The following is a 98,036-nucleotide window of genomic DNA, read 5'->3' as shown; positions in this document are numbered from 1 at the left end:
CCCCTCCCTTGCAGGGAGGGGAGCCAGAGGGGTTGCACCGGGCCCTGCCACCCGCCACATCCCCCGGATGATCGAGGCTCCCACTGGCATCGCGCTCGCGGTCGAGCCGCTGGTTACGCGCGTCCTTGCACCCAACCCGTCGCCCTTCACCTATACCGGCACGCAGACCTATCTCATCGGCACCGCCGAGCTCGCGGTGATCGATCCCGGCCCCGACGATCCCGCACACCTCGCCGCACTCGAAGCAGCGATCGCCGGGCGTCCGGTCACTGCGATCCTGTGCACCCATACGCACCGCGACCACAGCCCGGCCGCGGCGCCGCTCAAGGCCGTGACCGGCGCGCCGATCATCGGCTGCGCACCGCTCACGCTCGAAGACGCGGGGCCGCGCGCCGACGCCGCCTTCGATACGGCTTATGCTCCCGACCGCGTCCTTCCCGATGGCGAGCGCGTCACCGGCCCAGACTGGACGCTGGTCGCGGTCGCCACCCCCGGCCACACGTCGAACCATCTCGCCTTCGCGCTGCCCGAGGCCGGCGCCTTGTTCACCGGCGACCATGTCATGGGTTGGTCGACCACCGTCGTCGCGCCGCCCGACGGGGACATGGCGGCGTACATGGCCAGCCTCGACAAGCTCATGGCCCGCGACGACCGCATCTATTATCCCGCGCATGGCGATCCGATCGAGAAGCCGCAGCGCTTCGTCCGCGGGCTGATGGGGCACCGCAAGCAGCGCGAGGGCCAAATCCTGCGGCTGTTGCGAGAGGATATCGGCGACATCCCCGAGATGGTGTCGCGCATGTATGTCGGGCTCGATCCGCGGCTGACGGGCGCCGCCGGCCGCTCGGTACTCGCGCATTTGCTCGACTTGCGCGCGCGCGGTCTCGTCCAGGGTGAGGGCGAAGCGTGGAAGCTCGCGGCATGAGGCAATGGGGCCTGCTCCGCTTCGCCACGCTGCTGCTCGCGCTCGTCCTCGCGATCGGCGCGGGTTTCTGGTTCCTCGGAAACACGGTGAAGAGCGAGTTCCGCGGTCCTGATCCGGTCACCGTCGCGCAAGCGAGCCTCCAGGGCCTGCGCGAGCAGAACCGGCTGTCGACCTTCGCCGCGCGCTATGTCGCGGTGGTCACCTCGCGCCAGAGCCGGCTCGGCATGACCGCCGAGAAGACGCTGATCATGCCCGGCATGGTCCGCTACGAAGTCGATCTCGCCAAGCTCCAGCAGAAGAGCCTCGCCTGGGATGCGGCGAACAAGCGGCTGACCATCCTGCTGCCGCCGCTCGAAGTGGTCGGCCCCGATGTCGATCTCGACGGCATCCGTGAGTTCAACCAGGGCGGGCTGCTGATGCGCTTCACCGATGTCGAGAAGCAGCTCGACGCCGCGAATCGCAAGGCCGGCCAGCAGGAGCTGATCCGTCAGGCCCGCGCGCCGATGCCGGTCAAGCTCGCCAAGGACGCGACGCGCCGCGCGATCGAGCGCAGCTTCGCGATGCCGCTCAAGGCCGCCGGGCTCGATGCCAAGGTCGCGGTGTTCTTCCCCGACGAGCGGCCGAGCGAGGATTGGGACCGCTCGCGCAGCCCCGAGGATGTGCTGGCCAACCGCTACTGACGGTCACCCTCACCCTCCGGCGCTTCGCGCCTCCAGCATCTGGTGAACATCGCCCCGCGATGTTCAGATCATGCCGGGGGCATGATCGACCAGATGCTCTCTCCCGATGGGAGAGGGAGGGGGCCCGCTCGCGAAGCGAGTGGGAAGGGCGAGGGCGACGTATCGGCCACCACACGCAATCTATCCTTGATCCCCTCGTCGCGCAGGGCCATCTGCGCCGCATGGACGCACGAAACGGAATGGGCGCGAGCCTGACGGGCCTCGACCTTCGCGCCGAGATCGATCGGCTGCGCAAGGAGCGCAACGCGGTCATCCTCGCGCATTATTACCAGAAGCCCGAATTGCAGGACATCGCCGACTTCGTCGGCGACAGCCTCGATCTGTCGCGCAAGGCGGCCGAGACCGACGCCGACGTCATCGCATTCTGCGGCGTGCGCTTCATGGCCGAGACCGCCAAGATCCTGTCGCCCGACAAGATCGTCGTGCTCCCCGACATGAACGCGGGGTGCAGCCTCGAGGACAGCTGCCCGCCCGAGCAGTTCGCCGCCTTCCGCGCGCAGCATCCCGACCATATCGCGCTGACCTACATCAACTGCTCGGTCGAAGTGAAAGCGCTGAGCGACATCATCGTCACCAGCTCAAGCGCCGAGAAGATCCTCAGCCAGATCCCGGCGGAGCAGAAGATCATCTTCGGCCCCGATCGCAATCTCGGCGGCTATCTCACGCGCACGCTCGGCCGCGAGATGCTGCTGTGGCCGGGCGTGTGCATCGTCCACGAGGCGTTCAGCGAGACCGAGCTGCTCAAGCTCGAGGCGCAATATCCCGGCGCGCCGATCGCCGCGCATCCCGAATGCCCGCCGCACATCCTCGACCATGCCGATTATGTCGGCTCGACCCGCGGCATCCTCGATTTCGCCAAGAGCTTCCCCGGCGACACGCTGATCGTCGCCACTGAGCCGCACATCATCCACCAGATGGAAAAGGCGCTGCCCGAGAAGAATTTCATCGGTGCCCCCGGCGCGGACGGCAACTGCAATTGCAACATCTGCCCGTACATGGCGCTCAACAACATGGAGAAGCTCTACCTCGCGCTGCGCGACCTCGAGCCGCGGATCGAGATCGAGGAAGGCATGCGGCTGAAGGCGAAGCAGAGCCTCGACCGGATGCTCGAGATGGCGAGCGCGAGCGTCGGACAGGGCGATCTCGGCCCGGTGCCTGCGGTCGGCGGCGATCCCAAGAAGGGCGACTGAACCCCCGATCCGTCATCCCGGCCCAAGGCCGGGGTGACGAACGAATGACGTAGCCGCTTAGACCGTCACCATGTCGTAGACGATCACCTTCGCCCAGAGATGGCCGTACTTCGCGATGAAGGCCTGGTGCACGGGATGGTCCTGATAGGTCTTCTGGTCGGCGACATTGTCGAACACCAGCATCTCGGAGACGTGGAAGCTCCCATCGACCACGTCGCGCGCCTCGGTCGAGGCGGGCACCCCGACCTCGATGCTACGCACGACATCGACCTTGCCGAGCCCGCGCACCCCGGCGATCAGCGCGTCGCGATCGGCCGTCGAGCTGGGGTTCTTGAGCCAGAAGAAGACGTGGTGGACGATCTTGCCCGGCGTCGCCGCCGCGGCCGGACCTGCCGTCACCGCGGCTGCGCCCAGTGCGACACCCTTGACCAAATCCCTGCGATTGACCGGCATTCCGTCATCCCACCTTCCCACAGGCCGCCTTGGGCGAGCCGGCGCATACTGTTTCCGGAAGGCTGTTCGCGGTCAAGGCGGCGATAGTCGTAGGTCTGAACCACGCGCGCCAGCCACAGCTCTCCTCGAACCGTTTTAGGCGAGGCGGTGACCATTCGCGACCAAATGCAACAACTTAACACAGGTAAGGGAACTCCATCCTGTTTTGGCTGATTGCATTGTATCGTTGGCCGATAACCTGCGGACGCTGACGACTGAGAGACAATGCGTCGCGCTCCCGTCCCGATTTTCAACGGAGAGTGCCCATGTCCTCGTCCCTGCTGGCTCCGATGTTACGCAAGCTCGAAACCCGCCAGGCCTTCGATGAGGAAGATCGCGCCGCGGTGCTGGCGCTGCCCCATGTCCGGCGGACCGTCGAGCGCGGCATCCATTTCGTGCGCGAAGGCGAGAGGGTAGAGCGTTGCTGTCTGCTGCTCTCCGGCTTCGCCTTTCGCCAGAAAGTCACTTCGCGCGGCACGCGGCAGATCGTCAGTCTGAACATTCCGGGCGATTTCATAGACCTGCAGGGCGCGCTGCTCGACATCGCCGATCACAATGCCGAGGCGCTGACCCGGTGCGAGCTGGCGACCATCGCCCGCGCCGACATCCGGGCGCTGATCCGCGCACGCCCCTCCGTCGCGCTGGCGCTGTGGACCGAGACGCTGATCGATGCGTCGCTCGCCCGCGAGTGGGTCGTCAATGTCGGTCGCCGCGACGCGATGTCGCGGATCGCGCATCTGCTGTGCGAGCTGGCGCGACGCCTTCAACTCGCAGGGCTCGCGGAAGCGGATCAGTTCGAGATGCCGATGAACCAGGAGCAATTGGCCGACGCCGCCGGCCTCACCTCGGTGCACGTCAATCGCACGCTGCGCGATCTCGATCGCACGGGGCTGATCGTGCGCTCCCATCGGCGCATCCAGGTCAAGGATTGGAACGGCCTGCGTGAACTCGCCGATTTCAACGAGACCTATCTGCACCTGGGTCAGGCCAGCGGCGCGGGCGAGCGCGAGTGTCCGTCGGCAAAGCCTGAGCGCTTCTTTGGAAAGCCTCTCCGCGCGGCTCTGGGCTAAGCCGGCTTCGGCGGCGCGCAAATAGCGCCCGCCTCCTCCGCACCGAACAGGGGCAGCGCGGCTTTCTCGCTGGCCTCCGCCTCGAAGTTCGAAACTGTCACGCCCACCAGCCGGATCCCCTTGTCGGCCGGCAATACCAATCCGATCAGCTCGCGGCTCGCGCTTCGCAACGCTGCCTGCGAACGTACCACGCCGGCGAAGCTCTTGCTGCGCGTGATCAGCTTGAAGTCGGCATATTTGACCTTCACCGTCACCGTGCGTCCGAACGCTTGCGCCTTGGCGCACCAGTCCCAGACCTCGTCGGCCATGCGCAGCACGCCCGCCTCGATCTCAGCGGGTTCGGTCAGGTCGCGGTCGAAAGTGGTCTCCGAGCCCGACGACTTGCGCTCGCGCGACGGGTTTACCGGGCGATCGTCCTGACCGCGCGCGATCGCATGATACCATTCGGCCGAACTGCCGAAATGCGCGCGCAGGAAGTCGAGCGGCTTGTCACGCAAGTCCGCGCCGGTCTCGATGCCGAGGCGCTTCATCTTGGTCGCAGTCACCGGTCCGACGCCGTGGAAGCGCGCTACCGGCAGCGTCTCGACCCAGGCCGGGCCCATTTCGGGCGTGACCGCGAACTGGCCGTTGGGCTTGCGCTGGTCCGAGGCGAGCTTGGCGAGAAACTTGTTGTACGAAATGCCCGCCGAGGCAGTGAGCCCGGTTTCCTCGAGGATGCGCGCGCGGATCGCCTTGGCGGTGTTCCACGCCGTGTCGATGCCCTGGCGGTTGGCAGTGACGTCGAGATAGGCCTCGTCGAGCGACAGCGGCTGGATCAACTCGGTATAATCGGCGAAGATCGCGTGAATCTGCTTCGACACCGATTTGTACACGTCGAAGCGCGGCTTGACGAAGACGAGCTCGGGGCAGCGGCGCAGCGCGGTCACCGAGGGCAGCGCCGAGCGTACGCCGAATTTGCGCGCCTCGTAGCTTGCCGCCGCCACCACCCCGCGCGCCGCGGCATAGCCCACCGCCACCGGCTGGCCGCGCAGCTCGGGCGCGTCGCGCTGCTCAACCGACGCATAGAAGGCGTCCATGTCGATATGGATGATTTTCCGCACGGCGCTGGTCACGGCATCGGTCTAGCGCCGAACGAACAAGAGGGGAACGATTTTGGTTGATCAGCAACCTCAAGCCGTTCGTGCTGACCTTGTCGAAGGACTGTTCTTCTTCCCGAAATGTGCAAGAAGTACGGCCCTTCGACAAGCTCAGGGCGAACGGGAGGGAAGGGTGGTGGTAGGAACCGCGTGATTTCGCGCGGAGGCCGCGATACAGCCCCTTCCATGCCCTTCACCCTCGACCATTTCGACCTCCATGCCTTTGTCGCCGCCACGCTCGCCGAGGATCTCGGCGATGCCGGCGACATCACCTCCGCCGCGGTCATCCCCGAGGATGCGATCTTCGAAGGCGTGATGGACAGCCGCGACGCGATCACCGTCGCCGGGCTGCCGATCGCGGAGGCGTTCTTCCGCGCGCTCGATCCCGAAGTTACGATCGAGCGGCTGGTCGAGGACGGCGATACCGTGCCCGCCGACACCGACCTGCTTCGCCTGCGTGGCAAGGCTAGGGCGATGCTCACTGCCGAGCGTTCGGCGCTCAATACCGTCCAGCACCTCTCGGGCATCGCGACGCTGACCCGGTCCTATGTCGATGCGATCGCCGGCACCGGCGCGACGCTGCTCGACACCCGCAAGACCATTCCCGGGCTGCGGGTACTCGAGAAATATGCCACGCGGATGGGCGGCGCGCAGAACCACCGCATGGGGCTGTGGGACGCTGCGATGATCAAGGACAATCATGTCGGCGTCGCCGGGTCGATCGGCGAGGCGGTGCGCCGTGCCGTCGCCGCGGGGATCGAGCGGGTGATCGTCGAGGTCGACCGGATCGACCAGATTGAACCCGCGCTGGACGCGGGCGCGACGCACCTGCTGCTCGACAATATGGCGCCGGCGACGCTGCGTGAAGCGGTCGCCTTGGTCGCGGGACGCGTGCCGACCGAGGCCTCGGGCGGGGTCCGGCTCGATACGGTCGCCGCGATCGCCGCGAGCGGGGTCAGCTATGTCAGCGTCGGACGGCTCACCCAGTCGGCGCCCGCCGCCGATATCGGCCTCGATTTCGTGAGCGTCTAATTCCCCTCCCGCTTGCGGGAGGGGTTAGGGGAGGGGATGACGTGGCGGCGTGGATACCGTCCATCGCTCCATCCCGATCAGTCCCTCCCCCGACCCCTCCCGCAAGCGGAAGGGGTGCGCGCAGGGACAGCTTTTCGCTTCAGCAACTCACGGCTGGTCGATCGTCACGCTCGCCGGATAATGTTTGTCGAGGTGCTTGCGGATGATCTTGAGGTTGCGCGAGTTCGAGCGGAAGAACAGGTCCGGGATCGCGCCGACCCAGGGGATCATCCCCAGCGCCCAGTCGAACCCGACATTGCCCGCCATCCGCGCGACCTGCATCTTCGACATGCCGAGGTTGCGCGCTTCCCATGCCATATAGGCGCCCATCGCCGCGGCGACGGTGGTGCCGATGCCGGGAACGAGATCGAGCACGACGTCGAGCCCGACCGGGAATTTTGTGCCGGGGATCGTGAAGCTGCGCTCGAGCAGATGCTCCATCGCCTCGATCCGGCGCCGGATATGCGCGGGATCCTTGCTCAGCGGCAGGTCCTTCGCCGCGGCGCTCCATCCCGTTGCCATGCGTTCCGGCCGTGCCACCTGCTTATTCCTTCTCGTTTCGCAGGTGATTCAACGGATGCCAGCCGCGCGCGTTCCGCTGCCACGCCCCGAGCCGCAGTGCGACCAGCGACCAGCGCAAAGGCTGTGCGAGCGGGATCCACGCGGCGTCGGCGGTCAGCGCCGCGTCGGCTTCTGCGATGCGCTGGGCGCGCGCCGCCAGATCAGGTGCTTCGCGCCCCGCCGCGATCAGCGCTTTCGCCTCGTCCGAGCAGGTAAGGCAGGCAGTCTGTACGAACCAACGGCCACTGTCATAGGGCGCAAGCGTGTCGATCAGCCGCAGGTCGGCGGGGTCGGCCGCGCCGACGCGCAGCGGCGTGACCCCGATCCGTAGCAACGTCTCGGCAAGGTGCGCCCATATCAAAGTCGCGCCCGGGCCGGCGGGGAGGGCGATGCGCAGCGTCAGCGGCTCGGGATGCGCACGCCGCCACGCTGCCACGCGCTCGCGTGCCGCCTGCCGGCGTGCATCGGGCGCGAGCGACGCCCATTCGGGCCGCGTCGGTGGGGCGGCCGAATCGAGCTGTCCGGGAAGCAGCGTCTCGAGCGGAGCCCAATCGGGCCGCACCGCCTGGGTCAGCGCGGCACGATCGATCGCCATCGCGATCGCGGCGCGGTTCGTCGGCTCGGCGAGGAAGCCGTCGCGGTCGGCCACCGCGAGCCCGAACAGCCCGAGCGGCTGCTCGACATGGACATTGGCGGGGGCAAGCGCCGCCTGTACCGCGATGGGCCAGTCGACGAAGCTGCCGCCGAGGACCAGGTCGGAATCGCGCGCCTGGAACCGCGCGAGCGCGAGCGCGGCGCGTTCGGCGAGCAGGTGCACGGTCTCCTCGGGCGCCGGCGCGGCCTTTTCGGCGGGGCTGCCCGGATCGGGCACCGGCCGCAGCAGCACGCCCCGGCCCATCGGCCGCGGACGGAACGGGCCGCTGCCGTCGAGGCTGGTGGTGCGGAACACCGCGAGTTCGGGCTGCGCGAACAGCTTGAGCAGATCGGGGCGCGGGCGCTTGAGGCGGACCTCGATCACTGTCGGGGTCATCTCGACGATCTCGTCGATCACGGCGAGGAAAGGCGCGAGCGCGTTGCGGCTGTCGGGCGCTGCCGCGCGGCGCAGCACGCGGACGACCTGCGCGGCGCTGACCGGTGCGCCGTCGGGCCAATAGGCTTCGCGCAGGCGGAAGATGTAGCTGCGGCCGTCGTCGATGACGATCCAGCGCTCGGCCAGCGCCGGCTCGATCTGGCCGTTGGCGTCGAACCGCACGAGCCCCTGCGCGGTCGCCCCCATCAACACGCGCTCGGCTGGGTCCAGCGGCGCGGCGCTGGGGTCGGCGGCCTTGGCCTCGCCGCCGATGACGCTGACCACCACCGGCGCGTCGTCCTTGCGCTGGCCGTTGCTGCAGCCGCCCGCCGCCAGCGCGAGGCCGAGCAAGACGAGGAACAAGGATCGCGGCATCGGGGCCTTCGCTGGTGGAGACGTCGCGGGTGTATGATCCGCGCGGCGCGCTGCCAACCCCCGCTGGCGGGTACGGCCGTACGGAACCTGCAAGCACCCGAGGGGTTCTAGCGCCGGGTAACTACTGGAGCAGTATGATGGCGCGTATTCTCGGAAAGGCCGCTGCGGCGGTGGCCGCACTCTCGCTGGCGGCGACGCCGGCAATCGCCGCGCAGGGCTCGGCGTCGAAGCTGTCGCTTCGCGCGTCGACCGCAAGTGACAAGGAATCGGATCTCGCCGGTGCGCCGATCATCGCGATCCTGGGCGTGGCGGCGATCGTTGCCGGCGGCGTGATCATCGCGACCGACGACGACGATCCCGACAGCAACTAAGTTCTGGTGCGGACGGCGGGACTCGAACCCGCACGCCCCGAGGGGCAGAAGATTTTAAGTCTCCGGCGTCTACCGGTTCCGCCACGTCCGCACGAGGCACCCTGAAACGCGAAGAGGCCGGAACCGTCAAGCGGTTCCGGCCTCTTCTGCATGTGGAATATAGGCGTCGCTCAGACGTTGAGGCGAACGCGCATTTCCTTGCCGGGCTTGAAATAGGGGACGCGCTTGGGCGCGACGTCGACGGTTTCGCCGGTACGCGGGTTGCGGCCGGTGCGGCCGTCGCGGGCGCGGGTGGAGAAGGCGCCGAAGCCGCGCAGCTCGACGCGGCCGTCCTCGGTCAGCCGGCTGACGATGTCATCGAAGAAGACCGAGACGATCTTCTCGACTTCGCGGGCCGACAGGCCTGGATTGTCGTCCACCAGCATTTGAACGAGTTCCGAACGGATCATCCGCACCCTCCCTTGGCACACGCGGACCGCGGTGCGTCCGACGCGGCAAAAATCCCCGACGCGGGGACTCTCTAGCGCCGAATCCCAACTTGCATCAACCCGAAGATTAACAGTTTACGGGATTTATTTGAGGCAGCGGAGGGGGAAGCAGCGCAGCCGCTTCCCCCGAACCATGTCAGTTCTTCTCGTTGCGGGCCTTGAGTGCCTCGCCGAGAATGTCGCCCAGCGACGCGCCCGAATCGGACGAGCCGTACTGCTGAACGGCCTGCTTCTCTTCGGCGATCTGCATCGCCTTGACCGAGAAGGTCGGCTTCTTCGAACGATCGAAGCCGGTGACCATCGCGTCGAACTTCTGGCCAACCTGGAAACGCTCCGGACGCTGCTCGTCGCGGTCGCGGCCGAGATCGGTGCGCTTGATGAAGCCGGTCGCACCATCCTCGCCGACCTGGACTTCGAGGCCCGCATCGCGGACTTCGAGAACAGTGACGGTGACGGTCTGGTTCTTGTTGAGCTTGTCGCCCGCGCCGGCCGCAATCGCCGCCGACGGACCGCCGCGCTCGAGTTGCTTCATGCCGAGGCTGATGCGCTCCTTGTCGGGCTCGATCGCGAGCACGATCGCCTTAACGGTCTCGCCCTTGCGGTGCAGGTTGAGCGCGTCCTCGCCCGAGATGCCCCAGGCGATATCCGACATGTGAACCATGCCGTCGACGTCGTTGTCGAGGCCGATGAACAGGCCGAATTCGGTGGCGTTCTTGACTTCGCCTTCGACTTCGGTGCCGACCGGATGGGCAGCCGCGAAGGCCTCCCACGGGTTCGAGATCGCCTGCTTGAGGCCCAGCGAGATGCGGCGCTTCTCGGCGTCGACCTCGAGGACGACCACGTCGACTTCCTGCGAAGTCGAGACGATCTTGCCCGGATGGACGTTCTTCTTGGTCCAGCTCATCTCCGAGACGTGGACGAGGCCCTCGATGCCGGCCTCGAGCTCGACGAACGCACCGTATTCGGTGATGTTGGTCACGCGGCCGGTGAGCTTCGCGCCGACCGGATACTTGGCGGCGGCGCCATCCCACGGATCGCTCTCGAGCTGCTTCATGCCGAGGCTGATGCGCTGGGTGTCGCGGTTGATGCGGATGATCTGCACCTTCACCGTGTCACCGATGTTGAGCACTTCGCTCGGATGGTTGACGCGCTTGTAGCTGAGGTCGGTGACGTGGAGCAGGCCGTCGATGCCGCCGAGATCCACGAACGCACCGTAATCGGTGATGTTCTTGACGACGCCGTCGATCACCTGGCCCTCGGCCAGCGACTGGATCAGCCCCGAGCGCTGCTCGGCGCGGGTTTCCTCGAGCACGGCGCGACGCGACACGACGATGTTGCCGCGCTTGCGGTCCATCTTCAGGATCTGGAAGGGCTGGGGGATGTCCATCAGCGGGGTGACGTCGCGCACGGGGCGGATGTCCACCTGCGAGCCGGGGAGGAAGGCCACCGCGCCCGAAAGGTCGACAGTGAAGCCGCCCTTGACGCGGCCGAAGATGACGCCCTCGACGCGTGCGGTCTTGGCGAATTCGGTCTCGAGATTGTCCCAGGCGGCTTCGCGGCGGGCGCGGTCGCGGCTGAGCATCGCTTCGCCGTTGGCGTTCTCGACGCGGTCGACATAGACCTGGACTTCATCGCCGACCTTCAGGTCCGCCTTCTGGCCCGGCGCGGCGAATTCGCGCAGCGGCACGCGGCCTTCGGACTTCAGGCCGACGTCGATGACGGCGAGGTCGTTCTCGATACCGGTGACGGTGCCGATGACGACGCGGCCTTCAAAGCTTTCTGCGCCGCCGAGAGTCTGTTCGAGGAGTGCCGCGAAATCGTCGCGGCTCGGATTTGCCGTAGTGGCCATAGAGGATCGTTTCCTGGTTACGTTTTTCCGGCCGGCCGGTTGTATCCGGCGGTCTTGAAAGGCCGAAATTACCGCGGCGGCCGAATGCCGGTCGCGGCATCCTGCAAACGAAAACCAGCGGAGGCACTAGACGCGGTTGAAGGCGAAAAGGGCGCGGCAGAATCGATTCGCCGCGCCAACCCTCCGCGAGCTCAGCTCGCAGGACGCGCGGCCCATAGCCGAACCGGGGGCGACTGGCAAGGTGAGGGTGGGCGAACCTGAACCCTCCCTGCAAGGGAGGGAGCCTTACGTGGGCTTGCCGCGCTCCTCGACGATCGCGATCGCGCGCTGGATCGCGGCATCGATCGACAGGAAGCTGGTGTCGAGCAGCTCGGCATCCTCGGCTTGGCGCAGCGGCGCCTCCGCGCGCTGCGAATCGCGTTCGTCGCGCGCGCGGATGTCGGCGAGCACCCTGTCCAGGCTGGTATGGGCGTCGTGCTTGCGCAGCTCGAGGAGCCGCCGCTGGGCGCGGATCGTCGGGGTCGCCTTGACGAACAGTTTCACGTCGGCGTCGGGGGCGATCACGGTGCCGATGTCGCGACCGTCGAGCACCGCGCCGCCCGGCTGGCGCGCGAAGTCGCGCTGACGCCGCAGCAGCGCCGCGCGGACCGGCGGGTGCGCCGAGACCACCGACGCGGCCTTGCCGACCTCGTCGGTGCGCAGCCATGGGTCGTCGAGCAGGCTGTCGGCGAAGCCGCAGGCGGCGAGCGCATCGGCTTTCCTCGCCGGGTCGAGGCCCTCGCGCAGCACCGCCGCGGCGACGGCGCGATAAAGCAGGCCGGTATCGAGATGCGGCAGGCCGTAATGGCGTGCGAGTGCGCGGGCGATGGTGCCCTTGCCCGATGCGGCGGGTCCGTCGACGGCGATGATCATGCCGGCCGAACTCGCCGCGGCGGCGGCCGGCGTCAAGGTCTGTCCGGCAAAATCAATGGTCGTGGCGCGCGAGCCAGCTGCGCAGCAGCGCGATATAGGCGTCGGGCTGGTCGACGGTGATGACGTGCGCCGATCCGGCGATTTCGCGGAAGCTGGCCCCCGGCACGCGGCGCGCGAAGCCGCGGACGGTCTGCGGCCGCGCCTCGTCATATTCGCCGCAGACGAACAGGGTGCGCGGACCGTCGAGCCGGGCGAGCAGCGGCTCGCCGTCATAGCCGCGCAGCGTGCCGGTCGAGACGAACTCGGTCTTGCCCCACATCGCCTCGTACAGCGTACCGCCGGCCGCTGCCGGCTGGCGCGCGCGATAGGCCGCGAGTTCGGCCGGCGGACTGCCGCGGTGGAGATGCGCGGCGTAGAAGGCGTCGGTGGCCGCATCGCATTGCGCGGCCGCCGGCGGGGCGGCACCCTCGCAGATGTCGAGCGTCGCGCGCCACTGGCCGGGCATGGCACGGCGCAGCCGATTGGCGTCGGCGAGCCAGCGCCGCGTCGAGACCAGAGGCGATTGGAGGATCAGGCTTGCCGTCCCCGGCCGCCGCCGCGCGCCATATTCGAGCGCGATCGTCCCGCCCCAGCTGCCGCCGCCGACATGCCAGCGCGGCACGTCGAGCGCCTTTTGGATCGCATCGAGCTCGTCGACGAAGCGGCCGACCCGCCAATTGGCGGGGTCGAGCGGGGAGTCCGAGCGGCCGCTGTCGAGCTGGTCATAGAGGATCACCGCGCGCTGGTCGGCCAATGCGGTCAGCGGTAGCAGCCCGGCATGTCCGCTGCCCGGCCCCCCATGCGCATAGACCAAAGGCGGGCGCGGTCCGCGCAGATCGCCATTGACCCGGACATAGATGCGCCCGCCTTCGACCGGCACCATCAGTTCGCGATCGGGCGCGAAGCGGATCTCGGCGGCGCGGGCGAACGCCGGGACCGCCAGCGCGCTTGCGGCGAGCCCGCGGAGCAGCGCGCGGCGGCCGAGCATCATTGCTCGGACAGCGAATCGAGCGTGGCGAAGAAGTCCGGGTAGCTCGTCGCGACCGGGCTCGCATCATCGATCGTTACCGGCGCGGCGGAGACTAGCCCGGCGACGGTCATGCTCATCGCGATGCGGTGGTCGAGCTTCGATTCGATTCTGGCGCCGCCCGGCAGCGGCGCGCCGCCCGAGCCCTGGATCGCCAACCCGTCCTCATATTCCTCGGTGACGACGCCGCAGGCTTCGAGCGCCGCACGCATTGTCGCGATCCGGTCCGATTCCTTGACACGCAGCTCGTGTGCGCCGCGCGCGACGGTGCGCCCCTCGGCGAGCGCCGCCGCGACGAACAGGATCGGATATTCGTCGATCATGCTCGGCGCGAGTTCGGCCGGCACTTCGATCGCCTTGAGCGGGGCGTGGCGGACGATCAGGTCGGCGACCGGCTCGCCGCCGACGATTCGCGGCTGTGCCTCGACAATGTCCGCGCCCATCATGCGGAGCGCCGTGATCAGCCCGGTGCGGGTGGGGTTCATGCAGACATTGGCGATCACCACTTCGGAGCCTGGAACGATCGACGCCGCGACCATCCAGAAGCCTGCCGACGAAGGATCCCCGGGCACGGCGATATGCTGCGGCTTGAGCTCGGCTTCGCCGGTGATCGAGATCAGCTTGCCCTCAGGCGTCTCCTCGACGACCAGCTCAGCGCCGAATCCGCGCAGCATCCGCTCGCTATGATCGCGGGTCGGTACCGGCTCGATCACGCGGGTGATGCCCGGCGTATTGAGCCCCGCGAGCAGGATCGCCGACTTCACCTGTGCCGAGGCGACCGGCAACGTGTATTCGATCGGCACCGCCGGGTTCATACCGCGGACCATCAGCGGCAGCCGGCCACCGGGCGACGCAGTGATCTCTGCGCCCATCTTCGACAGCGGCTCGATCACGCGGCCCATCGGCCGGCCCGACAGCGACGCGTCGCCGGTGAAGGTCGCGGTAATGCCGTGGCTGGCGACCAGCCCCATCAGCAGCCGGGTCGAGGTGCCCGAATTGCCCATGTCGAGCGCGCCCTGCGGCTGGAGCAGCCCGCCGACGCCGACGCCGTGGACGCGCCAGACACCGTCGTCGCCGCGCTCGACCTGGGCGCCCATTGCCCGCATTGCCGCGGCGGTGGCGAGCACGTCCTCGCCCTCGAGCAAGCCCTCAATCCGGCTTTCGCCCACCGCGAGCGCCGAGAACATCAATGATCGATGGCTGATCGATTTGTCGCCGGGAACGGTGACGGTACCGCGCAGCGGACCGCGCGCAGAGACAGTGAGGGGGCGAGGCTGAAGATGCGACATCGCGCGCGGCTTTGACAGTCGCCTTGCGTCATGGCAAGGCGCGCCCCACTTTCCGGGATCACTCCCGAAATCCAAGATATTTTGAAAGGCAAGAGGCAACACATGGTGAAGCCGGAATGGGGCACCAAGCGCGCGTGCCCGAAGTGCGGGACGCGCTTCTACGATCTGACCAAGGACGAGCCGGTTACCTGCATCGCCTGCGCCTATGCGTGGGAGCCGGAGCCGATTCTCAAGTCGAAGCAGCCGCTGCCCTTCGAGGCGGTCAAGGCCAATGCCGCCAAGCCCGAGACGGCCGATTCCGACCTGGGTGACGAAGATCTGGACATCGCCGAGGACGAAGAGCCCTCGCCCGACGACGATGTCGATCTGGGTGGTGACGACGATCTCGGCGTCGAGACCGGCGGCGACGAGGACGAGCAGTAAGAAAATCGGTGGGGCAGGGGCGCGACATGAAAAAGCGTCCTTGCCAAACCCGCGGAGCCCTTCTAATGGGCCCGTCTTCCCGGGGTTTGGGGCCGTAGCTCAGCTGGGAGAGCGTCGCAATGGCATTGCGAAGGTCAGGGGTTCGATCCCCCTCGGCTCCACCATTCCCCCCACGCTGACGCCGCACGACGGCGTAGCGACCCGCCATCGGCATCTTTCCGCCTCGCCGCGCTTGAGGCGGGTATCCACAGGCATCGTCGATGAATCCAGCGAACCTCTATGCCCGCCTCATCCAGTGGATCGGCGACGGCACCGGCGCGCCGGATACCGTGCTCCATATCCATGCCGGCATGGCGGTGCTGCTGACGGTGCGCGTGCTCACCGGGCGGTCGCTGGCGACGCCGTGGCCGCTGCTGGCGGTCTATCTCGCCGAGTTCGCCAACGAGGTCATGGATTATTTCGCGCATGGCCGGGTGATGCCCGACACGCTGAGCGATGTGCTCAACACGGTGTTCTGGCCGACGATCTTGTTCATTGGCCTTCGCATACGGCGCGCACGCGCGCTCGAGCAGCAAGGCAACTGAGGATCTGCGCCGCCGGGTAGGTGCCGTGCGCCCAGACGCACGGCACCTCATGGCTCAGGCCGGCTTGCCGCGGCCGCGTGCCGCAGGTGTTGCCGGAGCGGTCTGCGAGCGTGCTGCGCGCCCCTTGGCGCCGAGGCCGATCTTCTTCGCCATGGCGCGGCGCTGTTCCGAATAGCTTTCCGCTACCATCGGATAATCGGGCTTCAGATTGTAGCGCTGGCGATATTCCTCGGGCGTCAGGCCGTGCGTCGAGAGATGGCGGCGCAGCGTGCGATACGGCTTGCCGTCGATCATCGAAAGGATGTGATCCTTCGAAGCGAGCGACTTGCGGGCCGATACTGCTGGCGAGAATTCCTGCGCAGGGCCTGCTTCTTCGCCATCGCTGGGTGCTGCGCCGCCGGCAAGTTCAGTTACGGTGGCATGCATCGTCCGCAAGAAGGACGGAACATCCTCTGCCGAGACCCGATTGTTCTGGTTTCCCAGCCACGCAATCGTCAGCTCGGTGGCTAGCTCGACTGCGTTGAGGCTGTTTTCGTCCGACATGGCGACTCCTTATCGTTGTTCGTGCGGCACGTTCACCTGTGCCGGCAGACAAGCATAAAGAAAGATGCGGCGCTGTCGACCACATGTATTGGCTTTTTTGCGTTTTATGTCGCGACTGTTCTTCGAGCGTGTGTTTTATGAGGCGGAACATTTGATGCGAAATGGCACGCATTGCTCGCGCGTTGAGCTGCCCTCGCGATTTCGCATGAATACAATTGTTTAGAGCGTGCATCTGCATTCCTGGCGCGTACCGATGCCCAGGCAGGGATGCGCCCAATGCCTGCCAGCGGTTAATGCTATTGCGATTGACTCGCAAAATGCGTGCTTTTATGGCGCCACGCAACCATTCCGGTTCAAAAAGGGAATCCAATGAAGCTGGCCCGGCGCCACCTCCTGCTGGCGAGCAGTTTGCTGGCGAGCGTTCCCACGCATGCCTTTGCCGCCTCAGATCCCGACCCCGCGGGCGCTGTAGACGTGCAAGAGCAGGCACGGGGCGAGATCGTGGTCACCGGGACGATCGAGCAGCAATCGCACTCGGCGACCGGCCTCGCGCTGACCCCTAAGGAAACGCCGCAGTCGGTGACGATCATCGATCGCCAGCGGATTGCGGATTTCGCGCTGACCAACGTCAACGACCTGCTCGACCAGACCGTCGGGATCAATGTCGAGCGTGTCGAGACCGACCGTACCTATTTCAATTCGCGCGGGTTCGACGTGTCGAACTTCCAGGTCGACGGGATCGGCATGCCGCTGTTTTGGGGCATCCAGTTCGGCGAGCTCGACACCGTATTATTCGACCGGGTCGAGACGGTGCGCGGCGCCAATGCCATCATGACCGGGATCGGCAATCCTTCCGCGACGATCAACTATGTCCGCAAACGCCCGACCGACAGCCTCCAGGCCAATGCCACGGTGCAGGGCGGATCGTGGAGCCAGTGGCGCGGCGAGGCCGACGTCTCGGTCCCGCTCGGCGACGCCGTCGCGGCGCGGCTGGTCTATGCGCATTCGGAGCGCGGTTCGTATCTCGACTACAACCACGTCAATCGCGACGTGTTCGGCGGGATCCTGAGCTGGAAGGTCACGCCGCAGCTGACCCTCACCGCCGGCTATTCGCAGCAGGACAATCGCGCCGACGGGGTGATGTGGGGGGCGCTGCCGCTCACCTATAGCGACGGTACGCGGATCGATTTTCCGGTCTCGGCGTCGACTTCAGCCGACTGGACCTATTGGAACGTCAACGACCAGAGCGCCTTTGCCGAAGCGAATTACGCCTTTGCCGGCGGCTGGTCGATCAAGGGCATCTTCACCTACAAGCGCTTCAAGGAGAATGCGAAGCTGCTCTATGCGTTCGGCTATCCCGACAAGACCACCGGGCTCGGCGTCGAGGGATCTTCGGGCATCTATCCGTCGACCTATGACCAATATCTCGGCGACTTCTACGCCTCGGGCCCGGTCAAGCTGTTCGGCCGCGAGCACAGCCTGGCGTTCGGCGTGTCGACCGGGCGCTCGGACGGGCTCGAATATGAGGACTTTTCGTCCGACGCGATCGTCTATCCGCCGGTCGGCGACTGGGACAAGGGCCTGATCCCGGAGCCGGCCTACGGCAACGAATATCTCGCCGCCGACTATACCGACCGACTCACGCGCGTGTACGGCGCTGCGCACCTCAACTTCGCCGACAATCTCAAGGGCGTGGTCGGCGCCAGCGCGATGTGGATCAAGTCGACCGGGCAATCCTATGGCACCGATCAGTCGCGCAAGAACAGCAAGGTCAGTCCCTATGTCGGGCTCTTGTTCGAGCTGACCAAGAACGTCACGCTCTATGCGAGCTATACCGACATCTTCAATCCGCAGGTCGAGACCGATTTCGACAATCGCAAGCTCGATCCCGCGCAGGGCAGCAGCCTCGAAGGCGGCATCAAGAGCGAGTGGTTCGGCGGCAGGCTCTACGCCACCGCCTCGCTGTTCCGCGCCAAGCAGAAGGGGCTCGCCTTCGCGGCGGGCACCTTCGGCGACCCCGACGGCCCATGCCCCGACGGCCCGCTCGGCGACACTTGCTATACCGGCGTCGACGCCACCTCCAAGGGCTTCGAGCTCGAACTCGCCGGCAAGATCACCGACACTTGGTCGCTGAGCGGCGGCTATACCGGGCTCGAGATCGAGGACGAGGTCGGCGCCCGCACGCGAACCTGGATCCCGCGGCGGACGCTCAAGCTCGCAAGCACCTATAGCGTGCCCGAGGCCAAAGACCTCAAGCTCGGCGCGCAGCTGCGCTGGCAGAGCGCGATCAGCTATGTCGATACCGGCGTGCAGGATGTCGGCGGCAACCCTGTCGTGCTGCGCCAGGGCAGCTATGCTATTGTCGATCTGATGGTCGGAATACGATTGCTCGACCGCGTTCGCGCGACGGTCAATGTGCGCAACGTCGCCAACGAGAAGTATCTGGCCAGCCTGATGTGGGGCCAGGCCTATTACGCCGCGCCGCGCAGCGCGCTCGTCTCGCTCAGCTTCGCTTACTGAGCATGGCCGGAGCACAAACCCTGCGCCGCGACTGGCGCTATCGCGGCAATGTCGCGATCCGCGCGGTGACCGCCATCCTTGGCACCTATCTGATCGCGGCTCTGCTCGCCGCAGCATTTGCGCGGACGCTGCCGATGGCGCGAGTCGAGGCCGTGACATTGGGGACCTTGCTGGCCTTGCTCGTCGCGCCGGCAGTTCCGGTCTGGGCGTTTCTGGCGCGCGGTCCGTGGCGGGCGCTTGCAGGCGTGGTGGCGGTGTGCCTGCTGCTCGCGGGTATCGCCTGGCTCGCGGGGCAGCCGGCTTGAGCACGATCCGCGACGGCGCGCGCCAGGCGATGGCGTGGCTGCACGGCTGGACGGGCCTGCTGCTCGGCTGGGTCTTGTTCGTGATGTGCCTGGCGGGCACGCTCAGCGTGTTCAAGCCCGAGATTGGCCGCTGGATGCGCCCCGAAGCGAGCGCCACCGCCGACCCCGCCGAAGCGATCGCCGCCGCCACGCGTTGGCTCAGCCAGAACACCAAGGACCCGACCGGCTGGTACCTCGCCGCGCCCGACGCGCGGATGAACACCGTCGAGGCAGCCTATAGCGATGGCGGCACCTTCCTGTACCGCGCGCTCGATCCCGTGACAGGAGCGCCCGTCGCGCGCGAGACGTTCGGCGGCGAATTCTTCTACCGGCTCCATTTCGAGCTCGAACTGCCCTTTCCCTGGGGCCGGCTGCTCGCCTCGCTCGCCGCGGCGGTAATGCTCATCGCGCTGGTCACCGGGGTCATCGCGCACCGCCGCATCTTCAAGGACTTCTTCACCTTTCGCATTGGCAAGGGCCAGCGCTCGTGGCTCGACGGGCACAATGCGCTCGGCGTGCTGGCGATGCCCTTTCACCTGATGATCACTTTTACCGGACTGGTCACTTTGGCATCGCTGAGCATGCCCTGGGGAATCGCCGCGGCCTATGGCAGCGACCTGGAGACGCTCTACCACGAGATGGTGCCCGGCATCGCCGCGCGCGCCGCGACGGGGACGAAGGTTCCGCTGGCACCGGTCGCGCCGATGCTGCGCGAGGCGAAGCGCCGCTTCGGCGGTGCACCGATCGGCCGCGTCTACGTGATCAATCCGGGCGATGCAGCCGCGGTGGTGACGGTGTTCCGCGCCGATGCCGGACAGATCGGCTTCACCTCGGGCGAGATCAGTTTCGACGGCACCACCGGCAAGCCGCTCGCCGGCTGGACCGAGAGCCGGCCGGTAATCCAGACCTATAATGTCGTCTACGGCCTTCATATGGGCCGCTTCGCGCCATCGCTGACGCGCTGGCTCTATTTCCTCGGCGGCGCGATGCTCACCCTGGCGATCGCCACCGGACTAGTGCTGTGGGTGGTCAAGCGCCGCGAGCGCGCGCCGCTGTCGCTCGGCAATCGCGTGCTCGAGCGCGTCAATGTCGGGGTGCTGGCGGGCGTGCCGCTCGGCTGCGTCGCCTTCCTGCTCGCCAATCGCCTGCTGCCGCTCGATACGCTCGATCGGTCGGGGACCGAAGTGTCGGCGGCATTATGGACCGCAGCGGCGGCGCTGGCCGTCGGCGCGGCGCTGCCCCCTAAGCGCGCCTGGCCGCTGCTGCTCGGGCTGGTCGCCGCGGGCTGCGCCGTCGCGCCCTTCTTCGCCTCATGGGGGCAGGGCGACCAGGTTATCGTGATCGGCAACCTGATGCTGCTCGCCATCGCCGCCGCGCTCGCCGCTTTGGTCTGGCGCCAAACGCATCCCAAGGCCGCGCCGGTGCGCCGGCGTGCCGCGAGGGCAGCGGCATGATCGCCGCGGCTCTACTCTATCTCGGCATGTTCGCGCTGGCGTCGGGCATGTCGCGGCATGCGCCGGCGCTGCTGGGGCAATGGTATTCTCCTGACCGGGTCGCGCTTCTGCCGCGCATCGGCTGGGTGCTGGTCGCGCTGTCGCTCGCCGCCGCCTTGCTGAGCCCGGACTGGCCTCGGGCGTTGGTCGCGTGGTTCGGGCTCGCGCCGCTCGCCGCGGGGGTCGTGCTGCTGAGCCTGACCTTCGCCGCGCGGGTGGCGCGCGGCGGCGTGGCCGTGGCTGCGGTGCTTGGTGTCCTCGGCCTCGGCCTGGCGCTGGCGGGCATCACCGCCTGACGCGGCGCCTGACTGCGCAGGTGCAGCATATATCTTGGCTTGCGCATTGCCAGCGCTGTCAAATATGCCGGGCAAGGGGCCCGTTGCATCAGACGCAATCGGCCGGGGGTTTCTGCGATGTCCAGCCGTCCGACGATCAAGGAAGTCTCAAAGATCGCAGGCGTGTCGTTCAAGACCGTCAGCCGCGTGCTCAACAACGAAAAGCATGTCAGCGAGGAGACGCGGCGCCGCGTCGAGGAAGTTGTCGCGCGGCTGAATTTCCGCCCGAGCCACGCGGCGCGCACGTTGGCTGGGCGGCGCTCATTCCAGGTCGCGTTGCTCTACGACAATCCCAGCCCCTATTACGTCTATCACGTCCAGATCGGCGCGCAGCAGCGCTGCAGCGAGCTCGGCTATCGGTTGCTGCTCCAGCCGGTCGATAGCCAATCGCCTGAGCTGGTCTCGAACGTCATGGCGCTGATCGATGAGGCGCATCTCGACGGGGTGATCCTGTCGCCGCCGGTGACCGAGATGCCCGCCTTGCTCGACGAGCTCGATCGCCGCGGCCTGCCTTATGTCCGCATTGCCCCAGGCGCGCGCAAGGAAGCCGGGATGGCCGCGACGATTGACGACATCGCCGCCGCGCGCGAAGTCACCGAGCATCTGATTTCGCTCGGCCATCGCGAGATCGGCTTCATCCGCGGACTCGAGAGCCACGTCTCCACCTGGGAGCGTTTACAGGGCTATCGCGAGGCGCTCGAGGCGCATGGCATTGCCTTTGACGAGGACTTGGTCGCGGCGGGCGAGAACAGCTTCGCCTCGGGCGGCGAGGCGGCGCGCAAGCTGCTCGAGCGCGACCCGCGGCCGACCGCGATCTTCGCCGGCAATGACGACATGGCCGCGGGCGTGCTCGCGGTGGCGCACGAGAACGATGTCGACGTGCCCGGCGCGCTGTCGATCGCCGGGTTCGACGATTCGGACCTTGCTCGCGCGGTGTGGCCGCCGCTGACTACGATGCGCCAGCCGGTGCGCGAACTGGCCTATGCCGCGGCGAATTCGCTGCTCGCGCCCGACGCCGAGCCGCGGGTCATGTTGGAGCACCAGCTGATGGTACGCTCGACCACTGGGCCGGCCCCGCGTTAACCACCGGATGCGCGAAGGTTCCGCACCAAATCTGTCCCGCGGAAAGACGTGCGTTAACCGTATTCGGCGCTGGCAATAAAAGTAAACAAGTCGTTAACTCGTGCGATGCAGACTCACCTCGTCGCCCAGGGCCATGCTCGCCGCCATCCGTTCCGCGTCCAGATGCGCCGCGTCGTGGCGATCGAGCGCAAGCTCAGCGACGACAGCGACTGGAAGCTCTTCGCGCTGAGCTTCGCGGCGTTCTTCGTTTGCTTCTCGACGTTCATTATCTGAGACTTAGCCCTCTCCCGCTTTCGCGGGAGAGGGTTGGGTGAGGGTCTTCTTCTTCCGACTTGAGTTGCGACGAAAGAAGAAGGCCCTCACCGCTGCGACTAGGCAGCAAGCTGCCGAGTTTCGCTGCCTCTCCCTCGAAAGCGGGAGAGGGTAAAGTCTCACGGAATCGGATCGAGCCCGTGGGGCAGGTCCTCGGCCTTGTAGAGCCGCCAGGCGCAATAGGCCGAGGCGAGGCACAGCAGGAACACCACCCAGACTGCATGGACCACGTCGACGCCGGGGACGTGCGTCAGACCGAGCACGCCGACCGACCCGATCACCATAGCGCCCGAATTGACGATGTTGTTCGCCGCGACGGTGCGCGAGGTCTGCGACTTGTCGACTGTGGTGGTGAGAAAGGCATAGAGCGGCACCACGAACATGCCGCCGGTGATCGCGATCATCGCCAGGTCGGCCAGCACGCGCCACGCTTGCGGCAGCGCAAGGAAGTTCGCGGTCTTGAGCAGCGGTCCGTCGCTCACCGGGAAGAAGGCTGCGGCGAAGTAGAAATCGACGACGAATACCGCCATCGCCAACACAGAGGCGGGCGCGTATTTCGCCGAGACATGCCCCTTGAGCATGCGGTTGATGATCACCGATCCGATCGCGATGCCGACTGAGAAGATCGCGAGGAACACGCTCGCTACGTCCTTCTGCGCGTGGAACACATTCTTGACGAGCGGTGGGAATAACACCCCGAGCACCGCCGCGATCGTCCAGAATACGCTGATGGAGACGATCGCGAGGTAGAGCCGCGGGATGTGCATCGTCGCGCCGATCAGGCGGGCGGAGGCACGGAAGATGTTGAAGTCGATCTTGAGCTTGGTCATCGGCGGCGCCGGCGGAATTTGCAACGAGGCCAGCCAGCCGGTCATCGCGACGCCGATCACTGCGAAAGCGGCGACGGTCGGGCTGATCAGGCCGCCCGCGATTGTCCCGCACAGCACGGCGATATAGGTGCCCGCCTCGACCAGCCCGGTGCCGCCTAGGACTTCGTCTTCGTTCAGGTGCTGGGGCAGCACCGCATATTTGATCGGCCCGAAAAAGGTCGAGTGGACGCCCATGCCGACGAGTGCGACGAGCATCAGCGGCAGGCTCTTGATGAAGATGCCGAGCGAGCCGACCAGCATGATCAGCACTTCCGCGGCCTTGATGATCCGCATGATCTTCGCCTTGTCGTAACTGTCGGCGAGCTGGCCGGCGAGCGCGGAGAACAGGAAGAAGGGCAGGATGAAGATGCCGGTGGCGATCGCGCTGAACCTTGTCTCCTCCTCGACCGAGTTGAAGATCTGGTAGGTCGCGAAGAAGATCATCGCGTTCTTGAAGAGGTTGTCGTTGAAGGCGCCGAGGAACTGCGTGACGAACAGCGGCAGGAAGCGGCGCTCCTTGATCAACCCGAGCGCACCGATCATACGAACCCATGTCCTTGAAGCGCGGGGAGAGAACCCCGCCAAATGACGGGCCCGCATAGCCGAGGGGCAAGGAACGTATCAACCGCCATATGCGTCCCACCTCGATGACGAAGATGGTTTCGGCAGCCGCACGACCAATGCTAGGACAAGGCCGATGCTGACCCTGCCCAACATCCTGACCTTGTCGCGGATCGTCACTGTGCCGCTGCTCGCGGCGTTCCTGTGGTGGCCCGAATGGCGGACGGGCTATGCGGTCGCCTTCGCGATCTACTGCCTGATGGGCATCACCGATTATTTCGACGGCTATCTCGCCCGCGCGCAGGGAACGGTCTCCAAGCTCGGCGTGTTCCTGGATCCGATCGCCGACAAGATCATGGTCGCCGCGGTGCTGCTGGTCCTTGCCGGGCGCGGCGTGTTGGTCGAGCTCAACCTCATCCCGGCGCTGGTGATTCTCGCGCGCGAGATCGCCGTGTCGGGCTTGCGCGAATTCCTCGGCGGCATCCGAGTGTCGCTGCCGGTATCGCAGCTCGCCAAATGGAAGACGACGCTCCAGCTCGTCGCGATCGGCGGGCTGATCCTCGCCGGTGCGTTACCCGAAATCTTGTGGCTCGGGCGGATAGCGATCCTCGGTCTGTGGGGTGCGGCGGCACTGACCCTGATCACCGGCTGGGACTATCTTCGTGTTGGCCTAAAGCACATGGATACGTGATGGATTTGCTCTATTTCGCCTGGGTGCGCGAGCGCATCGGGACGGGAGCGGAGCAGCGCGATCCCCCGGAAGCGGTGCGAAGTGTCGCCGATCTGATTGCCTGGCTGGCAACATTGAGCCCGGGCCATGCCGAGGCGATGCGCGAACCCGAGCGACTGCGCGCGGCGATCGACCAGAAGTTCGTGCCGCTCGATGCTATGCTTGGCGATGCCCGCGAGGTTGCCCTCTTTCCGCCGGTGACCGGCGGATGATCCGCGTCTCGGTCGATCCCGCGCCGATCGAGCTTGCCGTCGAAGTCGCCGCACTCGAGGAACGCGGGGCGGGGGGCGTCGCGACCTTCACCGGCATCGTACGCGGCGACGATGGCGTCACTGCGCTCGAACTCGAACATTATCCCGGAATGACCGAACAGGCGCTGATCGCGCTGGCCGAAGCCGCGACCGAGCGCTGGTCGCTGCTCGGCGTAACGATGGTCCATCGCGTCGGCGTGATGGTCCCCGGCGACCGCATCGTCTTCGTCGGCACCGCCGCGCACCACCGCCGCGAGGCGCTCGACGCCTGCGCCTATCTGATCGACCGGCTCAAGACCAACGCGCCTTTCTGGAAGCGCGAGCAGCGCGGCGACGACGCCCGCTGGGTCGAAGCGCGCCACAGCGATGCGGACGCTGCCGCGCGCTGGGAAGGCTGACAATCCCCGAAGGGGTGCAGTATCAACCCCAGTGCTTCTGCGAAAGCAGTCCGGAGCCACGGGCCACTTCCTTTGCAACCCCAGGCTCCTGCTTTCGCAGGAGCACACTCCCTAACGACGGTATAACCCTACGCGGTCTCCGCCAGCACCTGTGCCAGCAGCCGAAAGTCGCGTTCGCGCGGGCTCGCCTTGCGCCACACCAGCGCGATATGCCGCGACGCATTCTCCGCTTCGAGCGGCCGCGCGGTAACCTGGGTATGCGCGAGGATGCCGGCGTCGACCGCCATTTGCGGCAGCATCGTCACGCCGAGCCCGTTGTCGACCATCTGGACCATCGTGTGAAGCGAAGTGCCGAGCATCGTCGCTTCGGCGCGCAGCTCGGGACGGTTGCAGGCGGCCAGCGCATGGTCCTTGAGGCAATGCCCGTCCTCGAGCATCAGCAGCCGATTGGCGTCGATATCGGCAGGGCGGATCGTCGGGGTCGGGTCCATCTCGCCTTCGGGGAACGCCACGAACAGTCGGTCGTCGAACAAGGGCGCCGCCTCGACTTCGCCGCAGCTGAACGGGAGGGCGAGCAGCACGCAATCGGTGCGCCCGTGGTGGAGCTGCTCGCAAGCCTGGCCGCTGGTCTCTTCGCGCAAGAACAGCTTGAGGTCGGGATATTCGCGCCGCAGCCGCGGCAGGATCCGCGGCAAAAGGAACGGCGCAATCGTCGGAATCACGCTCATCCGCATCTCGCCCGAGAGCGGCCGCCCGGCGACGCGGGCGAGGTCGCCGAGTTCGTCAGCCTCGCGCAGCACGCGGCGCGCCTTTTCGACGATCCGCTCGCCGAGCGGCGTGAAACGCACGACGCGGCGGGTGCGCTCGACCAGCACGACGCCGATCAGGGTCTCCAGCTCGCGAACCCCCGCGGACAGCGTCGATTGGGTGACGAAGCACGCCTCCGCCGCGCGCCCGAAATGCCCGGCATCGTGCAGCGCGACGAGATACTGGAGCTGCTTGAGCGTGGGGAGGTAGGTGGCGGCCACTGATCGTCCCTGTCGATTGTGTCGGCGATATAGAGTGGCGGGGGCGATAACTCAATTCCTCCCCGAGCTTGCTCGGGGAGGGGGACCGCGCCCGCAGGGCGTGGTGGAGGGGGCGCGCCGCAGGCGCGGGCGCCGGGTGCCGATTGCGACACCGCCGTCTTCGCGGCGGCCCCTCCACCATGCTGCGCATAGTCCCCCTCCGCGAGACGAGCTCGGGGAGGAGTTGGACGCTACGCCGCTGCCTCGACCAGCACGTCCTCGGGCAGCCGGATCAGATAGTCGAACGCCGACAGCGCCGCGGTCGAGCCTGCGCCCATCGCGATGACGATCTGCTTGTACGGCACCGTCGTCGCGTCGCCCGCGGCAAAGATGCCGCGTTGCGAGGTCTCGCCGCGCGCGTCGATCTCGATCTCGCCGCGCGGGCTGAGCGCCACCGCATCCTTGAGCCATTCGGTGTTCGGCACCAGCCCGATCTGGACGAAGATGCCCTCGAGCGCGACTTCGTGCGAGCTGCCATGGTTGCGGTCCTTGTAGACCAGCCCGGTCACCTTCTCGCCGTCGCCCTGGACCTCGGTGGTCAGCGCCGACGTGATTACCTGGACGTTGGGCAGGGTCGCCAGCTTGCGCTGGAGCACCGCGTCGGCGCGCAGGTCGCTGTCATATTCGATCAGGGTGACGTGCGCGACGATCCCGGCCAGGTCGATCGCGGCTTCCACACCGGAGTTGCCGCCGCCGATCACCGCGACGCGCTTGCCCTTGAACAGCGGCCCGTCGCAATGCGGGCAATAGGCGACGCCCTTGTTGCGATATTCGTCCTCCCCGGGCACCCCCATCTGCCGCCAGCGCGCGCCGGTCGACAGGATCACAGTCCGCGCCTTTAGGCTCGCGCCGTTCGCCAGCCGCACTTCGTGCAGCCCGCCCTCGGTCGGCGCCGGGATCAATTTCTCGGCGCGCTGCAGGTTCATCACGTCGACGTCATAGTCCTTGACGTGCTGCTCGAGATGGGCGGCGAGCTTCGGCCCCTCGGTGTGCGGCACCGAGATGAAATTCTCGATCGCCATCGTGTCGAGCACCTGTCCGCCGAAACGCTCGGCCGCGACGCCGGTGCGGATGCCCTTGCGCGCCGCGTAGATCGCCGCCGCCGCGCCGGCGGGGCCGCCGCCGACGACGAGCACATCGAACGCGTCCTTGGTCTTGATCCGCTCGGCGGCGCGCGCCTCGGTCCCGGTGTCGAGCTTGGCGACGATCTGCTCGAGCTCCATCCGGCCCTGGCCGAACGGCTCGCCGTTGAGGAACACCGTCGGCACCGCCATCACCTTCCGGGAGTCGACCTCATCCTTGAACAAGGCGCCATCGATCGCGACGTGCTTGATGCGCGGATTGAGCACCGCCATCAGGTTGAGCGCCTGCACCACGTCGGGGCAGTTCTGGCACGACAGCGAGAAATAGGTCTCGAATTCGAAATCGCCGTCGAGATTCTTGACCTGCTCGATCAGTTCCTGCGCCGCGCGCGACGGATGTCCGCCGACCTGCAGCAGCGCCAGTACGAGGCTGGTGAATTCATGCCCCATCGGCAGACCCGCGAAGCGCACGCCGATATCGGTACCGGCGCGGCGGATCATGAAGCTGGGCTTGCGGCTGTCGTCCTTGCGAACGACCGAGATCATGTCGGACAGCGCCGCGATGTCGTTCAGCAGCCGCTCGAGCTCGCCCGACTTGGCATCGTCGCCCAGGCTGGCGACCAGCTCGATCGGCTGCTTGATGTTGACCAGATAGGTCTTGAGCTGTTGCGTCAGATTGGCGTCGAGCATGAGGTACTCCAAGAACGATAAGTCACCGTTCGCCCTGAGCCTGTCGAAGGGCGGCCCACCACAGGCGCGTCGCTTGAGGCTTGGTGCCCTTCGACAAGCTCAGGGCGAACGGTGATGAGAAGAAAACGGCCCGGGATGGTAGTCCACCCCGGGCCGAATCGGCGCCTCCCACAGGGGGAGGGGAGGAGGCGCCTTGGGGTTAGATCTTGCCGACGAGGTCGAGCGACGGGGCCAGGGTCTCTTCGCCCTCTTCCCACTTGGCCGGGCAGACTTCGCCCGGATGCGCGGCGATATACTGCGCGGCCTTGATCTTGCGGAGCAGCTCGGCGGCGTTGCGGCCGACGCCTTCGCTGGTGATCTCGACCAGCTGGATCACGCCTTCCGGATCGACGACGAAGGTGCCGCGGTCGGCGAGACCCTGGCCCTCGCGCAGCACGTCGAAATTGGTGCTGAGCACGTGGTTCTGGTCGCCGAGCATGTAATAGTTGATCTTGCCGATCGCCGGCGAGGTGTCGTGCCAGGCCTTGTGGCTGAAGTGCGTGTCGGTCGACACCGAATACACCTCGACGCCCATCTTCTGCAGCTGCGGATAGATGTCGGCGAGGTCTTCGAGCTCGGTCGGGCAGACGAAGGTGAAGTCGGCCGGATAGAAGAAGAACACCGCCCACTTGCCGCGCGTGTCGGCGTCGGTCACCTCGACGAACTTGCCTTCCTTATAGGCCTGCGCGGTGAAAGGCTTGATCGTGCTTCCGATGAGCGCCATGCGAATTTTCCTCCAAAGGCGTTGTGTTGCGATGCGGGATATAGGTGTGCTGCACTGCAATGCTAATGGGAAGGTTCACTCGCTATAATCGAGTGTGGCGATCAGTGGCGGAAAACTGATCGAAACGACCGCAGGCCTAAGCGGTCCAGCTCCCCTGCTAACGCAAGTGGCCATGTCCGGATCGTAACCGCTGGACCCTGCGTTCGCAGGGACGCGGGTGTCCGACTTTGCGAAGCTCTACCGCAGCGCGAGGTACAGGTTGTAAACGCTGGTCAGCGTCAGCACGATGCCTACCATCAGCATCAGCCGCTTGGGCTCGATGCGCTTGGCGAGCATCGCGCCGAGCGGTGCGGCGATCACCCCGCCGATCAGCAGCCCGACCGTGGCGAGGGTGAACGCCGCCCAGCCGAGCTGAGTGATGAAGGTCGCCGAGATCGTCGCCGTCACGAAGAATTCGGCGGTGTTCACCGTGCCGATCGTCGTGCGCGGGCTAGACCCTTGGACTAGCAGGTTGCTGGTCACCACCGGACCCCAGCCGCCGCCGCCTGCCGCATCGAGAAAGCCGCCGGCGAGCCCGAGCGGCTCGACGATCTTGGGGCTGCGCTCGTGCGGTGGGTAATGCTGCGCGCGCCACAGCAGATAGAGGCCAATCGCGGTGAGATAGGCGAGAATGAAGGGCTTGGCGGTCGCTGCATGGATGTTGGACAGCACATAGGCGCCAAGCGCGCCGCCGATCACGCCGGGAATCGCGATCCGCAGGAACAGCTTCCAATTGACGTTCTTGTGGAGCGCGTGGCTGATCCCCGAGACCGCCGTGGTGAAGGTCTCGACGGTATGGACGCCTGCCGAAGCCGCCGCCGGGGGCACGCCGAGGCTTAGCAGCAAAGTGTTCGAAATGACGCCGAACGCCATTCCCAGCGCGCCGTCGACCATCTGCGCGGCAAAGCCCACGGCGATGAACGGAAGCAGCGCCGTGAGGTCAATTCCGAAGATCATCCGCGCCCCTTGCCAAGCTGTTCGACCGGCAGGAATGCCGTGCCCACCGAATTCCCACAAGATACATCGTGTTTAGACGCGACAAGCCGCGCGCGGGGCGATTCTGGAAATCGGGCGCGTCCTGCACTAAATGGACGCGACAAAGGGGAACCCGGCCATGTTCCGTCGTCTGAAGGCCTATCTCGATTCGATCCGCGCGCGCGATCCCGCGCCGCGCAGCCGTGCCGAAATCCTGCTTTATCCGGGCGTGTGGGCGGTCTTCTATCACCGCATCGCGCATCGGCTGTTCCGCGGGCGCTGGTTCTTTCTCGCGCGTGCAGTCAATCACTGGTCACGCTGGATGACCGCGATCGACATCCATCCGGGCGCGACGATTGGCCGCAACTTCTTCATCGACCATGGCTTCGTGGTGATCGGCGAGACCGCCGAAATCGGCGACAATGTCACGATCTATCAATGCGTCACCCTGGGCGGCACCAGCCCCGACAACGGCGTCGTCGGGAAGCGTCACCCGACGATCCTCGACGGCGTAATCATCGGCTCGGGCGCGCAGGTGCTCGGCCCGATCACGCTGGGCGAGCGCGCGCGGATCGGCGCCAATGCCGTGGTGACCAAGGACGTGCCCGAAGGCGCGGTGATGGTTGGCATCCCGGCCAAGCCTACCCTGGTCGAGGCGGCGACCTGGCAGAAGGACTTCGTGCCCTATGGCACGCCCTGCAGCGACGTCTTCGATCCATCGACCCAGAAGCTCGAACTGATGCGCTGTGAGCTTGACACGCTGCGCAAGCGTCTCGACGCGATGATCGAAGCCGGCGACCCGGCCGGCAAGCGGGGACGCCGCGACCGCGCCTGATGGGAACCGTCACGCCACTCCCGATCGGCCGTCCGACCCAGGTGCCCTTCGAGCGCCTCGAGTTGACGCGCATCCTCGATCTCTACGGCCGGATGGTCGCCGCGGGGCATTGGAAGGATTATGCGATCCAGTTCGACAACGAGGCTGCGGTGTTCGCCGCGTTCCGTCGCGCCGCAGAGCGTCCCGAATACCGCATCGAGAAGCGACCCGCGCTGCGCAACCGCCAGGGCATGTGGGCGCTGGTCAACGAGAGCGGCATGATCCTCAAGCGCGGCCACGAACTCGGCCCGGTGCTCGCGCCGGTCGAGCGCCGGCTGATGAAGCTGGTCGGAGAATAACGCCCGCCGGTCTGCCTGTCCGGAGTTGCGTTTTTCCGCGTGATTGCGTTGCCGCTGTCCGCGTGAGAAGCATGCTGGTCGGAATGGACGGGGGGACTTCGGCATGGGCGTGACTCTTCTTCGCGGTGCTGCCCTGCTGGCCTGCTTTGCCCCCTTGGCGGCTCGGGCGGAGACCCCTGCCGGGGTGGAGCAAACCTGCAAGGTTATCGAGGCCGCCTACACCGCGGCGAGCGAAAGCAAGGTTCCCGCCTATCCGGTCGACATCGACCCGTCTTTCCACATGCTCGATCTTGCGCGGATCGTCCCGGACTACAGGGCGGCCATGCCGCTCACTGCCGGGGAGTTCGAAGGGCTCAAGGCCAGGGCGAGCCTATACGAAGTCGCGAAATTCCGTCCGCTCTGCTTGCCGGCCTCACAGCCGTCCACCGCGCGCGACCCGGAGGGGCACCCGATGCGCGTGTCCTTCTCGAGTCCCGTCTTCTCGGCCGATGGCCAACTGGCGATTATCGAGGTCTCGTTTCAGAAGGCCGGCTTCGGCTATGGGCTGCTATGTGTTGCGCGTCGGAAGGCAGATCGCTGGTCGGCCAAGTGTCGGAATAGCTGGATCACCTGAGCGCACTTGGCATGAATAGGGCCGGGGAGATCCCGGCCCTTCACTTCGGCGATAACTGGCCTCAGGCGATCGCGATCTGCTGCGTCGGCGGCAGGCGGCCCTCCAGCCCGCTGCCGAGCAGCCCGACGACATGCCGCCGCATCGGCTGCCAGAAAGCGGAGAGGGAGAGCAGCGCCGATCCGATCACCAACGCGGTCAGCGCAGCGGCAAGCTCGACCGCGCCGCTCTGCTCGAACAAGGCGTACATCGCCCACAACACGTAGACGAGGCTCGAGACGAGCAGCGCACGGCGGTCGACCGCCAGCGCCACTGCCGCGAAGATGATATACAGCGCGATCACCACCCCTGCCATCGGTGCGCCGATGGCCCCGTCGAACACGCCGAGCATGTGGAAGATCGGGTGCGCGATCAGCGGCGCGGCGGCGAGATGGAGCCAGAAGGCGACGTCCGAGCGGCGGGTGCGGCGCTCGCGGTCCGACATGTCCCAGCGCATCGCGAAGACGAAGACCAACACGCCCGCGATCAGCAGCATCAGGTTGAGCGAACCCTGCGAGGCGGGGACGAACGCCGTGATCGCGCCGACCGCGACCGCGACGAGCGCGAGCGCGCCTACTGCGACGGTAATCGGCACCATGAAGCGCCGCCAGTGCAGCCAGGTCGCGCTGGCGGTGACGATTCCGGTGATGATCCCGACCGCGCCGGCGAGCTGGCGCTGCTGGAGGTCGGTGGTCAGGCCAAATTGCTCAGAGAGCCAGGGTGCATTGGCGCCCCAGATCGCGCCGAACCCGACGAAGATCCCGCCGGCAAAGCCCAGCAGCAGCAGGATGCTGGGAAGCGCCATGCGGCGTTGCCGGGTGAAATATTCGGCGAGCAGCCAGCTGATAATCGCCACTGCGAAACCGCCGAACGCGACGGCAACGCCGACCTGGCGCGGTCCGTCATGGACGGCTTCGAGCCCCACGATCTTGCCGCCGATATAAAAGCCGATCCAACCCACCGCGACGAGGATCAGGATCGCGGCGATCCCGACGAAGATGTCGTTGAAGCCGGTGAGCAGCCGGAAGCTCTCTTCGTCCACCGTCGGAGTCGATTTGCTCGCGGCTACATGGTTCCTGAGCGCCGCCGCGGCTTCGGGCGAGATCACTCCCGCCTCCACCGCGCCCGCCAGGTCGCTTTCGCTGTACATGGGCATCCTCCTGTTGTGCGGCCTGCCTAGCACAAGTGTATTAGTGAAACAATACGGTGCTACGGCGGTGTTTCCGGGTTGTGCCGGTGCCGAAGGTCTCGACAGGTCACACTATCCGCAACTCTTTGCGAAACGTCGCATTTCAACGTGCAAGAGCGGCAAGGCGCTGCCGGCTGGGAAACCAAGCAGGCGCGATCCTACATTGCAAGGAGGGAGACCTCAGCGGCCTGCTAACAATTGGACAGGCTGACGGCAAAGCCCACGCGGACGCACAGGTCCTTGGCTACCCTGATCTTCGGACGCCTATCCACGGTCATCGGATCGGGGCGAGGTTCCGTACGTCCGATACGATCAGGATCGTGCGTACGGCAGACGACGATCTCCGCGTCGGCCGGCTGGCGGCTGCACGCAGGCTTGGCGAACAACCGAGGCGCGGTGACGACTTCGTCGGGGTCCACCGTCTGCAGCAAGGCGAGAAGCAGAAGCATCGCGGCACCCTCACTGCCAGATTCGATCAGGCGGCGCTATTGCAGCTTGGCCATGATCGACATGGTTTGCTCCGAGCCCGAATTGGGGACGATCTCGCCGGTACGGTCGATGATCTCGGCCCATTGCGCTGCGACGCTCTCCGGCGTCGGCTCGGCCAGCTTGGCGCCGGGAGTGAGGGTGACATAGGCCGCCTGCACGACGCCCGCGCCGGCGCCGAGGATCATGTTGGTCGGCGCGTCCTCGGAAACGAGGAACAGCGCGGCGGGCGCGACATTCTCGGGCGCAAAGGCCTTGAACGCGGCTTCGGGGAAGATGTCCTCGGTCATGCGCGTGCCGGCGACCGGGGCGATCGTGTTGACCTTGATGCCATATTTGGCGCCTTCGAGGTGGAGCGTCTTGGTCAGCCCGGCGAGCCCCAATTTGGCGGCGCCGTAGTTCGCCTGGCCGAAATTGCCGAACAGCCCGGTCGACGAGGCGGTCATCAGGATGCGGCCGTAATTCTGCGCGCGCATCGTCTCCCACACTGCCTTGGTGCAGTTGGCCGATCCGTTGAGATGAACGTCGACGACGAAGCGGAAATCCTCCGGCTCCATCTTGGCGAAGCTCTTGTCGCGCAGCACGCCGGCATTGTTGATCAGAATGTCGACGCGACCCCAGCGCGCCTTGGCTGCCTCGACCATCTCGACCATCTGGCCGTAATCGGTGACGCTGCCGCCGTTGGAAAAGGCCTCGCCGCCCGCCGCCTCGATCTCGCCGACGACCTGAAGCGCGGCGTCCGAATGGCCGGTGCCGTCGCGCGCGCCGCCGAGATCGTTGACCACCAATTTCGCGCCGCGCCGGGCGAGTTCGAGCGCGTAGGCGCGCCCGAGGCCGCCGCCAGCGCCGGTGACGATGGCGACGCGATTGTCGAAACGAATGGTCATGATGGCGCTCCCTGTTTGAGGATTTACTAGCCGCATTCGTCACGATTGTACTCCCCCCGGAATGGGCGGGGCTGTGGGTGTGACGAACGCGCCGAGTTCCAACGAGAGCGGACAAAAAGAAAAGGCCGGGCATCGGGCCCGACCTTTTCTACTCACCTCTAACCCGTCCCCACGAGGGAGGGGGTTTGGGGTCGGTTAAGACTTAACGGCCGCCACGCTGGCGGCACTGGTCCTTCACCGTCTTCGAGCACGGCGGATAGGCGTTCGGTGCAGCGGTCGCCGAAGGCGCAGCCGCGGTTGCGGGGGCGGCTGCAGGCTCGGGCGCCGCAGGCGCGGTGGCGGGCGCCATCGGAGCGGCGGGCGCCGGCGCGGCGGTCGTCGCATCCGGCGTCGCGGTTGCCGCATCGGGCGCCGCGGTCGTGGCATCGGGTGCGGCGGTCGTCGCGTCGGGCATCGCCGTCGTGCCCGAACCGGTGGTGCCGGTATTGGGGTCGGAGGGCGGGGTATTCGGATCGGGCGTGGTCGTCGCCGGCGTTTCCGTCGTTGCCGGCGGAGTCGTCTGCGGGGTCTGCTGGGCGACGGCCGTGCCGCCGATTGCGGCGAGAGCGGCCGCCAATGCGATAAGCTTCATGCAAGCTTCTCCTGAATAAATCGGGGACGCAGCAAGCGCGTCCTCAACCTGTAACGCGGGAGAAACAGGATTGGCTCCCTCAGTTCCCCGCGTCCAATGCATAGCCCGCCGAACGGACGGTGCGGATGATGTCGGGGCGGTCGCCATTGTTGATCGCCTTGCGCAGCCGGCGGATATGGACGTCGACGGTGCGGCTCTCGATGTCGCTGTCATGCCCCCAGACCGCGTCGAGCAGCCGCTCGCGCGAGAATACCCAGCCCGGATGCTCGAGGAAATGCTTGAGCAGGCGGAATTCGGTCGGTCCGAGCGAGATCACTTCGCCGCCGCGGCGCACCTTGTGGCCCACCGTGTCCATCTCGATATCGGCATAGCTGAGCGCTTCGCCGGCCAGCGCGGGGCGGACGCGACGCAGCACCGCGCCGACCCGGGCGACGAGTTCGCGCGGAGAGAAGGGCTTGGTGACGTAATCATCGGCACCGGTCTCGAGCCCGCGGACGCGATCCTCTTCCTCTCCGCGCGCGGTCAGCATGATGATCGGGATGTTGGCGGTCTCGGGCATGCGGCGCAGTCGCCGGCACACTTCGATCCCCGAAAGCCCCTCGACCATCCAGTCGAGCAGGACGATGTCGGGCGTCGCTTCCTTGGCGAGCAGCAGCGCTTCCTCGCCGTCCGGCGTGTGCTTGACCTCGTAATCCTCGCGCTTGAAATGCCACGTCACCAGTTCGGCGATCGCAGCGTCGTCCTCGACGAGAAGCATCTTCACTCGGGCCATGTACGGGTCCTCAGGCAGGTGCCGCTTCGTCGGCCAGATAGCGGCCGGTAGCGGCGAAATAGACCATTTCGGCGACGTTGGTGGCATGGTCGCCGATGCGTTCGATATTCTTGGCGACGAACAGCAGGTGCGCGACCTGGCTCACCGTGCGCGGATTCTCGACCATGAAGGTCACCAGGGTGCGGAAGATCGAATCGTAGAAATCGTCGAGCGCATTGTCGCGCTTGCACACGTCGGCGGCGGCGGCGGCGTTGCGCGAGGCGAAGGCGTCGAGAGCGTCGTGGACCATGTCGCTCGCCATCTGGGCCATCGAGGGGAGCAGCGACAGCGCCTCAATCCGGTCCTCGCCCGCGGTGTGGATCAGCGGAACGCGCTTGGCGACGTTCTTGGCATAGTCTCCGATCCGCTCGATCACCGCGGCGATCTTGAGCGCGGCGATGACTTCGCGCAGGTCGTCGGCCATTGGCGCACGCAGCGCGATCAACCGGACGACGAGCTTCTCGACCTCGGCCTCGATCGCGTCGATCGCCTTGTCCTTGCCGCGGACCTGGTCGGCGAGCGCAGTGTCGCCGCGCTGGAGCGCCTTCATCGCGTCGTGGATCGCCTGCTCTGCCAGCCCACCCATCTGGCTGATCAGCGCGCGCAGGTGCTTGATGTCCTCGTCGAACGCCTTGACGGTATGTTCCTGGCCGGTCGCCATTACCCGTACCTTCCGGTGATATAGTCCTTGGTGCGCTCTTCGCGCGGCGTCGTGAAGATCTGGTCGGTATCGCCGTACTCGACCAGCGTGCCGAGGTGGAAGAAGGCAGTGCGCTGGCTGACCCGCGCCGCCTGCTGCATGTTGTGCGTGACGATCGCGATCGCATAGCGGCCGCGCAGCTCGTGGATCAGCTCTTCGATCTTGGCGGTAGCGATCGGGTCGAGCGCCGAAGCCGGCTCGTCCATCAGGATCACTTCGGGGTCGACTGCGATCGCGCGCGCGATGCACAGCCGCTGCTGCTGACCGCCGGACAATGCGGTGCCGCTGTCGTTCAGCCGGTCCTTCACCTCTTCCCACAGCCCGGCGCGCTTCAGAGAGCGCTCGACGATAGCGTCGAGGTCGGGCTTGGAGGGGGCGAGGCCGTGGATGCGCGGGCCGTAGGCGACGTTTTCGTAGATCGACTTGGGGAAGGGGTTGGGCTTTTGGAACACCATGCCGACACGGGCGCGGAGCTGCACCACGTCCATCGCGGAGGAATAGATGTTCTCGCCGTCGAGCATGATGTCGCCGGTGACCCGTGCGGTGGCGATCGTGTCGTTCATCCGGTTGAGCGTGCGCAGGAAGGTCGATTTGCCGCAGCCCGACGGGCCGATGAACGCGGTGACCTTGTCCATGTCGATGTCGATCGAGACATCGCGCACGGCCTGCTTGTCGCCGTAGAAGACGTTGACGCCGCGGGCGGACATCTTGGGAGGTGCGTTGCTAATCACCAGCGGGTCTCGAATTTGTTGCGAAGATAGATGGCCAGCCCGTTCATGGCGAGCAGGAACACCAGCAGCACGATGATCGCGGCGCTGGTCTTCTCGACGAAGCCGCGGCTGACTTCGTCGGACCACAAAAAGATCTGTACCGGCAGCACCGTCGCGGGGTCGGTGAACCCACCGGGCGGCGTGACGATGAACGCGCGCATGCCGATCAGCAGCAGCGGCGCGGTCTCGCCGAGCGCGCGCGCCATGCCGATGATCGTGCCGGTCAGGATGCCCGGCATCGCCAGCGGCAGCACGTGGTGGAACACCACCTGGATCGGGCTCGCGCCGATGCCGAGCGCGGCGTCGCGGATCGACGGCGGCACCGCCTTGATCGCATTGCGGCTGGCGATGACGATGACGGGCATGATCATCAAGGCGAGCGTCAGCCCGCCGACCAGGGCCGCCGAGCGGGGCAGGAGGGGGCCGAACTGCGTGCCGAACAGGCTCCAGCTGCCGAGGAACACCGCGAGGCCGAGCAGGCCGAAGATGATCGAGGGGACGGCGGCGAGGTTGTTGATCGAGACCTCGATCAGGTCGGTCCAGCGGTTCCTCGGGGCATATTCCTCGAGATAGATCGCCGAGAGCACCCCGACCGGGAAGGCGATCAGGAAGGTCACCGCCATGGTCAGCAGCGAGCCCTTGAGCGCCCCCCAGATCCCCACCGCGACCGGATCGGTCGAATCCGATTGGCTCAGGAAGTCCCAGTTGAAGTGCCGCGAGACGAGCCCGGCCTGTTCGAGCCTGGCGGCGCGCGCTTTGGTCTGGGCATTGCCGTCGCCGCGCACTGCCTGGTCGATCTCGGTCGAGGCGGGTACGTTGATCACGACCTTGCGGTCGAGGATCGAGGGATCGGCCTTGATCGCGTCGCGTACGCGCAGCCAGCCATGATCGGAGATGACGTCCTCGCCGCCCGGCCCGAATGCCGTCGACGCGGCGCCCTTGACGATATTCTCGAGCCCCGCCCCGGCGAGCGCGAGGTCAGCGGCGGGGGTGCGCAGCTGGCCGCGCTCGACGACCATGCCCGAATTGGGAAAGTCGATCGCCAGCGCGACGTCGGTGCGCGTGAAGCCGCGCCAGCCATTGGCGACCATCGTGACCAGCAGGAAGGCGAGGAACGCCGCCGACAGGGTCACCGCGGCGAGCCCGAAGAAGCGGAAGCGCCGCTCGCGGGCATAGCGGCGGCGGATGCGTTTCTGCATCGACTGGGTCTTCCAGTCGGTCGGCGCGCGCTCGCTCGGCTCTTCCGGGCCGGTCGGCAGCTGGGAGACGAGCGACTTACTCATAAGCTTCGCGATACCGTTTGACGACGCGCAGCGCGACGATGTTGAGCAACAGGGTGATCACGAACAAGGTGAGCCCGAGCGCGAAGGCGGCGAGCGTCTTGGGACTGTCGAACTCGCTTTCGCCGGTGAGCAGGTCGACGATCTGCTTGGTGACCGTGGTCGCGCTCTCGAACGGGTTGAGGGTGATGTTGGCAGCGCCCGAGGCGGCCATCACCACGATCATCGTCTCGCCGATCGCGCGGCTGACGGCGAGCAGCACGCCCGCGACCACGCCGGGCAGCGCCGCGGGGATCAGCACGCGCGAGATCGTCTCGCTGGTCGTCGCGCCCATTGCCAGGCTGCCGTCGCGCATCGCGGTGGGCACCGCGGCGATCGAATCGTCGGCCATCGACGAGACGAACGGGATGATCATCACCCCCATCACCAGGCCGGCGGCGAGCGCGCTCTCGGACGAGGCGTAGGTGTAGCCGAGCGACACGGCGAGGTCGCGCACTGCCGGGGCGACGGTCAGCGCGGCGAAGTATCCGTAGACGACGGTCGGCACGCCGGCGAGCATCTCCAGCGTCGGCTTCATCCATTTACGCACCGTCGGCGTGGCATATTGGGTGAGGTAGATCGCGCTCATCAGCCCGAACGGGATCGCGACGATCATCGCGATGATCGCGCCGATGAAGAAGGTCCCCCAGAACAAGGGCACGGCGCCGAGCGACTTGCCCGGATGCGCGGCGTCGATCACCTGCGGGCTCCAATGCGTGCCGAACAGGAAATCGGCGATCGGCACCTGCTGGAAGAAGCGGAGCGATTCCCACAGCAGCGACAGGAAGATGCCGAGCGTCGTCAGGATCGCGATCAGCGAGGCGACCAGCAGCAGCACCATGACGCCGCGCTCGGCCTGGGTGCGCGCCTGGAAATTGGGGCCGACGCGGGTAAGCGCCAAGGCCGCGCCGGCAAAGGCGAGCAGGATCGCCGCGCCGGTGCCCATCCAGCCATAATAGGTCTGCGCCGCGCGGGTGGGTGCTACGAGTTGCTCGGCGACGGGGTCGAACGCCTTGGCGCCGTCCTCCTTGGCGACGCGCTTGGCCTCGGCGAGCAGGGCGTCGCGCTCGAAGGCGAAATGGGGGAGCTGCGCGGCGGCGGGGTGCGTGAGCACCGCCTGCTTGATCAGCCCGGGACTGACCGCGCTCCACACCGCGACGAATACCAGGGCCGGCAGGATCGTCCACATCGCGACGTACATGCCGTGCTGCCCGGGCAGCGAATGGAGCCGCTTGGCGCCGCCGCGGTCGAAGCGGGTGGCGCGGGCGCGGGCGGTCAGCCAGCCGATCAGGCCGAGCCCCGCGATGAGGAAGAGTAGCGCGAAGGCGTGCATCAGTGCAGACCCGCCGGATCGAGCGCGATGCGCTGCGCGACGATCTGCGCCGATTTGGCGCGCAAGGCGTCGGGCGCGGCGATCAGCCCGCGCTGGGTGAGCTTGCCCTTGGGATTCCACATCGTCGTGTAGAGCGCCAGGAAGTCGGCGAGGCCGGGCACGGCGCGGAGATGGCGTTTCTTGACGTAGAGGAACAAGGGCCGCGCGCCCGGATAGCTGCCGTCGGCGATGCTGGCATAGGTCGGGGTCACGCCCTCGATCGGCACGCCGTGGAGCCGGTCGATATTCTCCTCGAGATACGAATAGCCGAACACGCCGAGCGCGTTGGGGTTCGCCGCGAGCCCCTGGACGATCAGATTGTCGTTCTCGCCCTTGTCGATATAGGGCCCGTCGTCGCGGATGCGCTTGCAGCGGCTGTCGTAGGGCGCGGTGTCCTTGGCGGCCTTGAGCGCCTTGCTCTCGGGGTCGGCGGCGGCGCAGCCGGGCTCGAGCACCAGCTCGACCAATGCATCGCGGGTGCCGCTGGTCGCGGGCGGTCCCATCACCTGGATCGGCAATGCGGGAAGGGCGGGATTGACGTCGCGCCAGGTTCGCGCCGCATTGGGCCTGCCCTTCGGGTTGGCGGCGAGCGCGAGATAGACGTCCTTCTTGCTCAGCTGGAGCTTGGGGCCATTATTGGCCTCCGCCAGCGCCACCCCGTCGACGCCGATCTGGACCTCGAGGATCTCGCCGACACCATTGGCCTGGCACAGCGCGTATTCGGATTTCTTGATGCGCCGGCTGGCATTGGCGATGTCGGGGAATTCCCAGCCCACGCCCTCGCAGAAGCGCTTGAGCCCGGCGCCGGTGCCGATCGATTCGACCACGGGCGCCTTGCGCCCGCCGCCTTGGTTGACAAAGGCCTCGGCAACGGCGGTGGTAAAGGGATAGACGGTCGACGAGCCGACGACGCGAATCTCGCGCGCCGTGTTGCTGTCGCAGCCGGCCAGCGTTAGCGCCGCCGCTGCAATCAGGGCCAACCTGCCGAAAATGTCGCGAACTCCCGATACGCCCCGAGTCGTGCAGTGCAGCACGTCACGCTGCCTCTCTTGCAGCTCGGTTACGGCTTTATGACACTCGCCGCACCGGCAGCAGCATCGTGACGGTCGTACCCTTGCCGACGGTGCTGGCGATGTCGAGCCGGCCGCGGTGGCGCTCGACGATGTGCTTGACGATCGCGAGGCCGAGCCCAGTGCCGCCGAGCGAACGGCTGCGCCCCGAATCGACGCGGTAGAAGCGCTCGGTGAGGCGCGGCAGATGCTGGGGCGGAATGCCTTCGCCTTCGTCGGCGATGGTCAGGCGGACCATGGTCTCGCTGTCGGGCTGGAGCGTGATCGTCACCGGCGTCGCCTCGCGGCCGTATTTCATCGCGTTGCCGATGATGTTGTGGAGCAGCTGGCTGAGCTGGGTCGGGTCGCCGAGCACCGGAGGAACGTCGGCGATCTGGGTAACGAGGTCGGCGGCGCGCGGGCTGCCCGACAATTCGATCGTGACCTGCTCGATCAGGCCGGCGAGGTCGACGGCCTTGTCGGGGGCGCGATATTTCTCGGCCTCGATCCGGCTCAACGAGATCAGGTCCTCGATCAGCCGCTGCATCCGCTGCGCCTCGCCGAAGACGATCTTGAGGAAGCGCGCGCGCGTGCCGGGATCGTCGCCCGCATCCTCGCGCAGCGTCTCGACATAGCCGAGCAGCGAGGCGAGCGGGGTGCGCAGCTCGTGGCTGGCATTGGCGACGAAATCGACGCGCATCCGCTCCGCGGCATAGCTGCCAGTACGGTCGACCAGATGGACGATGCGGCGGCCGTCGCGCAGCGTGTGCACGCGCATCTCCCAGCGCTGGTCGCGCGTGCCGAGCCCGACGAGGTGGATCGGCGCCTCGGCGGCACTGTTGTCGGCGCGCATCAGCCGCTCGGCCGCGGCGGGGTGGCGGATCGCGACGCGGACGTCCTCGCCGATGACATGGTCGCCGAGCAGCTCGCACGCGCTCTTGTTGGCGGCTTCGACGCGGCTGTCGGCGATGACCAGCAGGGGCTCGGCGACCGCCTCGATCACTTCGGCAATCGCGGGTTCGCTGCGCGGCGGCGGCACGGCGCGCTCTGACGGCGGGGGGGCTTCGTCGTTGCCACTCGCGGCGATCAGCACCGCTGCCGCGGCGCAGACCAGCACCACCAGTCCCGCTTGCGGATCGCCATTGAGCAACAGGCTCGCGAGCGCGGCGACGGCCGCGACGACGAGCGCCAGCGCTGTTCGGACCCCGAGAAAGGCTTGCATATATCCCGTTCTAGGGACGGATTTGCGATTGCGAAAGCCGCGCGGCGCCGGTCGCGGCATCATAGCCCAAGAAAGCGCCGCACCCGTCGGCCGGTGATCGTCTCGATCTCCTATCCTCGGGCAGACCGTCCGTCAGCGACGCGCAAGTTTCCGGTTTCCGGTCCGGCGCGCGCGAGTAATTAATCGCTACTCGACATTTATTCAATAAATGCAGAGCGACATATTTCAATGATATTTAATTCATATAGACCGATGAAGATTACAGTAACCATTGCAAAGTTCGCCCATTATATAGGGAATCCGGCCAATCTTTCGTGACGTGTAGTTTCGAGTTGAAGGCAATGCTGCCGAGGTTTACATGTGATCCATGCCTGTGGGATTGACATCCTGCCAAGCGCGTTTGGTCCGATCATAAAAATAAACTTCGGACGAAACGACCTTCCCAGACGTGCGGGCTGGGGCGGCGGGCGTTCCGTTAGCGATTTGTTAACCCTTCCGAAGCGAAGGTTAACGCGCCACCGGGACAATCGGGGCAACGGCAAGGGGCGCAGATTAATGTAGTTCAGGGCAGTGAGGCTTCTTGTGATCGACGAACCCGCGCAGGCTTTCGAATCCGCCGACGCAAAGACGATCGTCGACGCCTTGTGGGCCAGCTGGCCGATCGTCGTGACGCTGCGCGCCGCCGATGTCGGCATGGGCAGCGCCGATCGCGTCAACGACTTCATCCGCAATTTCCAGGATCTCAGCGATGCGGGTCTGATCTCCTACGAGGCATTCACTGTCGGGACCGAGGGGCCGCAGGTAATCGACGCAGCGCTCACCGCGCGGGGCCGCGCCGTGCTGGCGCGGCGCTTCCATCCGCCGCTGGAGCCCGTCAGGTCGTCAGCTGCGGCTCGCGGACCAAGTCGGTGACGATGTCGGCGACCATGCGCAGGACCTTGAGGTCGTGGCCATCGAACGCGCGCTGACCGCGCTGTAGCGCGACGATCCGGCCGAGCGGCGCGCCATCGCTGTCGTGCAGCGGCACGCAGGCATAGGACCGGAAACCGCTTGCGCTAGCTTCGATCGGGTCGGCGAGCTGCCAGAGCAGCGCTTCCGACGTCTCGGTCTCGCCGCCGGCGAGCAGGATTCCGGCCGTGGCGAGACGCTCCCCCGCGCCCAGCGCGCGCTGGCGCTCGGCGTAATGACGAAGATCGATGATCGCGCCATCGGCGACCAGAGTAAGCTGGACGAGCTCCGCCAATTTGGCACAGGCGATTTGCCCACCAGGATTCAGGCTGACGGTCACCTCGCGCGAGGTTTGTCCCGATCCCTTCAACAACAATCCCCCGAAGCGACCCACTATATTTTCCTCGCCGTACATGCTCGGTCGGTTGTACGGGAAAAGCAAGAGCCCAGCGTAGTACGGAGAATCACGTGCGAGGGTGATTTCCTGCTATTAGGGTAAGCGCAGGCGTTCTGCCGCGCTTTTACTCGCCAAGTACTTCAAGAGCAGGAACCAGGTCGTCGAAATGATCGATCACCGCATCCGCACCTAGTTCTTCGACCGGCTGCATCAAGAAGCCGAAGCGCACTGCGATCGACGGGACGCCGGCGGCGCGCGCGGCTTCGATGTCGAAGATCGAGTCGCCGACGAACGCCGCGCGCCCGCCGCCGCAGCGCCGGATCATCTCGCGGATGCCGGCGGGGGAGGGCTTGCGCCCGTCGGGCCCCATCGTGTCGCCGCCGATCACGCAGACAAAGCGGTGGTCGAGGCCGAGTTCGGCCACGAGCTTCACGGCGAGGCCTTCCGACTTGTTGGTAACGATGGCGAGCTCGGTGCCGCGTGCTTCGAGCGTGTCCATCGCCCTGATCAGCCCCGGAAAGGCATATGTGCCGCGGGTGAGGTTGTCGCCGTAGAATGCCAGCAGCTCGGGATAGGCGCTTTCCAGAGTCTCGGGATCGCAGCCGCCCGAGGCTTCGAGCCCTTGCTGTAGCATGTACTTCGCGCCGCGGCCGATCATCGGCTTGACCGCTTCCACCGCGAGCGGCGGGCGGCCGAGTACGACCAGCGCGTGGTTGAGCGCACGCGTCAGGTCCGCGCTGGTATCGAACAAGGTGCCGTCGAGATCGAATCCGACGATATCGAAGGGGAAGCCGGTCATCCTGGCGGCGCCTGCCAGCAAGACTATAGAATTGGCAAGCGGGTCATGGCAGGGGGGCGACCGGAGGGACTACATGACAGCGCCGATTGCCGCGATCATCCTTGCTGCGGGCAAGGGCACGCGGATGAAATCCGATACGCACAAAGTGCTTCACCCGCTCGCGGGGCGCCCGATGCTATTGCACCTGATCGACAGCGTCGCCGCGCTCGATCCGGCGCGGACGGTGGTCGTCGTCGGCGCGGGCCGGGATCAGGTCGAGGCGGTCGTCCATCCGCTCGGCGTCGCGACGGTCGAGCAGGTCGAGCAGCTCGGCACCGGCCATGCCGCGCTCCAGGCGCAGCCGGCGCTCGCCGGGTTCGACGGCGACGTGCTCGTATTGTTCGGCGACGTGCCTCTGGTCACCACCGATACGCTGCGCCGGATGCTCGAGCGCCTGCATGCGGCGGACGCGCCGGCCAGCGTTGCGCTCGGCTTCCGCCCTGCCGATCCCGCCGCTTATGGCCGAGTGATCGCCGACGCCGACGGGTGCATCGACCGTATCGTCGAATATAAGGACGCCTCGCCCGACGAGCGTGCGATCACTCTATGCAATTCGGGGCTGTTCGCGGCGCGCGCGGCGGACCTGTTCGATTTGCTGGCGAAGGTCGGCAACGATAATGCGGCCGGCGAATATTACCTCCCCGACATCGTCACCGTGGCGGCCGCCGCGGGGCGCCACTCGGCGGTGATCGAGGTGTCGGCCGCCGAAGTCGCCGGGATCAACAGCCGCGGCGAGCTCGCAGCGGTGGAGGCGGAGTGGCAGCACGCGCGCCGTGCCCGCGCGATGGCCGAAGGCGCGACGCTGATCGCCCCCGAGACGGTGTGGTTCGCGCATGACACCCGGCTCGGTCGCGACGTCCTGATCGAGCCCAACGTGTTCTTCGGTCCCGGTGTGAAAGTGGCCGACCGCGTCACCATCCACGCGTTCAGCCATATCGAGGGCGCCCAGGTAGCCAGCGGCGCAGTGGTCGGCCCCTATGCGCGGCTGCGGCCGGGGACGGTGCTCGGCGAAGACGTCAAGGTCGGCAATTTCGTCGAGATCAAGAAGGCGGTGCTCGGCAAGGGGGCCAAGGCCAATCACCTCACCTATCTCGGCGACGCCGAAGTGGGTGCCGACGCCAACATCGGCGCGGGCACGATCACCTGCAATTATGACGGCTTCTTCAAATATCGTACGAGCATTGGCGAAGGCGCGTTCATCGGCTCGAACAGCGCGTTGGTCGCGCCGGTGGCGATCGGGGCGGGCGCGACGGTCGGTGCCGGATCGGTGATCACCCAGGATGTCGAGGCCGGCGCGCTGGGGTTGGCCCGCGCGCGGCAGGAGGCGCGGCCCGGCTGGGGCACGCGCTTCCGCGAAATGATGAAGGCAAGAAAGGCCGCGAAATAAGATGTGCGGAATCGTTGGAATCGTCGGGACCGAAAGCGTCGCGGATCGCCTGTTCGAAGGGCTCAAGCGGCTGGAATATCGCGGCTATGACTCGGCCGGCATCGCCACCTTGCACGATGGCGAGATCGATCGCCGCCGCGCCGAGGGCAAGCTGGTCAATCTCGGCAAGCGCCTCGCCGAGAGCCCGCTCCCCGGCACGATCGGCATCGCGCACACGCGCTGGGCGACTCACGGTGCGCCGACCGAGGACAATGCCCATCCGCACATCGTCGGCGACGTCTCGATCGTCCACAACGGCATCATCGAGAATTTCAAGCCGCTGCGCGATGCGCTGATCGCCGAGGGCCGCGAGTTCAAGAGTCAGACTGACACCGAAGTCGTCGCGCACCTCGTCAGCCGCGAACTGGAAGGCGGAAAGAGCCCACGCGACGCGGTCGCCGCGGTGCTGCCCCAGCTCCACGGCGCGTTCGCGGTCGCCTTCCTGTTCCGCAACGAGCCCGATCTGCTGATCTGCGGCCGGCTCGGTGCGCCGCTGACCGTCGGCTATGGCGAAGGCGAGAATTATCTCGGCTCGGACGCGCATGCGCTTGCCGGGCTCACCCAGCGCATCGCCTATCTCGAGGAAGGCGACTGGGCCGTCGTCACCCGCGAGAAGATCGAGATCTTCGACCGCGACAACAATCCCGTCACGCGTCCGATCGTCGCCTCGGGCGTCTCGCCCGCGCTGATCGACAAGGGCAACCACCGCCACTTCATGCTCAAGGAGATTTACGAGCAACCGGTCGTCGTCGCGCAGACGCTGGCTTCGTACATCCGCCCGGTCGAGCAAAAGGTCGCGCTGCCCGACATGAGCTTCGACCTCAGCAAGATCGAGCGCGTCGCGATCGTCGCCTGCGGCACCGCGTCGTACGTGGGCATGATCGGCAAATACTGGATCGAGCGCTTCGCGCGCCTGCCGGTCGAAGTCGATGTCGCCTCGGAGTTTCGCTACCGCGATCCGGTCCTGCTGCCCAACACGCTCGGCGTCGTGGTCAGCCAGTCGGGCGAGACCGCCGACACGCTCGCGGCGCTCCGTCATATGAAGGCCGAGGGCGTCACTACCGCGGGCATCATCAACGTGCCGACCAGCTCAATGGCGCGTGAAGTCGACCTTTTGCTCTCGACGCATGCCGGCCCCGAGATCGGCGTCGCCTCGACCAAGGCATTCACCTGCCAGCTGTCGGTGATGGCCGCGCTCGCGGTCAATCTCGCGCGCGCCAAGGGCAAGCTGGCCGAGAACGAGGAACGCGAGATCGTCCGTCACCTGATCGAGGCGCCCGCCGCGATCAACGCCGCGCTGGCGCACGATGCCGAGATCGAGGGGATGGCCGGCACGATCGCCGCGGCGCGCGACGTGCTCTATCTCGGCCGCGGCCCCGATTATCCGCTCGCGCTCGAAGGCGCGCTCAAGCTCAAGGAAATCAGCTACATCCACGCCGAGGGCTATGCTTCGGGCGAGATGAAGCACGGCCCGATCGCGCTGATCGACGATAGCGTGCCGCTGATCGTGCTCGCGCCATCGGGACCGCTGTTCGACAAGACCGTGTCGAACATGCAGGAAGCCAAGGCACGCGGCGCGCGGGTGGTGCTGATCTCCGACGCCGAAGGACTGGCGCAGGCCGGTGACGATGCCGTCGCGACGATCGAGATGCCCAGCGTCCATCCGCTGATCGCACCGCTCGTCTATGCGGTGCCGGTGCAGTTGCTGGCCTATCACGTCGCGGTCGCCAAGGGCACCGACGTCGATCAGCCGCGCAACCTCGCCAAGTCGGTGACGGTCGAATAGGCCAACCTAGTCGCTTCGAGTATGGTGCCGCGCCACCATCGGCCTAGATTCCCCTCTCCTGAGAGGGAGTGTTACCGATGTTGGCAATTGATGGCGGCGGCGGTTCGATCACCAATACGGCACCGCCCGCGTGCATAGTCTCCGACCCGAAGGTCGAGCAGGCAGCCAAGCAGACGATCGCCTCGACCGAGTTCGGCCAGCCGACCGACGGTGGGCAGGCGGCGTACCAGATCCAGCAGACTCTGGCGCGCACTGACCTCAGCCAGGACCAGAAGGACGAATATCTCGCCGCGATGGTCCAAATGGCCGGTGGCCAGTCGACCTTCTGCGGGGGGCCGATCGACGAGCGCACTGCCGAGAAGATCCAGCACGGCCTCAACGATATCGGCTCGGCCTGGACCGACCCGGCGACGCCCGAACTCCGCGACCAGGTCAAGGCCGGGATCGCGCGCGGGGTCGCCGATGGCAGACTCGATGCCGACGATCTCTACGGCCTGGTATCTGCCCCCGGCAGTCACGGCGCGCGCGAGCTGCTGAGCGAAGTGCGCGACGGGACCGCGCTCGCCTCGGTCAGCCACCGCCTTATTTCCGACGCGCAGAGGCAGGGCTATGACATCAACGATTCCCAGACCGGTCCGCAGACGCTGACCGCGGCGGCGGACATTGCCAACATGGCGGCGGCGGGCGGCAATCGCTCGGCGGCGAACGAAGTGCTGGCCGAGATCACCAGGGTCGAGGCCAAGGGCGCGGTGGCGGGCGACGACATGACCCTCACCCAGGCGATGATGGCGACCACGGTCGGCGGCGGCCAGTGGAGCAACCTCTATCAGCGCGATGGCTTCCACGCGCTGTCCGGGCTGCTCAACTCGGTAACGCAGAATCAAGCCAATCAGCCGGCGCAGGACAAGTTGTTCGCCGGCCTCGTGCGCTCGGGCGGCGAAGGCTATGTCGGCGGTATCGAGGAAGGCGGCGACCGCGGCCCGGCGCTCGACCAGCTCGGCAGCTATTTCGACCGCAACGTCTCGCGCCTGACCGAGACCGACTGGCGCATGACCAATACCGGCGACTTCCATCACGATCTCGTTCAGGATTTCGCCCGCGACGTGATGCTCGATAAGGATTACGGGCGCCTCGATCAGTCGCAGAACGCGCTGACCGACGAGATGACGCGCCTCGCGGTCATCGTCGGCGACACCAAGGCACCGCGCGATGCGCGCGAGACCGCCGCGAGCACGCTCGGCACGGTGATGGGCTCGCTCGAGAAAGCCGGCACCGATTACATCGCCCATGCCGAAGGCGATGCCGAAGCCAAGGTCGCCTTGGTGCGCCAGTTCACCGACGTCGTGACCGACAAGCTCATCGGCAAGCTCGGCGCGAAACTGCCTGACGGCCCGATCAAGGACGGCGCTACCCAGGCCGGCGGCAACTTCGTCGACCAGCTATGGCAGAAGCTCGTCGATCATGAGAAGCAGGCCGCCGTGGGCGAGGTCAACAAGGCGACGGGCGGCGTGGTCGAGCTCGCGCAGACGATCCGTGCGACGATGGCGAACGGCGAGACCAACCTGCTCACCGCCTTCGACGCCCGGCATCACTTCTACTACGGCGAGTGATTGCGGGCGGGGGGGGGGCCCCCCCGCGCCGGGTCTCAGCCCTGCCGTGCCTTGATGTAGTGCTCGACCTGCTCGTCGAGCACATCGAGCGGCAGCGCGCCCTGGCTCAGCACCGCCTCGTGGAATTCGCGAATGTCGAAGCGGGCGCCCAGCGCCTTTTGCGCACGCGCGCGCAATTCGGCGATCTTGAGCTGGCCGACAATGTAGCTCGTCGCCTGGCCGGGCCAGTTGAAATAGCGGTCGACCTCGCGCGCGATATCGGTGTCGGAGACCGAGCTGTTCGAACGGAAATAGGCGATCGCCTGCTCGCGCGTCCAGCGCTTCGAATGGATGCCGGTGTCGAGTACCAGCCGGATCGCCCGCCATACCTGCAGCGAGAGCATGCCGAAGCGGGCATAGGGATCCTTGTACACCCCCATCTCGTCGGCGAGCCGCTCGGAATAGAGTCCCCAACCTTCGACATAGGCGCCGTAGCCGCCGAACTTGCGGAACCTGGGGATGCCGGTGAGCTCCTGCTGCCGGGCGATCTGGAAATGGTGTCCCGGCGCGCCTTCGTGCGCGGCGATGCCGGCGACCTGGACCTTCTGCGTCTGGTTCATGTCGACCAGATTGACGTAATAGATGCCCGGCCGTGCGCCGTCGGCTGAGGGGCGATTGTAGAAGGCGGTCGAGGCGGTGCCCTCGCGCCACTTCTCGACCGCGCGAACTTCGAGCGGCGCCTTGGGCAGCACGCTGAAATAGCGCGGCGCCGCCGCCATCACCGACGCGATCACCGCGCGCGCGTCGCGCAGATATTCCTCGCGCCCCGCCTCGGTGTTGGGATATTTGAACGCGGGGTCGGTGCGGACCTTCTCGAAGAACTGCTCGAGCGTGCCGGTGAAGCCGACCTCGCGCTTGATCGCCTCCATTTCCTGACGGATCGCGGCGACCTGCTTGAGGCCGAGTGCGTGGATCTGGTCGGCGGTCAAATTGGTGGTGGTCGAGCTCTTCAGCCGGTCGGCGTAATAAGCCGCGCCGTCGGGCAGGCTCCACGCGCCGAAATTGCCCTTGGACTTGGGCTCGATTGCGTCGAGCGCCACGAACAGCGTGTCGAAGCCGCGCTTGAACGGGCCGGTGAGCGCCGCCTGCGCATCGCCGAGCAGCTTGGCGTTGTCCGCCGCAGGCAGGTTGAGCGCGGTCACCTTCTTGCGGAAGTCGGCCATCAGCGTCGAATCCGGGCCGTCATCGAACGGGGCTCCGGTGATGACCTTGCGCGCATCGGCGCGGGCCGGCGCGAAATTGACCTTGTTGGGGATGATACCCCCCGCCGCCTGCATGCGCATCTGCGCGGCGACTTCGCGCATCACCCGCTCGGTATCGCGCAGCCGGGCGATATAGGCCTGGGCGTCGGCGACATTGTCGATCTTGTGGTTGTTGATCAGCAGCACCGGGATCGCGCCGGCGGGGCTGCCATTGGTCGAGACCGGGAAGCGCAGCTTGCGGAAACGGAAGGACTCGCGCGCGCGCTCGACTTCATATTCAAACAACCGATAGCTGACCCGGGCGCTCTCGCCCAACTGCTCGGGTTTGAAGCGCGCCCGCATCTCCTTGAGCTGGCGTTCGGCCAGGTCGCGGCGGCGGATCGCGGCGGCGTCGGTATAATCGTCGAGACGGTCGTAGTTGGTCTTGAAGCCGAGCTGGGTCTGCGTCTCGGGGCTCAGGCGTAGTTGCTCGTCATAAGCGCGATCGAGGAAATCGAGCAGCGCGGCATCCTGTTGCTCGGCCTGCACCGCCACCGGCGCCGGAGCGCTGGCCGCGTTCACCGGCACGAGGGGCAGGAACAGCAAGGCGAGGGACCGGTGCATCTGAAATCTCCTGGTGAATGCGTGCCTTGTCGCGCGTCGCGCAGGGCGACGCAATTATCTCGCGCGCTTGAGCAGGCCCCGCAACGCGGCGTCGATATCGGCCTCGCGATAGGGCTTCTCGATCAGAGGCAGCGTCTCGAAGCCTTCGGGCGCGGCGCCGTAACCGCTGGCAAAGGCGACCGGCACGCCGCGTTCACACAGCAACGCGGCAATCGGAGTGCTGCGCTCGCCCGCGAGATTGATGTCGAGGATCGCCGCGCCAAGCTCTTCTTGCTCGGCCAGCGCCAGTCCGTCGGAAAGCCCGCCTGCTGGGCCGATGGTCTGGCATCCCAGGCTCTCCAATATGTCTTCGAGGCACATCGCCACCACCGGCTCGTCTTCGACCACGAGCACCCGAAGTCCCTGAAAGTCGCTCATTCGGCCCCCTCCGGCAGCGGCGCGTCGACGGTGCAGACCAGCCCCTCGCGGCGAAAGTCGATCCGGACCGTGCCGTTCAGCTCGGCGGCGAGCCCGCGCTCGATCATCCGCGTTCCGAATCCGCGCCGCGTCGGGGTCGCCACTTCGGGGCCGCCGCTCTCTTTCCAGACCAATGACAGCCGCGCGCGGCCATTCTCCCGGACCCGCGCCCAGCGGATCGCGACGCGCCCTTCGGGCTGCGAAAGCGCGCCGTGCTTGACCGCATTGGTGGCGAGTTCGTGGATCGCCAGCGCCAGGCTGATCGCGGTCTTGGGCAGGATCGGCAGATCGGGGCCGTCTAGTTCGAACCGTCCGGCATCGCCGCCATGCGGGGCGACCGCGTCACCGATGATCTGCGCCATCGACACTGCGCCCCAATGCTCGCGGGTGAGGAGATTATGTGCTTCGGACAGCGCGGCGAGGCGCCCTTCGAACGCCGCGCGCGCGACGGTCGGGTCGGTCGCGCCCTTGAAGCTCTGCTGAGCGATGCCCTGGACGATCGCGAGCGTGTTTTTCACGCGGTGATTGAGCTCGTCGACGAGCAGCCGGAGATGCGCCTCGGCGCGCTTGGCTTCGGTGACGTCGCGGCCGATGGCGTGGAGCCCGGTGGGATTGCCCTCCTCGTCGGTGGTGAGCTGCGAATTGCTTTCCCAGATCAGCGGGCGGCCGTCGCGCGCGCGGACGGTGACGGTCAGCCGGGTGCTGCCGCCCTCCCGCATCTTCTGGTTGAAAGCGGCTAGGGCGAGGGCGAGCTGATCGGCATCCATGAAGTCGCCGATCGACTTGCCGATCATCTCCTCCTCGGAATAACCGAGCGCGGCGAGAACGGCGGGATTCACCGAGGTCAGTTTCTGGTCGAGCGTCGTGGTGATCAGGAAGTCGTTGGCCTGCTCGAAGATCGTGCGGAAGCGCGCCTCGCTCGCCCGGAGCTCGTCCTCCGCGCGCTTGCGGTCGGTGATGTCGAAAGAAACGCCGACGAAGCGGCTGGGGCGGTTGTCGGCATAGTCGATCCGGCTGCCATGGCTCTGCAGCCAGCGTTCCTCGCCCGTATCGGCGCGGCATATGCGATATTCCATCGTATAGGGTTCGCCGGTATCGAAGCAGCGCTGCGCCATCGCCCGTACCCAGTCGCGGTCGTCGGGATGGATGCGCTCGATCCATTCGCCGATCGTTCCGCGGCCGTCGGGTCGCCGCGGCATGCCGAGCAGGTCGAAGCGGTTGGCCGACCATTGACCCTCCATCGTGGCGAGATCGAGCTCCCAGCTCGCCATGCCTGCGCTCTCGGTGGCGAGGCGTAAGCTTTCCTCGCTCTTGTGGAGCCGCCCCTCGGCCTCGCGGCGCTCGGTGACGTCGAGCGTCACCGCGAGCACGCCGAACGGCTCGCCGTCGGGGCGGCGGATCACCGATACCGAATTGTTGACCCACACCACGCCGCCGTCCTTGCGGATATAGCGCTTCTCGTGCGTGTACGGCGTGCCGACCGCCACCGCGCGATCGAACAGGGGCTGGTTGCGGTCGCGATCGTCGGGATGGGTGATGTCGAGCATCCGCATTCCCATCAGCTCGTCCTTGCTCCACCCGGCGATCTCGCAGAAGCGCTCGTTGACCAGGGTGAAGCGCCCTTCGAGGTCGACCTGGGCGAAGCCCGCGGTCGATTGCGCGATGAAGGCGGAGAGCTGCGCCTCGCTGTCGCGCAGCGAAAGCTCGGCCTCCTTGGCCTCGGTCACGTCGTGGGCGACGCCGATGAAGCCGATGTGCCGGCCCTGTGCATCGCGGCGCGGCGATGAGGTCGAATGCAGCCAGCGCCAGCGGCCCCGCGCGTCGCGATAGCGCCCCTCGAGATCGAAGGTCTCCATGCTCGCCTCACCTGCTACCGATTGGGCGAGCAGGCGCGGGGCATCGTCCGGGTGGATGATGCCTCGCCAGTCGAAGGTTAGTGCTTCGTGATAGGGGACGCCGAGAAATTCGACGTACGCGCGATTGACGAAGCTGCGCGTGCGATCGAGCCGGGTGACCCACACGGCGACCGGCGCGCTGTCGGCGATCATGCGGAACTCGTCCTCGCCCACCGGCAAGGGTTCGTGCCCAGGATCGGCTTGGGTCATGCTCTGGTACGCGCCCCCGACTGCAACTGATGCATTCGTACCTGTAACGATCAGAGAATCAAATGAAACAGGTCAATTCCGCGGCAAAGCGAGCACCGTCTGGGCGCGCTTCAGATGTGGCATGTCGAGCATCGCGCCGTCGAGCCCGATCGTGCCGACCCCGGGATTGGCCGCGAACGCCGCGACGATCGCCTCGGCACGCGCGATCTCGGCTTCGGACGGCGAGAAGGCGGCGTTGATCACCGGCACCTGATCGGGGTGGATCGCCATCATGCCCCGGAAGCCGGCACGCCGGGCCTTGGCGGCGACCTTGGCCAGACCGTCTAGGTCGCGAAAGTCACCGTGAATCGTCTCGATCGGCGTCACGCCTGCCGCCGCCGCGCCGGCGAGCGCGAGCGCGCGGAACAGTTGATAGGGGAAGTCGTATTCACCGGCCTCGTCGCGATTGTCGGTCGCGCCGAGCGCGGTCGCGCTGTCCTCCGCGCCCCAGGTGAGCGCGGCGAGGCGGGGGCAGCCGGCATAGTCGCCGAGCCCGAACAAGGCGGGCGCGGTCTCGGTCGCGACGACGATCGTGCGGATGTCGCCGATCGCCAGCCCGGCAGCGGCTTCGAGCGCAGTCAGGTAATGGTGAAGCCGCTCGGCCTCGGCGCGGGTCGCCTTGGGCAGCATGATCCCGTCGGGCCGTCCGGGCACGATCGCGGCGAGATCGGCGAGGGCGTGTTCGCTGTCGAGCGGATTGATCCGTACCCAGTGCGGCTGCGCCCGCTCGGCGCTGCGCAGATGCCCGGCGACGAGGGCGCGCGCCATCGCCTTGTTGGTGGGCGCCACGGCGTCCTCGAGATCGAGCAGTACGAGATCGGCGCCGCTCGCGCCGGCCTTGGCCAGCTTGCGCTCCGAATCCCCCGGCGCGAACAGCAGGGAGCGTGCAATCAGGGGGTCGGCCATGGTTCCTCCGCTTGGCGTCGCAAGACCTAGGGTCTGAACGCAATACCGGCAATGGCCGGGACGGAGCCGGTTTTGGCGCACAGGGAGGAACGAGGAGGGAGCGATGCGGTGTCATCGTGACCGACAAGTGACGTAGCTGTGCGCCAAAACCGGCCCGCCGCTTCGCGGTCGTCCTTGGAAGCCTCCTGGACTGCGTTGGACCGCTTGCGCGTAGCGCCGCTACGCGTCTGCGCGATCCGCCTTGCCAGCAGACTTCCAAGGACGATCACGGCCGTTGCCGGTACTGCGTTCAGACCCTGGAGCGGGGAAGGGCGCGGGTAAACCGGGGGGCTCAAGCCGAAGCCGCGGAGGGATCCGGCGGCCTCGGCTTGCTCCCGGGCGATGCCGCTCCGGGGGAGGAGGACGGCACGCTTACTGGCGAAACCGCTGGGAGACGGCGGCATCCGCAACACCGCTCTACGCGGATGCCGGCGCGCCGTCGTTTCGGGAGAAATGCGCTAGGGGATAGTACCGCAAATTAACTATGCGGGCGCAGCCTAGACGAAGGCATGGCACGGGATTTTACGCGCCGTTAATGCTAATTACTTACCTTGTTCGGAGATTTTCCGGGGGGAATTGGGCTTGCGCATTCTGATCGTGGACGACGAGCCGGCGATGCACGATTCCTATCGCCAGTGCTTCGCCCCGGCCTGCGGAAGTGCCGAGGCGCTTGGCAAGATGGCGGCCGAATTGTTCGGCGACGCGCCGGCGCCCGCCGATTGCGCGCCGCATTTCGACTGCGACCACTATATGCAGGGACTCGACGCAGTCGCCGCTGTCGAGCAGTCGATCGCGAGCGGCGCGCGCTATGCCGTGGCGTTCATCGACATCCGCATGCCCCCCGGCATCGACGGCAAGGAAACCGCGAAGCGCATCCGCCTGGCCGACCCTGACATCAACCTCGTCATCGTCACCGGCTATTCGGACTTCTCGCCGATCGAGATCAGCCGCGCCGCAGGTCCGGTCGACAAGCTGTTCTACATCGCCAAGCCGTTCCAGGCCGAGGAAGTGCTCCAGGCCGCGACGGCGCTCGCGCAGCGCTGGAAGGTCGATCTCGACCTCAAGCACGCGGTCGCGCTGCTCGAGGAGCAGAAACTCGAACTCGCCGCGAACGAATCGCGCGCGATCCACATGGCCAACCACGATTCGCTGACCGACGCGCCCAATCGCCTCGCCTTCCTCCACGCGCTCGGCCAGGCAGTGAAGGGTGACCATTGCTTCGCGATGGCGATGATGGACTTGGACCGCTTCAAGCTGGTCAACGACACGCTCGGGCATCTCGCCGGCGACGAGCTGATCCGGATGGTCTGCGAGATCCTCCAGGACAGGATCGCCGAGGACGGCTTCGTCGCGCGGCTCGGCGGCGACGAATTCGCGCTGCTGATGCAGGTCGAGGGCGAAGACGATGCCGTGATGCAGTGCGAGCGCCTGCTCAAGGCGGTCGGCACCAGCTTCAAGGTGTTCGGCCATTCGGTGCAGGGCGGCGCCTCGATCGGGCTGATCGTCGTCGAACCGGGCAGCATCGGCGATCCGATCGACGTGATGCGCCGCGCCGACCTCGCGCTCAACGAAGCCAAGCGCCGCGGGCGCGGATGCGTCTGCGTGTTCGACGAGAGCATGGACGATTCGATCCGCTTCCGCCGCCAGATCGAGACCGGCCTGTCCGAGGCGATCGCCAAGGGCGAACTCAAACTGGTGTTCCAGCCGATCGTCGGACGCGCGCTCGACATTCCCGGCTTCGAGGCGCTGATCCGCTGGTGCAGCCCCGAATATGGCATGGTGCCGCCGGCGATGTTCATTCCGATCGCCGAGGAATCGCAGCTGATCCACGAACTCGGCGACTGGGTGATCGATCACGCGCTCGCCGCGCTCAAGACCTGGCCCGGCCAATATGTCTCGGTCAATTTCAGCCCGCGCCAGTTCCGCCGGCAGAACTTCGTTGCGCATGTCGTCGAGCGTGTCGCCGCGGCGGGGGTCGAGCCCGGCCGCTTCCAGATCGAGATCACCGAGACCGCGATCTTCGACAATGTCGAGCGCGCCGCCGAGATCCTGTTCAAGCTGCGCCAGATGGGCTTCCGCATCGCGCTCGACGATTTCGGCACCGGCTATTCGTCGCTCTACAATATCCGCCGCTTCGCGCTCGACTGCCTCAAGATCGATCGCAGCTTCGTCGACGGGATGGGCCGCGAGCGCGAGAGCGCGGCGATCGTCCATTCGGTGATCCATCTCGGCCGCGCGCTCGGCATGGAGGTCGTTGCCGAGGGAGTCGAGACCGATGCCCAGCTGCAGGCGCTGCGCATCGCCGGGTGCAGCCATATGCAGGGCTTCTTCCTGTCACGGCCGCTCGCTGCCGAGGATGCGCTGGCAGTGGCCGAGAAGGGCAGCCTCGCGCACCAGCCTGCGCTCGAAATCGCGGGCACCGGGACCGACGGTTGATGATCAGGTCGGGGCGGTTGCGCCTGCCGCGGTCGCTCGGCGCGAAGCTGGTACTGATCCTCACTGGGGTCGGGCTGGTCGGCGCGACCGCGCTGACCTTGCTGCTGGCGACCGTGATCACGCCCAATTTCAACCGGCTCGAGCGCGATTCGAACGCCGCGCATGTCGCGCGTACCCAGGCGGTGGTTACCGACCTCGCCGCCAAGGTCGAGAATGCCGTGCGCGACTATGGCGACTGGAACGCGTCCTGGGACTATATGGCGGCGCCCAGCCGTGCCTTCGAGGCGGAAAGCTTCTCGACGCTGGCGATGGCCAATCTCGACGTCGACGGCATGGCCTATGTCCGGCCCGACCGGTCGGTGGTGATCGCGCGGTGGATCGATCCCGCGCGCGAAGCCGAAATGCCCGCGATGCGCGGCACGCTGGTCGCGGCGATCGGACGGCTCGATTTCGAAGCCGCGCTCCGCGGACGCAGTTCGGCCGGCTTCTATCTCAGGCTCGGCGACCGCCTCGCGGCGATCGGCATTGCGCGCGTCCGCCGCAGCGACGGCAGCGGCGCCCCGCGCGGCTATGTGCTGATGGCGCGGACGATCACGTCGCAACAGCTCAGCACCCTGCTCCAGCTCGAGGCGCGCCTGGCTGCGCCCGCCGCCGAGGTCACCGTCACGCCGAGCGCGTCGCGCACGCGCATCGCGGTGCCGATTCCTGGCCCCGACGGCCGCGCGGTCGCCGCGGCAGCCTACACCGTACCGCGCGATCTCTCGACTTTGGGCAAGCGCATGCTGGTGCTTGCGGTGCTCGGATCGTCGCTGCTGCTCGCGGTCGTACTGCTGGTGACCCGGCGGATGATCACTCGGCTGGTGCTGCGCCCGCTTCACCGCGTCGAGCGCCATATGGGCGTGGTGCGCAGTTCGGGCGATCTCGGCCTGCTCACCGAAGACGCGCGCGATGACGAGATCGGCAGCCTCGTCACCAGCTTCAATTCGATGCTCCGCCAGCTCAAGGACCTGCGCGAGCAGCTCGAAGTGCAGAGCTTCACGCTCGGTCGCAACGAGAGCGCGGTCGCGGTGATGCACAATGTCCGCAACGCGCTCAATCCGGTGACGACGGTGCTGAGCCAGGGGCTCGATCGGCCGCCCGCGATCGACCGCGTGACGATCGACAAGGCGCTCGCCGAGCTTGCCGATCCGGGCCTCCCGACCGAGCGCCGTGCCAAACTGGTCGCATTCCTGTCCGCTGCGTTCGACGCGTTCGAGCGCGAGCGTGCCGAGCGCAGCGGCCAGCTAGGTATCGGCCGCGTCGCTTTGCGCCAGGTGCTCGAGATCATCGGCGATCAGCAGGAGGCGGCGCACGAGCGCCCTGCGCTGGCCAGCTGCGACATCAGCGAGATCGTCGCCCAGAACGCGACGATCGCGCGGTTCTCCGGCGAGAACTCGGTAGCATTCAATTTTCCGTCGAAGCCGCACCTCGTCCGCGCCAACCGCGTGATCCTAAGCCAGGTGATCGGCAACCTCTTCGCCAACGCCGCCGAGGCGATCGCCGCGACCGGCCGGGGCGGGGGTAGCATCGCCGTCACGGTCCAAGAGCGCGGCGCGCGCACCGAGATCGTCATCCGCGACGACGGCGAGGGCTTCGATCCGACACTGGCTTCGACCCTGTTCCAGCGCGGCTTCTCAACCCGCGCACACAAGTCCGGCGGGCTGGGGCTGCATTGGTGCGCCAATTCGATGCTGGCGATGGACGGGACGCTCGAGCTGCAAAGCGACGGGAAGGGCATGGGGGCGCGCGCGGTGCTGACCTTGGGCGCGGTGCCGGTGGCTGAGGAACTGGCGGCTTAGCCGACGCCCGTGTTCTGCGAAGGCTAACCTGTTGCGCGCTCATCCTCCACGACGAGCGGCTCGCGTAGATAGGGGGCAACCAAGTTTCGCGCGCGGAACCATTGCTGGCGCTTGGCATCGAGCGTGTCGAAATCGCCGATCACGCGCCGGCACTCCGCCGCCTTGCATTGGCACAGCATGTGCCAGTTCGACTGGCGCAGCGTCGTCGAATAGTCCCAGCTGATCTCTTCGCCCGCCGCGATCGCGCGGACCGCGATCAGGAACACGCCCGTTTCGCCAAAGCGCAGTCCGGCATTGGGCGCGCAGCTATGGTTGACCAGGTCGTCGAGCTGTCCCGAGGGTCCCATATAATCGTTGGGCGTCACTTGGACGAAGCGGTCGCTGCGCCCGTGCATCCGGCTGGGCAGACGATCCGCTGGCAGTCGCCGCCCGGTGAATTCGAGCAACACGTCGCCCTCGGCAAACGGCGCCGCGGCGAATACGGCCTTGCCGAGATGGTTGTCGCCGACCTTGAAGAGATTGTTCGAAGCCCGATAGCGCTCGAAGATGCGCAGGCCGCCGCGGCGAATGCCGAACGCGCGCCACGGGTTGATCGTCGCGAGCCCGATCAGGAACCAGACGCTGGCGTGGCAGAGCAATTCGACCAGGATATAGCCGAGCTCGGCCAGGCCCAATTCGCCGCGAACCGCGATCAGCAAGGTCGCGAGATCGCCGAAGGTCCATAATCCCCACGCGGGGGAACGCTCGCGTGCGCGGTCGGTCCACACGCTCGCCCAGGTCGGCCAGAAGCTCACCGGCACCGCCGCGACGACGAGCATGTGCGCCCAGAATGCTTCGCGGAAGACCAGCCACAGCGCCAGCGCGGCCAGCGACGCGGCGATGCAGAAGGTCTCGCTCGGCGACGGCGGCGCCCAGTCCGCGCGGCGCCAGATCCCGATCGTCACGGCGAGGCACGCCACCGCCGACAGCGCGAACACCAAGCCTTGTGGGGCGCCGGGATTGACCGCGGCATAGGTCGACGCCTCGAGCGCGGTGGCTGCCGCCCAGATCAGCCACGAGGCGCGGTTGGGGCGGACGATGTCGCGGCGTAGTCCGAGCAGATAGACGGCGTAGCCGGCTAAACTCAGCCCGATCGCCAGCACGAACCAGATTTCGAGCCCCAAGCCGTGCCCCTCCCCAGGCACGCGTTTACCATGTCCATTGACTCTGGTCCACGCGCGACTCGCAGGGACTCCGCGAGTCGCGTCTTAGGTCAACCTGCACATTCCCGCACCGCCGCGAGCACCCGCTCCGCCCATTCCTTGCGACAGATCAGCAGGTCGGGGATGCTGGTGTCGCGATCGTTGTAGACGATCTGCGACCCGTCGATCCGCGAGGCGTGCAGCCCTGCGGCCAGCGCCACTGCGACCGGCGCGCAATTGTCCCATTGATGCTGGCCGCCGCTGTGCAGGTAGATCTCGGCGGCGCCGCGCACCACTGCCATCGCTTTGGCGCCCGCCGAGCCCATGCCGACCGGCACCGCGCCGATCCGCCCCGCGACGTCGACGCACAAGGCGCTCGCCCGCGTCCGGCTGACCAGCATTCGCGGCGGCGTCTGCGGCCGGGGAAGCGGGGGCGGGGCATCGCTCGACAAGGTCAGGCCGAGCTTGGGCAAGGCCACCGCGCCGCTCGCCGCGCGTCCATCTGTCGCGAGTGCGACATGCACCGCCCAATCCTCGCGCCGCTCGGCGAATTCGCGGGTGCCGTCGAGCGGGTCGACGATCCACACCCGCCGCGCCGCAAGCCGCGCCAAGTCATCGGCGCTCTCTTCCGACAGGATCGCGTCGTCCGGTCGCGCGTCTCGCAACCGCGACAGGATCAGCGCGTTGGCCTCGCGATCCCCCCGGTCGCCCGCCGCGCACTCGGACTGGATGCGCAGCAGCAGCGCCCCGGCCTCGGTAGCGATATCGCGTGCGAGTTCGGCGTCGTTCAAATCACCGGGCTCCAGGTTCCCATGATCGTCTCGACGATCCGCTCGGCCGCGGCCTCGGGAGTCTCCTTGGTCGTGTCGATCCGGATCTCGGGGCGCTCGGGCGCTTCGTAGGGACTCGATATGCCGGTGAAGTTGGCGATCTCGCCTGCGCGCGCCTTCTTGTAGAGCCCCTTGGGGTCGCGCTTTTCCGCCTCGGCGATCGGCGTGTCGATGAAGATCTCGAAGAAATCCCCCGCCGGCAGCATCGCCCGCACCATCTCGCGCTCGGCGCGGAATGGCGAGATGAACGCGGTCAGCACGATCAGCCCGGCATCGGTCATCAACTTGGCGACCTCGCCGACGCGGCGAATATTCTCGACCCGGTCGGCATCGGTGAAGCCCAGGTCGCGGTTGAGCCCGTGGCGGATATTGTCGCCGTCGAGCAGGAAGCTGTGCTTGCCCAGCGCATGCAGCTTCTTCTCGACCAGATTGGCGATCGTCGACTTGCCCGATCCCGACAGGCCCGTGAACCACAGCAAGCGCGGCACCTGGCCCTTTTGCGCGGCATGCGCCTCGCGCGTGATCTCGACCGCCTGCCAGTGGACGTTCTGCGCACGCCGCAGCGCGTGGTGGAGCATCCCCGCGGCGACGGTGGCGTTCGACGCCTTGTCGATCAGGATGAACCCGCCGAGATCGTGGCTGTCGGCGTAGGATTCGAATACGATGCCGCGGTCGGCGGCGATCTCGGCGACGCCGATATCGTTGAGCTGGAGCGTGCGCGCCGCCACCTGCGCGAGCGTATTGACGTCGATCGCATATTCGGGCTCGCGCACCGTGACGCTCACCGTCTGGGTGCCGAGCTTGAGCCAATAAGCGCGGCCGGGAAGCAATTCGGCCTGGTCCATCCAGACGATCGTCGCCTTGAACTGATCCGCGACCTGCGGCGGCGCCTCGGCGGCGGCGATGACGTCGCCGCGCGAGCAATCGACTTCGTCGGCGAGCGTCAAGGTCACCGACTCGCCCGCGCCGGCGGCGTCGCGGTCGCCCTCCATTGCGACGATCCGCGCGACCTTGGTAGTCCGCCCCGAGGGCAGTATCCGGACCGCATCGCCCGGCTTGACCGTGCCGCTCGCGATCAGCCCGGCAAAGCCGCGGAAGTCGAGATTGGGACGGTTGACCCACTGTACCGGCAGCCGGAACGGCTTGGCCCGGTCGGCCTCGGCCTCGATCTGGACCTGCTCGAGATGATCGAGCAGCGCCGGCCCGGCGAACCACGGCGTGTTCGCGGACAAAGCGGTGATGTTGTCGCCCTTGAACCCCGAGATCGGGATCGGCGTGAAGTCCCTGATGCCGATCGAATCTGCGAAGGCACGATATTCGGCGACGATCGCGTCATAGGTGGCCTGGTCGTAGCCGATCAGGTCCATCTTGTTCACCGCGAGCACGATGTGGCGGATGCCGAGCAGGTGCGCGAGGTACGAATGCCGCCGAGTCTGGGTGAGCACGCCCTTGCGCGCGTCGATCAGGATCACCGCGAGATCGGCAGTGGAGGCGCCGGTGACCATGTTGCGCGTATATTGCTCATGCCCCGGCGTATCCGCGACGATGAACTTGCGCTTTTCGGTCGCGAAGAAGCGATACGCCACATCGATCGTGATGCCCTGCTCCCGCTCGGCGGCGAGCCCGTCGACGAGCAACGCGAAGTCGATCTCCGCTCCTTGCGTCCCCAGCCGCTTGCTGTCGGCCTCGAGGCTCGCCAGCTGATCCTCGAAGATTTGCCGGGAATCGTAGAGCAAGCGCCCGATCAGCGTGGATTTTCCGTCGTCGACGCTGCCGCAGGTGAGGAAGCGCAGCAGCGACTTGTTCTGGTGCAGCGTGAGATACGCCGAAATGTCAGACGCAATGAGGGCGTCGGGACGATAGGAGGTCATCAGAAATACCCCTCCTGCTTTTTCTTTTCCATGCTCGCGGCCTGGTCGTGATCGATCGCACGGCCCTGGCGTTCGGAGGTGGTGGTCAGCAGCATCTCCTGGATGACGTCGTCGAGCGTCGCGGCTTCGCTCTCGACCGCCCCGGTCAGCGGATAGCAGCCGAGCGTGCGGAAACGCACCGAGCGTTCGACCGGCGTCTCGCCGGGCGCGAGCCGGAAGCGTTCATCGTCGACCATCAGCAGCAGCCCGTCGCGCTCGACCGTCGGGCGCGGCGCGGCGAAATAGAGCGGCACGATCTCGATTCCCTCGGCGCGGATATATTGCCAGATGTCGAGCTCGGTCCAGTTCGAGATCGGGAACACCCGCATGCTCTCGCCCTTGGCCTTGCGCGCATTGTAGAGGTGCCAGAGCTCGGGGCGCTGATTCTTGGGGTCCCACCGATGCGAGGCCGTGCGGAACGAGAAAACGCGCTCCTTGGCGCGGCTCTTCTCCTCGTCACGCCGTGCGCCGCCGAATGCCGCGTCGAAGCCGTAGAGGTCGAGCGCCTGCTTCAGCCCCTCGGTCTTCCACAGATCGGTGTGGAGGGTGCCATGATCGAACGGGTTGATCCCGCGGACGAGCGCGTCGGGGTTGCGGTGGACGAGCAATTCCATTCCCGCGGCCCGCGCGGCGCGATCGCGCAGTTCGTACATCGCCTGGAACTTCCAGGTCGTGTCGACATGGAGCAGCGGGAAGGGCGGGGGGGCAGGATAGAAGGCCTTCTTGGCGAGGTGCAGCATCACCGCGCTGTCCTTGCCGATCGAATAGAGCATCACCGGGCGCTCGGCCTCGGCGACGACTTCGCGCAGGATATGGATGCTCTCGGCTTCGAGGCGTTGAAGATGGGTGAGTGAAGGAAGAGACAAAACGAATCCCGATTGCACTGCGGTACCCGGCTAAAGCTTCGTGAACCTTCTGCCGCTATTTGACGATGTTGATCTAGGGGGCAGGGCGCCTTGTTTGCGAGGCGTTCCTAATTCGGCGCGGAGAAGAAAAATTGTCAGCGCATTTTCGCCGCAGCGGTGATCGCCGGCCAGAGCCGCACGGCGTCAAGGGCATCATCCTCGCGGGGGGATCCGGCACGCGGCTCTATCCGGCGACCTTGTCGATCTCGAAGCAATTGCTGCCCGTGTTCGACAAGCCGATGATTTACTACCCGCTGTCGGTAATGATGCTAGCGGGTATCCGCGATATCCTGATCATCTCCACGCCACGCGACCTGCCGATGTTCGAGGCATTGCTCGGGAGCGGCGAGGCGTTCGGCATCAACCTCAGCTATGCCGTGCAACCGGAGCCGGCGGGGCTCGCCCAGGCTTTCGTGATCGGTGAGAAGTTTCTGGATGGCGGCCCGGCTGCGCTGATCCTCGGCGACAATATTTTTCACGGCGACGCGCTGGGGGCGAAGTGCCATATGGCCGCGACCGCGGCGGCGGGGGGCGGCGCTACGATCTTCGCCTATCACGTCGACGATCCCCAGCGTTATGGCGTGGTGAGCTTCGATCCGGATAGCGGCCACGCGACCGAGATCGTCGAGAAGCCGGCAAACCCCGCGTCCAACTGGGCAGTCACCGGGCTCTATTTCTTCGACCGCGATGTGACGGGGATCGCCCGCGAACTCAAGCCTTCTGCACGCGGCGAGCTTGAGATCACCGACGTGATCCGTGCCTATCTCGATCGCGGCAACCTGATCGTCAATCGCCTCGGCCGTGGCTACGCGTGGCTCGATACCGGTACGCACGATAGCCTCCACGAAGCCGGCGCGTTCGTCCGCACGATCGAGCATCGCCAGGGGATCAAGATCGCCTGCCCCGAAGAGATCGGGTTCGACCTTGGCTATCTGAGCGCGGCGGCGATGCTCGATCGCGCCGCGCGGATGGGCAAGACGGGCTATGCCGATTATCTGCGTCGTTGCGTGGAGGCTGCGGCATGATCCGGCGCGTCCTTGTCACTGGCGGGGCAGGATTTATCGGCTCGGCGGTATGCCGCCGGCTGGTCGCGCGTGGCTTTCACGTCGTCTGCCTCGACAAGCTGACCTATGCCGGCAATCGCGCATCGCTCGCGGAGATTGAACGCGCACCGAATTTCCGTTTCGTCGAAGGCGACATTGCCGACGCCGCAACGGTGCTGCGATTGCTCCGCGACGAGCAGTTGGACGGCCTCATGCATCTTGCCGCCGAGACGCATGTCGACCGCTCGATCGATTCTCCCGCGGCCTTTGTCGAGACCAATGTGGTGGGTACGGTGCGGTTACTCGACGCGACGCTCGCATATTGGCGCACGCTTCCGCAGGCCGCGCGCGACACATTTCGGTTCCATCACGTTTCGACCGACGAGGTGTTCGGCGATCTTCCTTTCGACAGCGGCGTGTTCACCGAGACCACGCCTTATGCGCCTTCCTCGCCTTATTCCGCGTCGAAGGCCGCGTCTGACCATTTCGTCCGCGCTTGGCACGAGACCTATGGCCTGCCGGTGGTGCTGTCGAACTGCTCGAACAATTATGGGCCCTGGCATTTTCCCGAAAAGCTGATCCCGTTGACCATCATCAATGCGCTGGAGGGAAAGCCGCTGCCAGTCTATGGTTGCGGCGCGAACGTGCGCGATTGGCTGCATGTAGAGGATCATGCTGCCGCTCTGGAAAAGATACTGACCTCCGGCCGCATCGGTGAGACCTACTTGGTCGGCGGTCGGGCCGAGGCGACCAATCTGAGTGTCGTCGAAGCGATCTGCGACCTACTCGACACGCGCCAGCCGCTGGCAGGCACGCGCCGCCGTTCGCTCATCACGTTCGTGACCGACCGTCCCGGACACGACCGCCGCTATGCGATCGATCCTGCCAAGGCCGAGCGAGAACTCGGCTGGACGCCGCGCGAGAGCTTCGCCTCCGGATTAGAGCGTACCGTCGACTGGTATCTCGCCCATCGCAGCTGGTGGGAGCCGATCCGTGCCTCGACCTACGCGGGCGAGCGGCTCGGCAAGGATGCCTGATCAGCTCGCTTTGGGTTTGCCCACGCCAACCAACGTCAGCCCCGCGCGCGCCGCCTCCGCGGGGGGATAGATGTTGCGCAGGTCGACGAGCAGCGGTGTGGTAAGCGTCTTTGCGATCCGGCCAAGGTCGAGCGCGCGGAACTCGTCCCACTCGGTGACGATCACCAACGCGTCGGCGCCCTCCGCCGCGATATAGGGATTTGCGCAGAATTCGACGTCCGGCAGGATCGGCCGCGCTTGCTCGATACCCTCGGGATCATAAGCGCGCACCATCGCGCCGGCATCCTGGAGCGCCGCGATCACCGACAGGCTCGGCGCATCGCGCATGTCGTCGGTGTTGGGCTTGAAGGTGAGGCCGAGCACCGCGACGGTCTTGCCGTGCGCGTCGCCGCCCATCGCCTTGATCACCTTGCGGCCCATCGCGCGCTTGCGGGCGTCGTTCACCTGCACCGTCGCCTCGACGATGCGCTGCGGCGCCTCATTGTCGGCCGCGGTCTTAAGCAGCGCCAGCGTATCCTTGGGGAAGCACGAGCCGCCATAGCCGGGGCCGGCATGGAGAAACTTGCCGCCGATGCGATTGTCCATCCCGATCCCGCGCGACACTTCCTGCACGTCGGCACCGACCGCCTCGCACAGATCGGCGATCTCGTTGATGAAGGTGATCTTGACCGCGAGGAACGCGTTCGCGGCATATTTGATCAGTTCGGAGGTGCGGCGGCCGGTGAACAACAGGGGCGCGTTCTGATTGAGCGATAGCGGGCGGTAGATCTGCCGCATCACGTCGCGCGCCGCCTCGTCGTCGGTACCGATAACGACGCGATCGGGCCGCTTGAAATCTTCGATCGCCGCCCCCTCGCGCAGGAATTCGGGGTTGGAGACGACCTTGGCGCCGCTATTCGGTGCGACTTCGGCGAGGATCCGCTCGACTTCGTCGCCGGTGCCGACGGGCACGGTCGACTTGGTGACGATCACGCTCGGACCGGTCAGATTCTCCGCGATCTCTCGCGCGGCGGCGTAGACGTAGGAGAGGTCGGCATGGCCGTCGCCCCGCCGGCTGGGCGTGCCGACGGCGATGAACACTGCGTCCGCATCCTTGACGCCCTCGGCAAGATCGGTGGTGAAGGTCAGCCGTCCTGCCTTGACGTTCGACGCGACGAGCTCGGCAAGGCCCGGCTCATAGATCGGCATCACGTTCCGGTGGAGCAGTTCGATCTTGCGCGCGTCCTTGTCAACGCAGACGACCTTGTGGCCGAAGTCCGAGAAGCACGCCCCGGAAACCAGGCCCACATAGCCGGTGCCGATCATCGCGATGCGCAAGGTCCGATCTCCTCTGGAGTGAAGACCATAGCGCCTTAACCAAAGGCACGCGCAGGGCAAGCACGCCGGCCGTGGGCACAAAAAAAGCGGCCAGTCCCCCCAGCCGCTTCTCGATTGTCGTCCGGGTCGGTCAGCGCGTTATCACTGCTGATACCGCTTCACCGCCGACCCGGAAGTGACGATTCAGAACGGGCGGATTTCTTCGCCACCGCTCTTTTCGCGGAAAAGAAGGCCAAACGCGAACATCATTGATCTCCCATCGGTGCGCACGATGCGCGATTCGAGTGGTTAAGGGGAGATTAACGACTAATCAATCAGGATTTCTGCGGGATGGTGCAGGTGGGCAATCACTGCACCGGGCGCGATTTAACCGTTCCTTCAAGGGTCGGGGCCTAGGTCCGAAGACATGTCGGGTGGGTCGGACACTTCGGTGCCCTCGGGAGACGGCGAGTCGCGCGCGGCCGCGTCTTTCGCGGAAGCCAATGGAATCGTTGCGGAAGCGTATCCGCGGCGCGACTCCCACGCGTGCGGACAAGGTACGGACAGCGTGCCATGCGAACAGCGGGCCACGGCTTCTCCGGTCGGACTAACCCGGGCCGAGCCAGCGAATCCCCGATCGGGATATTGGCGAATTCTGTCCCAATGTGAGATTGTGAATTTCGCAACGCTGCGCCGCCATCTTGGCCGGCCGCGTGCCGACGCGCTGGTTCTCGATGTCTCGGCGCGAATCGCCGAGTGCATTCCGGAAGTGCGGATCCTCACCGCCGGCCGCGCCTTGATCGAGATCGCATTCGAGCGCGAAGGTGCCGAAGCCGGCGCTGCCGATATCGGACGGTTGCGCAAGGCACTTGCCGATCCCTTCGATCTCGACGGCGAATCCTATCAAATCCAACTGCAATTCGGCGTCGCTGCGGCGCCTTGTGAGGATTGCGACGACGTTCGCCTGACCGAAGCCGCGGAATCGGCGCTCGAACAGGCGCGCAGCGAAAAGCGCGTCGTGATGCGCGATCTTTCGCGTGCGGACCTGGCGTTCGATCGCCTGACGCTGATGCGCGAGCTTCCCCGTGCCATCGCCGCGGACGAGATGTTCCTGCAATATCAGCCCAAGGTGCACGTGCGCCGGCAGGAAATTACCAGTGCCGAGGCGCTGGTGCGGTGGCAGCATCCCCAGCGCGGACTCATCCTTCCGGGCGACTTCATCTCGGTGGCCGAGGAAGCCGGCGAGATCGGCGCGCTGACGATGTGGACGCTTCGCCAGGTGATCGAGGATCAGAAGCGCCTCGCTGCCGAAGGGTTCGATCTCACGCTGTTCCTCAACATCTCGGGCATGTTGCTTGCCGATGCCGAGTTCGTGAAGGAAGCCTGCGCGATCGTTTCGTCGAGCGGGGCCAAGCTCGGCTTCGAAATCACCGAGACCGCAGTGATCCGCGATCCGGACAGCGCAATTCGCCATTTGCAGACCTTCGCCGATATCGGGGTCAAGCTCGCGATCGACGATTATGGCGCAGGGCTGTCGTCGCTTGCCTATCTTAAGCGACTGCCGGCGAACGAACTCAAGATCGACAAGATGTTCGTGATGCAACTGACCTCGAGCAATCGCGATCCGCTGATCGTCCGCTCGACGATCGACCTGGCGCACGCGCTCGAAATGGAAGTCACCGCCGAAGGGGTCGAGACACCCTCGGCATTGGCGCTGCTCAGCGTGATGGGCTGCGACATGGTGCAGGGCTTCCTGCTGTCGCGTCCGCTGGGCTTCGACGCCTTCCGCAAATATCTCGCCGACGAAGCGCACCTTGCCAGCTCGGCCAATGTGCAGTCGTTCATCCGGCCCGAGAGTTTCTGGAAACGCGCGTGACGCGCGTCCTGCTTTCTGCCCTAGGCCTCGCGCTAGCCCTCGCAAGCCCGTCCGTGTTTGCCGGCGAGGCCGATTTCTCCAGACCGCTCGAAGTTCAGATCCAGGCGGCCAAGGACAGCATGATGGCCGACCAGGTGCAGACGCTGCGCCATGTCGACCAGATCGACTCGCTCGCGCGCCGCGTCCCGGATCGACGGCAGCGGGTCCTGGCGCTGGCGACGGCGCGATGGCTTGGCGCGGAGGCCCATCTGCGCAACAACGCGACCGAACGCGCCAAGCCTCTGCTCGATGACGGCCTGCGTCTCATCGGAACGATCTCCGGACCGATCAAGCTGCGTGGCGACCTTCTGATGTCGCAAGGCGCCTTTTACATGCAGCGCAACGACGCCGTGAAGGCATTGGCGAATTATCAGGAGGCGTTCCGGATCTTCGCCGCGGTCAGGGAGCCGCGCAGCCAGGCGATCGCGCTCCAGAATATCGGCGCACTGTACGGCGTCGCGAACGACGACAACCGCTCGCAGCAATATTATCGCCAGGCTGCCGAACTCTATGACGGTGATCCGGCGCTCTCCCTTTCGCTGCACAACAGTCGCGGCAACGTCCTTGCCCGGGCCGATCGGAGCCGCGCCGAGGCCGAAAAGGAATATGAGGCCGCGCTGGCGATCGCCCGGCAGCTCGAAAAGCCGCTGCTCGAAGCACGAATCCTCGTGAATCTTGCGCGCAATCAGGTTGAACTCAGGCATTTCGAGGCCGCCGATCGCACCCTGGCGCGCGGCTTCAAGCTCGTCGAGGACGCCGACGCTGACCTCTTGCGCCGCCAGCTTCTCGCGACCGCCGCATGGCTTGCCTCCGATCGGGGAGACAAGGCAAAGGCGCTGCGGCTGATCAAGGAGTGCTTTGCCGGCGTGGATCTGACGACGACCACCGTCGACTTCCGCAGATCGCATTTCTTCGCGCACGAGATCCTGCGCGAAGTCGCGCCCAAACTGGCGCTGGCGCATCTGGAAGCGATGAAGCGCCTCGACGAAGAGACCACGAAGGTCGCCACCTCGACCGGCGCGGCGCTGATGGCTGCGCGCTTCAACTACGCCGAACAGCAGACGCGCATTCAGACGCTCAAGGCCGAGGAAGCACGCCGTACCGCCGCGTTCCAACGGACCCTGTTCCTGAGCATCGGGGGCGCTACGCTCGTCATCATCGCCCTTTTGAGTTTCGGCTTGATCACCTTGCGCCGCAGCCGCAATCAAATCCGCGCGACCAACATCGTCCTGGGCGATACCAATGTCGCGCTCGAAAAGGCGCTCAAGGCCAAGACCGAGTTCCTCGCGACCACCAGCCACGAGATACGGACGCCGCTCAATGGCATTCTCGGCATGACCCAGGTCATGCTCGCCGACCCCAAGCTCGAAGCCGAGATGCGCGACCGCATCGGGATCGTGCACGGCGCCGGCGTCACGATGCGCAGCCTCGTCGACGATATTCTCGACGTAGCGAAGATGGAGACGGGCAACCTGGCTGTCGAGGCCGTCCCGATGGACCTGTGCGCGATGCTGCGCGATGTGACCCGATTGTGGGACGAACAGGCACGCGGAAAGGGCCTGCGCTTCCGCCTCGAGCTCAGCCACGCGCCCGGCTGGATTGTCAGCGACGCCGGCCGACTGCGCCAGATCGTGTTCAACCTCTTGTCCAACGCCATCAAGTTCACCGAGCGCGGCGGCGTGACGCTGCGGGTGGTGGCCGAAGGCGAAGGCGAGACGGCGCGGCTTCGCCTCGTCGTCAACGATACCGGCATCGGCATCCCGGCGGAGAAATTCGAGGAGGTCTTCGAATCCTTCCGCCAGGTCGACGCCGGCACCACGCGCAAGTTCGGCGGCACCGGGCTAGGCCTCACCATCTGCCGCAATCTCGCCCGCGCGCTGGGCGGCGAGATCACGGTGGAGAGCATCGAAGGGCAGGGCACATCGTTCATCGTCGACCTGCCGCTCGTGCTCGCCGAAGCGCCGGTCGAGGCCAAAGGGACTGCCCGCAGCGGCGCGACGATGGTGATCCTAGATCGCAATCCGATCGCGCGGAGCATGCTGCGTACTTTGCTCGAGCCGCGGCTCGCCTCGGTGCACTTCGCTTCGAGTGCGGAGGAAGCCCATGCGCTCATCGCCGAGGCGGCGGCGACGCACTTGCTCGTCGATGAGGCGTCGCTCAAGGCGAACGAAGGCGAGCCGATGGATATCCTCAAGACCCTCGCCGCCGCCATCGCGCCGGGCAACAGCACGGTGCTGTGGTCCAATCCCGATTCGGATGTGCGAGCGCAGCTCGTCGCCCTCGGGATCGGCAACATCGTCACCAAGCCGGTGTCGGGCGCGGCCCTCGTTGCGGCGATCGTTCCGGGTCCGGAAGAAAATTCGGAGCAGGGCGGTCGCGACCGTCTTGTGTCCCAGGCGGCATAGCGCGATAGCACACTTCATATGATAAAAACGGTCGCAGAGATTCATTCCGTCCTTCGCGTCGGCACGCCATGAACATCCTGTTCATCGAAGACGATCCGATGAACCGTCGGGTGGTGAAGGACATGCTCGACGTGGCCGGCGCCACCATGGCGGAAGCAAGCTGGGCGGAGGAAGGCCTCGAGCGGATCGACGCCGAGGATTTCGACGTCATCCTCGTCGATCTGCGCATGCCCGGCACCGACGGCTTCGAGACCATCCGGCGCATCCGCGCGCGTGGCGACGAGAAGGCGGAACTGCCGATCATCGTCGTCACGGCAGACACTGCGATCGACCTGCGCGAGCGCTGCCTCGCGCTCGGCGCCGACGACGTGCTGTTCAAGCCGGTGGCGATGGACGCGCTTTTCGATTCGATCGGCCGCGTCCTCGCGAGCCGCAGCGGCGGTATCCTGACCTAATCTTCGAGGATGCGCGAATGCTTCGCGGTGTCGCGCATCCTGAGATAAGTGATCAGCGAGATCGCGATCATCGCGGTGACGTACCAATAGAAGCCGCGCTCCCAGCCCGCATCCTTGAACCACAAGGCGACATATTCGGCCGTACCGCCGAACAGGGCGTTGGCGAGCGCGTAGGGGAGCGCGACACCCAGCGTGCGGATATGGGCGGGGAATAGCTCGGCCTTCACCACCGCGTTGATCGACGTGTAGCCGGTGACGATCGCCAGCGCGCCGAACATGATCAGGAACGCCGCGAAAGCGCTGTGCACTGTTTCCAGCGTCGTGAAGATGGGCCAGGTCAGCAGCGTCCCCAGCACCCCGAACCCGACCATCAGCGGCTTGCGCCCGATCCGGTCGGACAGCGCGCCCGCCAGGGGCTGGATCGCCATGAAGCAGAACAGTGCCGCAGCGTTGATCTGCGAGGCGGTCGCGCGGTCGAAGCCGGCGGTGTTGACGAGGAATTTCTGCAGGTAGATCGAATAGGCATAGAAGGCGAGCGTGCCGCCGGCAGTGAGCAGCATCACCACCGCTGCCTCGCGCGGATGCTCGCGGAAGAGCGCCGACAATCCCGATCGCCGCGCTTCGCTGCGACTGTTTTCGAAGCTCTCCGTCTCTGCCAGCCGCCGCCGAAGCCAGAACACCAAGACCGCCAGCGCGCCGCCAATCGCGAAGGGAATCCGCCAGCCCCATGCGTCGAGATCGGCTTCGCTGAGCGTCGCCTGCAGGACGAGGAGGACCAGCAATGCGACCAATTGTCCCGAGATCAGCGTGACATATTGGAAGCTCGAGAAGAAGCCGCGATGCCGTTTGCCTGCCATCTCGGAAAGGTAGGTGGCGCTGGCGCCGTACTCGCCGCCGACCGACAGGCCCTGGAGCAGCCGCGCGAGCACCAGCAGCATCGGTGCTGCCGCGCCGATGGTCTCGTAACCGGGCGTGAGTGCGATGATCAGCGACCCGACGCACATCAGCGTGACCGAGAGGGTCAGCCCCGCCTTGCGCCCGTAGCGGTCGCCATAGACGCCCATCAGCCAGCCGCCGATCGGGCGCATCAGAAAACCGACCGCGAACACCGCCGCGGCGTTCAAGAGCTGCGCGGTCTGGTCGCCCTTGGGGAAGAAATGCGGCGCGAAATAGAGTGTGAACGCCGAATAGGCGTACCAGTCATACCATTCGACGAGGTTGCCCGCCGACCCGCCGAGGATCGAGCGCAGGCGATGGGGATGCGCGGGTGCCGGGGATGCCATCGCGGCACCCTATAACGCGCCCCGCCCGCCGGGAAGTGGCACAGAGGAAACCACCTCGGCAGGCGGGGCGCTTCGGCCGGCGGGGCATGCCGGCCGCTCCACCCCCGTGGAGCTCGTGGGGAGCAAGTGCTCCTGCGAAAGCAGGAGCCCAGGATCACGGATGCTGTCCGGTGTGATCCTGGACTCCTGCTTTCGCAGGAGCACGGCTGGCTAGCGCGCCAGCCCGATCACCGCGGTCGCGGTGTAACCCGCCGCCGCGCTGCCGGTCATCACAGGCGTCTGCTGGGCGATCTGCGCGCTCGAATTGTCGCCGAACACATTGTCGCTCGTGAGCGATACGCCGGCGAGGTTGCGGACGCTGCTACCGTAGCCGCTGGCATTGTTGTACACTTCGGTGCAGGTCGCGGCCGGCATCGCGAGCTGCGAGATCAGCGAGGCATAGCGCCCCGAGGTTGCATTGCTCAGGCTCGAAAAGACCTCGAAATGGATGTGCGGCCAGCGCCCGGCGTAGCAGCCGGGGAAGATCGTCGTGAAGCGAACCTCGCCATTGGCGTCGGTCACGCCGACGCCGCGCAGATAACTCTCATTGGGCAAGTCGTAGAGCGAATATTTGCCGTCGCGGTCGCAGTGCCAGAGATACACGGCATAGCCGGCCAGCGGCGCGCAGGCCGAATTGACGTTCACCACCGTTAGCGTGAGCGTCACTTCCACGCCGGCGGCAATCGCAGTCGAGGTACCGATGAAGCTCGACCGGATGTCGCTGCGCACGACGTTCGCGGCGGTCAGCGCATTCGATGTAAGCCCGCTCGCACTGTTGGTGCCGTCGGCGGGGTAGGGACCGTTGGTCTCGGTCGGGTCGGCGACGCAGCCCGCGCTCGGTGTCGGCGTCGAGGTCGGGCTCGGCGTCGGCGTGACCGAGGCACTCGGCGTGGGGGTAGGGGTTACGACCGTGCCGTCGCTTGCCGCATTGCCGTCGCAGGCGGTCAGCAATGCGCCGGCACCTGCGCCGGCGAACCAGCGCAGCGCGCGGCGGCGGCTGGCCAGGGCGTTGATAACCTGCAGATCGTAAGCGAGGCCGTGATCGTGTTCGTCGTGAAGGTCTTGAAGCAAATGCGAAACTCCCGCTGTTCGACAGCAGGAATGGCGGTGCCGAGGCACAAGCGGATTTCGCGGCGTCGCGCGAATGTTTCAGCGCGTTGCGAAACCTTCCCCGCCGCGCGGCGGGGCCTTGCTCACTCGGCCGGCAGCCTGACGCGCACGCGTCCGCCGCCGGCGTCGCGATTCTCCAGCCGCACTTCGCCGCCATGCGCCTCGGCGATCGAGCGGACGATCGCCAGACCCAGGCCGGTGCCGCCCGTCGCCCGGTTGCGGGAGGCTTCGCCGCGCACGAACGGCGCGAACAACGCCTCGGCGCGGCCGGGCGGGAAGCCGGGGCCTTCGTCTTCGACCAGCACCTCGGCCCAGCCGCTAGAGACCGACCAGCACATACGCGCGCTGTCGCCGTAGCGGACGGCATTTTCGACGAGATTGGTGAACAGCCGGCGCAGCGCCACCGGGTCGCCCTCGACGACAACCCGCGGGCCGAGGTCGACCTCGACGGGTGTCCCCGCCGCTGCAAGGTCGTCGCCCAAGCTCTCGATCAGGCTGCCGAGATCAAGCCGGGCATGCAACTCGCGGTTGCGGTCGTCGCGGGTGAAGCGGAGCACGGCACCCAGCATCGCGCGCATCTCGTCGATGTCGCTGGCGGCGCGGTCGCGTGCCGCTTCGGGCAATTGCTCCACCCAGAAGGCGATCCGCGACAGCGGCGTGCCGAGATCGTGCGCGATCGCGGCGAGCATCGCGGTGCGGCCCTCGGCCTGCTGAAGGATGCGGTCCTGCATAGCCTCGACCGCTTCGGCGAGCTCGCGGACTTCGCGCGGGCCCCCGTGCGGGATGGCCGGGCGAGCGCCGAGCCGGGCGCGCGTCGCCGCCTCTGCGAGCTTGCGGATCGGCCGCGAGATCCGCCCCGCGACATACCAAGCGAGCACCGAGAGGATCGCGAGCGTGAGCAGCATTCCCGCCAGCCGCCGGAAATGCCAGCTGGTGAAGGTCGGCGGAGGTGCTGTCGATACGATGATCCAGCCATCGCCGTCGCGCCGACCGACGGTAAAGCTGCCGCGAATGTCTCCGTCGGGATCGTGCGGGGGGAATTCGTAGAGGCCGTGGATGCTTTCCGGCGAGGCGGGGATCAGCGCCGCGATCGCGGCATCGCGCTCGGGCGAAACCTGTTCCTCGCTGCGGCCGAAGCGGTCCTCGTCGATCCGCCGGACCTCGATACCGCGGGCATTTTCGGGTACCGCGCCGGTGCGCAGCGCCTCGGCGACGCGTGCGATCGGCATAGGGCGGAACCAGGGTGGCGGGCCGCTGAACATCGACGTGAACTGCACCGTCGTCGCGATCAGCGCCGCGGCGATCACCAGCAGCACGATGGGAAGCGTGATCGAGCGCGCCTTGCTCATGTCGGACGCCTCACTTCACCGCGACTTCGGCGACGAACATATAGCCTTCGTTGCGGATCGTGCGGATCAACTCCTCGCGGCCGGGGCGCGCCAGCTTCTTGCGCAGCCGGCTCATCTGGACATCGATCGCGCGATCGAAATGCTCGGCCATCGGGCCGCGCGATAGATCGAGCAGCATGTCGCGCGTGAGCACCCGTCGCGGCCGCTCGACCAAAGCGAGCAGCAGGCGGAACTCGCCGTCAGAGAGATTGATGATGACGTTCTCGGGATCGTAGAGCTGCCGTGCCACCGGATCGAGCCGCCAGCCGGCGAAGCGCAGGAAGCTGCGCTCGGCGATCCGCACCGACGCTGCCTTGTCGCCACCGCTGCCACTGCGGCGGAGCACCGAGCGGATTCGCGCGAGCAATTCGCGGGGATTGGCGGGCTTGGCGACATAATCGTCCGCGCCCATTTCGAGCCCGACGATGCGATCCACATCCTCGCCGATCACCGAATGCAGGATCACCGCGGGGCCGGCCTCGCGGTCCAGCGAGCGAAGGATGGTCAGGCCATCCTCGCCCGGCATCATCAGATCGAGCACCACCAATGCATAATCGTGCGCGGCCATCGCCTCGCGCATCTCGGCGCCGCCGGCGGCGGTGTCGACGACATAGCCGTGCTGCGCCAGGAAGTCCGCGGTCAGTTCGCGGATTCCGGGGTCGTCGTCGACGATGAGGAGGCGGGTCTCGAGGTCCAGGGCGTAGGCTAACTGCATGCGAGGGAAGTGACAGGCGAACCTATCGGCCGCGTTGCAGCGCTGCAACGCGGTGTAATGTGGCCGCACTGTTGCCTTGAGGGCACAAGATGCGACCGCGCCCGCCTCAGATTCTCGTCGGCATGCCGCCTCGGACCTTGAAAAAACCAATTCACGCTGATAGGTGGCCCCGATAACGCCGCGGCCTGCGCTCCGGCGAACCCTATTCTATTGTATCGAGATCGGAGCTGTACGGCCTTATGCAAATCATCGTTCGCGACAATAACGTCGACCAGGCGCTGCGCGCGCTCAAGAAGAAGCTGCAGCGTGAGGGCGTCTATCGCGAGATGAAGCTCCGCCGTCACTACGAGAAGCCCAGCGAGAAGCGTGCGCGCGAGCGCGCCGCCGCAGTCCGTCGCGCACGCAAGCTCGAGCGCAAGCGCGTGGAGCGTGACACCGCGCGGTAAGAAGGTTGCGCGGCTGCGCAACGTTCGTTCACGAATCGCGTGAAAAATGCGAAGTTAAGCGGCGGTACGCCGATTTGGGGATGACTCGATGTCCGTGACCGCCGTTCCGCTTCAGCCCGTCAAGCGGGCCTTTAAGGTATGGCTGTGGATCGGCGTGCTGCTGGCGATCGCGCTGGCTGCCGGTCTCGCCTGGTTCGGCACGCGCGAACAGGTCGCGGCCAAGGGCACCGACGCGCAATATCTCGCCTGGAACAAGACCCGTTCGGGCGTCCAGACCACCGCGTCGGGCCTGCAATACCAAGTGCTTGAGCCCGGCGAGGGCACCACGCCGGGCGAGGGCGACTATGTCGTCGCCAATTACGAGGGCCGCTTCCGCGACGGCCGCGTGTTCGACAAGAGCGAGCGCGCAGTGCCGTTCCCGGTCCAACAGGGCAGCGCGATTCCGGGCTTCCTCGAAGGCCTGAAGCTGATGAAGAAGGGCGGCAAGTACCGCCTGTGGATCCCTTCGAACCTCGCTTACGGCGCGCCGGGCGTGCAGAGCCCCGATCCCGAGCGCGTGCCGCCCGATGCGATGCTGGTCTTCACCGTCAGCCCCGAGCGGATTCTTCCTGCCGCGGTCGTCCAGCAGATGATGATGCAGCAGATGATGCAGCAGCGCCAGCAGCAGGGCGGCGCGTCCGGTGGTCCTGCCGGTGCCGGCGGGCCGCCCCCGCAGGGCATGCCGGGACAATAGCCCTTTGCGGGACGGCGTCGTGCGTCCCGCCTGATCAGCAGCTCTCTCGTGGATTGTCGTGCGGCCGAACTCAGTTTGCGCCCGCAGTATCCAGCACCCAACGCTCGCCGCCTTCGAACCCCATCGCGCTCAATTTGCCGCTGGAATAGGCGCCGGTATCGAGCCCGATGCGGTGCGCGCGAACCTCGACATCATCGGTGATCGTGTGGCCGTGCACGATGATCTTCTCGAAGCCGTCGCGATGGTCGAGGAATTCGTGCCGGATCCAGCGCAGATCGTTTGCCTGCTGCTGCTCGAGCGGGCGGCCCGGTCGGACGCCGGCATGGACGAAGGCGAAGTCGCCGACGATGATCATGTCCTCGAAGGCGCGTAGGAAGTCGCGGTGCGATTCGGGCACGCGCTCGAGCAGCAGCGTATGGAGCTCAGGATAGTCGCAGCGCAGATATTCTTCCTCGCTGATATCGTAGCTGAGGATCGTCTCGCGCCCGCCGATACGGTTGAAGAAGGCGAGCGCCTTGAGGTCACCCGACAGTGCCTTGAGGAATACTTCCTCATGATTGCCGAGCAGGAACTGGCAGTTCCACGCGCTCGCGGCGACTTGCATCGCGCGTTCGATGACCTGGGCCGAACTGGGCCCACGATCGATCAAATCGCCCAGGAAAACGATTCGGGATTGTGCCGGACCGCGTGCGGTATCGTCAGCCTCAATCCGGACCAGCAATGCATCCAGCAGATCCACCCGACCGTGAATGTCGCCGATCGCGTAGATCCTTTGTCCTGCGGGGACCGCACCCGCTAGTGCCGGAGCGGAGGAGCGACGACGGAAAAGCTGACCGATCATTGGAAATCACGTTCGAGGGGTGAGGGAACCCTCTATTGCAAGCCGCACCTGTATCCAAGCTTTATGGCCTTTGCATCGAATCAGAGCCATGCAGCGCCTTTTCAAGCAAGGCGCTTCGGCGCGAATTGATTCAATACAAACAAAAATGGCGGCCCTTGCGGACCGCCATCTTCGTAATTCCGGATAATCCGAACAGCTTAGTTGCTGTCGGGATCGTCGTCGTTGTTGGCGAGCGCAACTGCGCCACCGATGATCGCGACGGTCGCGAGAACACCGATGATCACGGCCGGAGCCAGTTCGCTGTTCTTCTCGCTCGCGGTCGAGGCGCGCGAAAGCGACAGCTTGGAGGCCGGAGCCGCCACAACCGGGGTGGCAGCCATCGTGACGACTGCAGCCGCCGTAAGAAGCTTGGACAACATTATTCTACTCCCTCTTCGAGCTCCGGTGCTCTCGTCAGGCGACCCTATGACATAGGAGTCCGCTGACGGCAACACCTCAAAATTCAAGCCCACGACAACTTAGCGATGCCGTTGCCCGAACGCAACACTGGTCCGGTTGATCCGAACTCCTGCTCACAACTTAGACCCATGCTGCGAGCGCGCGCACTTTGATAACGCAGTGCAGCATTAGTGCCAAGGGGGTTAACGAAATGTAACGCCAAGCCCGGCCGGTCGCCAGCAGGACAGAAACTGGTAAGGGGCCTGAACCAGCGTCGATTGCGAGACCCACAGGGCCGTGGCTAAAGAGGATATGGTTCGTTCTCTCCGCTACGCCGCTCGTAACATCTGCCTGCACCTGATCGCGGCATTGGGGCTCGGTCTGCCCTCCGGCGCGCTCGCCGGAGTGGCACCGGCCGATCAGGCCCAAGTTTTCGAGGCGGTCAGAAAGGCCGATCTCGATCTCGGCCTCATCGGATTCAAGCTGGCCGTTGCCAATGCCCGGCTCTGCGACCGAACCGAGCCGGGGATCGGGTTCCAGCTCCATACGCTCGATCAATTCGACGATTCGTCGCGCGATGCGGCGCGAAAGCATTTCGGATTCGCAACGCCTGTCGCAATCGAGGGCGTGTTTCCGAACAGCCCGGCGGAGCGCGCCGGGCTCCGTGCGGACGATTCCTTGGTGCGGGTGGGAAGCGTCGATATCGCTGCGATCAGCGGAAAGAGCGGGACGACTCAGCGACTCGTCGCCAGCCAGCTCGCCATCGCGGCGCTGCCGTCGGACCAGCCGATCGCGGTCGACGTGCTCCGCGCAGGCACGCCGTTGAAGATCGTCGTCCAGCCGGTGCCGGCGTGCCGGAGCCGGTTCGAGCTCCGTCTCGCGCAGGATTACAATGCGTCGGCGGACGGGACGATGGTCCAGATCAGTGCGCGCTTCTTCGACGCCTACAGCCAAGAGCAGGTCGCTGCGGCGGTCGCGCACGAATTCTCGCACAACATCCTGCATCATCGCGATCGGCTCGAGGCGCGGGGCGTCGATTTCGGGCTGCTCTCTGGGTTCGGCGCCAATGTGAAGTATTTCCGCGAGACCGAGCTGCGCGCCGACCTGCTGTCGGTCTATCTGCTGGCCAATGCTGGCTACCCGCCGCGCGCGTCGATCGCGTTTTGGCGCAGCTTCGGGCCGAGCAAGGCGGGCGGCATCTTCCGCAGCCGCTCGCATCCGCAATGGCGCGACCGGGTCGCGACACTCGAAAGCGAGATCGCCAAGCTCGAGACGATCTCGGCGCGCCCGGCTGTCCCGGCCTGGCTGGGCGAGCGCGACCAGCCGCTCACCGGCGACTGGCAGGCGCTCATCGCCCGCCACCGCTGAGGCGGCGGATCAGCTCGCGAGCCGGAGCGCTTCGCCGCGCGGAGTGACGGGCTGGTCGGGCCAGATCCCGCGCGTGTCATAGACCTGTTTGTCGGCGCGCTCGTCGAGCGGGATCGAGCGGAACACGTCATGGTCGACGAGTACGACGAAGCCGCCGCAAGTCTCGATCGCCGCATCCAGGTCGAGCAGGGTCGCCGCGGTGCCGGCGAAGGCGGCGGGCAGCGCATCGGCATAGGGCTCTACGATCGCGACGCGGTCGCCGAAGCGGCGCGCCAGTTCGAGCGCGACCTTGAGCGCCGGGCTCTCGCGGAAATCATCGATATTGGCCTTGAAGGCGAGGCCGAGGCACGCGACGCGGATCGCGGGATCGGCCTCGATCATCGCCGCGGCGCGGGCGATGACGTGCTCGACCTTACCGTCATTCACTTCGCGCGCGGTGCGAATGAGCGGCGTTTGCTCGGGAGCGGCGCTGACGAGGAACCAGGGGTCGACCGCAATGCAATGGCCGCCGACGCCAGGGCCTGGCGACAGGATGTTGACGCGCGGATGGCGGTTGGCAAGGCGGATGACGTCCCACACGTCGACCCCCATCCGATCGGCGACCAGGGACAATTCATTGGCGAAGGCGATGTTGACGTCGCGGAAGGCGTTCTCGGCGAGCTTGGTCATCTCGGCCGCCTTGGCGGTGGTGGTGACGCAGGCGCCGCGAACGAAGCGGCGGTAGAATTGCAGTGCCTTGCGCGCGCAGCGCGGAGTCACGCCGCCGATGACGCGGTCATTGTCGATCAGCTCGACGAGGATGCGGCCGGGAAGCACGCGTTCGGGACAATAGGCGATCGCCACGTCCGCGCTGCCAACGCAGTGGCCAGGGATCTTGAGATCGGGCCTGAGCTGCGCGAGCAGTTCGGCGACCTTTTCGGTGGTGCCGACCGGCGAAGTCGATTCGAGGATCACGACGTCGCCGGGCTTTAGCACGATCGCGACGTTGGTCGCGGCCTTGAGGACATAGCCGATGTCGGGCGCGTGATCATCGTCGAACGGCGTCGGGACTGCGATGACGAAAACCTCGGCCGGCTCGATCTGCAGCGAGGCGCGCAGCTTGCCGCGCGCCACGACGCCGGAGACGAGGCCGTCGAGGTCGATCTCTTCGATATGGACGCGGCCCGAGTTGACCGTGTCGACCACCGACTGGTGGACGTCGACGCCAAGCACCTGCGCGCCGGTGCGCGCGATCACCGCGGCAGTGGGGAGGCCGATATAGCCGAGGCCGAGAACGGCGACCTTGAGCTCAGAGTCCGAAACCATGTGCGACGATCCCCGCAATCCGCTCTGCGGCATGGCCGTCGCCGAACGGATTGTGGGCGCGTGCCATGGCAGAATAGGCCTGGGGTACGTCGAGGAGGGTTGAGATTTCGGAAACGATCCGGTCGGGATCGGTGCCGACGAGCCTGGCGGTGCCCGCGGCGACGCCTTCGGGGCGCTCGGTAGTCTCGCGCATCACCAGCACCGGCTTGCCGAGTGCCGGCGCTTCCTCCTGCACTCCGCCCGAATCGCTGAGCACTATTTCCGCCATGCCCAACGCGCGGATGAAGTGCGGATAATCGAGCGGATCGATCCGGCAGATATTGGACCGGTCGCCGAGCACGCGGTCCATTACCGAGACGACGTTGGGATTGGGGTGCATCGGGAACAACACCGCGGTGTCGGGTCGCGCCGCGATCCGGGCGATGGCGTCGGCGATCCCCGCCATGCCGTCGCCGAAATTCTCGCGGCGATGCGTGGTGACGAGGACGAGGCGCTTGCCGGCGAAGCGTTCGGCGATCGCATCGAGTCCCGAGGCGAGCGATGGATCAGCATCGATCCGGGACCGCGTGGCGTGCAGCGCGTCGATGACGGTGTTGCCGGTGACATGGATCGTCGCGGGGTCGATATTCTCGCGACGCAGCGCTTCGGCGGCGGTTTCGGTGGGGGCGAAATGCTGGTCGGCGATCGGCGCAACGATCCGGCGGTTCACCTCCTCGGGCCAGGGCTGGTAGATATCGCCCGAGCGCAGCCCGGCCTCGACATGGCCGACCGGCACCTTGCGGTAATAAGCGACGAGCGCGCCGACCATCGCGGTGGCGGTGTCGCCCTGGACGAGCACGCGATCGGGCTTCTCCGCATCGAGCACTTCGCCCAGCCCGGTGAGCAAGCGGGCGGTGAGCGCGTCGAGCGACTGGCCCGGGGTCATCATGTCCAGATCGACATCGGGGACGATCCCGGCGATCCCAAGCACCTGATCGAGCAGCCCGCGATGCTGCGCCGTGACGCAGGTCCGGACGTGCATCCCGCCCTGCGCCTCGAGCGCCTGGACGACGGGGAACAGCTTGATCGCCTCGGGGCGGGTGCCGAATACGACAAGAACCTTAGGTGTCGACATGGGCGCCTGCTTAGCGTGCGAGGCTTAAGACCGATATAAGCGTGCGGCCGCCCGCTTGATCGCGCCCGTGGGACCGGGCAAGTCCCGGGCAAGGAGAGCTCGAATGATCAAGCCGCTGCGCAAGGCCGTTTTTCCGGTGGGGGGCCTCGGCACCCGTTTCCTGCCCGCGACCAAGGCGATGCCCAAGGAGATGCTGCCGGTCGTCGACCGGCCGCTGATCCAATATGCGGTCGACGAGGCGATGGAGGCGGGGATCGAGCAGATGATCTTCGTCACCGGGCGCGGCAAGAGCGCGATCGAAGACCATTTCGACATCGCCTTCGAGCTCGAGACGACCATGCGGAGCGCGGCAAGTCGCTCGACATCCTCGACGCGACGCGATTGAAGCCCGGCGCGGTTGCCTATGTCCGCCAGCAGGAGCCGATGGGGCTCGGGCATGCGGTGTGGTGCGCGCGCGATATCGTCGGTGACGAGCCCTTCGCGGTGTTGCTCGCCGACGACTTCATGGCCGGCAAGCCCGGCTGCCTCAAGCAGATGGTTGACGCTTATAATCGGGTCGGTGGCAATCTGATCTGCGCGGAAATCGTCCCCGACGACCAGACGCATCGCTATGGGATCATCACCCCGGGCACGCAGGACGGTACGCTGACCGAGGTCAAGGGGCTGGTCGAGAAGCCTTCACCGGGGACCGCGCCATCCAACCTTTCGGTCATCGGTCGCTACATCCTCCAGCCCGAAGTGATGCGCGTGCTCGAAGGGCAGAGCGCGGGGGCTGGGGGCGAGATCCAGCTGACCGATGCAATGGCGCGGATGATCGGCGACCAGCCGTTTCACGGCGTTACCTTCGCCGGCACCCGCTATGATTGCGGCGACAAGGCCGGCTTCATCCAGGCCAACATCGCAGTGGCGCTCGAGCGGGAAGACATCGCGCCGGCAGTGCGGGCGTTCATCGCAGGCCGATAAAAGCTGCGATGCGTGCAGCGAAGTTTAGAAAGTTGTGGTTCTGGCGCGGCTTCAGGCCCTTTGCGCCAGGAACGCGCCGGGATGGCGACAGCTTCGTCACATCGACGCGACACCGACGCATCTTCTAAGCCGCACCAGCGCAACGCGGCGCGACACCTACGCGACACCAACGCGTCGATCAGGCGTGGTTTGAGACCGGCGGTGCAAGACTCACGAATCAAAGAGCGGCCGGTAGGACCGGCGCACTAGCCAAGCGCGCCGAATCCTACATTGCAAGCCGGTCAGGCGGGCTGCTTAACCTGGTCGAGATAGGCGCCATAGCCCTCGGCTTCCATCCGGTCGCGGGGTACGAAGCGCAGCGACGCCGAGTTGATGCAATAGCGCAGGCCACCGCGATCGAGCGGGCCGTCATCGAAAACGTGGCCGAGATGGCTGTCGCCATTGGCCGAGCGGACCTCGGTGCGGACCATGCCATGGGTCTCGTCGCGCAGCTCGGCGACGTTGGCGGGCTCGATCGGCCTGGTGAAGCTGGGCCAGCCGCAGCCCGATTCGTACTTGTCGGTCGAGGCGAACAGCGGCTCGCCCGACACCACGTCGACATAGATGCCGGCTTCCTTGTTGTTGAGGTACTTGCCGGTGCCGGGACGTTCGGTGCCGCTCTGCTGGGTGACACGGAACTGCTCGGGCGAGAGGGCGGCCACGGCTTCGTCGGTCTTGCGATATTGGGTCATGCGGACTCCTTTCGCGCTTATGTGGGGTGCGGAGGCGCCGCTTCCAATCCATTCGGAAGCGTCTATCGGCAGGGGCATGGCGAAGAAGAAGCGTTACCTCACGGCCACGCTCCCCGACGGTTACGTCAAGACGATCGGGCCGACCGCGGCGCCGTTCACGCATTACTGGCGAATCGTCGCGCATCTGGGCGGCGGGCGCACCGAAGTGTTTTGGGGACATGTGAAGTCGCTCAAGGAAGCGACGGGAAAGAAGGCCGCCGCCGCGGATGCCGCGAAGCAGCGCGGCTGGGAGCGGTATGATTTCGAGATCGTCGAGCTCGTCGAGACCGACGGCGGCTGAGCGGGTTGCCGCGACCAGGAACGCAAAGACCGCAAGATCGGTCGAGCGGAGGCCGGCACCAGGCGGCTAGCTGGGATCGCCACAACGGATGAGGATCATGACGGCGACGCTCGACCAATATCATGCCCGGATGCTGCGGGTGCTGGATCATATCGACCAGCATCTCGACGGCGATCTGGACCTGGAGGCGGTGAGCGGCGTCGCAGCGTTTTCCAAATTCCATTTCCATCGGCAGTTCAAGGCGGTCTTCGGCGTCTCTCTCCATCGCTACGTCCAGCTGGCGCGCTTGCGGCGCGCATCGCAACGGCTGATCGGCGCGCGGGAGGAAAGCGTCACCGATATCGCGCTGAGCGCCGGGTATGAGGCGCCCGACGCCTTCGCCCGCGCTTTTCGGCAGCGATTCGACCAGTCGCCTTCGAGCTTCCGCAAGGCGCCCGTCTGGGAACCGTGGCTCGCGGCCTTCCGGCCGTTCAACTCAGCCAGGAGCAAGATCATGCCGATCCTTTTCGACCGCGACCAAGTGACGATCCGTGAGGTGGCGCCGACGCGCATTGCGATTTTCGAGCATCGCGGCGACCCCGAAACTCTCGACGCCACGATCCAGCGCTTCATCGCCTGGCGCAAGGCGGCCGGGCTGACCCCCAAGACCAGCCAGACCTTCAACATCTGGCATACCGAACGGCGCCCCGCCAATCCCGACGACTATCGCATGGACCTTTGCGTCGGGCTCGGCGCCGACCAGCCGTTCACCCCTGGAAACGAGGGCGCGAAAGAAGGCGAGATACCCGGCGGGCGTTGCGCAGTGCTGCGGGTCACCGGCGACACGCACAATCTGGAGCCCGCCGCGCTCTATCTCTACCGCGACTGGCTTCCCGCCAGCGGCGAAGAAATGCGCGATTTCCCGGTCTACTGCCAGCGCTTCCTGCTCGACGGACCGGGGCAGGGCACCGCGGCCGAGCTGTTCCTGCCCCTGCGATAGGCGGCCTTTGCGGCGGCGGCGCACACGCCTAAAGTGCCGGGATGAGGCCGGGCAGGATATTGCAATTGCTGTTGGCGCTGCTCACGCTGACACCGGCTTGCCCCGCCGCGGCACAGGCGGTGCAGACCCGCGAGCAAGCGCTGGCGCAGGATGCGGGCGAATATGCGCGGCTCTATGGCGTGCCGCAGGACGAGGCGCTGCGCCGCCTGCGCGCGCAGCATGCCAGCGTCGCCGCGACCGACGCGATCGCCGCGCGCTATCGCGACCGGCTGGCCGGCATCTCGGTGCAGCATCGGCCCGATTATCGCTATGTCGTCTATCTGACCGGCGACGCTCCGGTGGCGGAGACGCGGATCCACGCCGGGGGCATGCAGGTTCCGGTCACCTTCCGGACCGGCGCCAAGGCGAGCCGCGACCGAGTGGTCTGGGCGATCACTTATCACCAGGCGGCGATCCGCGCCGCGATGGCGAGCCCGCCCTCGATGGGGCTCGATCCGCGCACCGGCGAGCTGGTCGTCATCGTCGGCAATGCGATTGCCGCGGCCGAGGGCGGCGCCGCCGCGCTCGATGCCGAGCTCGAGAAATTGACCGGCGTGCCGGTGCAGATCCGCGTGCTCGAGCGCACCGAGCGCAATCTCGGGCTGCACGGCGGCGGGCGGCTCGACGGGATCAGCCCAGACGACGGCAAGCGCTATCGCTGCACCACCGGCTTCGCGGTGACCGACGGAACGCGCAGCGGAATCACCACCGCGGCGCACTGTCTCGACGACATGACCTATTACGATCCCGAGCGCCGGCCGACGCCGCTGACCTTTGTCGGGCAATGGGGCTGGGGCTATCACGACGTGCAAATTCATGCTGGCGTCGCGCCCGAGCGCCCGCTAATCTATTCGGACACCGCGCGGACGATCGAGCGTCCGGTCGAGGCGCAACTGGGCAAGCCGAGCACGCGCGCCGGCGACTTCGTCTGCCATCGCGGCGAGAGCAGCGGCTATAGCTGCGCCGAAGTGGAGCTGGTCGATTTCGCGCCGGCGGCGGATCTGTGCGGTGGCGCGTGCCTGCCGACCTGGGTGACGGTGGCCGGGCCGGGCTGCAAGGGCGGCGACAGCGGCGGGCCGGTGTTCAGCGGCACCACCGCGATCGGCGTGGTCAAGGGCGCGAGCTATCGCCGCGACGGATCGTGCGCCTTCTATTTCTATATGTCGCTCGATTATCTTCCGGCGCCGTGGCGGCTGGTGATGGAGGCCAAGGCCCCGCTCGCGCGGATCGAGTCGCCGAAGATGCGCTGATCGGACTGAGTTTCGGCCCTCCACGTGCTGGCGAAGCCCGGGATCTACGCGCGATAATGCGCGAGATACCAATCGACGAAACGCGCGACGCCCTCCGCCGGCGGTGTCGAGGGCTTGGTGCCGGTGAGGCGCTCGAGCAGCGCCGACGAGGCCTCGGTGGCGGGAACGTCGCCTTGCTGCATCGGCAGGAAGTTCTTGATCGCTTCGCGGCCCAGCGCTTTCTCCAGCGCGCCGATATAGTCCATCAGCGGGGTCGGCTGGCCGTTGCCGATATTGACGCTGCGGAATGGTGCTACCGGCGAGAGGCTGTCGCCTTCGACCGGCTCGCGGCCGGGGATCGCGTCGGTCAGGCGGACGATCGATTCGGCGAGGTCGTCGATATAGGTGAAGTCGCGGACCATGTTGCCGTTGTTGTAGACCTGGATCGGGCGCCCCTCGAGCATGGCCTTGGCGAACTTGAACAGCGCCATGTCGGGGCGGCCCCAGGGGCCGTAGACCGTGAAGAAGCGGAAGAAGGTCATCGGCGTGCCGAACAGGTGGCTGTAGCTGTGCCCCATCAGTTCGGTCGCCCCCTTGGTGGCGGCGTAAAGGCTGAGCGGGGTCTGGGTGCGCTGGGTCTCTTCGAACGGCATCTCGGTATTCGCGCCGTAGACCGAACTGGTCGAGGCGGCGAGGAGATGGCGGACCGGGTGGTGGCGCGCGAGTTCGAGGACGTTGTGGGTGCCGATGATGTTGGCGCCGATATAGCTGCGCGGCTCGTCGATCGAATAGCGCACGCCGGCCTGGGCGGCGAGGTGGATCACGGTGTCGGGCTTGAAGCCGGTCCAGGCAGCGCCGAACGCGTCCTGGTCCTCGATCGAGACGCGCGCGAGCGCGAATTCGGCATGGTTGCCGAGGATGTCGGTGCGCGCTTCCTTGAGCGCGACGTCGTAATAGGCCGAGAAATTGTCGACGCCGAGCACGGCATGGCCCTGCTGGAGCAATTTTTCGCAGGTGTGGAAGCCGATGAACCCGGCCGAGCCCGTGACCAATACCCGCTTGTTCGCCATATGCTCCTGCCTGTCGTCGAACCTTTGGCCCCGTCTACCCGGCAAAGGTTACCAGCGGCTCAGCACGGGCCTGTCAAGGACAGTGCGTTGCGACGGACTCGCATTGCGCCTAAACATGGATTAACGAATGCCATCGACTCAGGGAGTTACGGCCGTGCAAGAGCCGGAAATACGAGAGGATGCGGCGGATGAGTCCGCCCGCGAGACGCAGGCGATCCCCTTCGAATCCGATGTGCCCGAGCCCAGGGCCTATGCCTATGACGGCTGGTCGATGGTGCCGCTCGAACCCGTGACGGCCTGACGCCCGCCGCAGGCGGGGCAGCCGGGGTCCTTGGGCAGGGTGAGGCTGCGGAAGCGCAGCGACAAGGCGTCGACGAGCAGCAATTTGCCGGCACTGTCCTCGCCGAACGGGACGATCGCGCGGATCGTTTCCAACGCCCCGAGGCTCCCCATCACGCCGGTGAGCGCGCCGAGCACGCCCTGTTCGGCGCAGCTGACGCCCTCGCGCTCGGGATCGGCGCCGACGAAGCAGCGATAGCAGGGCTTGCCCGGCTCCCAGCCGCGGAACGTGCCGAGCTGGCCTTCGAATTCGGAGACCGCGGCGGAGACCAGCGGGATGCGGTGGCGCAGCGCGGCATCGGCGACGATCAGGCGCGTGGCGAAATTGTCGGTGCCGTCGAGCACGACGTCGCAGCCGCGAAAGTATTCGTCGACATTGCCGCCGTCGATCCGGTGCGGCCGCGTGAGCACCTCGACATGCGGATTGAGCGCGGCGACGCGATCTGCGGCGGCAGCGGCCTTGGATCGGCCGATATCGGTGGATGCGAAGAGCGTCTGGCGTTGCAGGTTGGAGAGGTCGACGCGGTCGTCGTCGACGATGGCGAGCCGGCCCACCCCCGCCGCGGCGAGATATTCGATCGCCGGCGAACCGATCCCGCCCGCGCCGATTACCAGCACGCGCGCCTTTTTGAGCCGGGCCTGTCCGCTGCCGCCGACTTCGCGCAGGACGATGTGGCGGGCGTAGCGGTCGAGCTCGGCGTCCGAGAGGCTCATCGCGTTCCGGTGGAGCCGAACCCGCCGGCGCCGCGCGCAGTCTCGTCGAGGCTGGCGACTTCAGCCAGAGTCGCGTGCTGGACGGGGGCGGGGACGAGTTGGGCGATGCGGTCGCCGCGCGCGATCGCGAAGGGCGCATCGCCGAGATTGGCAAGGATCACCTTGACCTCGCCGCGATAGTCGCTGTCGATCGTGCCCGGCGTGTTGAGGCAGGTCACGCCGTGCTTGAGCGCGAGCCCCGAGCGCGGGCGGACCTGGACCTCATAGCCCGCGGGGATCGCGATCGCGAAGCCGGTGGCGACGGCGTGGCGCTTGCCCGGATTGAGCATCAGGTCCTCGGCGGCGACGACGTCCATTCCGGCGGCACCCTGGGTCGCGTAAGCGGGAAGGGGCAGGTCGGCGCCGTGCGGCAGGCGCTGGATCTCGATACGGATCGGGGGGAGCATGTCAGGCTTTCGTTTGGAGCGCGTCGGCGATGCGTGTCGCGAGGCGGCGGGCGACTTCGGGCTTGGGCAGGCGCTCCCAGCTCTCGACGCCGTCGGCGGTGACGAGATGGACGGTGTTCGCCTCGCCGCCCATGACGTCGCCAGAAACGTCGTTGGCAACGATCCAGTCGGCGCCCTTGCGGGTGCGCTTGGCGGTGGCGTGCGCGATCACTTGCTCGGTCTCGGCGGCGAAGCCCACCACCAGCGCGGGGCGGTTCGGGCTATGGGCCAGGCGCGCGAGGATGTCGGGGTTCTCGGAGAGCGCGAGCGTGGATGGGGTCTCCCCCTTCTTGAGTTTCTGCGTCGCGGCCTCAGCGCGCCAGTCGCCGACCGCGGCGACCATCACCGCGGCGTCGGCGGGGAGCGCGGCGGCAACGGCGTCGGCCATTTGCTGCGCGGTCTCGATATCGACGCGGGTCACGCCGGCGGGGGTGGCGAGGGTGACCGGGCCGCTGACCAGGGTGACTTTCGCGCCGAGTGCGGCGAGCGCCTCGGCAATGGCATAGCCCTGCCGGCCCGAGGAGCGGTTGGCGATGTAGCGGACCGGGTCGATCGGCTCGTGGGTGGGGCCGGCGGTGACGAGGATGTGCTTGCCGGCGAGCTTCTGATCCTCCCCGGCACGGGGAGGGGGACCAGCCGCAGGCTGGTGGAGGGGGATCTCCGCGAGCGACCCCGCATGAGGCGTGCCCCCTCCGTCAGCGCTTCGCGCTGCCACCTCCCCGTGCCGGGGAGGATCAAGATTCTGGATCGCCGCGAGGATCGCTTCGGGCTCGGGCAGGCGGCCGGGGCCGTATTCGCCGCAGGCCATCGGTCCTTCGTCCGGTTCGAGCACGGTGACGCCGTCGGTACGGAGCTGGGCCACGTTGCGGCGCGTGGCGGCATGGCTCCACATGCGGACGTTCATCGCCGGCGCGGCAAGGACCGGCTTGTCGGTGGCGAGCAGCAAGGTGGTGGCGAGATCGTCGGCGAGGCCGGCAGCCATTTTGGCAAGAAGGTCGGCGGTGGCCGGTGCGACGACGACGAGATCGGCTTCGCGGCTCAGCTGGATATGGCCCATCTCGGCCTCGTCCTTGAGATCCCACAGGGTCGTATAGACCTGATTCTCGGAGAGCGCGGCGAGCGTCATCGGCGTGACGAAATGGCTGCCGCCCTCAGTGAGCACGACCTTCACCCCGATCCCGGCCTTGCGGCACAAGCGGACCAGCTCGCATGCCTTGTAGGCAGCGATGCCGCCGCCGACGATCAGCAGGATGCGCTTCATCGCGTCACTCTCGTCACGGTGATCCGAGGCCGGTCGGGCCCGGGGCGGAACAGGTCGCGCAGCCCGTCGGGGACGAAGAGCAGTCCGGTTAGGAACACCGGCGCGACCATCAGGCCCCAATAGAAGGTGTCGCTGCGCGCGAAGATGCCGATCAGCGCGGCGTAGGCGGCGAGGATGGCGAGCATCCGCAGCCCGAGCGGATCGTTCCACGCCGCCCAGCCGAACAGGGCCAGCCCGACGACCAAAGCCGCCGCCGCCATCGGCAGCAGCTGGAGCGCAGTGGCGAGACTGATCGCCTTGACGAAGAAGCCGAAGCCGAGGAGTCCGCTCCAGCCGGGCGAGGCGGGGTCGTGCGGCCCGGTCATTCCCATCACCGCATAAGCGTGCGCGGCGAGCGCGGCAGCGAACAAGGCGAGCGCGACGAGCCAGCCGATCGCCTCGCGCCGTTCGCCCTCGAGCCAGGCGAGCGCGAACATCACCAGCGCGTAGAGCGCCGCGGTCTCGCGGATCAGCATCGCGACCAGCCCGAACGCGACCGCCTCCATCCAGCGGCCCGGTCGCCGCATGCCGAGCGAGAGCGCGATCAGCAGCCCCGCCCAGATTTCGTGGAACGCGGCGAGGTCAGCCTGGAGGAACGCGAGCATCGACCCGATCAACAGCAGCAGCGCCGCGACCCGCGGCAGCGCGCGCGGCAACGCCTCGGAAAGGCGCAGGCCCCAGACCATCCCGACATAGGCGGCGAGCAGATAGAGCAGCACCGCCGGGCCCCAGGCGGGCAACGCCGCCTGCACCATTGCGAGCGAGGGCAGCCGTACGGTGAGGAACGGGCGCAGGGGATAGCCGCCGGCGCGCAGCGTGTCGGTGGCGACCGTGTAATAGTCGCCGCCGCCCTTCACGCCGGCGACGATCTTCTCATAGACCATCAGGTCGGTCTGGTCAGACTGGCTGGTTGCGGGGCCGGGGGCGATCGCGGCGGGGTCGGGCACGGTCAGCGCCGTCAGGCAGGCGAGCAGCACCAGTATCAGCGCGCCGATCGCGATGCGCGCGCGCGTCTTGCCGAGCCCGGCGAAGCGGCTGGGGGCGGCAAGCCAGAAAGACGGGGAACGCGCCATATGCCGGCGGGCACCTATACGCCCGGCGGCGGCCGTGTCGAGGGTGCGCAGCAAGTGCTTGGAAGCCAACCCACAAACCCCTAGAGAGACGCGCGATGCCCGATCGTTCCCTCGAAAAGCTGCAGCCGACCTTTGCCCGCCGCGTCATCGCGCTGGTCGCGATCGGCTTCCTCGCGCTGATCGCCGCGGGGATCGCCACCGCCTGGGTGCAGATCCGCAACCAGGACAATGCCGGCTGGGTCGAGCATACGCTCAACCTGCAGACGAAACTCGGCGCCTTTGCCAGTGCGAACGAGCGCGCCGAGACTGCGCGGCGCGGCGTGCTGCTGGGCGGCGGTCCGCTGTTTCGCCAGCGCATGGAAGAGGCAGTGGCGCAGGCCGAGGCGACGCTGCGCGAGATATCGCAGCTGACACGCGATAACCCGGTTCAACAGGAGCGCGTGCTGACGATTCACGCGCTGATGGAGCAGCAACGCATCTATCGCGAGCCGCGCATGCTCGAAGGCGCGCGGGCGGTGCGGGCCGGGCAGCTGGCCGACGATCCCGCGGTCCAGCTGATCCGCAAGATCCGGACGGTCTCCGAAGCGATGGGCGCCACCGAGCGCGAACTTCTCGCCACCCGCCAGCGCAATCAGGTCCAGACCCAGCACGTCTTCTACATCGTGCTCGCGGCGGCCGGCGCGCTGGTGATCCTCGTCGCGACGCTGACGCTGATGCTGATGCTGCGCTACACGCGTGATCTCGCTGCGTCGCGCGTCGAGCTGCGCCGGCTCAACACCGGGCTGGAGGAAATGGTCGACGAGCGCACCGGCGAGCTCCAGCGTGCCAATGCCGAGATCCAGCGCTTCGCCTACATCGTCTCGCACGACCTGCGCTCGCCCTTGGTCAACGTGATGGGCTTCACCGCCGAGCTCGATACCGCGCGCAAGACCGTCGCGGCGCATCTCGATGCGGTCGAGGCACAATCGCCCGAACTGGTCGACGAGCCGGTGCGGCTCGCGGTGCGCGAGGACCTGCCCGAGGCGATCGGCTTCATCCGAACCTCGACCCAGAAGATGGACCGGCTGATCAACGCGATCCTGCGGCTGTCGCGCGAGGGGCGGCGGACGCTTGCAGTTGAACCGGTCGATCTCGACGCGCTCGTCCAGTCGATCGTCGACAGCCTTCAGCATCGGATCAACGACGCCGGCGCCGAGATCCGGACCGAGCCGCTGCCGCGGATCACCAGCGACCGGCTCGCGGTCGAGCAGATCCTCTCCAATTTGATCGAGAACGCGCTCAAATATCTCCAGCCCGGCCGGCCGGGGATCATTCGGGTGCGCGGGCAGGACGAGCGGGACCGGGTCGTGATCGAAGTGATGGACAATGGCCGCGGCGTCGATCCGCGCGACCATGAGCGGATCTTCGACCTGTTCCGCCGATCGGGGATGCAGGACCAGCCGGGCGAGGGGATCGGGCTGGCGCATGTCCGCGCACTCGCCTATCGGCTGGGCGGATTGATCGAAGTGCGATCGGAACTTGACCGGGGTGCCACCTTCAGGCTTTCGCTGCCGCGGGTCCTGAAGCCGGGGGGAGAATGAAAATGACGAATCATCAACCCGTTAACATTGTGATGATCGAGGATGACGAAGGCCATGCCCGGCTGATCGAGAAGAATATCCGCCGCGCCGGCATCTCGAACAAGATTCATCATTTCACCGACGGCACCACTGCGCTCAATTATCTCTACGAGGCGCCCGAGGGGCCGGCGAAGAACGGCCCGGCGCTGATCCTTCTCGACCTCAATTTGCCCGATATGAGCGGCACCGACATTCTCGGTCGGATCAAGGCCGAAGGGAGCCCGCTCAAGCGGACGCCGGTGGTGGTGCTGACCACGACCGACGACAAGGTCGAGATTCAGCGCTGCTACGATCTCGGCTGCAACGTCTACATCACCAAGCCGGTCAATTACGAGAATTTCGCCGACGCGATCCGCCAGTTGGGGCTGTTCCTGTCGGTGATCCAAGTGCCCGACCTCGGGGATGCCGATTGAGCACCGCGCCCGCGCACATCCTCTATATCGACGATGACGAGGGGCTGCGCAGGCTGGCCCAGCGCGGGCTGACGCGTCGCGGCTTCACGGTGAGCCTGGCGGCGAGCGGCGCCGAGGGCGTCGAGATGGTGCGCAGCGGCGAATACGACCTGGTCGCGGTCGACCATTATATGCCGGGGCAGGACGGGCTGACGACGCTCAACGCGCTGCATGCGCTGCCCGATTGCCCGCCGGTGGTCTATGTCACCGGCTCCGAGGAGACGCGGATCGCGGTGGCGGCGCTCAAGGCGGGCGCGGTCGATTACGTGGTTAAATCGGTGGGCGACGATTTCTTCGACCTGCTCGCCAGCAGCTTCCACCAGGCGCTGGAGAAGGTGCGGCTGCGCAGCGCCAAGGAAGCGGTCGAAGAAGAGTTGCGCGCAAGCAATGCGCGGCTCGAGGCTTTGCTCGGCGAGGTCAATCACCGCGTGTCGAACAGCCTGCAACTGGTCTCGGCCTTCGTCCACATGCAGGCCTCGGTGCTGAACGATCCGGTGGCCAAGGGCGCCTTGGTCGAAACGCAGCAGCGCATCCAGGCGATCGCGCAGGTCCATCGCCGGCTCTACACGTCGGGCGACGTCGAATTTGTCTCGATGGACGATTATCTGCGCGCGCTGGTTGCCGAGCTCGAGCAGACCTGGTCGACCCCGGCATCGCCGTGCACGCTGCTGCTGACCGCCGAGCCGATCAAGCTCAAGACCGACCGGGCAGTATCGCTCGGCGTGATCGTCAACGAGCTCGTCACCAACGCGTGCAAATACGCCTATGGCCCGGCGCGCGGCGGCGAAGTGCGGATCAATCTGGCGCGCGCCGGCGACGCGCATTTCCATCTCTCGGTCGAGGATGACGGGATCGGCATGCCGAGCGACGGCAAGATCCAGGGCACCGGGCTCGGCACCAAGCTGGTCCGCGCGATGGCGAGCAGCCTGCAGGCGAAGATCGACTTCGATCCGCTGCATGCCGGGGTCCGCACGACGCTGAGCGTCCCGTACTGACCGGTTGCCGCGGGATCGCTCGACGTTAAACTGCGTTACATTGGTGAATCGAACGAGCGAGGGTTCCGGCTTGGTAGATAAGGCGAATTTGGGAGTGGCCGGGCTGGACGACATCACGTCCGGCGGTCTGGCCCGGGGACGCTTGTTCCTGCTCGAAGGTAGCCCGGGCACGGGCAAGACCACGATCGCGACGCAATTCCTCCTGGCAGGCGCAGCGGCGGGCGAACGTACGCTCTACATCACCTTGTCCGAAACCGAGGACGAACTGCGCGCCGGTGCGGAGTCGCACGGCTGGTCGCTCGACGGGATCGACGTCTTCGAACTGGTGCCGCCCGAGAGCCTGCTCGACGAGCAGCAGCAGCAGAGCCTGCTCTATTCGTCGGACCTCGAGCTCGGCGAGACGACGCGGCGGATCTTCGAGGCGTTCGAGCAGAGCAACCCGCAGCGCGTGGTGCTCGACAGCCTGTCGGAGATCCGGCTGCTCGCGCAATCTTCGCTGCGCTATCGGCGCCAGATCCTCGCGCTCAAGCATTATTTCGCGCGCAGCGGCGTGACCGTGCTGATGCTCGACGATCTGACGAGCGAGGGCAACGATCGGACGATGCACAGCGTCGCGCATGGCGTGATCCGGCTCGAGGAATTGTCACCCGAATATGGCGCCGAGCGGCGGCGGCTGCGGGTGATCAAATATCGCGGCCAGCGCTATCGCGGCGGCTATCACGACTTCCTGATCGACACCGGCGGGGTCCGCGTCTTCCCACGCCTGGTCTCGGCCGAGCATCTGACCGAATTCTCCCGCAACGTGCTGGAAAGCAGCTCGCCGGCGCTCAACGCGTTGCTGGGCGGCGGGATCGAGCGCGGGTCGAGTACGCTGATCCTGGGCCCCGCCGGCACCGGCAAGTCGCTGCTGACGCTCACCTTCCTTGCCACTGCGATCGAGCGCGGCGAGCACGCTGCAATGTTCGTGTTCGACGAAGAGCTCGGACTGTTGTTCGAGCGTGCCAAGGGCGTCGGCTTCGATCTTCAGGCGATGGTCGATTGCGGGCAGCTGCATATCGAGCAGGTCGATGCCGCACAGCTCACGCCGGGCGAGCTTTCGGAGAAGGTGCGGCGCTGCGTCGAAGAGAATGGCGCCAAGACCGTCGTGATAGACAGCCTCAACGGCTATCAGGCGGCGATGCCCGAAGAGAATGCGCTGGTGCTCCACATGCACGAGCTGCTGCAATATCTGAATCGTCAGGGCGCGTCGACCTTCCTCACGGTCGCACAGCACGGGCTGGTCGGCGACATGAAGGCGCCGGTCGACGTGACCTATCTCGCCGACACGGTGATCCTGCTGCGCTATTTCGAGGCGCTGGGCCGGGTGCGTCGCGCGATCTCGGTGATCAAGAAGCGCACCAGCGCGCACGAAGATACGATCCGCGAATATCGCATCGACACGCGCGGGATCACGCTCGGCGAGCCGCTGATGGGGTTCCAGGGCGTGCTGCGCGGCGTTCCGACGCTGATCGGCGACGCCAACAAGCTGCTCGAGGCGGACCCGGCTTGAGCTGGGCCCATTCCGAACGCGGGCTGATCCTCGCGCCGCAAGGCCGGGATGCGCCGGTTGCGCAGGCGATGCTCGCCGAAGCCGGGCTGGGCGGGATCGTCGTGCCGTCGTTGCGCGATCTGGTGGCGATGCTGACCGAGGGCGCCGGCTTCGCGCTGGTGACGGAGGAGGCGCTGGCCGGCGCCGACCTCAACGCGCTGTCGGAATGGATCAACGACCAGCCCGAATGGTCGGACTTCCCCTTCGTCCTGCTCACCCAGCGCGGCGGCGGGCTCGAGCGCAATCCCGCGGCGGCGCGCTATCTCCAGCTGCTGGGCAACGTCACCTTCCTCGAACGGCCGTTCCACCCGACGACCCTGGTCAGCTTCGCAAGCGCGGCGATCCGTGCGCGATGCCGGCAATATGAGGCGCGCGCGCGGCTGGAGGAGCTTCACCAGCTCGCCACCAGCCTGGAGCAGCGCGTCGAGGAGCGCACCGCCGAGCATCGTGCGGCGGTGGCGCAGCTCCACGAGGCGCAGAAGCTCGAGACTTTGGGCCAGCTAACCGGCGGGGTGGCGCACGACTTCAACAATTTGCTGACCCCGATCATGGGGGCTCTCGACATGCTCCAGCGCAAATATGCCGACAGCGACGCCCGCTCGGCGCGGCTGATCGACAATGCCCTGCTCTCCGCCGAGCGCGCCAAGACCCTGGTCCAGCGGCTGCTCGGCTTCGCGCGGCGCCAGACGCTGGAAACCAAGGCAGTCGACCTCGGCGAATTGATTGACGGGATGCGCGACCTGATCGCGAGCTCGATCGGACCCGAGATCGACTTGCGCATCCGCCACGACGCCGACCTTCCCGCGGCGATTGCCGACCCCAACCAGCTCGAGCTTGCGATCCTCAACCTGTGCGTCAATGCGCGCGACGCGATGAACGGCAATGGCGCGCTGACGATCCTGGTCGATCAATTGGCGTTCGGTCCGGGATCGCAGCCGCGGCTGACGCCCGGGCTCTATGTGCGGCTGTCGGTGATCGACACCGGCTGCGGGATGGACGCCGATACGCTCGCGCGTGCGGTCGAGCCGTTCTATTCGACCAAGGAGACCGGGCGAGGCACCGGCCTCGGGCTGTCGATGGTCCACGGCCTGGCGGGGCAGCTGGGCGGCGGCTTCGCACTTTCGAGCGAGCCGGGACGCGGCACCCGCGCCGACCTCTATCTGCGCGTCGCCGAGGGTGGCGTGGCGAGCAACGCGGCCGACCGGCGACGCGCGCCACTTCTTGCCAAGGGCCGCTCGCTCTTGGTGCTGCTCGTCGACGACGAGGAGCTTGTGCGCGTCGGCACCGCCGAGATGATCCGCGACCTCGGGCACGAAGTGACGCATGCCAGTGGCGGGGCGGAGGCGCTGGCGCGGCTCGACGCGGGGCTGCGGCCCGACGTGGTGGTCACCGACTATAAGATGCCACGGATGGATGGCGCCGAACTTGCCAAGCGCGTTCGTGAAACGCTCGAGGACGTGCCGATCCTGCTGATCACCGGTTATACCGGGACGACCGAGAACACGCATGACCTGCCGCGCCTGTCCAAGCCGTTCGGCCAGGCCGAAATCGCCGCGGCGCTGGCGGCCTTGGTCGAGCCCGACGATAAGGTGGTGCGGCTGTCGGGGCGGCGACGGCCTTAGGAATTCCCCTCCCTGTAAGGGAGGGGTTAGGGGTGGGTAGCGTCGGGCAGGCTCGATGCCCTGTCCGACGCTTCGATGCCAGGCAATGAGTCTTCTGGGCGCGCAGACGCGCGCACCCACCCCCAGCCCCGCCCTTTCAGGGAGGGGAG

Annotated in this window: 93 protein-coding genes, 2 tRNA genes and 1 pseudogene; 44 read left to right on the top strand and 52 right to left on the bottom strand. The window is 66.6% G+C overall.

Annotated elements, in window-relative coordinates; all coding sequences use genetic code 11:
* Window positions 1-67: 67 nt before the first annotated feature.
* The 3 genes from AC3WJI_RS06795 (at window position 68) to nadA (ending at window position 2,855) form a co-directional block, all read left to right on the top strand.
* Window positions 68-925 (top strand): MBL fold metallo-hydrolase, encoded by an 858-nt coding sequence (locus AC3WJI_RS06795; RefSeq protein WP_492756494.1) that lies wholly within the window; start codon window positions 68-70, stop codon window positions 923-925.
* Window positions 922-1,605: a DUF4230 domain-containing protein gene (locus tag AC3WJI_RS06790; RefSeq protein ID WP_492756493.1), complete on the top strand. Its 684-nt coding sequence runs from the start codon at window positions 922-924 to the stop codon at window positions 1,603-1,605. The genes AC3WJI_RS06795 and AC3WJI_RS06790 overlap by 4 nt, the downstream gene beginning before the upstream one ends.
* Window positions 1,606-1,826: 221 nt before the next feature.
* On the top strand, window positions 1,827-2,855 hold the full coding sequence (gene nadA / locus AC3WJI_RS06785) for a quinolinate synthase NadA (protein ID WP_492756492.1): 1,029 nt from the start codon (window positions 1,827-1,829) through the stop codon (window positions 2,853-2,855).
* Between the two features lie 57 nt (window positions 2,856-2,912).
* Here the strand turns inward: nadA and AC3WJI_RS06780 are convergent, their stop codons facing one another.
* Window positions 2,913-3,308 (bottom strand): Dabb family protein, encoded by a 396-nt coding sequence (locus tag AC3WJI_RS06780; protein ID WP_492756491.1) that lies wholly within the window; start codon window positions 3,306-3,308, stop codon window positions 2,913-2,915.
* A gap of 383 nt (window positions 3,309-3,691) precedes the next feature.
* Here AC3WJI_RS06780 and AC3WJI_RS06775 point away from each other — a divergent pair, with 383 nt between their 5' ends.
* Window positions 3,692-4,417, top strand: coding sequence for a Crp/Fnr family transcriptional regulator (locus tag AC3WJI_RS06775; protein ID WP_492756490.1), 726 nt, complete (start codon window positions 3,692-3,694; stop codon window positions 4,415-4,417).
* Here the strand turns inward: AC3WJI_RS06775 and dinB are convergent.
* Window positions 4,414-5,493, bottom strand: a complete 1,080-nt coding sequence (dinB, locus tag AC3WJI_RS06770; protein WP_492756498.1) for a DNA polymerase IV — start codon at window positions 5,491-5,493, stop codon at window positions 4,414-4,416. The two genes, AC3WJI_RS06775 and dinB, sit on opposite strands and share 4 nt — an antisense overlap.
* Before the next feature lie 246 nt (window positions 5,494-5,739).
* On the opposite strand from dinB, the gene nadC reads away from it, so the two are divergent.
* Window positions 5,740-6,585, top strand: coding sequence for a carboxylating nicotinate-nucleotide diphosphorylase (gene nadC / locus AC3WJI_RS06765; RefSeq protein ID WP_492756489.1), 846 nt, complete (start codon window positions 5,740-5,742; stop codon window positions 6,583-6,585).
* 147 nt (window positions 6,586-6,732) lie between these two features.
* Here the strand turns inward: nadC and AC3WJI_RS06760 are convergent, their stop codons facing one another.
* Together AC3WJI_RS06760 and AC3WJI_RS06755 are read right to left on the bottom strand one after the other, a co-directional pair.
* Window positions 6,733-7,146 (bottom strand): DUF4112 domain-containing protein, encoded by a 414-nt coding sequence (locus AC3WJI_RS06760; protein ID WP_492756497.1) that lies wholly within the window; start codon window positions 7,144-7,146, stop codon window positions 6,733-6,735.
* Between the two features lie 22 nt (window positions 7,147-7,168).
* A complete protein-coding gene (locus AC3WJI_RS06755; RefSeq protein WP_492756488.1) occupies window positions 7,169-8,629 on the bottom strand; it encodes an ABC transporter substrate-binding protein in 1,461 nt (486 codons plus the stop codon).
* Between the two features lie 137 nt (window positions 8,630-8,766).
* Here AC3WJI_RS06755 and AC3WJI_RS06750 point away from each other — a divergent pair, with 137 nt between their 5' ends.
* Window positions 8,767-9,000, top strand: coding sequence for a hypothetical protein (locus AC3WJI_RS06750; RefSeq protein ID WP_492756487.1), 234 nt, complete (start codon window positions 8,767-8,769; stop codon window positions 8,998-9,000).
* A 4-nt stretch (window positions 9,001-9,004) separates the two neighbouring features.
* Here the strand turns inward: AC3WJI_RS06750 and AC3WJI_RS06745 are convergent.
* The 6 genes from AC3WJI_RS06745 to aroA all read right to left on the bottom strand — a co-directional run bounded on the left by AC3WJI_RS06745 (window position 9,005) and on the right by aroA (window position 14,604).
* Window positions 9,005-9,091: transfer RNA gene (locus AC3WJI_RS06745), tRNA-Leu, on the bottom strand.
* A 79-nt stretch (window positions 9,092-9,170) separates the two neighbouring features.
* Window positions 9,171-9,449 carry an HU family DNA-binding protein gene (locus AC3WJI_RS06740; RefSeq protein WP_492756486.1) on the bottom strand — a complete coding sequence of 93 codons (279 nt, stop codon included), beginning with the start codon at window positions 9,447-9,449 and terminating at the stop codon, window positions 9,171-9,173.
* Window positions 9,450-9,624: 175 nt separating this feature from the next.
* A complete protein-coding gene (rpsA, locus tag AC3WJI_RS06735) occupies window positions 9,625-11,337 on the bottom strand; it encodes a 30S ribosomal protein S1 (RefSeq protein ID WP_492756485.1) in 1,713 nt (570 codons plus the stop codon).
* 285 nt (window positions 11,338-11,622) lie between these two features.
* Window positions 11,623-12,249 carry a (d)CMP kinase gene (locus tag AC3WJI_RS06730; RefSeq protein ID WP_492756484.1) on the bottom strand — a complete coding sequence of 209 codons (627 nt, stop codon included), beginning with the start codon at window positions 12,247-12,249 and terminating at the stop codon, window positions 11,623-11,625.
* 52 nt (window positions 12,250-12,301) lie between these two features.
* Complete coding sequence (locus AC3WJI_RS06725) at window positions 12,302-13,279, bottom strand: proline iminopeptidase-family hydrolase (protein WP_492756483.1); 978 nt, start codon at window positions 13,277-13,279, stop codon at window positions 12,302-12,304.
* Window positions 13,276-14,604, bottom strand: a complete 1,329-nt coding sequence (gene aroA, locus AC3WJI_RS06720; protein ID WP_492756482.1) for a 3-phosphoshikimate 1-carboxyvinyltransferase — start codon at window positions 14,602-14,604, stop codon at window positions 13,276-13,278. The genes AC3WJI_RS06725 and aroA overlap by 4 nt, the downstream gene beginning before the upstream one ends.
* Before the next feature lie 102 nt (window positions 14,605-14,706).
* Between aroA and AC3WJI_RS06715 the strand changes: the two genes are divergently transcribed.
* The 3 genes from AC3WJI_RS06715 to AC3WJI_RS06705 all read left to right on the top strand — a co-directional run bounded on the left by AC3WJI_RS06715 (window position 14,707) and on the right by AC3WJI_RS06705 (window position 15,611).
* On the top strand, window positions 14,707-15,027 hold the full coding sequence (locus AC3WJI_RS06715; protein ID WP_492756481.1) for a TIGR02300 family protein: 321 nt from the start codon (window positions 14,707-14,709) through the stop codon (window positions 15,025-15,027).
* Window positions 15,028-15,115: 88 nt separating this feature from the next.
* Window positions 15,116-15,191 (top strand) — tRNA-Ala (locus AC3WJI_RS06710).
* Between the two features lie 96 nt (window positions 15,192-15,287).
* Entirely contained in the window at window positions 15,288-15,611 is a 324-nt protein-coding gene (locus AC3WJI_RS06705) for a hypothetical protein (RefSeq protein WP_492756480.1), read from the top strand.
* A gap of 54 nt (window positions 15,612-15,665) precedes the next feature.
* Here AC3WJI_RS06705 and AC3WJI_RS06700 read toward each other — a convergent pair whose 3' ends face one another.
* A complete protein-coding gene (locus AC3WJI_RS06700; protein ID WP_492756479.1) occupies window positions 15,666-16,154 on the bottom strand; it encodes a Ros/MucR family transcriptional regulator in 489 nt (162 codons plus the stop codon).
* 369 nt (window positions 16,155-16,523) lie between these two features.
* Here AC3WJI_RS06700 and AC3WJI_RS06695 point away from each other — a divergent pair, with 369 nt between their 5' ends.
* From AC3WJI_RS06695 to AC3WJI_RS06670, 6 genes are all read left to right on the top strand, one after another.
* Window positions 16,524-18,674 (top strand): TonB-dependent siderophore receptor, encoded by a 2,151-nt coding sequence (locus AC3WJI_RS06695; RefSeq protein ID WP_492756478.1) that lies wholly within the window; start codon window positions 16,524-16,526, stop codon window positions 18,672-18,674.
* Window positions 18,675-18,676: 2 nt separating this feature from the next.
* The gene (locus tag AC3WJI_RS06690; protein WP_492756477.1) at window positions 18,677-18,979 is read left to right on the top strand and encodes a ketohydroxyglutarate aldolase; all 303 of its coding nucleotides are present in this window, start codon (window positions 18,677-18,679) and stop codon (window positions 18,977-18,979) included.
* A gap of 29 nt (window positions 18,980-19,008) precedes the next feature.
* Window positions 19,009-20,472, top strand: coding sequence for a PepSY-associated TM helix domain-containing protein (locus AC3WJI_RS06685; RefSeq protein ID WP_492756496.1), 1,464 nt, complete (start codon window positions 19,009-19,011; stop codon window positions 20,470-20,472).
* Window positions 20,469-20,807: a DUF3325 family protein gene (locus AC3WJI_RS06680; RefSeq protein WP_492756476.1), complete on the top strand. Its 339-nt coding sequence runs from the start codon at window positions 20,469-20,471 to the stop codon at window positions 20,805-20,807. Before AC3WJI_RS06685 ends, AC3WJI_RS06680 begins: the two co-directional genes overlap by 4 nt.
* Before the next feature lie 117 nt (window positions 20,808-20,924).
* Window positions 20,925-21,929, top strand: coding sequence for a LacI family DNA-binding transcriptional regulator (locus tag AC3WJI_RS06675; RefSeq protein WP_492756475.1), 1,005 nt, complete (start codon window positions 20,925-20,927; stop codon window positions 21,927-21,929).
* Window positions 21,930-22,034: 105 nt separating this feature from the next.
* On the top strand, window positions 22,035-22,202 hold the full coding sequence (locus tag AC3WJI_RS06670; protein WP_492756474.1) for a hypothetical protein: 168 nt from the start codon (window positions 22,035-22,037) through the stop codon (window positions 22,200-22,202).
* Window positions 22,203-22,360: 158 nt separating this feature from the next.
* On the opposite strand, the gene AC3WJI_RS06665 is transcribed toward AC3WJI_RS06670, so the two are convergent.
* Window positions 22,361-23,653: an MFS transporter gene (locus AC3WJI_RS06665; RefSeq protein WP_492756473.1), complete on the bottom strand. Its 1,293-nt coding sequence runs from the start codon at window positions 23,651-23,653 to the stop codon at window positions 22,361-22,363.
* A gap of 154 nt (window positions 23,654-23,807) precedes the next feature.
* Between AC3WJI_RS06665 and pgsA the strand changes: the two genes are divergently transcribed.
* From pgsA to AC3WJI_RS06650, 3 genes are read left to right on the top strand one after another with little or no spacing between them, the layout of a single operon-like run.
* Window positions 23,808-24,362 carry a CDP-diacylglycerol--glycerol-3-phosphate 3-phosphatidyltransferase gene (gene pgsA / locus AC3WJI_RS06660; RefSeq protein ID WP_492756472.1) on the top strand — a complete coding sequence of 185 codons (555 nt, stop codon included), beginning with the start codon at window positions 23,808-23,810 and terminating at the stop codon, window positions 24,360-24,362.
* The gene (moaD, locus tag AC3WJI_RS06655) at window positions 24,362-24,613 is read left to right on the top strand and encodes a molybdopterin converting factor subunit 1 (protein WP_492756471.1); all 252 of its coding nucleotides are present in this window, start codon (window positions 24,362-24,364) and stop codon (window positions 24,611-24,613) included. Before pgsA ends, moaD begins: the two co-directional genes overlap by 1 nt.
* Complete coding sequence (locus AC3WJI_RS06650) at window positions 24,610-25,050, top strand: molybdenum cofactor biosynthesis protein MoaE (RefSeq protein WP_492756470.1); 441 nt, start codon at window positions 24,610-24,612, stop codon at window positions 25,048-25,050. The genes moaD and AC3WJI_RS06650 overlap by 4 nt, the downstream gene beginning before the upstream one ends.
* A gap of 128 nt (window positions 25,051-25,178) precedes the next feature.
* Here the strand turns inward: AC3WJI_RS06650 and AC3WJI_RS06645 are convergent, their stop codons facing one another.
* The 4 genes from AC3WJI_RS06645 to AC3WJI_RS06630 form a co-directional block, all read right to left on the bottom strand.
* Window positions 25,179-26,078 carry a hydrogen peroxide-inducible genes activator gene (locus AC3WJI_RS06645; RefSeq protein WP_492756469.1) on the bottom strand — a complete coding sequence of 300 codons (900 nt, stop codon included), beginning with the start codon at window positions 26,076-26,078 and terminating at the stop codon, window positions 25,179-25,181.
* A 230-nt stretch (window positions 26,079-26,308) separates the two neighbouring features.
* Window positions 26,309-27,889 (bottom strand): alkyl hydroperoxide reductase subunit F, encoded by a 1,581-nt coding sequence (gene ahpF / locus AC3WJI_RS06640; protein WP_492756468.1) that lies wholly within the window; start codon window positions 27,887-27,889, stop codon window positions 26,309-26,311.
* A 199-nt stretch (window positions 27,890-28,088) separates the two neighbouring features.
* A complete protein-coding gene (gene ahpC, locus AC3WJI_RS06635) occupies window positions 28,089-28,652 on the bottom strand; it encodes an alkyl hydroperoxide reductase subunit C (RefSeq protein ID WP_492756467.1) in 564 nt (187 codons plus the stop codon).
* A gap of 237 nt (window positions 28,653-28,889) precedes the next feature.
* Complete coding sequence (locus tag AC3WJI_RS06630; protein WP_492756466.1) at window positions 28,890-29,648, bottom strand: sulfite exporter TauE/SafE family protein; 759 nt, start codon at window positions 29,646-29,648, stop codon at window positions 28,890-28,892.
* A 157-nt stretch (window positions 29,649-29,805) separates the two neighbouring features.
* Here AC3WJI_RS06630 and epsC point away from each other — a divergent pair, with 157 nt between their 5' ends.
* The 3 genes from epsC (at window position 29,806) to AC3WJI_RS06615 (ending at window position 31,452) form a co-directional block, all read left to right on the top strand.
* The gene (epsC, locus tag AC3WJI_RS06625; RefSeq protein WP_492756465.1) at window positions 29,806-30,501 is read left to right on the top strand and encodes a serine O-acetyltransferase EpsC; all 696 of its coding nucleotides are present in this window, start codon (window positions 29,806-29,808) and stop codon (window positions 30,499-30,501) included.
* Window positions 30,501-30,839, top strand: coding sequence for a DUF2794 domain-containing protein (locus AC3WJI_RS06620; RefSeq protein ID WP_492756464.1), 339 nt, complete (start codon window positions 30,501-30,503; stop codon window positions 30,837-30,839). The genes epsC and AC3WJI_RS06620 overlap by 1 nt, the downstream gene beginning before the upstream one ends.
* Before the next feature lie 103 nt (window positions 30,840-30,942).
* Window positions 30,943-31,452, top strand: coding sequence for a hypothetical protein (locus tag AC3WJI_RS06615; protein WP_492756463.1), 510 nt, complete (start codon window positions 30,943-30,945; stop codon window positions 31,450-31,452).
* Window positions 31,453-31,513: 61 nt separating this feature from the next.
* Here AC3WJI_RS06615 and AC3WJI_RS06610 read toward each other — a convergent pair whose 3' ends face one another.
* The 11 genes from AC3WJI_RS06610 to AC3WJI_RS06560 all read right to left on the bottom strand — a co-directional run bounded on the left by AC3WJI_RS06610 (window position 31,514) and on the right by AC3WJI_RS06560 (window position 41,924).
* The gene (locus AC3WJI_RS06610; RefSeq protein ID WP_492756462.1) at window positions 31,514-32,638 is read right to left on the bottom strand and encodes a hypothetical protein; all 1,125 of its coding nucleotides are present in this window, start codon (window positions 32,636-32,638) and stop codon (window positions 31,514-31,516) included.
* Window positions 32,639-32,868: 230 nt separating this feature from the next.
* The gene (locus AC3WJI_RS06605) at window positions 32,869-33,126 is read right to left on the bottom strand and encodes a hypothetical protein (RefSeq protein ID WP_492756461.1); all 258 of its coding nucleotides are present in this window, start codon (window positions 33,124-33,126) and stop codon (window positions 32,869-32,871) included.
* A 36-nt stretch (window positions 33,127-33,162) separates the two neighbouring features.
* A complete protein-coding gene (locus tag AC3WJI_RS06600; protein ID WP_492756460.1) occupies window positions 33,163-34,050 on the bottom strand; it encodes an SDR family NAD(P)-dependent oxidoreductase in 888 nt (295 codons plus the stop codon).
* A gap of 202 nt (window positions 34,051-34,252) precedes the next feature.
* Window positions 34,253-34,681, bottom strand: coding sequence for a hypothetical protein (locus AC3WJI_RS06595; RefSeq protein ID WP_492756459.1), 429 nt, complete (start codon window positions 34,679-34,681; stop codon window positions 34,253-34,255).
* Window positions 34,682-34,760: 79 nt separating this feature from the next.
* Window positions 34,761-35,453, bottom strand: a complete 693-nt coding sequence (gene phoB / locus AC3WJI_RS06590; protein ID WP_315588853.1) for a phosphate regulon transcriptional regulator PhoB — start codon at window positions 35,451-35,453, stop codon at window positions 34,761-34,763.
* A gap of 10 nt (window positions 35,454-35,463) precedes the next feature.
* Window positions 35,464-36,153 carry a phosphate signaling complex protein PhoU gene (gene phoU, locus AC3WJI_RS06585; RefSeq protein WP_492756458.1) on the bottom strand — a complete coding sequence of 230 codons (690 nt, stop codon included), beginning with the start codon at window positions 36,151-36,153 and terminating at the stop codon, window positions 35,464-35,466.
* On the bottom strand, window positions 36,153-36,899 hold the full coding sequence (pstB, locus tag AC3WJI_RS06580) for a phosphate ABC transporter ATP-binding protein PstB (RefSeq protein WP_492756457.1): 747 nt from the start codon (window positions 36,897-36,899) through the stop codon (window positions 36,153-36,155). Before pstB ends, phoU begins: the two co-directional genes overlap by 1 nt.
* Window positions 36,900-36,919: 20 nt before the next feature.
* Window positions 36,920-38,245 (bottom strand): phosphate ABC transporter permease PstA, encoded by a 1,326-nt coding sequence (gene pstA / locus AC3WJI_RS06575; protein ID WP_492756456.1) that lies wholly within the window; start codon window positions 38,243-38,245, stop codon window positions 36,920-36,922.
* Window positions 38,238-39,614, bottom strand: a complete 1,377-nt coding sequence (pstC, locus tag AC3WJI_RS06570) for a phosphate ABC transporter permease subunit PstC (protein WP_492756455.1) — start codon at window positions 39,612-39,614, stop codon at window positions 38,238-38,240. Before pstC ends, pstA begins: the two co-directional genes overlap by 8 nt.
* Window positions 39,614-40,633 (bottom strand): substrate-binding domain-containing protein, encoded by a 1,020-nt coding sequence (locus tag AC3WJI_RS06565; protein ID WP_492756454.1) that lies wholly within the window; start codon window positions 40,631-40,633, stop codon window positions 39,614-39,616. Before AC3WJI_RS06565 ends, pstC begins: the two co-directional genes overlap by 1 nt.
* Window positions 40,634-40,721: 88 nt before the next feature.
* The gene (locus tag AC3WJI_RS06560; RefSeq protein ID WP_492756453.1) at window positions 40,722-41,924 is read right to left on the bottom strand and encodes an ATP-binding protein; all 1,203 of its coding nucleotides are present in this window, start codon (window positions 41,922-41,924) and stop codon (window positions 40,722-40,724) included.
* A gap of 582 nt (window positions 41,925-42,506) precedes the next feature.
* Between AC3WJI_RS06560 and AC3WJI_RS06555 the strand changes: the two genes are divergently transcribed.
* Entirely contained in the window at window positions 42,507-42,836 is a 330-nt protein-coding gene (locus tag AC3WJI_RS06555; protein WP_492756452.1) for a hypothetical protein, read from the top strand.
* Here the strand turns inward: AC3WJI_RS06555 and AC3WJI_RS06550 are convergent.
* Both AC3WJI_RS06550 and AC3WJI_RS06545 read right to left on the bottom strand, forming a co-directional pair.
* A complete protein-coding gene (locus AC3WJI_RS06550; protein ID WP_492756451.1) occupies window positions 42,799-43,212 on the bottom strand; it encodes a GAF domain-containing protein in 414 nt (137 codons plus the stop codon). The two genes, AC3WJI_RS06555 and AC3WJI_RS06550, sit on opposite strands and share 38 nt — an antisense overlap.
* A 181-nt stretch (window positions 43,213-43,393) precedes the next feature.
* Entirely contained in the window at window positions 43,394-44,068 is a 675-nt protein-coding gene (locus AC3WJI_RS06545) for an HAD-IA family hydrolase (protein WP_492756450.1), read from the bottom strand.
* A gap of 73 nt (window positions 44,069-44,141) precedes the next feature.
* On the opposite strand from AC3WJI_RS06545, the gene glmU reads away from it, so the two are divergent.
* The 3 genes from glmU to AC3WJI_RS06530 all read left to right on the top strand — a co-directional run bounded on the left by glmU (window position 44,142) and on the right by AC3WJI_RS06530 (window position 48,929).
* Window positions 44,142-45,494: a bifunctional UDP-N-acetylglucosamine diphosphorylase/glucosamine-1-phosphate N-acetyltransferase GlmU gene (gene glmU / locus AC3WJI_RS06540; protein WP_492756449.1), complete on the top strand. Its 1,353-nt coding sequence runs from the start codon at window positions 44,142-44,144 to the stop codon at window positions 45,492-45,494.
* Window position 45,495: 1 nt separating this feature from the next.
* Complete coding sequence (gene glmS, locus AC3WJI_RS06535; RefSeq protein WP_492756448.1) at window positions 45,496-47,319, top strand: glutamine--fructose-6-phosphate transaminase (isomerizing); 1,824 nt, start codon at window positions 45,496-45,498, stop codon at window positions 47,317-47,319.
* A 77-nt stretch (window positions 47,320-47,396) separates the two neighbouring features.
* A complete protein-coding gene (locus AC3WJI_RS06530; protein ID WP_492756447.1) occupies window positions 47,397-48,929 on the top strand; it encodes a hypothetical protein in 1,533 nt (510 codons plus the stop codon).
* 35 nt (window positions 48,930-48,964) lie between these two features.
* Here AC3WJI_RS06530 and AC3WJI_RS06525 read toward each other — a convergent pair whose 3' ends face one another.
* The 4 genes from AC3WJI_RS06525 to AC3WJI_RS06510 form a co-directional block, all read right to left on the bottom strand.
* Window positions 48,965-50,773, bottom strand: coding sequence for a DUF885 domain-containing protein (locus AC3WJI_RS06525; RefSeq protein ID WP_492756446.1), 1,809 nt, complete (start codon window positions 50,771-50,773; stop codon window positions 48,965-48,967).
* Window positions 50,774-50,827: 54 nt separating this feature from the next.
* Entirely contained in the window at window positions 50,828-51,190 is a 363-nt protein-coding gene (locus AC3WJI_RS06520; RefSeq protein ID WP_492756445.1) for a response regulator, read from the bottom strand.
* The gene (locus AC3WJI_RS06515; protein WP_492756444.1) at window positions 51,187-53,334 is read right to left on the bottom strand and encodes a PAS domain-containing sensor histidine kinase; all 2,148 of its coding nucleotides are present in this window, start codon (window positions 53,332-53,334) and stop codon (window positions 51,187-51,189) included. The genes AC3WJI_RS06520 and AC3WJI_RS06515 overlap by 4 nt, the downstream gene beginning before the upstream one ends.
* Window positions 53,335-53,406: 72 nt before the next feature.
* Window positions 53,407-54,279, bottom strand: coding sequence for an HpcH/HpaI aldolase/citrate lyase family protein (locus tag AC3WJI_RS06510; protein WP_492756443.1), 873 nt, complete (start codon window positions 54,277-54,279; stop codon window positions 53,407-53,409).
* 654 nt (window positions 54,280-54,933) lie between these two features.
* Between AC3WJI_RS06510 and AC3WJI_RS06505 the strand changes: the two genes are divergently transcribed.
* A complete protein-coding gene (locus AC3WJI_RS06505; protein WP_492756495.1) occupies window positions 54,934-56,754 on the top strand; it encodes a two-component system response regulator in 1,821 nt (606 codons plus the stop codon).
* Entirely contained in the window at window positions 56,754-58,592 is a 1,839-nt protein-coding gene (locus tag AC3WJI_RS06500) for a sensor histidine kinase (RefSeq protein ID WP_492756442.1), read from the top strand. The genes AC3WJI_RS06505 and AC3WJI_RS06500 overlap by 1 nt, the downstream gene beginning before the upstream one ends.
* A 23-nt stretch (window positions 58,593-58,615) precedes the next feature.
* Here AC3WJI_RS06500 and AC3WJI_RS06495 read toward each other — a convergent pair whose 3' ends face one another.
* The 4 genes from AC3WJI_RS06495 to cysD form a co-directional block, all read right to left on the bottom strand.
* Window positions 58,616-59,755, bottom strand: a complete 1,140-nt coding sequence (locus AC3WJI_RS06495; RefSeq protein WP_492756441.1) for an SET domain-containing protein — start codon at window positions 59,753-59,755, stop codon at window positions 58,616-58,618.
* Between the two features lie 89 nt (window positions 59,756-59,844).
* On the bottom strand, window positions 59,845-60,564 hold the full coding sequence (locus tag AC3WJI_RS06490; RefSeq protein ID WP_492756440.1) for a 3'(2'),5'-bisphosphate nucleotidase CysQ: 720 nt from the start codon (window positions 60,562-60,564) through the stop codon (window positions 59,845-59,847).
* Complete coding sequence (cysN, locus tag AC3WJI_RS06485) at window positions 60,561-62,474, bottom strand: sulfate adenylyltransferase subunit CysN (protein ID WP_492756439.1); 1,914 nt, start codon at window positions 62,472-62,474, stop codon at window positions 60,561-60,563. Before cysN ends, AC3WJI_RS06490 begins: the two co-directional genes overlap by 4 nt.
* Entirely contained in the window at window positions 62,474-63,379 is a 906-nt protein-coding gene (gene cysD / locus AC3WJI_RS06480; RefSeq protein WP_492756438.1) for a sulfate adenylyltransferase subunit CysD, read from the bottom strand. The genes cysN and cysD overlap by 1 nt, the downstream gene beginning before the upstream one ends.
* Window positions 63,380-63,510: 131 nt before the next feature.
* Between cysD and rfbA the strand changes: the two genes are divergently transcribed.
* Together rfbA and rfbB are read left to right on the top strand one after the other, a co-directional pair.
* A complete protein-coding gene (gene rfbA, locus AC3WJI_RS06475; RefSeq protein ID WP_492756437.1) occupies window positions 63,511-64,443 on the top strand; it encodes a glucose-1-phosphate thymidylyltransferase RfbA in 933 nt (310 codons plus the stop codon).
* Window positions 64,440-65,498, top strand: coding sequence for a dTDP-glucose 4,6-dehydratase (rfbB, locus tag AC3WJI_RS06470; RefSeq protein ID WP_492756436.1), 1,059 nt, complete (start codon window positions 64,440-64,442; stop codon window positions 65,496-65,498). The genes rfbA and rfbB overlap by 4 nt, the downstream gene beginning before the upstream one ends.
* Here rfbB and AC3WJI_RS06465 read toward each other — a convergent pair whose 3' ends face one another.
* Window positions 65,499-66,815, bottom strand: coding sequence for a UDP-glucose dehydrogenase family protein (locus AC3WJI_RS06465; RefSeq protein WP_492756435.1), 1,317 nt, complete (start codon window positions 66,813-66,815; stop codon window positions 65,499-65,501). It abuts the gene before it with no gap.
* Between the two features lie 652 nt (window positions 66,816-67,467).
* Here AC3WJI_RS06465 and AC3WJI_RS06460 point away from each other — a divergent pair.
* The 3 genes from AC3WJI_RS06460 (at window position 67,468) to AC3WJI_RS06450 (ending at window position 71,569) form a co-directional block, all read left to right on the top strand.
* On the top strand, window positions 67,468-68,670 hold the full coding sequence (locus tag AC3WJI_RS06460) for a putative bifunctional diguanylate cyclase/phosphodiesterase (RefSeq protein ID WP_492756434.1): 1,203 nt from the start codon (window positions 67,468-67,470) through the stop codon (window positions 68,668-68,670).
* A gap of 53 nt (window positions 68,671-68,723) precedes the next feature.
* Entirely contained in the window at window positions 68,724-71,114 is a 2,391-nt protein-coding gene (locus AC3WJI_RS06455) for an ATP-binding protein (protein WP_492756433.1), read from the top strand.
* A gap of 68 nt (window positions 71,115-71,182) precedes the next feature.
* Complete coding sequence (locus AC3WJI_RS06450) at window positions 71,183-71,569, top strand: response regulator (RefSeq protein WP_492756432.1); 387 nt, start codon at window positions 71,183-71,185, stop codon at window positions 71,567-71,569.
* On the opposite strand, the gene AC3WJI_RS06445 is transcribed toward AC3WJI_RS06450, so the two are convergent.
* The 4 genes from AC3WJI_RS06445 to AC3WJI_RS06430 all read right to left on the bottom strand — a co-directional run bounded on the left by AC3WJI_RS06445 (window position 71,566) and on the right by AC3WJI_RS06430 (window position 76,104).
* Window positions 71,566-72,852, bottom strand: a complete 1,287-nt coding sequence (locus AC3WJI_RS06445; RefSeq protein WP_492756431.1) for an MFS transporter — start codon at window positions 72,850-72,852, stop codon at window positions 71,566-71,568. The genes AC3WJI_RS06450 and AC3WJI_RS06445 overlap by 4 nt on opposite strands.
* 210 nt (window positions 72,853-73,062) lie before the next feature.
* The gene (locus AC3WJI_RS06440; RefSeq protein WP_492756430.1) at window positions 73,063-73,962 is read right to left on the bottom strand and encodes a dioxygenase family protein; all 900 of its coding nucleotides are present in this window, start codon (window positions 73,960-73,962) and stop codon (window positions 73,063-73,065) included.
* Window positions 73,963-74,084: 122 nt separating this feature from the next.
* Entirely contained in the window at window positions 74,085-75,350 is a 1,266-nt protein-coding gene (locus AC3WJI_RS06435; protein WP_492756429.1) for an ATP-binding protein, read from the bottom strand.
* A gap of 10 nt (window positions 75,351-75,360) precedes the next feature.
* Window positions 75,361-76,104 (bottom strand): response regulator, encoded by a 744-nt coding sequence (locus AC3WJI_RS06430; protein WP_492756428.1) that lies wholly within the window; start codon window positions 76,102-76,104, stop codon window positions 75,361-75,363.
* Window positions 76,105-76,343: 239 nt separating this feature from the next.
* On the opposite strand from AC3WJI_RS06430, the gene rpsU reads away from it, so the two are divergent.
* Complete coding sequence (gene rpsU / locus AC3WJI_RS06425) at window positions 76,344-76,550, top strand: 30S ribosomal protein S21 (RefSeq protein ID WP_331015797.1); 207 nt, start codon at window positions 76,344-76,346, stop codon at window positions 76,548-76,550.
* A gap of 88 nt (window positions 76,551-76,638) precedes the next feature.
* The gene (locus AC3WJI_RS06420; RefSeq protein WP_492756427.1) at window positions 76,639-77,283 is read left to right on the top strand and encodes an FKBP-type peptidyl-prolyl cis-trans isomerase; all 645 of its coding nucleotides are present in this window, start codon (window positions 76,639-76,641) and stop codon (window positions 77,281-77,283) included.
* Window positions 77,284-77,353: 70 nt separating this feature from the next.
* Here AC3WJI_RS06420 and AC3WJI_RS06415 read toward each other — a convergent pair whose 3' ends face one another.
* Window positions 77,354-78,124 (bottom strand): metallophosphoesterase family protein, encoded by a 771-nt coding sequence (locus tag AC3WJI_RS06415; protein ID WP_492756426.1) that lies wholly within the window; start codon window positions 78,122-78,124, stop codon window positions 77,354-77,356.
* Window positions 78,125-78,321: 197 nt separating this feature from the next.
* Window positions 78,322-78,504 (bottom strand): hypothetical protein, encoded by a 183-nt coding sequence (locus AC3WJI_RS06410; RefSeq protein ID WP_492756425.1) that lies wholly within the window; start codon window positions 78,502-78,504, stop codon window positions 78,322-78,324.
* Between the two features lie 370 nt (window positions 78,505-78,874).
* Between AC3WJI_RS06410 and AC3WJI_RS06405 the strand changes: the two genes are divergently transcribed.
* Window positions 78,875-79,930: a M48 family metalloprotease gene (locus AC3WJI_RS06405; RefSeq protein WP_492756424.1), complete on the top strand. Its 1,056-nt coding sequence runs from the start codon at window positions 78,875-78,877 to the stop codon at window positions 79,928-79,930.
* 9 nt (window positions 79,931-79,939) lie between these two features.
* Here the strand turns inward: AC3WJI_RS06405 and wecC are convergent, their stop codons facing one another.
* Together wecC and wecB are read right to left on the bottom strand one after the other, a co-directional pair.
* Entirely contained in the window at window positions 79,940-81,235 is a 1,296-nt protein-coding gene (gene wecC / locus AC3WJI_RS06400; protein ID WP_492756423.1) for a UDP-N-acetyl-D-mannosamine dehydrogenase, read from the bottom strand.
* Entirely contained in the window at window positions 81,219-82,349 is a 1,131-nt protein-coding gene (wecB, locus tag AC3WJI_RS06395) for a non-hydrolyzing UDP-N-acetylglucosamine 2-epimerase (RefSeq protein ID WP_492756422.1), read from the bottom strand. Before wecB ends, wecC begins: the two co-directional genes overlap by 17 nt.
* 103 nt (window positions 82,350-82,452) lie before the next feature.
* Here wecB and galU point away from each other — a divergent pair.
* Window positions 82,453-83,312: pseudogene (gene galU / locus AC3WJI_RS06390) on the top strand (UTP--glucose-1-phosphate uridylyltransferase GalU).
* 281 nt (window positions 83,313-83,593) lie between these two features.
* On the opposite strand, the gene msrB reads toward galU, so the two are convergent.
* Window positions 83,594-84,043 carry a peptide-methionine (R)-S-oxide reductase MsrB gene (gene msrB, locus AC3WJI_RS06385; protein WP_492756421.1) on the bottom strand — a complete coding sequence of 150 codons (450 nt, stop codon included), beginning with the start codon at window positions 84,041-84,043 and terminating at the stop codon, window positions 83,594-83,596.
* Between the two features lie 76 nt (window positions 84,044-84,119).
* Here msrB and AC3WJI_RS06380 point away from each other — a divergent pair, with 76 nt between their 5' ends.
* From AC3WJI_RS06380 to AC3WJI_RS06370, 3 genes are all read left to right on the top strand, one after another.
* Window positions 84,120-84,383 carry a hypothetical protein gene (locus AC3WJI_RS06380; protein ID WP_492756420.1) on the top strand — a complete coding sequence of 88 codons (264 nt, stop codon included), beginning with the start codon at window positions 84,120-84,122 and terminating at the stop codon, window positions 84,381-84,383.
* 97 nt (window positions 84,384-84,480) lie between these two features.
* Window positions 84,481-85,362, top strand: a complete 882-nt coding sequence (locus AC3WJI_RS06375; protein ID WP_492756419.1) for an AraC family transcriptional regulator — start codon at window positions 84,481-84,483, stop codon at window positions 85,360-85,362.
* Between the two features lie 41 nt (window positions 85,363-85,403).
* Complete coding sequence (locus AC3WJI_RS06370; RefSeq protein WP_492756418.1) at window positions 85,404-86,651, top strand: chymotrypsin family serine protease; 1,248 nt, start codon at window positions 85,404-85,406, stop codon at window positions 86,649-86,651.
* Window positions 86,652-86,695: 44 nt separating this feature from the next.
* Here AC3WJI_RS06370 and AC3WJI_RS06365 read toward each other — a convergent pair whose 3' ends face one another.
* The 5 genes from AC3WJI_RS06365 to AC3WJI_RS06345 form a co-directional block, all read right to left on the bottom strand.
* Window positions 86,696-87,700, bottom strand: a complete 1,005-nt coding sequence (locus AC3WJI_RS06365) for an NAD-dependent epimerase/dehydratase family protein (RefSeq protein WP_492756417.1) — start codon at window positions 87,698-87,700, stop codon at window positions 86,696-86,698.
* 255 nt (window positions 87,701-87,955) lie between these two features.
* A complete protein-coding gene (locus tag AC3WJI_RS06360) occupies window positions 87,956-88,753 on the bottom strand; it encodes a HesA/MoeB/ThiF family protein (protein WP_492756416.1) in 798 nt (265 codons plus the stop codon).
* Complete coding sequence (gene dut / locus AC3WJI_RS06355; RefSeq protein WP_492756415.1) at window positions 88,750-89,199, bottom strand: dUTP diphosphatase; 450 nt, start codon at window positions 89,197-89,199, stop codon at window positions 88,750-88,752. Before dut ends, AC3WJI_RS06360 begins: the two co-directional genes overlap by 4 nt.
* A gap of 1 nt (window position 89,200) precedes the next feature.
* Entirely contained in the window at window positions 89,201-90,499 is a 1,299-nt protein-coding gene (locus AC3WJI_RS06350; RefSeq protein ID WP_492756414.1) for a bifunctional phosphopantothenoylcysteine decarboxylase/phosphopantothenate synthase, read from the bottom strand.
* Window positions 90,496-91,611, bottom strand: coding sequence for a hypothetical protein (locus AC3WJI_RS06345; protein WP_492756413.1), 1,116 nt, complete (start codon window positions 91,609-91,611; stop codon window positions 90,496-90,498). The genes AC3WJI_RS06350 and AC3WJI_RS06345 overlap by 4 nt, the downstream gene beginning before the upstream one ends.
* A gap of 95 nt (window positions 91,612-91,706) precedes the next feature.
* Here AC3WJI_RS06345 and AC3WJI_RS06340 point away from each other — a divergent pair, with 95 nt between their 5' ends.
* From AC3WJI_RS06340 to AC3WJI_RS06320, 5 genes are all read left to right on the top strand, one after another.
* Window positions 91,707-93,191, top strand: a complete 1,485-nt coding sequence (locus AC3WJI_RS06340; protein WP_492756412.1) for a sensor histidine kinase — start codon at window positions 91,707-91,709, stop codon at window positions 93,189-93,191.
* Window positions 93,192-93,193: 2 nt separating this feature from the next.
* On the top strand, window positions 93,194-93,643 hold the full coding sequence (locus AC3WJI_RS06335; RefSeq protein ID WP_492756411.1) for a response regulator: 450 nt from the start codon (window positions 93,194-93,196) through the stop codon (window positions 93,641-93,643).
* Window positions 93,640-94,677: a sensor histidine kinase gene (locus AC3WJI_RS06330; protein ID WP_492756410.1), complete on the top strand. Its 1,038-nt coding sequence runs from the start codon at window positions 93,640-93,642 to the stop codon at window positions 94,675-94,677. Before AC3WJI_RS06335 ends, AC3WJI_RS06330 begins: the two co-directional genes overlap by 4 nt.
* Window positions 94,678-94,771: 94 nt before the next feature.
* Window positions 94,772-96,226 (top strand): ATPase domain-containing protein, encoded by a 1,455-nt coding sequence (locus AC3WJI_RS06325; RefSeq protein ID WP_492756409.1) that lies wholly within the window; start codon window positions 94,772-94,774, stop codon window positions 96,224-96,226.
* On the top strand, window positions 96,223-97,887 hold the full coding sequence (locus tag AC3WJI_RS06320; RefSeq protein WP_492756408.1) for an ATP-binding protein: 1,665 nt from the start codon (window positions 96,223-96,225) through the stop codon (window positions 97,885-97,887). The genes AC3WJI_RS06325 and AC3WJI_RS06320 overlap by 4 nt, the downstream gene beginning before the upstream one ends.
* Window positions 97,888-98,036 lie beyond the last annotated feature (149 nt).

Source organism: Sphingomonas sp. FW306-1B-B10E, assembly GCF_058782005.1.
This window is presented reverse-complemented; position numbering and strand designations above follow the sequence as displayed.

Excerpts from the sequence above, each read along its gene's own strand:
- pstC (WP_492756455.1), bottom strand. The coding sequence starts at position 39,614 with ATGCACGCCTTCGCGCTACTCTTCCTCATCGCGGGGCTCGGCCTGATC.
- AC3WJI_RS06525 (WP_492756446.1), bottom strand. The coding sequence starts at position 50,773 with ATGCACCGGTCCCTCGCCTTGCTGTTCCTGCCCCTCGTGCCGGTGAAC.
- msrB (WP_492756421.1), bottom strand. The coding sequence starts at position 84,043 with ATGACCCAATATCGCAAGACCGACGAAGCCGTGGCCGCCCTCTCGCCC.
- AC3WJI_RS06630 (WP_492756466.1), bottom strand. The coding sequence starts at position 29,648 with ATGATCTTCGGAATTGACCTCACGGCGCTGCTTCCGTTCATCGCCGTG.
- cysN (WP_492756439.1), bottom strand. The coding sequence starts at position 62,474 with ATGACCTCCTATCGTCCCGACGCCCTCATTGCGTCTGACATTTCGGCG.
- nadA (WP_492756492.1), top strand. The coding sequence starts at position 1,827 with ATGGACGCACGAAACGGAATGGGCGCGAGCCTGACGGGCCTCGACCTT.
- ahpC (WP_492756467.1), bottom strand. The coding sequence starts at position 28,652 with ATGGCGCTCATCGGAAGCACGATCAAGCCTTTCACCGCGCAGGCCTAT.
- epsC (WP_492756465.1), top strand. The coding sequence starts at position 29,806 with ATGTTCCGTCGTCTGAAGGCCTATCTCGATTCGATCCGCGCGCGCGAT.
- AC3WJI_RS06670 (WP_492756474.1), top strand. The coding sequence starts at position 22,035 with ATGCAGACTCACCTCGTCGCCCAGGGCCATGCTCGCCGCCATCCGTTC.
- AC3WJI_RS06705 (WP_492756480.1), top strand. The coding sequence starts at position 15,288 with ATGAATCCAGCGAACCTCTATGCCCGCCTCATCCAGTGGATCGGCGAC.
- glmS (WP_492756448.1), top strand. The coding sequence starts at position 45,496 with ATGTGCGGAATCGTTGGAATCGTCGGGACCGAAAGCGTCGCGGATCGC.
- AC3WJI_RS06665 (WP_492756473.1), bottom strand. The coding sequence starts at position 23,653 with ATGATCGGTGCGCTCGGGTTGATCAAGGAGCGCCGCTTCCTGCCGCTG.
- AC3WJI_RS06500 (WP_492756442.1), top strand. The coding sequence starts at position 56,754 with ATGATCAGGTCGGGGCGGTTGCGCCTGCCGCGGTCGCTCGGCGCGAAG.
- AC3WJI_RS06685 (WP_492756496.1), top strand. The coding sequence starts at position 19,009 with ATGGCGTGGCTGCACGGCTGGACGGGCCTGCTGCTCGGCTGGGTCTTG.
- AC3WJI_RS06560 (WP_492756453.1), bottom strand. The coding sequence starts at position 41,924 with ATGCAAGCCTTTCTCGGGGTCCGAACAGCGCTGGCGCTCGTCGTCGCG.
- dinB (WP_492756498.1), bottom strand. The coding sequence starts at position 5,493 with ATGGACGCCTTCTATGCGTCGGTTGAGCAGCGCGACGCGCCCGAGCTG.
- AC3WJI_RS06345 (WP_492756413.1), bottom strand. The coding sequence starts at position 91,611 with ATGGCGCGTTCCCCGTCTTTCTGGCTTGCCGCCCCCAGCCGCTTCGCC.
- AC3WJI_RS06740 (WP_492756486.1), bottom strand. The coding sequence starts at position 9,449 with ATGATCCGTTCGGAACTCGTTCAAATGCTGGTGGACGACAATCCAGGC.
- AC3WJI_RS06795 (WP_492756494.1), top strand. The coding sequence starts at position 68 with ATGATCGAGGCTCCCACTGGCATCGCGCTCGCGGTCGAGCCGCTGGTT.
- dut (WP_492756415.1), bottom strand. The coding sequence starts at position 89,199 with ATGCTCCCCCCGATCCGTATCGAGATCCAGCGCCTGCCGCACGGCGCC.
- aroA (WP_492756482.1), bottom strand. The coding sequence starts at position 14,604 with ATGTCGCATCTTCAGCCTCGCCCCCTCACTGTCTCTGCGCGCGGTCCG.
- AC3WJI_RS06365 (WP_492756417.1), bottom strand. The coding sequence starts at position 87,700 with ATGGCGAACAAGCGGGTATTGGTCACGGGCTCGGCCGGGTTCATCGGC.
- AC3WJI_RS06700 (WP_492756479.1), bottom strand. The coding sequence starts at position 16,154 with ATGTCGGACGAAAACAGCCTCAACGCAGTCGAGCTAGCCACCGAGCTG.
- AC3WJI_RS06420 (WP_492756427.1), top strand. The coding sequence starts at position 76,639 with ATGTCCGTGACCGCCGTTCCGCTTCAGCCCGTCAAGCGGGCCTTTAAG.
- AC3WJI_RS06360 (WP_492756416.1), bottom strand. The coding sequence starts at position 88,753 with ATGAGCCTCTCGGACGCCGAGCTCGACCGCTACGCCCGCCACATCGTC.
- AC3WJI_RS06725 (WP_492756483.1), bottom strand. The coding sequence starts at position 13,279 with ATGATGCTCGGCCGCCGCGCGCTGCTCCGCGGGCTCGCCGCAAGCGCG.
- AC3WJI_RS06600 (WP_492756460.1), bottom strand. The coding sequence starts at position 34,050 with ATGACCATTCGTTTCGACAATCGCGTCGCCATCGTCACCGGCGCTGGC.
- AC3WJI_RS06435 (WP_492756429.1), bottom strand. The coding sequence starts at position 75,350 with ATGAGCAAGGCGCGCTCGATCACGCTTCCCATCGTGCTGCTGGTGATC.
- rpsU (WP_331015797.1), top strand. The coding sequence starts at position 76,344 with ATGCAAATCATCGTTCGCGACAATAACGTCGACCAGGCGCTGCGCGCG.
- wecC (WP_492756423.1), bottom strand. The coding sequence starts at position 81,235 with ATGGTTTCGGACTCTGAGCTCAAGGTCGCCGTTCTCGGCCTCGGCTAT.
- nadC (WP_492756489.1), top strand. The coding sequence starts at position 5,740 with ATGCCCTTCACCCTCGACCATTTCGACCTCCATGCCTTTGTCGCCGCC.
- pstA (WP_492756456.1), bottom strand. The coding sequence starts at position 38,245 with ATGAGTAAGTCGCTCGTCTCCCAGCTGCCGACCGGCCCGGAAGAGCCG.
- AC3WJI_RS06430 (WP_492756428.1), bottom strand. The coding sequence starts at position 76,104 with ATGCAGTTAGCCTACGCCCTGGACCTCGAGACCCGCCTCCTCATCGTC.
- AC3WJI_RS06695 (WP_492756478.1), top strand. The coding sequence starts at position 16,524 with ATGAAGCTGGCCCGGCGCCACCTCCTGCTGGCGAGCAGTTTGCTGGCG.
- AC3WJI_RS06755 (WP_492756488.1), bottom strand. The coding sequence starts at position 8,629 with ATGCCGCGATCCTTGTTCCTCGTCTTGCTCGGCCTCGCGCTGGCGGCG.
- rpsA (WP_492756485.1), bottom strand. The coding sequence starts at position 11,337 with ATGGCCACTACGGCAAATCCGAGCCGCGACGATTTCGCGGCACTCCTC.
- AC3WJI_RS06715 (WP_492756481.1), top strand. The coding sequence starts at position 14,707 with ATGGTGAAGCCGGAATGGGGCACCAAGCGCGCGTGCCCGAAGTGCGGG.
- phoB (WP_315588853.1), bottom strand. The coding sequence starts at position 35,453 with ATGGCCCGAGTGAAGATGCTTCTCGTCGAGGACGACGCTGCGATCGCC.
- AC3WJI_RS06730 (WP_492756484.1), bottom strand. The coding sequence starts at position 12,249 with ATGATCATCGCCGTCGACGGACCCGCCGCATCGGGCAAGGGCACCATC.
- AC3WJI_RS06370 (WP_492756418.1), top strand. The coding sequence starts at position 85,404 with ATGAGGCCGGGCAGGATATTGCAATTGCTGTTGGCGCTGCTCACGCTG.
- AC3WJI_RS06690 (WP_492756477.1), top strand. The coding sequence starts at position 18,677 with ATGGCCGGAGCACAAACCCTGCGCCGCGACTGGCGCTATCGCGGCAAT.
- AC3WJI_RS06350 (WP_492756414.1), bottom strand. The coding sequence starts at position 90,499 with ATGAAGCGCATCCTGCTGATCGTCGGCGGCGGCATCGCTGCCTACAAG.
- AC3WJI_RS06545 (WP_492756450.1), bottom strand. The coding sequence starts at position 44,068 with ATGACCGGCTTCCCCTTCGATATCGTCGGATTCGATCTCGACGGCACC.
- AC3WJI_RS06520 (WP_492756445.1), bottom strand. The coding sequence starts at position 51,190 with ATGAGCGACTTTCAGGGACTTCGGGTGCTCGTGGTCGAAGACGAGCCG.
- AC3WJI_RS06340 (WP_492756412.1), top strand. The coding sequence starts at position 91,707 with ATGCCCGATCGTTCCCTCGAAAAGCTGCAGCCGACCTTTGCCCGCCGC.
- AC3WJI_RS06505 (WP_492756495.1), top strand. The coding sequence starts at position 54,934 with ATGCACGATTCCTATCGCCAGTGCTTCGCCCCGGCCTGCGGAAGTGCC.
- AC3WJI_RS06615 (WP_492756463.1), top strand. The coding sequence starts at position 30,943 with ATGGGCGTGACTCTTCTTCGCGGTGCTGCCCTGCTGGCCTGCTTTGCC.
- AC3WJI_RS06515 (WP_492756444.1), bottom strand. The coding sequence starts at position 53,334 with ATGACCCAAGCCGATCCTGGGCACGAACCCTTGCCGGTGGGCGAGGAC.
- ahpF (WP_492756468.1), bottom strand. The coding sequence starts at position 27,889 with ATGCTCGACGCCAATCTGACGCAACAGCTCAAGACCTATCTGGTCAAC.
- AC3WJI_RS06780 (WP_492756491.1), bottom strand. The coding sequence starts at position 3,308 with ATGCCGGTCAATCGCAGGGATTTGGTCAAGGGTGTCGCACTGGGCGCA.
- AC3WJI_RS06790 (WP_492756493.1), top strand. The coding sequence starts at position 922 with ATGAGGCAATGGGGCCTGCTCCGCTTCGCCACGCTGCTGCTCGCGCTC.
- AC3WJI_RS06650 (WP_492756470.1), top strand. The coding sequence starts at position 24,610 with ATGATCCGCGTCTCGGTCGATCCCGCGCCGATCGAGCTTGCCGTCGAA.
- AC3WJI_RS06415 (WP_492756426.1), bottom strand. The coding sequence starts at position 78,124 with ATGATCGGTCAGCTTTTCCGTCGTCGCTCCTCCGCTCCGGCACTAGCG.
- AC3WJI_RS06380 (WP_492756420.1), top strand. The coding sequence starts at position 84,120 with ATGGCGAAGAAGAAGCGTTACCTCACGGCCACGCTCCCCGACGGTTAC.
- AC3WJI_RS06605 (WP_492756461.1), bottom strand. The coding sequence starts at position 33,126 with ATGCTTCTGCTTCTCGCCTTGCTGCAGACGGTGGACCCCGACGAAGTC.
- AC3WJI_RS06405 (WP_492756424.1), top strand. The coding sequence starts at position 78,875 with ATGGTTCGTTCTCTCCGCTACGCCGCTCGTAACATCTGCCTGCACCTG.
- AC3WJI_RS06675 (WP_492756475.1), top strand. The coding sequence starts at position 20,925 with ATGTCCAGCCGTCCGACGATCAAGGAAGTCTCAAAGATCGCAGGCGTG.
- AC3WJI_RS06410 (WP_492756425.1), bottom strand. The coding sequence starts at position 78,504 with ATGGCTGCCACCCCGGTTGTGGCGGCTCCGGCCTCCAAGCTGTCGCTT.
- AC3WJI_RS06620 (WP_492756464.1), top strand. The coding sequence starts at position 30,501 with ATGGGAACCGTCACGCCACTCCCGATCGGCCGTCCGACCCAGGTGCCC.
- AC3WJI_RS06680 (WP_492756476.1), top strand. The coding sequence starts at position 20,469 with ATGATCGCCGCGGCTCTACTCTATCTCGGCATGTTCGCGCTGGCGTCG.
- pstB (WP_492756457.1), bottom strand. The coding sequence starts at position 36,899 with ATGTCCGCCCGCGGCGTCAACGTCTTCTACGGCGACAAGCAGGCCGTG.
- AC3WJI_RS06445 (WP_492756431.1), bottom strand. The coding sequence starts at position 72,852 with ATGGCATCCCCGGCACCCGCGCATCCCCATCGCCTGCGCTCGATCCTC.
- AC3WJI_RS06510 (WP_492756443.1), bottom strand. The coding sequence starts at position 54,279 with ATGGCCGACCCCCTGATTGCACGCTCCCTGCTGTTCGCGCCGGGGGAT.
- rfbB (WP_492756436.1), top strand. The coding sequence starts at position 64,440 with ATGATCCGGCGCGTCCTTGTCACTGGCGGGGCAGGATTTATCGGCTCG.
- AC3WJI_RS06375 (WP_492756419.1), top strand. The coding sequence starts at position 84,481 with ATGACGGCGACGCTCGACCAATATCATGCCCGGATGCTGCGGGTGCTG.
- AC3WJI_RS06595 (WP_492756459.1), bottom strand. The coding sequence starts at position 34,681 with ATGAAGCTTATCGCATTGGCGGCCGCTCTCGCCGCAATCGGCGGCACG.
- phoU (WP_492756458.1), bottom strand. The coding sequence starts at position 36,153 with ATGGCGACCGGCCAGGAACATACCGTCAAGGCGTTCGACGAGGACATC.
- pgsA (WP_492756472.1), top strand. The coding sequence starts at position 23,808 with ATGCTGACCCTGCCCAACATCCTGACCTTGTCGCGGATCGTCACTGTG.
- AC3WJI_RS06750 (WP_492756487.1), top strand. The coding sequence starts at position 8,767 with ATGGCGCGTATTCTCGGAAAGGCCGCTGCGGCGGTGGCCGCACTCTCG.
- AC3WJI_RS06450 (WP_492756432.1), top strand. The coding sequence starts at position 71,183 with ATGAACATCCTGTTCATCGAAGACGATCCGATGAACCGTCGGGTGGTG.
- AC3WJI_RS06530 (WP_492756447.1), top strand. The coding sequence starts at position 47,397 with ATGTTGGCAATTGATGGCGGCGGCGGTTCGATCACCAATACGGCACCG.
- glmU (WP_492756449.1), top strand. The coding sequence starts at position 44,142 with ATGACAGCGCCGATTGCCGCGATCATCCTTGCTGCGGGCAAGGGCACG.
- moaD (WP_492756471.1), top strand. The coding sequence starts at position 24,362 with ATGGATTTGCTCTATTTCGCCTGGGTGCGCGAGCGCATCGGGACGGGA.
- AC3WJI_RS06760 (WP_492756497.1), bottom strand. The coding sequence starts at position 7,146 with ATGGCAACGGGATGGAGCGCCGCGGCGAAGGACCTGCCGCTGAGCAAG.
- AC3WJI_RS06610 (WP_492756462.1), bottom strand. The coding sequence starts at position 32,638 with ATGTACAGCGAAAGCGACCTGGCGGGCGCGGTGGAGGCGGGAGTGATC.
- AC3WJI_RS06335 (WP_492756411.1), top strand. The coding sequence starts at position 93,194 with ATGACGAATCATCAACCCGTTAACATTGTGATGATCGAGGATGACGAA.
- wecB (WP_492756422.1), bottom strand. The coding sequence starts at position 82,349 with ATGTCGACACCTAAGGTTCTTGTCGTATTCGGCACCCGCCCCGAGGCG.